The sequence below is a fragment of the Paenibacillus sp. genome (genome assembly GCF_048976745.1).
Classification (GTDB): domain Bacteria; phylum Bacillota; class Bacilli; order Paenibacillales; family Paenibacillaceae; genus Paenibacillus.
In genome coordinates, this window is record NZ_JBHGUU010000006.1 from 922,743 (window position 1) to 1,038,085 (window position 115,343).

The following is a 115,343-nucleotide window of genomic DNA, read 5'->3' on the forward strand; positions in this document are numbered from 1 at the left end:
TTCAACATGCGGACAAGATTTTGTTCATGAACAATGGGGTCTTGGTGGATTCAGGACATCACAACGAACTTCTTGCACGCTTGCCTCAGTATGTCGAGATGGTGGATGTACAACGGAAAGGAGGGTTAGCATGAATGAGCTGACGATTCTGTCAAAAGCGATGATTCAGGAGCGCAAGGATATCTTGCTTTCGATTTTGGGCGGATTCATCGCGGGCATAGCAGGGGTAGCTCTCTTTTCCGCGAGTGGATACATGATTTCGCAAACGGTATTTGCGCCACCGCTGTACACCTTAATTGTACTCACTTCAATGGTTAAACTGCTTGGTTTCCTTCGGGCGGCGAGTCGTTACGCAGAACGTTTGTATTCCCATAGGGCGACGTTCTCCATGCTGAGCCGTTTGCGGACGTCCTTTTTTGCCAAACTGATTCCGGTAACGCCGGGGATTTTGAACAAAAATCGAAGCGGAGATCTGCTTGCGCGAATCGTGGGTGATGTGGAAAGCTTGCAAAATTACTTTTTGCGTGTCGCATATCCACCCATCATTGTTGTTATGGTATTTTTGGCTACCATGCTGTTCACCTCGGCCTTTTCAATCTGGATTTCGTGCTTGTTAGTATTAGGTATGCTGGTCACGGCTTTTGTTGTACCAGGCATTGTTTTGTTAGGACAGCGAAAAATACACGGACGTGTCCGCCAGCAACGGGCCTTGCTGTCCACGGAAGTGACCGAAGTATTGTATGGTTTCCGGGATCTGAAAGTATACGGCCAATTGGAACATCGTGAGCAACAGCTTCAGCAGGCTTCGGCTACATTGGCGATTGAACAGAAACAAGCTGCTTCGCACTTGCTGCGAGGGCAATCCATGCACGTTTTTGTGACATATCTCGTGACATGGGGTGTAATTGCACTGAGCGCTTTTTTAATTATGAATGGAGTGTTTGCCGGTGTATTCCTCGCCATGCTGATCCTGGCTACGCAGACCGTGTTCGAAGAAGCTGCGGCAATGGCCATATTACCTCTATATAAGCAGGATAGCGAACACGCAGCTCAGCGACTGACGGAAACAGTGGAAACAGTGCCTACCTCTGATGTACATGCTGTGCAGCCAAGCGGTGAAGTGTCAGCCGATCATGCGGTTTCGATTGAGTTATCTCATGTTAACTTCCAATATGAAGGGGAGTGGAGACCGGCACTAAAGGAGTTATCCCTGCAACTTGCAGCAGGCTCCAAAACTGCGATTGTTGGGGCAAGCGGATCAGGCAAGTCAACGATTATCGATTTGCTACTTAAGTTGCGTACACCAACGTCTGGTGATATACGGTTAAACGATGTTCCGGTACGGGAATTGAATGAGGAGAGCATTTGGCAAAGGGCAAATGTTGTGTTGCAGCAAAGTCATTTCTTCCGGGGAACCATTCGGGATAATCTGCTGCTGAATGGAGAAGAACATTCGGACAAACAACTGGTGGCTGTGTTGGATAAAGTACAACTGCCGAATAAGTTATTGAGCGATATGGTGTATGAAAAAGGGGAGAACCTGTCGGATGGCGAGAAGCAGCGGCTGGCTCTGGCACGCGCCATGTTACGCAACGGACGGTTATGGCTGCTGGACGAACCGACGTCTTCTCTGGATTACGTCACAGAGCAACGTGTATTGCAGCAACTTTTGGCACAGGCATCCGAAGATACACTTCTTCTAATCTGTCACCGGCTGACCGGATTGGAAGAGATGGATCGCATTGTTGTCATGGACCAAGGCAAGATTGTGGAGTCGGGTTCTTTCTCCGAACTGATGGAGCAAAAAGGATACTTTTATGAAATGAAGCAAATTGAGAGACAAATGATTGGAGACGCCGGGGCGTGAAAATGTAAAATCAGTCCTGCTTGCGGTGTAAGTCGTACTTCAAAACAGGCTAAAGAACGGTTACTGATGTTATCTGTGATTAACAGTAATCCATTCTTTAGTCTTTTTGTCTATCCATTGAGAATAACCATTCACGTGAATGAACTCAAATGATGTATAATGACGCAGGAACTCTATAATCAAAATGAAATTAATACAAATTCAAAATAGCATGAGCTGAGGTGTACGATGAATCACTTATTACTTGTGGAAGATGATGAAAATCTGGCGTTTGGTATTCAATATACCTTGTCCAATGAAGGATATGAGGTCGTTGTGGCGGGTAGCTTGGAAGAAGCCAGACAGGAACTGCAGGCCAAATCAATCGATCTTATTTTGTTGGATGTCACTTTACCTGATGGATCGGGATATCAATTATGCCGCGAGATACGGGTAACGTCGCAAGTGCCCATTATCTTTTTGACGGCTCTGGATGAGGAAGCAAACGTGGTTGCAGGGCTTGATCTCGGAGCAGACGACTATGTCACCAAACCTGTTCGAACCAAAGAACTTATTTCACGAATTAAAGCCGTATTGCGACGTAACAACAAGGGAAAACAAGAATTAAGCTTATGGATATCCGATAACATCCAGGTACGCATTTTAGAAGGAACTGTGCTCAAATACAATAGTGAAATTACACTGACGGCACTTGAGTATCGACTACTATTGATGTTGATCTCTCATCCAAAGCAAATATGCAGCAGGAGTTCAATTCTGACTCATCTCTGGGATCTGTCGGGCGATTTCATCGATGATAATACGCTCTCTGTCCATATCCGCAGGTTAAGAGAGAAAGTCGAAGATATTCCTGCATCACCACAGTATATCGTAACTGTTCGGGGAATTGGATATAAATGGAACATGGAAGTTATAGGGAAATGAACATGATCGAAGTCCTGCGAAATCCAGAGTGGAAGTCCCTCGTCATTAAAGTACTTGCGCTGCAAGTTCTTTTGTCGTTTATGATGTTCTTTTACATGCAGCATCAAGTGGATAGCATCAATACAAGCATCGTGAATCAGAATAGCGCCCTAATCGGACATTTGTTAATGAAAGATCCCCAGTTGGAAAATGAGGTGATTCAGTATGTTACCCAGGGAGCCCAGACCGATGAAATCGCTGAGGGACAACGTATTCTTGCACAATATGGTTATCAGGCGGGCATGCCTTTAGAAGAGCAACCGGCTCTTACAGGACTAGCGTTACCCGTGAAAACAGCAACTCAGGTATTGATGTTCCTGATTCCACTCCTAATTGTACTTCTGTGGGAGTATCGTAAATTTTTCATAAAAATCAGAACGATTTCCCATGCGGCGGAGCAGGTTGTGGAACAGCAATTCGATAAAAAACTGCCTGAAACGGAGGACGGAGACTTCGGCTCGCTCGGCCGAAGCTTTAATGCAATGGCAGGAAGATTAACCAACAGCCTGGAGTTACTCCAGCAGGAAAAAACTTTCCTGCGTAATCTGTTATCTGACATTTCCCACCAGCTCAAAACACCCCTGGCTTCTCTGATTGTGTTCAATGAAAATCTGCTGGATGATCCTGGGATGAAAGAAGAAATGAGAATCACGTTTCTGGAACGAAGCCGACAGCAGCTTGATCGAATGGAATGGCTCATCATCAGCCTGCTTAAGCTGGCACGGGTCGAAGCGGGAGCAGTTGAATTTCGAAAAGAGAGAATCGAGTTAAGGGAGATGGTGGAGAGCGTTGTCTATTCACTCCGGATAGTAGCAGACCAGAAGCGGCAAAACATAACTATCCTCGGAAGTGAGAATATGTATGTGCAAGCAGATGAAGAGTGGCTTAAGGAAGCTGTCATGAATTTGATAAAAAATGCACTGGAACACACCCCACCAGAGGGGGAGCTTCAAATCCATTTGGAGGAAAACGCACTGTTTGATACAATCATTATTCAGGACAACGGCGAAGGTATCCATCCCGAAGATATGCCGCATATTTTCAAGCGATTCTATAAAGGCAAGAACCATAACAAGCCCAACAGTATAGGTATTGGTCTGGCTTTGACCAAATCAATTATTGAGGAACAACACGGGATCATAACGGTGGAGAGTGTGCCTCAAGAAGGGACGACATTCAAAATTTCGTTTTTCAAAAAAGAGTGGACTTAAGAAGAAGCTTACGATAATGTAAGCTTCTTCTTCACTTCAACGTAAGCTTCCACACCTATAATAACAATCAAGCAATGTTAATCATACAACTGGAGGTACAACAGGGTGGAAATTTTGAAGACCGATCATTTATGTAAAATATATGGAAGTGCTGAGGCTAGGGTGGAAGCATTGAGAGATGTTAATCTGTCCGTCAATCAAGGAGAATTCGTTGCGATCGTGGGCGCCAGCGGATCTGGCAAAAGCTCATTGCTGCATCTGCTCGGGGGAGTGGATCAACCGACAAGTGGTCATGTCATTATTGACGGTATGGACCTCTATTCTCAAAGTGAAAATGAATTGGCAGTGTTCAGAAGACGCAAAATCGGTTTTATTTTTCAATCGTACAATCTGATCCCGGTGTTAACTGCGGAAGAAAACATTAAACTGCCGATGCTGCTTGAGAATAAACGTGTGGACGAGGGTTATCTTGAGGAATTATTGAGCGTGCTGGGACTCAGCGATCGAAGGCAGCACCTTCCATCCCAATTATCAGGCGGGCAACAGCAGCGAACTGCAATTGGACGCGCATTGATCAATAAACCATCGATTATTCTGGCGGATGAACCAACCGGCAACCTGGACAGCAAAAACAGTAAAGAAATTGTGGATCTGCTTACCTACTCCGTCAGAAAGTACAATCAAACCTTGATTATGATCACACATGATCTGAATGTGGCCCAGCGAGCGGACCGTATTGTTAATATAAAAGATGGCACACTCTTGCAGCAAACAGGGGTGAAAGATCCTGAATAGGTATACTAGTCTTACCCAAAAATATTTGCTAGGGCAGAAAAAAAGATCCATACTCACGATAGTTGGCATTATTTTGTCTGTAACACTATTTACAGCCATAGGAACCATTGGCCTTAGCTTCAGAGACAAGGTGGTTCGGCAAACCGTTCATGAGTACGGGGATTACCATGTTTCCTTTAAAGGATTACCCGGAGAAGCCGTCTCAAGAGTTGTCAATAATGCATCCGTAGAGAGTGCTGGAATTATCAGCAGAGAAGGTTATTCGGTCATCAGCAAAACAAGTGAGAAAGAAAAACAGGAAAATCCGTTTGCTGCACCTTATCGGTATTTGAATCTCAAAGATTATGATGCCGATGCGATGAACAAGCTTCAGATTCAGTTGGACTCGGGCAGGCTGCCCCAAAATTCGCATGAAATTATTCTTTCAACCTGGAGCCTGGATCGTTTTGCGACCAAACCCAAGCTTGGAGATTCCATTACTCTGCGTCTGGGAGAACGAACGGTCGCATCAACCGGGGAGATTAAACCTATCAATGGTCTGGGTGATTATGGCTGGGATCTTGATGAAGAATTTCGTCCTCAAAAACAGAGAGAATTCACCGTTGTAGGATTTATGAAGACGGGTACTAAAGCTTCGTGGTCTGCCAGCTTCATTTTACCAGCCATCACATATGAAGATAATGTAAGAATCGATGCAGATAAAAATTATTTTATTTATGTCAAAATGAAATCGATGAACCAGATTCAGGCGAAGACGGAAGCGATCATATCTTCATTGAAGTTAGACCAAGTGGATCAAGGCTCTGCCTTAGCCTTGGATAAGGATATTCAATATAAAGATATTCGTGTCGAATATAATAATGAACTGCTTAAATTGTATGGAAAAAGCACCTATGAAGGTGTAAACCATAGTTTGTTATATGCATTCGCAGCGATCATCCTCATTATTATGGGTTGTACGAGTGCAGTGATTTATAATACGTTTCATATTTCTGTTCTGGAGCGGACCTCTCAATTCGGAATGCTGCGGTGTATTGGGGCTACCCCATCACAACTACGTAAATTAGTTGTTAAAGAGGCAACAATACTTAGTCTAATTGCCATTCCTATTGGATTATTGACGGGAACCGTTTTTATGAAACTTCTGTTTTATAACATCAGCTTTTTGGCGTTGGGATTTCTGAATGATATGCAAATGGTCATCTCCCTGCCGATTTTGATCATCGCCGGAGTATTGGGATTATTGACGGTTTATCTGTCGGCTATCGGACCTGCGAGACTGGCTGCAAAGGTATCCCCACTTGAGGCGATTCATAGCTCGGGAAGTACAACGGTGGAAGGCATAACATCTGTCCGAAAATCAATGCTTCTGGGAAAACTGTTAGGTATAGAAGGGCAGTTTGCTAGTCGAAACATCAGGCGGAACAAAAAGCGCTTCCGCATAACTGCCATTTCAATAGTGATCAGCATGATTCTATTTATTGTCTTTAGCGGACTAACTGGGTTACTGGGGCAGACATCGCAATCAGGTACCAATTATTCCTACTCGGTTATCTATGAAGGACCTTCCAAACGGATCGACGATTCCGTATATTCTGACATTGTTAAGCTTGATGCAGTAGAACATGCTTATCCGTATTACAATAATCAAGTAATGGCCATGTTTCCAAAAGAAAAAGTTAATCCCGAGTACTATGAACTCCGTCCGGGAATGTATTCTGTTGAAGATGGAGAGAAGTACCGCACAGACAATAATTACCTCGAATCCTATGGAGATAACGGACTCGATGCTCTCAAATCCAAACTAACAGCTGGTAAGATCGACAAAGAGAAGATGAACCGGGAAAATGGCGTTATCGTCATTCAGAAATTAAGAACAATAACAGAGGATGGCAGACAGATCGTTATGGATCAAACCCAATTCAAGGTTGGGGATCACATCCAAGTACGTAGCTTTGATCTGGACGAGAAGGGTCGTGGTTACACAACATTGACGGTAACTGGAATTGTTGATCAAGGCTTGTTGTCGAACAGTTATAATGAGAGTGCAATGCTTGAATTCATAACGACGCCAGAAGTCGTAGAGAAGGTTACAGGGAACGATGCTTACGCCAGAATCTTTATTCTCGCCAAAACCGATGTTTCCAACAAACCAATTACGGACTATCTCAAATCCTTGTCCCAAAAAGATGCAGGTTACAGCTACACAGATAAGGTGGAGCAAATGGCTCAAGCAAAAAACGATGCGATAACCGCCAAGATCTTTTTATACGGGTTTATTGGTGTCATTGTCCTGATTGCCTTCCTGAATATACTGAACACCGTCAGCACCAACCTCATTCTACGCACCAAAGAATTTGCGGTTCTCAAAGCTATCGGCATGACACAGCGTAATGTGGGGAAAATGATCCTATTAGAAGGTGTTTTATACGGCCTGTACGCTGCAGTATACGGTAGTATACTCGGAACAGCACTGAGCTATGGGATATATCATCTCTTCAAAGGTGCTGTCGATGTAGGTTGGGTCATTCCATGGTCTAGTATTGTACTTGCTTGCACAGGTGCCATAGCAACAACACTTGTTGCTACAGCTTGGCCGATGTATCGATTAAACCAGACGAGCATCGTTGAGGCATTGAGAAAGGAAACATAGACAACTATACAACAGATGATTGCTTGAAAAGTCGCATAAATAGAGTGCGGCTTTTTTGGTTTTAAGAACGTCTTCTAAACAAGTTTACATAACAGCAGATGATTCGGCCGCCTTACTTTTTTTTGCAAGCGGCTTTTTTCTGAGTGTCCGATCATATACATACGGCTTTCCGTGATATTCCCATGCATGCTTTTGTTTCTGCTTTTTATGTATATCCACTTTAATCTCCAGATTGGCAACGTTACTTTGGAATTCAGTAGCAATTCGTTTGCACCATTTCAGTCCACTTTCCTCTGATGCACTAAAATGAACGCGTAACAGATATCCATTCACCGTTAATTCAAACTTGTATAAATTCATGAGTTGTATCCTTTCCAGGTGGGAGTATTATACTGCACCAAATACGATAATCTGATTATAATAGGAACATACGTTCTGTTAAAGTGGTATTTATGATTCTCGATAAGCAAAAGGTTCGCTAGACACCTTTGCAAGAGTTCGTTTAATGGTAAAATATTTAAAAATGGTTCATGTTGGGGGATACGCATGTATAAACTGATGATCGTCGATGATGAATTGCTCATGCGGGTTGGAATTCGTTCCATGCTGAATTGGGAAGAGTACAATTTCCATGTTGTTGGTGAAGCTGGAAATGGTAAAGAGGCATTGAGCCTTGCACTTGAAGTGATGCCGGATCTAATTATTACAGATATCAAGATGCCGGTTATGGATGGACTGCAGCTTATACAAGAGGCCTCCTGTGTACTGAAAACCTGTAAGTATGTCATCCTGAGTAATTTTGACGAATTCCATTATGTGAAAAAGGCACTGAAACTTGGCACTTCAGATTACTTGATTAAAAGCGAGATCACCGAATCCTCCCTTATTGAGCTCCTGAGCACGGTTGGACAGAAACTGCAAAGTGAACATGTTCATCCAACCAACACACCCTCTATCGCACAGGATTATTCCAAGAGTCTAAGATATCTAAAGGATAGCTTCTTTCAAGATGTTGTAAGCGGATTCATAAGTGGAGAGGATATCGTCTCCAAAGCAGAAGAACTGCAGTTTCGTATCCATTTGGGCGAGCTGGTTGTTATCAAGTTCATCGTGAACTATTACGAGGACGCAAAGAGGAAATATGTCGAGAAGGGGGAAAAGCTACTCCGATTTTCAATTCTTAATATTATGGAAGAGATCATTCCCTCGAAGTGGGAGAAAGAGATTTTTGTTGAAAGTTCTTCTGAATATTGGGTGATCGTCAATGTACATCCTGAGAGCCAATCTGTACACACCGACCTTAATAAACTATGTAACAAATTGCTATCTTCCATCAAGGATTTTATGAATCTGTCGCTCACGGCAGGAGTAAGTACGATGGTTTCGGGGTTTCCTCACATTAAGAAGGCCTGTCAAGAGGCGGAAATGGCTCTGCAACAAGGATTCTTCACAGGTAGCAACAAGGTGTTGTATTACGAGCAGATGGCCCAATCCCCAGATCGACATGAAGTTAAGGGGGCTTTAAGCCCGCAACAGGAACGAGATTTGTTGAAGTTGTGGGTAAGCAAAGACAACAATAAAGCAAAGGAATTCCTTGAAGGAATCCGATCCAATCTGGAACAGCAACGAGCGGATGAGAACAGCATTCGCAAGCAATATATCATGGTAATGGAGACCATTCACTCTCATCTATCCCGAGCTACGGAGAGAGGAACACCTTCCTTAACAGAGAAATCTCCATATGAAATTGTTCTTAAGGGGGAGTATTGGGAGGATATCCACCAGGATATGCTTGCCCATATTGCGTATTACTTCCAAACCGATTCCCAAAACAAACAGGAAAGCACCTACACGGATCTTGCGACTGAATTGATTGACAAGTATTATGCGGAGGATATTTCCTTGCAAAGTATCGCAAGCCAAATCAGTGTTAATCCGTCGTATTTAAGCCGAGTGTTCAAGCAGGAACGAGGGGAGAACTTTATCACGTACTTGACCCGAGTTCGTATTGAACATGCTAAAGCGTATCTATTGAGCAGAGGAATGAAAGTGTATGAAATCGCAGAAAAGGTAGGTTACCATAATTACACGTACTTCAGTAAGATTTTCAAAAAATCGGAAGGTGTCACTCCTGAGGAATATCGAGAGTTACAGCGGGGATGAATGTAATCGGTGAATAGAGGTGCAGCATATGAAGCGTGTTCGGCCCTTTCAAATCAAGTACAAAATTATGGTGATCTGTATGACGGTCATTATCCTGCCGGTATTGGTGATGACGATTAATTCGTATTACTCCTCGGAACGGTTATTGGCACAGAACTATACAACGTTGCTAAACGATCTGGCCAAGCAGACGAATATTCGCATTGACGAGTTCCTTAAGGAGATTGAGAAAATTTCGCTCCTAGCCAGCAATGGCCTTAGTGACAATCTGTCTGCGACTCATGAAGGCAGTTTCCCAATCCAGGATTTCCTGCGAAAGGGTGACGAACAACATGAGATTGCCGCATACAATATTCTGATGAATTATATCATGATGAAAGATCGCGTATTTTCCATCTACCTCTACAATATGAACGGAGGGCAAGACCTTTTTGTCAGTCCACATCAACCCATTGATCCAAACTTCAAAGTAACGAATGAACTGTGGTTCAAAAAGTTCATGCATGAAAATGATCGAACCATTACGCTCACAACACGAATCGATGAGCAATTGGAGAATAAAATACTGGCCGTGTCCCACGCTCGCAAAATTCATGATGTATCTAGTGGAGAACTGCTTGGCGTGATCGTTGTCAGTATTGATATCAAATTCATCGAGATTGTCAATCGTAACTTGCAGGAAGGGTTACGCTCCAGATTCATGATCGTTGATGAGGATGACAAGATCGTATATAACGTGAACGAACGATTAATCGGGACATTGTTCAGGGACAATGTTCGTCCACCTGAATCATTAAATGTCGTGGTGACCAGTCCCCTTAGTCAGCAAAAATGGACAACTTACTTATATATGCCTTTGGATGAGCTGACTGCGGATGGCAAAATATTGGGCCGGAACCTGGTGACGCTCGCCATAGTCATTGTTCTTTTTGCTGCCGTCATATCCATATTTCTATCTCATGTGATCACTACTCCCATTAAAAAACTGCTACGAAATATCGCGCTAGTCGAGAAAGGTCAGTTTGAACAAGTCGAACCTATTGGCTCAAGAGACGAGATTGGACATTTATCCATTCGATTTAACAGAATGTCCCACGAGTTGAAGCGGTTGGTCGAGCGGGTGCAGCAGGAAGAGATCGAAAAAGCCAAGGCGGAGATGCGTGCGCTGCATGACCAGATCAAACCTCATTTTCTGTACAACACACTGGGATCGGTGAAATGGATCGCCTCGATGCAACAAGCTGACAAAATCGTGGACATGACCGATGCCCTAATCTCGATGCTCCGCTATGCAACCAAATCCGAGGGAACACTGGTCACGATTCGTGAGGAACTTGATAATATAACGAATTATGTAACGATCCAGAATGTCAGGTACTACGATTGTATTCAGATGAGATATGAGGTTGAGGATAAAGTGTTGCATTATCGGATGCCCAAAATGATCCTGCAGCCCATTGTAGAAAATGCAATTTTTCATGGTCTGGCCGAGCTGGAGGAAGACGGAATCATTACCATACGGATTCAACTGCTGGGGGATGAAGTTGTAATCGAAATTAGTGATAACGGTGTGGGTATGGATCATGATACCATGCAGAATCTAATGGAAGAAAAGTCTGGTGCAGGTTCAGGAACCCATGGGATTGGATTGCATAATGTGCAGCGGCGAATTCAACTTCATTTTGGAAGACCTTATGGAATACAGGTGGAGAGTAAAGTAGGTGAAGGTACCAAGTTCTCCATTCTGCTGCCTGCCATTTCAGAGTTCAGATAGAACAAAAGTGCTTGCAGTATGAACTGCAAGCACTTTTGGTTTACCCCTTGACGCTTCCTAACACCAAACCCTTGGTAAAGTATTTCTGTAGGAACGGATACACGAGTAAAATCGGAATGGCACCCAAGAACATCTGAGCGGCGCGTCCCGTTCTGGCGTTCATCATGGACAACAGCTGCGTGTAATCTGATCCTGATTTCAGCATAATTTGTTCAAAGCTCTGCAACAGGGTCTGAAGGTAGCTTTGTAATGGATAATTGGCTGGATTGTTCATATAGATAATGCCATCGAACCATGAATTCCAGTGGGCGACAATACTGAACAAACCAACGGTTGCAAGAGCTGGCTTGAGGAGCGGGAGGAGTATACGAAGCAATACCTGTACAGGCCCAGCACCATCGATAATGGCTGATTCCTCAATCTCCTCGGGCAACCCCCTAATGAAATTCATGAGGATAATCATGCTGAATACGGGGAGAGCCCCAGGCAGGATCAGAGACCATATGGAATCGATCAGCCCCATTTTGACAACAACGAGATAGGTTGGAATTAGTCCTCCACTGAATAACATGGTTACGATAAAAAATCCCATATAGATATTGCGCCCCATCAATTTTTGTTTAGACTTGGAAAGGGGGTAAGCCGTGAGTACAATCAAAACCAGGTTCACCAACGTTCCGAGAACGGTTCGTTGAATGGCAACCCAGAGAGATGAAAAAAATGACCCGCCAGTTAATGCGAATTCATATGCAGTTGTCGTGAATTCGACAGGCCAGAACGTAACATTCCCCGCAGATACAGCTGAACTGCTACTGAATGAAACCGCCAACAGGTTGATAAACGGGAGAATACAGAGTAGAGAGATTAGTAGCAATATGAAGTAGTTAAAGATAAGAAACACACGTCTGCTTATACTTTTATCATGGATCATAGTATCCGTTCCTCCTTCTTAGAAGATGCGATAACCAGCCACCCTGTAGGCAAGGATGTACGATACGGCAACCAGAACACTGGAAATGATGGATTTGAACAATCCTACGGCGGTACCAATCGAATACTGTGCCTGCTGAATTCCCAGACGGTATACATAGGTGTCAATAATATCACCGGTCTGATAGACGACAGGAGAGTAGAGATTATAGATTTGGTCAAAGCCAGCATTGAGTACATTTCCAAGTGACAACACGGTCATTAAAACAATCGTTGGCATGAGGAGCGGCAACGTGATATAGATGGTCTGCTTCCAGCGTTTGGCTCCGTCAATCACCGCGGCCTCGTAAAGTCCCGGATCAATACTGGTCAGTGCCGCCAAATAAACAACCGTGCCAAACCCGAAACCTTTCCATATGTCACTCACGATCATCGTCCAAGGAAAAATGGAGGGTGTGCCAAGAAAGGAGATCGGTGCAATCCCGAATACGCCAAGAAACGTATTGATAATGCCATCGGAGCTCAGGATATCCAGCATGATGCCGGCCATAATGACCCAAGAGAGGAAGTTCGGAATGTAGACCAGTGTTTGGAATGTACGTTTGATTCCACTGTGAAGTACTTCGTTGAGCAATAATGCAAAAATGACGGGCACGATTATACCGCCTATAATCTTGAAGACAGACATGTACAATGTATTCCAGATCGTTCTGACAAAGTTCGGCTGATTAAAGATATGCGCAAAATTATCCCATCCTACCCATGGCGAATTAAAACCGAGGCCCGGATTATACTTCTGAAATGCGATAATAAGTCCGTAGAATGGGATATAACTAAAGATAAAGACCAGGACCAGGCTTGGGATCAACATGAGGTGGTAAGCTCGCTGTTGCTTCCATTTTCTCAGCAATTGTATTCCTCCGTTCTTGGCGCGATAAATTTGTAACCGCTACCAAGAAGGGGCGAGAACATTCCCGTCCCTTCCTGGCAACAGACTTATTATTTTCCGTATGCCTCATTGACGGCCCGGGTTGCATCATCGCCGCCGGCTGCTCGCCAGTTCTGGACAATCACATCGAAATAATCGATACTTTCGCTACCCATAATGATCTTGGTGAAGCCCTCCGTCAGGATATCATCCAAGGTTGTTCCATAGCTGGACAGGATCTCTGGTGTAACACCCCATAAGGCTGTCTTCGTATAGTTTTCGCTGTCGAGTACTTTTTTGGCAAGACCATACGCATTTTTGGGAGCCCCTTGTTGCAAATAATCACCGACTGCTCCTGGGGTTGCGTTCTCCATGAATTCAACACTGTTATTATATTTTTGCCACATACCCGAAGTCGTAAGTCCACTGGTATCTTTGGATTCAAGGGCAGCTGACACCGCCTCAAATTGCTCGTAATCCGAATTCGGATTCAGTACACGGAACGCACCGACAACATGGGCAATATCGTTATCCAGCAAAGCGGATAGTGTTTCTGTAGATTCCTTGCCATTGCCTTCATCCACGATATAGGCATAGTCGTTCAAAATCTCGATCACTTTCTCGGGGTTCTTGAATCCCTTCTTCATGACAATATAATTGTTGTTAGCGAAAAAGATGGATTGTTTGGCTTCCTTCCCATCAACGGTAGGAATGATATAAGGATAGAAGATCGCGTCCTTGCCCAAGTTGGATACCGTATCGACCCCCGGATTATAACCCCACCATTGGTAATAAGGCTGCATTCCCACTTTGCCGGCAACAATGTCCGCGTTCATCGCGTTGAAGTCTTTGATTGCAAATTCGGGATCAATGATGCCTCGCTTGTACCATTCCGACCACTCAGCCAGTGCATTCTTCATCTCAGGCTGTACGGAGCCATACACGAGTTGTCCACTGTTATCCTCCATCCACATATCCGGATGCGCATTCCATGCGATAGCGAGCAGGTTGAGGTAATCCAACGATTGGTCTACTGCTATGCCATAACCCCCGTGCTTTTCCATGAATTTCAGTGCGATATTTTTAATGTCTTCCACCGATTTCGGGTCCTGGAGCTTTAATTCTTCTTTCCAGTCGTTCCGAATCCAGATGAAGTCTGGTTGTTCAATTAATCCCCAGTGCATCTGCGGTATGCCGTACAGCTTGCCGTCTTTCTTTCCGGACTCGTAACTGTCTGCATCCGCTTCCATATAACCTTTGAGACGATCCGAAGCGTGTTGATCAAAGACCTCGGAGAGGTCCATGACCATATCGGCTTCGACCAACTGCCTTAGTTGCGAGGGGTTAACCCTGAAGACGTCAGGAAGATCGTTCGATGCGATTGCCAAATTTAATTTGGTATCATACTCATCGCTGACCCAGTCTGTTTTCACATTGATATTAAATTTCTCTTTGTAGCGTTTAATCCACACATTGTTGGTGATGTCGTCGCCCTTTGGATATTTTGCAGAAGAGTATTCAGATGTTACGGTGTGAATGGTTGTTGTTCCAGCCTCGGTGGTATCCGGGTCCGTTGTTGAACCTTTATCAGCACCACTTCCATTACTACAGGCTGCGAGTAATAAGGTTGACATGCATACAGACAAGACTAAAGCTTTTGTTTTCCTGTTCATTTCTTTTCCCCCTTATCAGTCATATTTCAATAACGCCTTCATGAAAATATTCTAAACGAGAAAGGGGGAACGTGATATAAAGGTTATTGACGAGAACCCGTATGTTTTTTACTTTTGAGTCGTAGCGAAGAAAAGATTAATGAGCTTTGTGCACTTTTTTTACTTTATACTCCTTCTTTTTTTACTCATGTCTCCAAAAATTGTTTTAGATGACGATCGATAACGAGTGAATCTACTTCGTTAGCTCCGATCCCAAAGCAGTGCCCCCACTTGGACTCTATAGGTTGATACACAGCGTTTGGCATATGTTGAACATCATACGCACTGTCTTCTGGCGTGAAGAACAAGTCACTTGATCCTGGCATAACGAGTGCAGGAGAGGTGATCTTGCTTAACGCCTGTTCGAAGTTGCCGTCATCTACGGGATTATCGCTAATGTCTCCATATATTCCTGTCCGCAGCATGGTAATCAAGTCGTTAGCATCGAAGGAAAGAAACACTTGATCCCAGTAATCTTCTACATAAGATTTCAAGGAGTCGTAACCCTCAGATTGATACAATTTCTCCAAATAATATGCCTGCGAAAACCCCCATGGAGCATAAACTCTTCCCATCGCTGCGAGACCGGCAACCGGAGGGCGCTCATATCTACCATTTCTAAAATTGGAATCTGCCTGTAACGCCGCGATCATGGATTCGAACACCAGCTGTGTATGGGGTCTGCTCTTTGCTATTCCACCAAAGGGGGCAATTCGTTCGACCATCTCCGGATAACTCGTTCCCCATTGATATACCTGCATGGCTCCCAGAGACCAGCCCACAACAAGTTTGATCTTGGTGATACCGAATTTCTCAGTGAGTAGTTGATGTTGGGCACGCACATTGTCATACATGGAGATGAGAGGAAAGTTCTCCTTATCCAATGGGGCAGGGGTATTGCTCGGAGAGGACGATAATCCGTTACCCAACATATTAGGTACAATGATAAAATACCGGCTGGGGTCCAGCGCCTTGTCCGTTCCAATTAACCATTCATTATCTGTGTGAAGTCCAGCAAACCATGTTGGAACAACAATAACATTGTCTTTTGCCGGATTTAAGTTTCCATAGGTCTTGTAAGCTATAAAAGCTTCAGGGAGGTGTTGCCCCGATTGAAGTAATGTATCACCAAGGTTATATGTTTCATAATCGTTCATGGATTGATTCTCCTTTAAAATAGAGTCATAACTTGATTTCACTCTACAATACGTCTATCATCAATTCAACGAAAGGTTATTGAATATATCATTCATTTATTTTGAACATAGGAGGTGATTGATTCATGGAAATACGTCAGTTAAAAACCTTTTGGACACTTGCATCAACCTGCAGCTTTAGTCAAACTGCTGAATTATTGAGCTATGTACCGTCTACCATAACCATGCAGATCAAATCGCTGGAAGAAGAGCTCGGTGTGAAATTGCTGGATCGATTAGGCAAAAAGGTTGTGTTAACGGATGCTGGGCAACAGTTTTTACCATATGCCACTAAGATTTTAAATGATGTAGAGGAAGCGAAATGCATATCTAGTCAACATGGGGAATTGGCAGGAACGGTTGTTATTGGAGCAGACGAAGTGCTCTGTGCTTATCTTCTTCCAGCCTTGTTCAAACGTTTCCGAGCAGACCATCCTGGTGTGCGGTTATTGTTCCGCCCGTTGTCTGGGCAAGAGCTTAAATCGAGTCTGAGAGAAGGGCATGCCGATGTCGTTTTTGTATTGGATGAGCCGGTTGGTTCCAAAGACCTGCATTCTGAATTTTTGAAAAGTGAGACCTTTCAAATGGTGGTTTCTCCCGATCATATGTTAGCATCACGTTCCGCGTTGGTTATTGATGACTTCCACAAACAGCATTTTTTATTGACCGAAAAAAACTGTTCGTATCGCACTTATTTTGACCAATCTCTATTGAAAAAAGGTGCGGATGCGCTGACAGAGCTTGAGTTCCATAGTGTAGAAGCCATTAAACAATGCGTTCTGGCTGGTCTAGGGATTGCGCTGTTGCCCGAAATGGCTTTAAAGAAAGAGTTGAGCGAAGGGGAAGTGGTTGCTCTGCCGTGGGATTTATCAGATGTATCCTTTTCTGCACAAATGTTATGGCATCGGGAGAAGTGGATATCCCCATCCATGGCTGCTTTCATTCAGACCGCAAAGAGTGAGTTGGGTTGATTGTTCAGAATTTGTTTAGATGTATGTGTTAAAATATTGTTCACAGATAAATATGGGGGATTAGCAATGGAGAGAAAGATTAGAAATTCTGCAAAAGCATTGATTATCAAGGATGGGAGAATGCTGGCGATTAGGCAGGAAGATAATGATGAAGTGATCTACATCCTGCCTGGTGGGAGCCAGAATGCAGGTGAAACGCTGACCGATGCTGTGAAGCGTGAAGTTGGGGAAGAAATCGGAGTTGATGTAGAACCGTTATCACTGGAATTTGTCATTGAAGGTGTATACGGGGAAGCTCTTCATCGTGTAGATTTTGTTTTTTGGTGTGAGTACATAGGTTTAATGGAGCAGGACAATTCTATTCTGTTAATGGACGATAACCAGATAGAATATGAATGGCTCGAAATTAATAAGTTGAACCAACTGCCATTATTTCCTTCGAAATTGCGAAAGCAGATTGTCAGGTTAGTTGAGGGAGAAAAAACGGTTATGTACTTAGGAAACGAGGAAGATGACGACCTGAGTAGTTAGATGTGCACACGATGAGTTATTCGTCAACAAATGGAAGTCTTGTATGTATAAAGCAAAGGCTATTTCAAAGGACGTAATGGTCCACTGAAATAGCCTTTTTCCCGTTGAACAGAGTGTACAGAGCGATTAGAAAATGAACATCCAGACGAAGCGGTTACATAAGCCAGGAGTTATATATCTTGTAACTTCATACCTGCTGTCATATTTTTCTGACCCCACATGACCACGGATTCAATTAAAGGAACCAATTCCTTGCCCGATTCGGTGAGCGAATACTCCACTCTCGGTGGAACCTCGTTATATTGCTCCCGATGCACGATGCCGGAATGAATCAAATCCTTCAAACAGTTTGTTAGCATCGTTCCGGTAATGCCAGGCAGTCTTCTTTTTAATTCATTGTAACGTATGCAGTCATTCTCACTAAGGATTGCCAGGATCGGAAGATTCCACTTGCCTCCAATGACTTGAAATGCATAAGTCGCTGGACATAACTGATCGAAATTAAACTCATATTTCACTTGATACCCTCCAATAGTATACTTTTTGATACTAAGTCAGAAAAAGAATCGTACTTGTTCAGAAGATTGTAGACATTATAATCAAACTAATACAAGAAAATCAATGCATATGACAAGATAAAGGCGGGATATACGTGAATAACGAATCTATGATGTGTGATCTGGAAACCGGCGTATGTGGTGTGAGCGAGGAAGAGACGATGCAAAAAATCAATCTGAATCACGTTGAGAAAAAGATAACTCTTTATTACGCAACAGATCCAATTTGCTCTCACTGCTGGGCACTTGAGCCTGTGCTTCAACGGTTTGTTGATGAATACGGTCATTATTTTACAATGCAAATCAAAATGGGTGGGTTACTGGCTAACTGGAATGGTTTCTCGGATGGTGCTAACGGGATTCAGAAGCCTTCGGACGTTGCAGGGCATTGGAAGGAAGTGGGTGAGCATTCACGCATGCCCATCGACGGTTCCTTATGGCACGGTAATCCAATACTTTCTTCCTATCCGCCTTCTCGCGTATTTAAGGTCATTCAGAGTACACATCCTGGTAAAGAACATGAATTTTTAAGACGTGCGCGTGAAGCCGTGTTTGCATTTAATCGAAATATTGGGGAAGATGATGTGCTGACGGATATCGTCAATCAACTGGGCTTGAATGGAAAAGAAGTGGTTGAGGCGGCTGCACAGCAATCTGCACAAGAGTTACTGGAGGAAGACTTTGAGCGTGTCGCCAGTTTGGCAGTTAGAGGTTTCCCATCCATTATCATTGTGAATGAAGAGAACGAAGGTATGAAAATTGTCGGAGCGCGTTCTCTTGAAACCTATGTGCAAGCACTTCAGCAAGTACTGGGAGTTGATCTGCAACCCAAACAGATTACCCCGTTGGAGCAGAAAATCAATGAGGGACACCTTCTTTTTTCTAAAGAAATAGAAGTCATGTACGATATCGAAAAGAGTGATGTTGCATCCTATGTGACATCTGAATTGGCTGAAAACACATATCGTATGGGTCATATTTTGAATGAGATGTATATTGAGCATATCTGAGCAGAAAAATACAAGAATAGAATTAACACATTTTTACCGAAGGATTATTGTCAATATTAATATGAGCCTCAATCTTGAGTACACGCACTCATTAATCTAACGGGCAGGTCACATATGTGGCTTGCCCGTTTTGTGTATCATTGAGTAATAAATAAGTTTAAACTAAACTTACTTTTGACCTATACCTGAGTTAATACTAATAAGCACATCATAAGCTATAGGAGGACTTGATCACGAGACTTCAAACCATTCAAGTAAGGAGTGTTGGGCATCAGATGAGGAAAATGATTCAGTTTCCGATGGTGTGGATGTTTGCAGGAGTATTTATTTTGGTAGTGTTTGGCTCAATGTTTAGCAGGATATTTATTGGTTCAAATGGCTTCATATCTATTGTGCTGGCCCTGGCTGGAGGTGTTCTTTCCATCACTATATACTGGCTTATCATGAGATTTCTGGCAGGTCAGCACAACGTTGAAGAGATACATATAAAAAGGGCAGGAACCGAGACCATTTTTGGTACGTTTATTGGAATGATTTTTATTGGGGTTTCTGTCGGTGTCATTGTTTTGCTTGGGGGATATACGTTCACATGGTCTAGTCAACATTCCATCACGCCCATATTCGCTTTGGCGATTAGTGCCGCTATTGTAGAAGAGTTGGTGTTCCGTGGTTTGTTCCTGCAAGCGATGGAAAGACTGATCGGAAGCTGGCTCGCGTTGGCCGTAACATCGCTCTTTTTTGGTTTAGCCCATCTCGCTAACCCTGGAGCCACTATCTGGAGCTCTATCGCGATTTTCATAGAAGCAGGTGTGTTACTGGGGGCAGGCTTCCTGTGGCGGCGAAACCTGTGGTTTGTCATGGGACTCCATTTTGCCTGGAATGCGTTTGAGGGCATGTTAGGTATACCCGTTTCGGGCATGGCCTTGGACGGTTTATTTGAAGTTCAAATGACAGGTTCAAGACTTCTGACTGGAGGAAGCTTCGGGCTTGAAGCCTCCATTGTACCGATGATCGTCAGTTTACTGATTGCAATCCCTATGCTGATTAACGCTTACAGGAACGGCAATATGATAAGCAAGGAGAGAAAATCAACTAATCACTTCATCCCCCCAATTAGATGATTAACATTCATTGTAATATTTGTGGAGAAACGAACTGGACTCAAAACAAAGCGAAGTCTGCACCGGCTAAATTACATGGGACTGAATTAAATGAAATGATGAGAGAACGAGGAATATGCGGAGGTTGAGGTAGGAGATGGCAAAGGTTACAGCGGGTCATTTTTCAATTTCGACACACGGATGTACTATTCGCACAGGCAAGTCGTCCACCCATTGCGTAGACTGAAGTAGATCAAGTCAAGTGAGGTGAATTCCATGGCGAAGACCAATGAAATACACGTCAAGGCAAACCGGCTTAAGGATCGTCCAGTCTGCGTGACTCTTCGTAACGGTGAAACGTACGTCGGGTACATCTCTGGCGTTAACGGCGAAGGCGTAGTGCTTACCGGGGGCGGAAAGCTTATTCAGGCCGCAATCACAGCACCTTCTTCTGAAGGCAGTGCTCGCAAATCAAAACCTAAAGCAGGGGCTACGAGAAAAACAGTCTCCTCTCGAAACCGTAAACCCGCCAACAGTACTCGAAACTCGCAGGTACGATCCCGGTCGAAGTCTCGTTCAGCTTCCCGGCAAGCTCAGGTATCATCTTTCATGCCTATGCTAGGCTCATTGTTAGGTGGCTTTGGCGGACTTGGCGGTGCAGGCTCAATTGGAGGTATGTTAGGCGGGGGGATGCGGTTGTTTGGCATGATCCAGCGGTTTACACCTGTGGTCAAAATGGGGTATGGCATGATTAAGCAGATTCAGCCATTTATGGGCGCCGTTCAAGGGTTGATGACTCCACCAAGCCAAGCAGCTACGGGTGAAGCAGCCGAATCGGAAGAGAACGAGAACTAATCAAATGCTCATACCAGAAAGCAAAATGAAAGCTGCTTCCCGTGCTTAATGGAAGCAGCTTATTTGCACCCCGTTGTAAGCCAAAATGCTGTTCTTGAAAAGAATTTTCCCTTGGCAGCAAGTGCTAACGAACCTACCACATCTTATTAGGCTGATATTCAAGAAATAAAAAGTTTAACGAACCTCAGTAAAGCTATTGCTCTATAAAATGGCTTCTTATCCTGAAATAGTAGTACGTTTGCCGAAATAACCTCTTTGTAATTCGTTACACGTCAAAGCTGCGCAAAAGGAAGCGAATAACATGTGTGAGATTTCTTAGATCATTTACAGCGATTCGCGCAAAGCAAGTTTCCTTGTAACAGTGAACGCGAACAAGAGGCCTTCCCAGTCATCGGTATGACTCATGGGAAGGCCCCTCACTACACTGATCTTGCGCATTGAAACACGCATGGTATTTGGGCTATTTTAACGAAAAAGGTAGTTCAGCTAACTAACTCCAATTAAGCTTGTTTGGTTTTCAGACGAATCACGTTCCAAGACGCTTTGTTCAGCACAGCTTGAACTTTACCTTGATCCACGGTTGTGTGTCCGCCATTGTGTGGAAGGACGTTGCGTGGATTTTCTTTGGTATTCGTAGCCTTCAGGTCGTTGTTTTCCAGTACGATGTGCTCTACAAATGTGGTTTCTCCGAAAGAACGCAGATCCACATTCAATTCCAATTGCTCATCCAGATGTCTGTTCACCGCAAAGATTGTGATCGTACCGTTCTCTTCATCGTGCACACTGATCGCTTCGAGATAAGGCACATCCGTAAAGTCTTTGGAATCGTATTTAGGTGAAGTTGTGATGGAACGCAGAACCGTTCCGCGCCCAAAGTTGGATGCGTGCAGGAACGGGAAGTATGTTGTCTGGAACCAGATTGCTCCGTTATTTTCCGTCATGATTGGTGCGATAGTATTAATCAACTGGGCGAGGCAAGCCATTTTAACACGGTCAGCATGTTTGAGAATGGTGATCAGATAACATCCCACTGCCAGTGCATCTTCATGTGTATACACATCTTCAAACTCTGGTGGGGCAATCTGCCAACGTTCTTCCATACGGCTTGTGCCAATGGATTTCCACACATTCCACTCATCCAGGGACAACATCAATTTCTTTTTGCTGCGTTTCTTGGCTTGTACAAAATCACAGATCGAAGCCACACTATCAATAAATTGATCCAGATCCAGCGAAGTTGCCAGGAAGTCATACGTGTTGTCTTTGTTGTTATTGTAGTACTGATGGAGGGACAAGTAGTCCACATTTTCATAGGTAAGATCAAGCACGGTTGCTTCCCAATCTGCAAATGTCTTCATGTCACGGCTGGAGCTGCCACATGCAACAAGTTCAATCTCTGGGTCAACCCACTTCATCGCTTTGGCTGTCTCATTGGCAATACGGCCATATTCATATGCAGTCATTGCACCAATCTGCCAAGGGCCGTCCATTTCGTTGCCGAGGCACCATGTTTTGAATTTATGCGGGTCCTTGTAACCGTGAGAGATACGCAGATCACTCCAGTATGTGCCAGATGGATGGTTGCAGTATTCGACCAGGTTTCTGGCCGCATCAATGCCGCGAGTACCCAGATTTACAGCCATCATTACTTCCGTACCTACCAACTTGGCCCAATCTGCAAATTCATTCGTGCCCACAGCATTGGTTTCGATCGTCCACCATGCCAGTTCAAGTCTGCGTTTACGCTCCGCTACCGGACCGACGCCGTCTTCCCAATTGTAACCGGATACGAAATTGCCACCCGGGTAACGAACGATGGGTACGTTCAGCGCTTTGATCGCTTCAATGGCGTCCTGACGGAAACCTTGAGCATCCGCAGTAGGATGACCTGGATCATAAATACCGCCATATACAGCCCGGCCCAAATGTTCTACAAATGAACCGTATACACGTGGGTCTACTTCAGCAATCTGAAAATCTTTATCAATAAGCATCTTGGATGTAAGCATGGGAAAACCTCCATAGAATTAATTTTAGGTGCATAAGAAACTTTATTTCACGATGAGTTCGCATAAAAGCAAAATCAACTCATTGATTTGTTATCTAATGTGTATCATAATGCTATTAGATTGAGCAAGTTCATTTTACAGGATTCGCTAAATAACGAATCCTAAATTGCTGATCTATTAGATTTTTATAGAGATAAGGAAGTGAAGTTCATGATGCTTGGCACGGATGCCTCATCCTTGATTATATATGAAGCGCTCGCCAGCGAGGCCCGTTTAAATATCGTTCGTTTATTATTGCAAAACAGGGAAATGCATATCAATGCGCTTGCGAAAGAGCTGTATCTGAGCAAAGCCATCGTTAGTACACATGTGAGCAAATTGCAGAAAGCAGGCATCGTAGGCAGCCGCATGAAGCGTGAGAACGGTGGAACGTATAAATATTGCTTTATTGTGCAAGAATTCATGACAATCAATCTCTCTCCTGAACCCGTTGATGCTCCGTACCATGAAGTCTCTATTCCGGTTGGTCAGTATACGGATTACGAAGCTTGGCCTACCTGTGGCATTGCAACTCCAACGCAAATGATCGGACAATATGACACACCAGCCTGCTTCATGGACCCGGATCGGGTCAACGCGGGTATTCTTTGGTTCGCACAAGGCTTTCTGGAATATAAGATCCCGAATTATCTGAATACTGAACAGCATCTCCAGGAAATTGAAATTTCACTCGAAATAAGTTCGGAAGCACCCCAAGTCAATGAAAACTGGCCTTCCGACATTCGTTTTTCCCTGAATGGCACACATCTGGGAACATGGACAAGCCCAGGGGACTTTGGCGATCGGAAAGGCAAACATACACCGCTATGGTGGAAATTGGACGTCAATCAGTATGGTGTACTCAAGGTGCTGCGTATTAACGGAGAAGGCACGTTTATAGATGGCCAGCGCATCTCGGATTTGCGTATCCATGATCTGAGACTGGATTCTTCCACGTACTGGACATTTGGATTAAGACCGGAAGAAGGGGTACCTGGTCGAGGCGGACTTACGCTGTTTGGGAAAGGGTTCGGTAACTACGATCAGGACATTTTGATTCGGTACTATTACGAGGCAGGGGAATCTACATCTCCTGATGTATAAGATGCTGTCTTTTATGTCATTTTAATAAGACAATAATCACTTAAACGAAGTGTATGAAAAATCCTTTGTACTGATATTGACAACGATTACATCGGTGGTGTAAGATACAGCTAAATAAGGAGTGTCACTGATTCGATCAGGCACCACCACAGTCTGGATTCACAAGTTTTTTGACTTGTGTTCGGGACCATGGTGGTGCTTTTTGCATATTGGGGGTGAGAACATCATGAGGTTCAAAAAATCGTTAAACAATAACATCGCCCTGGCGGAAGACACAGAAGGCTGCGAAGTCATTGTCATCGGAACGGGTGTTGGATTCAAAAAAGTGAAAGGGCAGCCGATTGAGCAGAGCCAGATCCAGAAAATGTTCAGGATCGGCTCGAATGACAAATATCAGCGAGTCGAGCAATTTCTCAGCGATATCCCTCTGCAAGTCATCGACATTACGGATCAGATTATTGAAGAAGGCAAAACGCTGATCGGAAAAAAGCTGAATGACTCGATCCTGTTAACTCTTGCAGATCATATTCATTTTGCACTGGATCGTTTCAAAAAAGGCGTGGATGTGCAAAATCCGCTTCACTGGGACATTCGCCATCTATATCCTGCCGAATACAGCGCCGGAGAATGGGCAGTTCAAAAAATCAATGAAACTTTTCTGGTCTCACTGCCATCTGGTGAATCAAGCTCTATTGCCCTTCATTTCGTGAACTCACAATTCGACTCGGGCAGTATGAACCAAACAATTAAAATTACACAGATGATTAACGACATTATAGGGATCATGACGGAACATTTTGGGATGGTACTGAATCAGGATTCTGCGGATTTCTCCAGATTTATCACCCATCTGAGATACTTCATTGTTCGTCAGTTGAACCGCGAAGTACTCTCGTTTAAAGATCAGCAATTTCTATATGATGTATTGTCTGAGCGATACCCGTCCAGCTTCCAATGCGCACTTAAAATAAAGGAGGCGATGGAGAGGCAACGCGGATTCGTGATTACTCCCGATGAGATGGTATATCTCATGATACACATCGAGAGAGTGACATCCCGTACCGATAAGGATTAATCTCAATACAAACTGTTTGAAGTTATACCATCATTAATATGAATTGAATATGGAGTGTTACTGATTCGATCAGGCACCACCAAATGTTTCCGACTCCGCATCTGCGGCGGGCCGGTATTACATTTGGTTTTTTTTTTTCGCCAAAAAAGGAGGAAGCATCATGAATCACCGAGAGTTGTCCAAAGAAATTATCCGATTAACAGGCGGACAGGAAAATATTACGCAAGCTTGGCATTGTATCACACGACTTCGCTTCAATGTTCGAGAACAAAACAAAGTTCAATTGGAACAGATCAAAGCACTCGATGGCGTGCTTGGTGCACAGTTCCAGAATGATCAGTTCCAAGTGGTAATTGGCAACCAGGTCGCAGCCGTATATGAGCAGATCGAGGATCAGATGAAGCAAAGTGGTGTATCGAAACCTGAAACAGACGCGCCACGCTCTAAAGGGATTAATGCTGTTTTGGATACAATTTCCGGTATTTTCACTCCGATTCTGCCTGCCATCGTAGGTACCGGGATGTTAAAGGGGATTCTGGCACTGCTCGTTACACTTGGAGTGATACAGGAGACAAGCGGTGAGTATCAAGTTCTTTCTTCAATCGCAAATGCTGCCTTTTATTTTTTACCTTTTCTGCTTGCTGTCTCGTCTGCTCGCAAGTTCAAAGTCAATGAATATATTGCCTTGACCCTCGCAGGTACGTTATTGTATCCAACCATCCTGAATGCATATCTGGCAAATCAGCTGGAGCCGATACGGTTTCTATCACTGCCCGTGTCCATTGTGAATTATACCCAGTCTGTCATTCCAATCATTCTGGGTGTGTGGCTTCTGAGTTACGTTCATCGCTGGGTCGATCGTTTTATTCCTGGTCCTGTCAAAGTCATCTTTACCTCGATGATTGTGCTCGTCATCACGGTGCCGATTCTATTAATTGCGATTGGTCCCCTAGGGAATTACATGGGCATCTATCTGGAAATGGGTACTTCCTGGCTCTTTGCCCATTCAGGTCCGTTAACCGGCATTATTCTCGGCGGCCTCATGCCTCTGATTGTTATGACAGGTATGCATTATGCGTTCTTCCCAGGCACATTGCAGAATCTGAGCAAACTCGGATATGACGTGCTTTTGCTACCGATTAACCTGATAACCAATATGAGTCAGGCTGGTGCAGTCACGGCTGTTTTCCTCAAGACCAAAGATAAAAAAATGAAATCCATTGCCTTATCCAGTGGCATATCCGCCTTGCTTGGCATTACTGAACCCGCACTGTATGGTGTCACCTTGAAGCTGAAAAAACCGTTTTACGCTTCACTCATTGGTGGAGCAGCAGGGGGTGGCTTTATTACCGCAGTGGGTCTGAAATGCTTCGGTTTTGCTGTACCAGGATTGCTTTCACTTCCGTTATATATTGGCCCGAATGGTGGCATGTCTAATTTCTGGTATGCATTAATCGGAATTGGCATCAGCTTTAGTGTTTCCTTCGTATTGACTTTGCTGCTCAAGTGGGAAGAGCCAACTACACGCAATTCCGCCATGTCCGACTCAGCACAAACATTAACCGAAGAGGAACTGAATACAACTACTGCCTTTTCTCAAGAAACGGTGACACCTGTCACAGTACATTCCATGGAGGATAAGAAAGGGGAGGTTTTCAGCCCGCTCACTGGTGAATTGGTGCCGCTTGCAGAGCTTCCAGATCAAACGTTTGCTGAGGAAATGACCGGGAAAGGTATTGCCATTCGTCCGCAGGATGGACGTGTAACAGCTCCTTTTGATGGAACCGTCACGTTGGTTGCCAAAAGTAAACATGCGATTATGCTGACCTCATCCAGTGGAATTGACATTCTCATTCATGTTGGACTAAACAGTGTATCGCTCAAAGGGAAATTTTTTGACGTGAAGGTTGTTGCCGGACAAGAAGTGAAGAAGGGTGATTTACTTCTGGAATTTGATATGGATGGCATTCAGGGTGCGGGTATTGACCTTGTGACACCAGTCATCGTAACCAATACGCCGGATTACCTCGATGTAGTACCTGTTCAGGTGAAGGGGGTGATTCCAATGAATGAATTGCTTCTTCTCACCGTTCGTTAACAGCTTCATGAATACCATATACAAAAAAAGGAGAGAAACAACATGACAAAAACAATTAAACACTCATTTCCTAAAGGATTTTTATGGGGCGGAGCTACCGCGGCCAATCAGCTGGAAGGTGCATTTGACGCAGACGGCAAAGGACTCTCTACCTCAGACATGGCTCCATTCGTTCCTCATGAGGAGCGCAATGGCAAGGATTTCACCTTCGACGTCGATTCTGTTCAATTGGAAGAATATCTGAGTGGTAACACCAACGTATATTTCCCGAAACGTAACGGTGTGGACTTCTACCATCGCTACAAAGAAGACATTGCCTTGTTTGCGGAGATGGGCTTCAAAGTGTTTCGTCTTTCGATCGCCTGGACACGGATCTTCCCGACAGGAGAAGAAGCCGTTCCCAATGAAGCGGGTCTTACCTTCTATGATAATGTGCTTGACGAACTCTTGAAATACGGCATTGAGCCGCTCGTAACGATCTCTCACTACGAGATGCCCGTAGAGTTAACCCGCAAATACAATGGCTGGGAAAGCCGCGAGATGATCGATCTGTATTTGAAATTTGCCAATACGCTGTTTGACCGTTACAAAGACAAAGTGAAATACTGGATTACCTTCAATGAAATGAATATGATGCTGACAAGTCTGTATACTGGCGGCGGCATTCTGGAAGATAAAATTAAGGGTACACCTGAGCAGGTAGCCTATCAGGCAACTCACCATCAATTTGTAGCAAGCTCCCTCGCTGTCAAAAGTGGTAAAGAGAAGATGCCAAATGCTCAGATTGGCTGTATGATCTGCCGTCTGGAAACGTATGCTGCTTCCAGTAAACCGGAAGATGTGTTGCAGACGATGAAGGAAGACCAGATGAACCTGTTCTACCCAGAGGTACAGGCACGGGGCGAATACCCATCCTATATGCAAAGATATTTTGAGGAAAACGGCATTGAACTGGTTAAAGCTCCTGAGGACGATGCCATTATCCGGGATAATACCGTGGACTTTATTGCTTTCAGTTATTACATGACGTATATCGGAAAATATGACCCGAATGACAACAGCAACTCTGGTATGCTGGTAAGTCAGATTAAAAACCCTCATCTGAAAGCTACCGAATGGGGATGGCCTATCGATCCGATTGGTCTACGCGTCGCGCTGAACCGATTGTATGACCGTTACCGGATGCCGCTCTTCATCGTAGAGAACGGGCTGGGTGCTATCGACACACCGGAAGAGGACGGGGCAGTGCATGACCCTTATCGCATCAATTACTTGCGCAGCCACATTGAGCAGATGAAAGAAGCTGTCGCTGACGGCGTTGAATTGATGGGTTTCACTAGCTGGGGGCCTATCGATATCATTAGCTGCTCGACTTCTGAAATGGGCAAACGTTATGGTTTCATTTATGTCGATCAAGACAATGCCGGCAATGGTTCGCTTGAAAGAACTCGCAAGGATTCGTTCCACTGGTACAAACAAGTTATTGAAACAAACGGAGAAACGCTGTAATTATAAAAAATTTTACACGCCGCCCATGTGGGCGGTTTTTATTTTGCTCTAGTAAAATAAGGGATAATTATGTAAAATTGTTTTATTCAAACAAGAGGAGTGAATTCAATGTCTAACAAGGTGATTATGCTTTAGGTTCACAAAAGGATATTTGCGTTACAGGGATTCCTTTTGTGGACATTGCAGTGCGGGAAACCGTCCCAACAATGTTTACTGGAGGAGATCATAATTAACTTTAACGGGGCTGTTAACATTAGCAATACACATGTACTGTCGCTGGTATCCGAGCTGTTTCATCTGGAGGGTTACAACATTCAGCTTATTCCGCCTCATGAGGGTGGACGGAATGTCGTATACACTTGTGAGCAAGAGGGATGCGAATCGCTAATTCTCCGAGTGTCTTTTTTGCCTGACAGAAAGCGGGAAGACTATCTTGCCGAACTGGAGTATGTACGGTATTTATTTGAGAACGGTGCAAGTGTCTCGAATGTAGTCAACTCGAAAAAAGGTCTTCTGATGGAAGAGATCACTTATGATGAGCATACGTTTTTTATCTGTTTGTTTGTGAAGGCCAAGGGAAAATTGCTGGTAGAGAACCATTATCATTACCGGGAAGGCGTTCCGCTTACCGAATACTATTATAATTGCGGTAAAGTTCTGGGCAGAATGCATCAGCTATCCAAAAGTTATGTACCCGTTCATCGCAGGCATCATCTTTTGGACAAATATAATGCAGAGTATATCGAGAGGTTGGTTCCTGAATCTATTTCTCTGCTCAGAAGAAAAATGGTTGAACTTCTTCAAGCCGTACAAGAATTAGGTTTGAGCCAGGAGACATGGGGCATGATCCATTTCGATTATAATGACGGGAATTATTCTATCGATTTTGATACGGGACAAATCACGGTATATGATTTCGACAATTCCTGTTATGGCTGGTACATGTTTGACCTCGCAAGTCTGTGGATGAACGGAGTGGGCTGGGTTCAATTTGAACCTGAAGCGGACAAACGTAAACAGTTCATGGATGAGTACTTCCAAACCGCGCTCGCAGGATACACATCAGAAACCCGGGTTTCTGATGCCATGCTGGAGAAGCTGCCGTTATTTATTCAAGTCAGCCTTCTGGAGAATATTGTGGATCATTTTGAGTTGACGCAGCGCGAAGGGGAGGAGCCGGAAGAGGATGACGAGGTTCTGTTGTATCTCATTAAATGTTTGGAAGAGGATATACCGTACAAGGGATTATTCCATGAGATGTATTCCACTGAAGCTCCCTTTGAATATGAGGAACGCTGAAGGGTGCACATCCCGACCATGAATAATGAATGATTAACCAAAACGAAGAGGCAGCCGGTTTTACGGTTGTCTCCTTGTTTGTCCACAGGATGTTTGTCTACGGTATGTTATTCAAATTTGGAAGGAGGCACGTTGTAAAATTTTTTGAATGCTTTGGAGAACGTAAAGGGATCGGGATAACCCAGAAATCCGGCAATTTGCTGAATCGTATATTTTTTCTCGTACAGATAGTCTCTGGCCCGATTCATTTTGATCTGATTGATGTACTGCCCTGGTGTAATACCTAGAATTTTCTTGAACAACGAAATAAAGTATTTCTCAGAGACGCCTGCAATGTCTGCAAGCTCGTTAACTCGGATGGCACGATGCAGATTCGCATCCACATAGGGGAACACGTTCTGCAGAACTTCCAGGCTTCCTTCAATTTTCCTCGGTTTTTGGTCTTTCAGAAACTCACCGTGATACATACCTTGCCCGTGTAATTCCAAAATTTTGGCGATGACGAGAAGAAGAGAGGCTTTCAAGTAGAGTGGACTTCCGGGAGGGCCGCTAATCTGCTTGAATCTTTGATAGGACGAAGTGAACAGCGTTGATTCCTCTTGGATCAGGTTTCCAGATATAATGCCTGGTAGTTGAAACTCGCCTAGAATTCGCTTTTGCTCAGCGATGCTGAAATCAAAGTGTATGTATACGAATCGGCACAGCTCTCCGGTCGTGGAAGCAGTGTAGGGCATATCCGGATAAAAAAACACGACGTCGCCCGGGTGCGCTATATGTTCGATTCCATCGATGGTAATCTTGACAGAGCCTGCCGTAATGAACCACAGATCATAATCGGAGTGAGACTTGTGTTCCATCCAATCGCTGTCGTGCGTTTGTTCCAGATAAGAGCTCATGCGAAGTGTGACATACTCCGAAAGTTCGTTGATTATGCTCATATTTATAGTTCCTGCATTCATCTAGTCCAACCTAATCCTCTCTACTTTATGACATCCTATATTCTATTACTATTATAATAAAGGATTTATCTCTTGTTAACTATCGTACGATATGACATGTTTTGAAAACTATCACACATTCCGATTCCAGCCCACTCCCCTATAATGAACTTATATCGTTACGAGGAGGGGTTATGGTTGAAGGTTACAAGCACACAGCATCCAAAGGTAGTTGTTATTGGAGCAGGAAGCCTGTTTTTTGGTCGTCAGTCCATCTGGCAGATGGTTCACTCCCCATATTTGAATCAGGGAACGCTGGCTTTGGTGGATACGGACGAGGAACGTCTCTCGAAAATGGTAACACTGGCGGAGAAGGTCGCTCGGGAGAACAACGTGTCCTTAAAAATTGAGGGCTCGGTAGATCAAAGACAGGTGCTTCCGGGAGCCGACTTTGTTGTGCTCAGCTTTGCGGAAGAATCGGTGAAATATCGGGGCATCGACTGCCAGGTTTCTCTAAAGTACGGAATTCGCATGTGTTCTGGCGATACGATTGGCCCGGGCGGAATCTTTCGCGCGATGCGGGAACTGCCCGTTATTATGGAATGTGCCAAAGACATTGAGGAACTGTGTCCTGATGCGTGGGTGATCAATTATATTAACCCGTCTACCGTTCACGGCATTGCATTACATCGTTATGCACCGAAGCTTAAATCTTTTGCGCTGTGCGACAGTCATCATATGCCGCATAAAAAAGCCTATTATGCCGTACGAGCCGGGATCATTGGAGACAATAGCGAGTTCACCGAAGAGATCAATCAAAAATTCGATTTCCGTATTGCTGGCGTTAATCATTTCACTTGGCTGCTCAAAGCCGAGTATGAAGGTGAAAATGTGATGCCCACGATCGCAGAAGCCATGCGCAAACTGGCAGGTGATGAGAACAACGGCGGTGATCGTGGCGCAAAAGCTCTTTTTAACGATGCGATTACTTATGAACTGTATGATATTTTCGGAATCATTCCCACTTGTACGGCGCATACAAAGGAATACGTTCGGTATTGGCAGGGTCTCGGCAAAACTGCGGACACCATCCCGCCATTATCGATCTGGGAGACAGAGGACAGGTATGAGCGTCACGATGAAATGTGGCATCAGGTGGATGACTTTCTTGCCGGGAATATCCCGATTGCTGACTACATGAGCACCTTCGGACCGGATCACGCGACCGATATCATTGAAAATATGGTGGGGAACTTGGGCAAAAAATTCTTCATCAATACACTCAATCAAGGTGCAGTAACCAATATGAATCCCGATTCGTTCCTGGAACTACTGTGCGATGTAGATATGGACGGAGTGAAACCACTGCATGTAGGCGAGATGCCGCGTGGGATAAGAGGGATGCAGGAGCTTGTACTGGATACCCATGAGCTTACGGTCGAAGCTGTGCTGGAACAGAGCTACGAGAAACTGAGAAGGGCAATGCTCACCGACCCACTCGTGAATTCCATTAGTGATGCAGACAAAATCATCCACGAATTGTTGGAACTGGAGCGTGAGATGATTCCGGACGTTTGGTACGAGGATAGACTGCAATACAGCTAAGAGCAGATATAAAACAAAGACCACGTCGGTTCCTTCCAAGGGAATAACGCAGTCTTTGTTTTTTTGTCGTTTTTCATCTTTCATTTGTTAGGAGACTCTATTCCACTTTATACAAGACCGCATTGTCTGCATAGTACGAAGTAATAAAATCACGAAATGCAATAGCTGACGGAGATAACCATTTTTGTTTGACCCAGGATAGGCTAATTGGATATATCGCTGAATCATCAGCAATTTTTACATAACTTAACCCGAGTGTTCGACATACGGATATAGGAAGTAATGCAACACCCTGATCCAACCTGATAATTTCGAGCAGGGTATGGGAATCCACTTCAAATGCAAGATTAGGCAGGAAACCTGCCTTTTCACAGAGCATGGTGGTAAACCGGCTGTACTCCTTATTATCTGCAAGAGAAATAAAGGGCTCATCTGCAACAACACCTAATGAGATATTTGTTTCTCCGCCGTATGGATGATTCGTTGGCACAACCAGAACAATATCCTCTTCGACAAGGACAACACTCTCAATCTCCTCATCCTGAATTGGATGCCCCGTAATGCCCAGATGTATATCCCCTTTCTTCAAACCTGTAATAATTTCACTGCGTGTCCCAATGCCTTGATGAAGCTTGGTTTCGGGGGAACCGTTGATGTAGTCACTTATGAGGCCCGTGAGAAATCGGGTATTCGTAATGGAGATCCGGATTGTATTGGATAGTTGCTGTTCCTCCGCTTTAATCTCCATCTCTGCATTTTCAATTTCGATAAAAATCCGGTTTACGTGCTTCAATAGAATCTCACCTGAGGAGTTCAATTGAATGTTACGTCCTCTTCTATGAAATAAGGGGGTACCCAGTTCATCCTCAAGTCGTTTGATCGTCAAGCTTAGGGAGGGCTGAGCAATATTCAATTGTGCAGCTGCCTTGGAGATATGTTCGGTGTAAGCGACGGTCTGAAAATATTTGAGCTGAAGCAACTCCATTCAGATACACTCCTTATTTATTCTGATAAATATATATAGTACTTATTATGTATTATATTAAATTTAAATATTGATGTAGAATTTTTTTATGAGATACAGTTCAAATTTTAAATACCAAAACTTAATTTAATGGATAAGGTAGGTGTCTTTGATGAAAATCGATGTGAATGACATAGCTAAAAATCTGAATACACCCCTAACGGCTCCGGCATACCCAATGCCACCGTACAAATTCGTGAATCGTGAATACTTGAATATTATTTACCGAACCGATGAAAAAGCGTTGCGGGCAGCCGTACCAGAACCTCTCGAAATTACTGAACCATTGGTTAAATTCGAAGTAATGTGGATGCCGGATGTTTCTGGATTGGGTGCCTATACTGAAGCTGGACAAGTTATCCCTGTGCAATTCAATGGGGAGGAAGGCGATTATGTGCATTCGATGTATGTAGACAATTTCCCCGCGATTGCAAGTGGTCGAGAACTCACCGCCTACCCGAAAAAGCTCGGTGCACCCAAGTTGTATACCGATTCAGATACACTTGTCGGCACACTTGATTATGGAACGTTACGTGTAGCCACGGCAACGATGGGCTATAAACATGTGGAGATGGACAAGGAGCTCGCCAAACGCGAAATATGCCGTCCTAATTTTATGATTAAGATTGCTACCGACTATACCGGGAATTTAAGAATATGTGATCTGATCCGAACTCAGATTACGGACATCGAAGTGAAGGAAGCGTGGACAGGACCTGCGCGGCTTCAACTGTTCGAACACGCATTGGCCCCTCTTGCAGATCTGCCTGTGTTGGAGGTTGTGTCCGCTTCTCATATCCTGACCAACCTAACTTTAAACGCTGCACAACCTGTATACAACTACCTGGAAGAGAAATAAGGAGGAACAATAAAATGAGAATTGCCATTGTAGGAGCAGGATCTTTGGGAACCATCGTAGGTGCATACCTAGCGGATGGTGGAGTGGACGTTGAGTTAATTGATGCATATCAGGAGCATGTCGAAGCTTTGAATCAAACGGGTGCCAAAGTAACGGGTACCACAGAGTTTCAGGCCAAAGTAAAAGCCATTACGCCTGAGCAGAAATCAGGACAATATGACCTGGTTTTACTTTTAACCAAACAACTATATAATGATTCCGTTCTTCAGGAATTACTTCCATTCTTGAACGAAGACAGTATCGTGTGTTCTCTGCAGAACGGGATTCCGGAAGAAAAAGTGGCGTCCATCGTGGGTGAAAATCGCGTCGTTGCAGGCTCCGTTGAGTTTGGCGCTACATTTATCGAACCAGGTGTATCCAGTCTCACTACCGAGTACAATCAATTTAAGCAGTATGCTTTTCAAATTGGTGAATTAAATGGTGAAATGACCGAACGAATTCAACGCGTGAAATCGGTGTTGGACCTTGTGGGTGGAACACATATTTCTGATAATCTGGTTGGAACCAAATGGTCCAAATTGCTGATCAACAATGCATTCAGTGGATTATCCGCTGCCTTGAATGGGGAATACGGGGACATTATTGATCATGAAGCTGGCATTGTGAGTGCAGCTCATATTGCGGACGAAACGATTAAAGTTGCTCGCGCCAATGGAGTCACATTGGTTAAAATGAATGGATTCGACATCGCCTCACTTGAACTGAACAACGAAGATGATATCCCTGAACGGGTGAAAACATTACGTTATGTGATGGAGCCCTCCAGACTGCTCAAAGCGAGCATGCTTCAAGATCTGGAGAAGAATCGCAAAACGGAAATTGATTATATTAACGGAGTTGTTTCAAGCAAAGCAGAAGGTACCGGAATTGCGACACCTTACAATGATTTAGTTGTAAAACTGGTCAAAACTGCTGAAGAAACAAAAACGCTTCCTCAGTTTGATATGAATATAAAAGCTTTTGAAGAACTATTAAGTACACATAAATAAATTCATATATTGACACTGAAGGGGCATTTTCCATGGGAATTGCCCCTTTCCTTTAAGCGCTAACGAATCTACCGCATCTTAAATGGCTCATTATCAACGTATACAAGTTTTAACGAACCTGAGTAACACTATTGCGTCATAAAAGGGTATCTACACCTAAAAAACTTGGCCAAATCAACAGAATAACGTCTCTGTGATTCGTTAGATCTCGAAACTAGCCCAATGGGAGTGAATAGCGTGTGTCAGGTTTCTTAGAACACAATCACATAAATTAGGGATGTCCTTCGTCATATTTATGACATGTGGGTCATCCCTGCTTCTTGTATTGGTAAACCTAGTCGGACTTTCAGTACGGGATAGAGAGGTTCTTCACGGTTTATTATCAATTGCTGGTACAAAAGCTAGTCTATCCTTAGCAAAAATAGAGGGAAGGACTGTCAATAACCTCTCCCTGGTAAGGGGATCATCGTAATTCCACACAGCTTCTACGATATGTAAATTATGTACACTACTGGGTGACAACATTCCAATCAAACTTTGAAGTGGAGAAGAGATGTTTACATTCATCTCCTCCTGAGGTACCATCACGAAGTTTCGGTCCCCAGCGTATTGACTGATTTTATCCACATTGATATGTATCCAAGGTCTGCCATTAATGATCAGTTGATATACGGATTCGGTTGGGCGAAAGCCGAGTGATTCATATACAGTAGCAGCAAATCCCGTCTGTCCCATAACATATATGTTCTTACCCAGCACCAGATAGACTGTCGCTCGTTCTCCTGCAATATAATCATCTGCCAATTGACGCCGTATCCCCCTGACACTCTCCTCATAGCGGTCGATCCATTTCTCGGCCGCTCTGCTTCGACCGAACAGATCTGCAATATAACGAAGACGCTCAAAAGTGCTGGTTGCTTCGCGATAGACGATCGTAGGCGCAATGGCGTCCAATTGAGGTAACTGCTGCTCACTATAGTTGCCAAGCAGTATAAGATCGGGCTTGAGTAAGGAGACTTGCTCCGGTGAGCCTTGCAGTCCAATGTCCGGCATGTGCTGCAGTTTGTTTCGATATATGACTTGTGATTTCATTGTAGTTATACCCGCGCCGACTGGGCGGATACCGATCGTAAGCAACTCGCCAAGGGTATTGGTACCTGTGGCCACGATACGCATAGCCGCATCAGGGAGGGAAATCTGCCTGCCGAGGGAATCGGTGATCGTTCTTTGCCTGGTACGTCTTAGCATATTGGCATATTCCCGTGGGGGGTGTCCTGTAAGCTGATGAAAGCGCCGATTAAAATAATACTCATCCTTAAAACCGACTTGTCGGGATATTTCACGCAAGGTCTCGGTAGAACTGGACAGTAGCCTTTTAGCTTGCCGGACCCTAAGTTCTGCGAGATAGTCCGTCGGCTTTTTGCCAGTCATCACCTTAAACAATTTGCTATATTACCATCGAACCATCCCAGCCATTTCGGCCAGAAACTCTACGGTCAGATCTTCGTTGTAGTGCTGCTCCATATAGCTGACTGTACGCTGTACCGCTTGATCATTTTGCATCGGGGTAGGAACGTTTTCAAGCTGATTCATCAGGCCAAGTATCAGTTGCAGCCGAGCCTGAGTAACTGCTAATTTTGAATGATGCGCAGGCGTGTGTTTCTCGTGCAACCGATTTTGCTTGTTTGATTGCAAAGGAGACGGAGAAAACCAGTCCTCGCCAGCCAACGCAAGTTTTATAGTTGAAAGAGCCAGCCTGTATGGTAAGCCCAGCATAAGAGGAGGGCAGGATGGGAGCAGATTCGACTTATCTACTTGAAAGGCGAGAAATGTAAACCGTGCTACATCCGCTTGCTCTTTTGTCGTTTGAAGAATGTAAGATTGCTGAGTTGGGAGCAGGATACAACTGCCTTGGCTCAGATCTTGGGAAATGTGGTTTGTTAACAGCCGAATTCCATGATTCAGAGCAATAAGCAGTGTATATTCATTGGTATCCTTGCTCTTGTTTGATGAATTATGATGATTGGTCTCCTGCAGCGGTGGGAGCTGGAGACGAAACAGATCATGCTGCAGCAGTTGGATGTATAGGGAAGCCATTTGCATTCGGAAGCACTCCGATCTAATGATAATAATTCTCAATTACTAGTTTATCACATTTTACACGTTAGAGGATGTTTTGCTGCAAAGCTTATTACAAGCAGATCACGTTTACAAAATCAAAAAAATCCTCCCTAACCCAGAGGGTTTGGAGGATTTTTGACGTAATCAAGCGTTATTATCGATTCATCCATTTCGGTAACTCATCAAGCAATTGCTCCAGTGCCAGCAGGCTGTCCGTATTCCAATCGGCAGATGCTGTATAGACGCGTCCTTGCTGAACGGCAGGTAACGTTTTCCACAAAGTACTCTGTAACAAGCGATCCGATTCAGCGCGGCTTTCGTCGTTATCCAACGTAAGGACAAAGAGATGATCTCCTGCATATTTCGGCAGTAGTTCTTCCGAAAGTTCAACGAATGTTAGGTTCTTGTCGATAATGTTATGCTGAATAGCTGGCGGAATTGCAAATCCGTGTTCTTGATACAAGACTACACCCAGGGAACGATTCCCCATCACATAGAGCTGTTTACCCAATTGCAAGAAGATAGTCGCTGTTTCGCCTTCTGCCACGTTCAGCTTGTCCCACATCGCTTCCGCTTTTGTATCAAATCTGCTGATCCATTGCTCTGCTTCGTTTTGTTTGCCAAAAATGTTACCCAACTCATGTACGCGTTCTGTAAATGGTAACGCCGAGTTGAACGGAATGGTTGGCGCAATCTTCGAAAAAGCGGCGTTCCGATCAGCGTCTTGCGTATAACCATTCAAAATCAAGTCAGGCTGCAAAGCCGTTATTGTCTCCAAATCACCCGGGTTCCCGACATCCTCCATACTCTCTAAACGGTCTTCAATGTAGCTTTCGGAAGCATGAATCAGATTGGCTCCAACAACGGGGATATCCATTGCCAGCAGATCTCCAAGTGCTGAACCAAGGTAGATAACCCTTTGGGGGTGAGTCGGTATTTCAATCACTTCATTTGTTTGGGTTGTATAGCTTTTTGTCGTTTGCTCGCTGGGCTTTACAGGTTCGTCTGAAAAGGCGCTTTCCGAACGGCTGCATGCTGCAAGGACGGATAGAAGCAGGAAGCATGCTCCCCAAGTGAAAAGGTGTTTCCTCATAGTACTGTTCATCATTGTTTCCCCCTGAGTTCTCTTTTTCTCATTGATAACCATTATCAATTACATTGTATTATAGGTGCCATTTCCAGGGCTTACAATGAAAAAAACGCAGTGAATTTATTTGTACAAATGTCAATGCGTGCGTACATCTATTTGTTCGTTGCGTTATTTTAATCTACAGGTGCGCTGTCATTGGGGTAGCCATGACCAAAAAAACTTGCTGTATAAGGGATTAATAACCTTTGGATAATAATGACATTGACAACTGTAACTTTTTCCAAAATAATAGTATGTAATTGAATACTGGTACCTTTAATTCAGTCCAGAGAGGCTGGCAAGGGCAGCGGATTTCATAATCACGCGAGAATCAGGGCATATTCCGTCATGGGATGCTCTGTGTCTTCGCGCGGGTTATGATGCAAGAAGAGGCTACTTGTCAGTGTAAAACCTGATGAGTAGCCTCTTTTTTCTGCTTTTTTTGGTATCAGATACACTTTAACTTTGGGGGTATTCTGATGAGCAAACAAGATCAAGAGTTTTCATGGCAAGCCGTGCCGAAGGCGCAAAGAAACCATTTTTGGAAGACGTTATCCGTGATGCTTGGTTTCACATTTTTCTCAGCAAGCATGTTGGCAGGAGGGACATTAGGCGTCAGCTTGACGTTTATGGAGTTCATTGGCATCGTGCTTGCAGGCAATCTGGTGCTCGGTATCTATACAGGGGCACTGGCACATATCGCTGCCAAAACGGGCCTGTCCACACATTTGCTCGCTAAATATGCATTCGGTGCAAAAGGGTCGTATCTGCCTTCGTTCCTGCTAGGTTTTACACAGGTCGGATGGTTCGGAGTCGGCGTAGCCATGTTTGCGATTCCAGTCGCCAAAGCGATGGATTGGAACGTATACCTGTTGATCATCGTGTTTGGACTTGCCATGACGGCATCAGCTATCTTTGGTATGAAGTCACTCGTCATTCTTGGTTATATCGCAGTTCCTGCGATTGCCATTCTCGGTGGTTACTCCATGTTCGAAGGTGCAGGTTCACTGGGAGGTCTGCAAGGGTTGCTTGAATACACGCCAACACAGTCACTAACCGCGGCGGCGGCATTGACGATCTGTATCGGATCATTCATCAGTGGCGGAACACTGACACCCGATTTTGCCCGGTTTTCCCGGACATCCAAACAAGCGGTTACGGCAACAGTTATTGCATTCTTCCTGGGTAACTCACTCATGTTTCTGTTCGGTGCAGTTGGTGCCATGGCTTATAACCTGGCCGATATCTCGGAGGTCATGTTCCTGCAAGGATTGATCATTCCGGCGATCATCGTTCTTGGCCTGAATATCTGGACGACCAACGATAATGCGCTCTACGCTTCTGGTCTTGGTTTTGCCAACATCACCAAAATTTCGAAGAAATTCTTCGTCATCGTAAACGGCATCGTTGGTACCGTATTCGCCATGTGGATGTACAACAACTTTGTCAGTTTCCTGAACGTACTGGGTGCGGCGGTACCATCCATCGGGGCTATTATTATCGCAGATTACTTCATTGTAAAACGTAGAAACTATAAGCCATTTGCTGACATGTCTTTCAAAAATGTAAACTGGGTAGCCATGGCCGCTTGGGCCATCGGTGTGGCATTCGCCCAACTGGCTCCTGGCGTAACACCACTGAATGCACTGCTTGGTACAGCAGTGGCCTATATCATCTTGATGCTAATCGTTCCTGCCAAAGAATCCAAAGAAATGGGGAAAATAAATGATTATACAGAACGCAAAATTGCGGGGTAAAGAAGGACTATGGAATATCGTTGTGCAAGACGGGAAATTCGAACGAATCACGCCATCGCTGGAAGTGAACGAAAATGAGGAAACTCTCGATGTCAACGGATCGCTTGTGCTGCCACCGTTCATTGAACCACATATTCATCTCGATACAACGCTCACAGCTGGTGAGCCGGAGTGGAATCTAAGCGGTACACTGTTCGAAGGCATCCAACGCTGGTCAGAGCGCAAGGTATCCCTGACGCTTGAGGATGTGAAAACACGCTCCAAAACCGCACTCAAGTGGCAATTGGCACAGGGCATCCAGCATGTACGAACACATGTGGACGTTACTGATCCAAGCTTGATCGCGGTTAAAGCGATGCTTGAAGTCAAAGAAGAAATGGCCCCATATATGGACATTCAGCTTGTTGCTTTCCCACAGGAGGGCATTCATTCTTATCCAAACGGAGCAGAATTGCTGGAAGAGTCACTGAAAATGGGCGTTGACGTGGTCGGTGGCATTCCACACTTCGAATTTACCCGGGAATACGGTGTTGATTCTATGAAAGTTGCCTTTGATCTGGCTGAAAAATACGATCGTCTCATCGATATCCATTGCGATGAGATCGATGACGAGCAATCCCGTTTCGTAGAAGTGGTTGCCAAGGAAGCCTACGAACGCGGATTGGGTTCACGCACAACAGCAAGTCACACAACGGCGATGGGCTCCTATAATGACGCTTATACGTACAAGTTGTTCCGTTTGCTGAAGATGGCTGATTTGAACTTTGTCTCGAATCCGCTGGTCAACATTCACCTGCAAGGGCGCTTCGACACCTATCCGAAGAGAAGAGGACTGACGCGTGTCAAAGAGTTGCAGGAAGCAGGTCTGAATGTATGCTTCGGTCATGATGACATCTTCGATCCGTGGTATCCGCTCGGCACAGGCAACATGTTGCAAGTGCTGCATATGGGTATTCATGCATCGCAGTTGCTTGGTTATGACCAAATCGTGAATTCGATCGACCTTATTACCAAAAACAGCGCAAGAACGTTACACATCGAGGATGTATACGGTATTGAAGAAGGCAAACCTGCCAACTTCATCGTACTTGAAGCAGAGAACGAATATGAGGCTGTTCGCAAACAAGCTGGCGTACTTTATTCCTTCAGAGGCGGCCGTAAAATCGCGGAATCGAAGCCGCGGGACACTTCCATCATTTTGGAGGGTGGATCAGAGAAGGTCACTTTTAATAAATAATAGATATCAGTCTGTTGCTGTCTGGATGTAAAGGATGTAATGTATATTTCCATTAAAAGTCGCTATTTTAGCGGCTTTTTTTGTTTTTTAACTGACTACGCAATGCATTATGTTACTGGAGTCAGAATAAAAAGGTGCTCCTGAGCACCAATCCAACATTCAACCTACCTTAAGGGCTCCACTAGTAGCTTGCTTCCCGCCTTTTTTACGAACAAAGCTAAGAATCAACAGCAACAGTGGTAACAAGCCAAATAAAAAATGGACAAATTACCGAGAAAATCACCCAAAGCTAACGTTTCCTCCAGGTTTTTAGGCAAGTAAGCAACCAAATACAGCACGGGTAACATCGCAAATTGTATTCCGGTTATATTTTTGAGACGAAACAAATCTCGAATACCAATGGATGCAAAATAGTGCTTAAAGGCATAGGTTGCGAAAATTTGCATTAGCCAAAACACGATAAACAGTGATTCATAACGTTCAAAAAGAAATCCCTCAATCTCAAAACTTCGAACCATATCAAACGTAGGCCACATCCGTGTTTGAATGCCGGGTAAAGACAAATTCCCTACAACTGTGACAATCGTGACCAAATATATCATCGTACAACTAAGGATGCTGTATATAGCAGCTTTGTTGCTGGATTGTACGTCCACCATGTAAGCTGTGATGATGAGTAAAACTTCATATCCAGAATAGGAAAGACACGAAGGTTTAAGACCCTTCAACACAGGCATGAATCCATCGCCTAGGAGTGGTCTGAGGTTGTTAAGTTCAAACATCTTGCTGCTTAAAAGGAAAACCAGAGCTAGCAACACAAGCGTAACGGGCAACACGATTGAAAAGACCCGGATGATGACCTTAAGACCACCCGTTAACATATAAATACCAATCCACAAACTGACCATGATGGTTACCCAAGTAGGTGTGCGCTCAAGAATGTACATGCTTGTAATTTCAGCCATAACTCTGACTTCAAATGAACAAAGAACAACAAAATATACAATAATGACAAGTCCCAACAGATATGAAATCCATTGACCTGTGATTTCAGGTAGAAACTCGAATACCGTTTTACCGGGGAATCTACGACACAAGGTTACAAGGAGAATGCTGATTGTGGTTACAATTAATCCTGATAAAATGACAGAAATCCACACATCTGGTGTTCCTACTGCTTTACTAATTGTGCGAGGGAGTGTTAGAATTCCAGCTCCGAGTATTGAATTGATAACTACAATAATAACTTCGGAGGTATTAATATTAGATGTGGATTGCTTCATTGGTCTTCGCTCCAAACCGGAGAATATATTTCTAGGTAGTATCGCCTAAGACAGTTGTTTTATGTAAAATATTCTGTACTGATATAATGTAGTGATAGCCAATAACGATTTGAAGATGAGGATGTAGGTTATGCCAAAGAACGATAATATGTTAGCTATTCTATGGATGCTGAATTCAGGCGCCAGAATAACTGCAAAACAAATGTCCGAAAAGTTAGAAATCAATATAAGAACCGTATATCGATATATTGATGCGTTATGTGCCAGTGGAGTACCGATCATTTCCGATACAGGTCATAATGGCGGATATAGCTTGCTGAATCAGCATATTAAAGCACCTCTGTTATTTGATATGGATGAAAAAAAGGCACTTCTCCAAGCTGCTGTATTTGCAAAAGAAGCTGGATACCCTTTAAGTCAGGCATTGGACAATGCAACATCCAAGTTGAAAATGTATTCAAATCAGGAGCAGGAAAACACACTTCATCGTCATTTAGCCGGGTTTAATGTTATTAATCGCATGGTAGACCCTTCCGTTCAGCCGATCTTGACGGAATTGGAACAAGCAGTGGCTAACGAATGCTCTGTCGAAATTGATTATCGTACCAGCGGGGAAAAACAACCCAAGAATAGAATAGTAGACCCCCATGGAATGGTTTACTGGAATAATAAATGGTATACTATGGCGTTTTGCCACCTGAGAAACGAATTCCGCAGCTTTCGGGTAGATCGTATTCTACGAATCAAGCCTACTTTGCTCCGCTTTAAGCGTTCGGAAGCTTTTTCAGCCCGTGAATTATTTATGCAAAATTTGTTACCTGATGTAGTGGGTAAAGAGGGGTTAATTTCCTTAGTTATCGAAGGCAGTTCAGAGGCATTGGATGACTTGGGACTGCATTGGTTTATGGGCCATTATTTGAAAGAAAGGACTTCCAATCAAGCCATCTTTTTATTTGATGAAGAATCAATGCATACATATGTCCCTTATTTTCTCCTATCTTACGGGAAATCCATTCAAGTCATCGAACCACAGCGTGTGAAGGACAGACTTTTTGCTGTTGTGTCTGAGTTAATGGAATACTATCAACTTTAATTACGATCATGCATGTTATTCTAAAAACAAAACTGTTTGAACTCATCGGAATTTGAACTGTGAGCTTGAAAAAAAGTTGCGAAGCTTTGCTGGTTTGGATATGATTATCTAATGTTCAATCAAATATAATACTTATGTAACCAATTGATGATAAAAGATAGTGAGGTAGAAAAAATGATCGCAAGAACAGAGGAAGATTTTAATGGCTTAAAGGAAATTGGGAAAATTGTAGCTTCTATTAGAGATGAATTGGTTCAAAAAACCATCCCAGGCATAACCACTAAAGAACTTGATGATTTGGCAGGAGAGCTTTTTGAGAAAGCTGGCGCAGTTTCTGCTCCAAAAAGTGAATATAATTTCCCGGGATTTACTTGTATTAGTGTTAATGAAGAAGTGGCACACGGTATTCCGGGAGAGCGGGTTATTCAAGAAGGGGACATTGTCAATATTGATGTGTCCGGCTCCAAGAACAGTTATTTTGCAGATACTGGAATCTCCTTTGTCGTAGGCGAAGGTGCAGAAGTGTTAACGAAAATATGCGACGTTGTTAAACTGGCATTTGAAGCAGGTCTTAAAAAAGCAAAACCAGGCTCCAAAAAAAGCGGAATCGGAAAAGCTGTATTCCAAACTGCCAGACAGCATGAATTAACGGTTATTAAAAACCTTACAGGACATGGTGTTGGACGTGGAATACACGAAGCACCTGACCACATCTATAATTATAATGATCCATCGGATGATGAATTGTTAAAAGAGGGCATGGTTATCGCATTCGAGCCATTTATCTCCACTTCAGAAGAAGAAGTAGTCCAAACGGGAGATGGCTGGACCTTTGTTACTAACAACAGCTATGTAGCTCAAATCGAACATACAATTATTCTTACTAAAAATGGTCCAATCATTGTTACACTATAATGAGTTCAACTTGAAAGTCGCTAAATTAGCGGCTTTTTGTATTATTTTGACGTATAGCAGATCGGAACGTCTGCTTATTAATTTATGTTGAAATTATGGAAGGATTTAACGTATATTTAGATCTGATGAAGAATAAGAAATGTCCCTAAAGTTTCCTGTTATAATTTTGTAGTTTTATAGATTCAACATAGCAACTCTAATACATAGCTTACTATTATCGTGCGGGCAGTGGCGAGGTGATGCGAAATGAAAAATGAATGAAACATGTACATTCAACTTTTTCCACTCAGACTTGAAAGGATCGTTATTGTGCTAAAAATAATTAATTTTCTTCTTTGTTTGCTGATCATTTGGGTACTTATTTTTTATCCTTTTCGTTTTGTTTGGTTTGAAGGCTTGAAACAGATTCCCGCAGATCTTCATGGTGTTTATTTACTTTTTTTGTTCTTTGGATATCTGATCTGTTCATCTGCTATGGGACTTATGGTTGGCAAGATGTTTTTTAAAGGAAAAGAGCAATAATTGTGGGTAAGAATAATATGCTTAGATCCATGTATTCTCCAAAACAGGAGGCCATATATGAATACCATCCTAAAAGTTATAGAAAAACTAAAGTTAAATGTCTTACATATCGAAGATGTTCCTGAGTCATTTAGTTCTGATGTATACAGACTTACTCTTGTCAGTGGAGAAAACGTGTTTGTGAAAATCCCATTTAATAAGGATAAACTATTCCGTGAATTTCAGATGCTTGAACTATTAAAGGGTGTAATACCTGTTCCTAAAGTATTGGACATTTGGTACGGGGATGAAAGTGCTGTTGGCGCGTTGCTCCTTTCAGCAATTCAAGGTATGCCTTGTACAGGAGAGATCGATGAGAAACTTTCTTTTCAGATTGGCGTGTATCATGCGATGCTCCATGAGGTTAAAGCCCACGGGTATGGTTACCATGTAACCGATGGTTTTAAGCAACTTGAGCAAAATAATTGGAGATTACATATCAAAAGTAATTTTGAAAAGTGGAAAGAACCCTGTAAAGAAATCCTCGACTCTGAATTGGTTGAGAGATGTATTCATCACTTTGACGGCGTTTTCTCTGCTTTACCGCATCCTGATGGACCGTGCATTGTTCACATGGATTTTAGACCAGGTAATATATTGGTGAATGGTAACGAGGTTGCTGGCATTATTGATTTCGAGAGCGCTCGTAGTGGTTCTTCGGAAATAGATTTCACAAAAGTTAATCGATATATCTGGAAAGTCAATCCGAGAACAAAAATCCCGTACATTAAAGGATATGAATCGATTCGACCTATGTTGGATCTGGAAAGAGTGCTGCCATTTTACGATTTGTACGATGCCTTCAGCGCAGTTGTTTGGTGTAAAAATAGAGGCATTGAAAAAAATCATGCGTTCCTTCAAGAGAATATTCTTATTCTAAGGAATTCGGTGGGTTTCAGAATGGAATAATAGAAGGCGGAATTTTACACTATTTCAATGACATTGAAAAATTCATTTCGCTACTGTTCTCATTACTTAAAGAAGATGTTTCGTTTCCTCTAATTCTCAAATCGAATACCCAATCCAACCAAACTACTTTGACGAAGAATTACATAATGGCGATGTAGCATATAAACATTATTTTAATCAAGATGAACAACAGGACTTTTCAGATGTTTCAGTTAGGCTGTATACCCTTAGCGAAATAATAAATTCGGTTATTACAGCTGGCTTTAATATAAAGAAATTTGAAGAGCATCGTGGTTGGGGAAATGAGAACATTCCATGGGAATTTACAATTGTGGCTAATAAATGAATTGAAAGTTTTACCTCTAAAAAGAACCACTCCTTTGTCGGAGTGGCTTCTTTTTTGTCATAGGAATAAGTGAATCAGCACAAAGTTAGAACGGACATCTTTTTAGTTGAAATTCACGGCACTGATCGGTTTGAAAATATTGTAAATCTATATTGAGCTATGATAAGATGAGAAGAGATCGTTTTGAATCAGGTTACCTAAATCAAATGAAGGAGCGGTAGTATATTGAACAATAAGATAAAAGTAGGTGTCGCTAATAAAGAAGGCCAGTTAGGTTTTGTCTTTTCGAGAGGTGGTCTACGAGAAGGTTCCGGGAGAAAGAGTATAGGTGTGACCAAAAAAATATCTTTGACTCTAACAGAGGACATGTGGGAAAAAATCGAAAACCATTGCACGGAGCATAAACTTTCTCGTTCGGAGGCTATACGTAACATGATTGAGTCCTTCTATTCAAAATAATTTTTTTTAATTGAGGTAGGTGAGGTCTTTGCTGGTAGAGATAACAAAAGATTCTCTTATGAATGCCATACAATGTGTGATAAAGGCAGTAGCAAATAGTTCGATACCTATTCTTCAAGGAATACATATTCAAGCAGGTGCAGATGGCGTTACCTTTAGGGCAAGTAATACAAGTATGACGATACAGTATTTGGTTGCCCAAGATGGTGTTTCTGTGACTGTAAATAGAACAGGGGCTATCGTTATACCTTCGCGACATTTTCACGATATTATTCGTAAATTTGATGATGACAAGATTATACTTGAAATTAAAGACCCATTGATTCTTGCGATTGTATCAGGTCACTCTCGATTACGTTTATGCGGAATGGACCCTTCAGAGTTCCCTTCCATGGATCATGGAGAGGCATTCCCTCTTATTAAAATACGCATGAATACTTCCCTATTTCGTTCGACTATTAAACAGCTAGCGCTCGTAGCATCAACTTCCGAGACCAGCCCCATATTAACAGGAGTTTCGTTGGAATGCCGTAATGATTGTCTAAACCTTATTGCTACAGACGGAGTGCGGCTTGCATACCGCGCCTTGCATTTGGAAGATGCTACCAAAAACAGTGTGAACGCTATTATTCCAGCGAAAAATCTCTATGAATTATCGAAAATGTTAAACAAAGCAGATGAAACGACTGAAATTGAAGTGAGTAACAATCGAGTTAAATTCATGACAAATGGATTGAAAGTGGAGTCGGCTCTTATTGAAGGAACGTTCCCATCTATAAAGAATGTAATCCCTCAATCTTATTTGAGTGAAATCGCTGTTGATAAAGCATTTTTGTTGAAAGCGGTTGAATGTGCAACTGTAATGGCCAGTGCACATGTGATCAGACTAGTAGCTAATGCAGACACATTAAAACTATTGTCCAAAACAGCCGATGTTGGAGATATTCAGAATGAAATTCCAATAGTAGAGATGTGTGGGGAAGAATTTATGATATCCCTTAATGGGAAGTTCTTTTTCGATATAATTCGAAACATGGATAGCGCGAGTGTACGAATAAGATACGCAGGGAAAACCAGCCCCGTCGTTGTACTTCCAGATGATTCGCTCATGTCTAGTTTGTTCTTGATTACTCCAGTGATGACCCGGTGAACCCTGTCATAAATAGAGCAAGCTTTCAACTGACTTTTTGGTACAGAAATTGCAAGGTATTCATTAATTATTTCCCATAAAATGACCTTGAAGGGAGGGAATACGATGGATTGGTTGGACAGAATGAATGGCGCCATGGAATATATCGAAACAAATCTAGCGAATACGATTTCATTTGATGAAATAGCACAGCGAGCCTTATGCTCTACCTATCATTTTCAAAGAATGTTTCCATTTATTACTGGCGTATCATTATCGGAGTACATTCGACGTCGACGGTTGACATTGGCGGCATTTGAATTGCAGACAACAAGCATAAAGGTTATTGATGTAGCTATGAAATATGGATATGATTCGCCAGAGGCGTTTGCACGAGCCTTTAAAAATCTCCATGGTATTATGCCTACATCTGCTCGTGATACAGGCGTTTCGCTAAAAGCCTATCCTCGAATGTCCTTTCATATTTCAATAAAAGGGGATGTCGAAATGAATTACCGCATTGAGCAAAGAGATTCTTTTGAGATGTTTGGAGTATATGGAATTATCAATGCAGACCAGAAAACAGCGTTCGCTGAAGTACCTGAATTCCGTATAAAATGTGATGAGGATGGCAGCGTTGATCATATGAATGACCTACTGGGACGTTTTGGTGATACCATGTTACATGCCGCCCTTTATGATCACACGAAAGAATCTTTCAAATACATGATCTGTTATCATGTACCTAAGGGGCTTGAAATTCCGGAGAGATTCACCAAACTTGCTGTCCCAACATTAACGTGGGCAGTTTTCCCGGAGCCGCAGAGTGATATGCAGAAATTATGGCAACGAATCTATTCTGAGTGGTTTCCGACATCTGAATACGAACAGGTTGAGGGGCCTACATTCGAAATGTATTATGGAATGGCACGACATGGGAATGGTTCAGGAGAAATCTGGATACCCGTGAAGAAAAAATAACTCTTTTATAGGATTCGAATGCAGGAGTTAACGAAGATGACAACTGAAAAAATAAGATTATAATATAAGGTCATCCCCACAAAGGATGGCCCTATAACTTGCCGTTACAGACAGCGCGGTGAACCTTATCACCAATAGTGTATAGGGGAGATTGTCCGATTATTTATCTTGAGGGGGTTTAGTATGAATATTAAAATAAGAGAAATTATATCCGATGATTATGCTGAAGTTGTTTTTTTATGGAATGATGTACTTGAAATTCGTAATGTTAATGATGCAAACTTCCGAGTGACTATGGAAGAGATGAATAAAGCCGGGAATTACAAAACATTTGTCGCACTAATAGATAATGAAGTCGTCGGTTTTGTAACTATTGTACAGTCATTATCTGTAGGAGTTCCAATAGGTTATCTACATATTCAAGCGCTTGCTGTTAAAAGGGAGCTGCAGAATAGAGGGATAGGTACAAAACTACTAAGACAGACTGAAAATTATGCTAAAGAACGGGGAATATCAAGTATTATTTTATGTAGCGGAATGAAGCGAACCAACGCCCATGCTTTTTATAAGCATAACGGCTATGACAGAGATTCATATTGCTTTGATAAGGTGATCGATCTAACCCATTAATAGCACTAAAAAGACCCAACTCACTCTGTAAACACAAGAGTAGGAAGTTGGGCTTTTTCGGTAGTGCATTGAACATACCATTTTATGTAACATATGCAACCAAAGTCATTGATGGATCATATTTCTGCGGTACTGGTAGGGTGTAACTCCGTATTCCACTTTGAACAACTGGATAAAATATTGATTTTTCCGGTAACCAACCATCTGTGCTATATCGGCTACACGGAGTTCCGAATCTTGAAGCAGTTGAGAAGCTTTCTCCAACCTCTTCCTGGAAATGTAGTTTGACACATTTTCGCCTGTCTCCTGTTTAAACAGTTTGGAAAAATAGACGGGATGAAGATGTGCAACTTTCCCCAGTTCATCCAGGCTGAGGCCATGTGACAGATGCTCTTCGATATAGGTTTGCACTTTGTCAACGATGGTTTGAATGGACATCTGTTTGTTATTTCTGATCCGACTGACCCGATCCATGAGAGTTGACGATAGTTCATCAGGATGCCGTAACTGGTTGAATATCCAATCCACGGTTTCAGAGGTATCGCGATCCTGCTCCGTTAGATATACATATCGAATGGTCTCCATGAGAAAAATTACTTTTTGCTTGCGGAGACAGATTTGATCATATTTTTTAAGGATATTTCCGGCTGACTCCCAATCACCACATGATGAAGAATGGTTAAATGTGCGTATGAAGTCTTCAGAGTATACGTCCTCTTTAAGGAAGAAGCTGTAGAACACCTGTCGGGTCACGTTTCGATCAGTCATCAAAAATGGAAGAGACAAGACCACTTCCCCCAGTTCGATAGTCAGTTCCCCGGCAGTTTCTTCCGGAACAAGAGCGAACAGTCGGGTACCCGCAACCCATACGAGACGATCCAAGTTGTCCCCGACAGCATGTTTTATAACGCTCTCATGTTCTTGTGAGAAACTCTCCAGCTTGAGACAGCAAAAACGACGCCCTCTTAAAAATGCAGCATAACCCTCATATTCCTTACTTAATGTCTCGTTATGACCAAGCAGCGATAGCAGAAACGCCAATCCATCGAAGTTCTCCCATGCGATCGATTGAGCGGGCCGTGTCTTTGTAATATTACTGATGGCTTTCGACATGGCTTTCTCCACATCATCTTTGTCGACAGGTTTGAGCAGGTAGTCGAGCGCACCTAGACGGATTCCTTGTTGCGCATATTCGAACTCGGAGTAGCCTGAAAGGATGATGACTTTGGTTGATAAGTTATGTTGGTGGATATGTTGAAGCAGATCAATACCAGAGACCTCGGGCATACGGATGTCAGTGATCAGAATATCGATGTGGTTTTGAGTCAACATGTCTCTTGCTTCAATCGAGTTGGTCATCGTCTCGATCTGATCAATACCGAAGGTATTCCAATCAAGCAAGTGTTTCATATACTCCACCACATAATGTCCGTCATCCACAATTAATAATCGCATTCGTTATCTCCTTTCACTTCGGGAATGCTGATAAACAGCAGGACGGACAAGCCGCCCCAATCATTGCTTGTAAAATGTAACCCGCTACGTTCGCCGTACGTATTTTTCAGACGTCGATTGACATTCCAGAGCCCTACGCCTTTAATTCCTTCAGGCGGGGCATCACTCTCAAGTCGAGCCTCCAGGCTGCGGATATCCTCCAGCGAAAGACCTTTTCCGTCATCGGAGACCTTGATCGTTAGCTCATCCTCTGTTTGTTTGACATCAATTGTCACCCGATGGGCCCCTTGTTGTCCTTCAATTCCATGTTGAATCGCATTTTCCACCACGGGCTGGATAATCAGTGGCATCAGGGGAAGGGAGCACAGTTCTGGCGGCAGATCAATGCTGTACTCCATTTTTTTGCTGAGAGCCATAATAATCAGGAAATGTTCCGCAAACTGAAGCTCGCTTTCCAGCGTGACTTCATGCTGGTCCAACTTGGTTAAATAACGATAATATTCAGCCAGATGTTTGCTCATGCGCATGACAGAATCAGGTGAAAACTGAGCCACCGACATGATGAAAAACAAACTGTTGTACAAAAAATGAGGATTAATCTGAGCTTGGAGTTGTTGAAGTTCCGCACTTCGTCTTAGTTCCGTTTCGGTTTTCAAGGATACGAAGAGATCCTGGATCTCGGTAACCATATGATTAAAACTCCTGAACAAGCTGTAAAACTCTCTATCCGTATTTTCGGTAATACGGGTGTTGTGATTGCCTTGTTCGACCTGTGAAAATTTCCTCTCCAACAAACGAATATTACGGTAATAGTTCCGGTAAAACGTAAAGATCACAACCAAACCAAGCGTGAAAACAGCTAAAATGCTGGCAAAAAACACTTTACGGTTACGGTCAAGCGGTTGCAGGAAATCATTCGTCTGTGTATATGTAATCAGGTAGGCGTCAATTGATTCGATATATCGGGAAAGAACATAGTAATCGTCCGAATTGGTGTGATAATCATATTTTAAAGTGACCTCCGGCTGTGGAGAAAGCATATCGGTAACCGCTTTCAAAAGATCATTATCAACTTCTTTTTCACTCCATAGCTGCTGGGGATTAAACCAAAAAAAAGCGTCTGAACTGTCATTGTTCACAGCCTTTTTCAGCAGATTTTTCAAATAATCGGTTTTCAACTTTACACCAACGATGTACTGAGTCGGTTCAGGTTGTCCCAATTTTTGAATGTAAGGGTAGAGGGCGAAGTAATACAAGCTATTGCCTACAATTTTCCATCCCCGCTCATGAACCTCCTTGAACGGAAGTCTCGCCTCAGGCGTACTGTTGGTGGACAGAAACGTTTCTTCGGATTTCCAGTAAATGCCGATTGATTCAATCGATCGACTGGATAGGAGCGTTTGCCGCAAGCGATCAACGATATCGTTTTTCTTCATTTGGGAATCGTAATTGCTCTCCTCAATAACATGCCTCTGATAGAACCGGACATCACTGTCAGCTGCATACTGAACCCCGTACATATTGGCCTCGTATACAATCCCGTCCAGAATACCTGTCACATAATCAAGCTGGTTCTTGGAAGCGCCTATCAAGTTTTCTTCAAGTGTCTTGGAGCTCAAGCGGTTCATTACGAAAAACAAACTTAATGTCAGCAACAGAAAAAAAACAAAGAAATAGATGAATCGTTTCATATACATTTTTCGGATCATAGTGTTTCCTTTCATATCGCCAAACGTAGAAGTTCAAACTCCAGATCGGATTAACTTTAATATAAGCCAAACCTTCCAAAAGCGGAAGAGCAGCAGCGATGATAAATGTAAGCGTTTTTAAAATGCTTCAGGACGGGGTCATGATCTTGAAATTTTGGCATTTTGGAGTGAAAGTGCTTTTGTTAAGCTTATCTTCAAGGATCGCTTTCGAAAATCCATCATAGAGGAGGTATGCAACATTAACGAGATTGTGCCCGCCAGATCCGCAAAAAAAACAAAACCAAAGCTTTCCCAGCGGACTTCATTCAGAAAGGAAATCAAGAAAAGCTGGCCTTTGTACGTCCTGTGTATTCCCGCTTTTGTGTTTGTCTGCGTCTTTTCTTATGGCCCTATGGTAGGTTTGCTCATGGCATTTCAGGATTACAAACCATGGCTGGGCATCACAGGTTCACGGTGGATCGGGTTAGACAACTTCGAACGAATTTTCCAGTACAAAGAAGCTACACAAGCGATCGTTAATACGCTGATTATCGCCGTTTCCAAAATAATCGTTGGCATCATCGTTCCGATTGTCATGGCTATTCTGCTGAGCGAGATCCGACATATGGGCATTAAGAAAAGTGTTCAGACACTGGTGTATCTGCCACATTTCTTGTCCTGGGTTACTGTGGCAGGGTTGATGATTGACATTCTCGGATTAGACGGAGGCATCAATCACATCTTGACCCGAATTTTCGGGAACGATCCCATTTACTTCTTGGGTGATCCTGATCTGTTTCGATTCACGGTTGTCATTAGCGATGTGTGGAAGAGCTTTGGCTTCGGTATGATTGTTTATCTGGCGACCATTGCGGGAATTAATCCTTCCTATTACGAAGCGGCCGAGATCGATGGGGCCACACGCCGGCAGCAAATTCGATACGTCACCTTGCCCAGCATGTTGCCCATGATTATCGTCATTTCTACGCTGAGTCTGGGCAATATTCTTGATGCGGGCTTTGATCAGGTCTTCAATCTGTACAATCCGCTTGTCTACAGTACAGGAGATATCATTGATACCTATGTCTACCGTTCATCCTTGTTAAACGGACAATATGGCTTCGGGACCGCTGTAGGACTGTTCAAATCGGGGATTAGCTTGATCTTGATCGTTGTCTCCTACAGGCTGGCCTATAAATATGCCAATTATAAAATATTTTAACAAGGAGGGAGAGGGATCATGTACCATAAAACGACAGGTTATAGAGTATTCTCCTATTTTAATTACGCATTCATGATACTGGCTGGTCTGGCTTGTTTTCTACCCCTGCTTCATCTGCTCGCGCAATCGCTCAGCAGCAAAGCGGCCATTAGCGGTAATATGGTTTCATTTTGGCCGGTGGGGTTCAATGTGGACGCCTATGTAAAAACGTTCAACAATTCCAATTTTAACGGTGCCATGCTGACATCCATCACTCGGACCGTATTGGGTACAACCATCAGCATGTTTATCCTTACCTGTGCGGGATACGCCCTGTCCAAAGAATTTCGGGGACGCAACGTGCTCATGTGGTTTTTTATCTTTACCATGCTCTTCTCAGGGGGATTGATACCTTCTTACATATTGATCACAGCCCTTGGATTAAAGGACACCATATGGGCGCTTGTGCTTCCAGGCGCCTTTGGTGCTTATAATTTGATTCTTCTTGTCAATTTTTTCAAAACGATTCCAAAAGCCTTGGAAGAAGCAGCTTTTATTGATGGAGCGTCCTTTTTCGTAATACTCAGCAAAATATATTTGCCATTATCTCTGCCTGGCATCGCGACCGTATCCTTGTTTATTATGGTGGGGCACTGGAATTCCTGGTTTGACGGGATTTTGTACATGTCGGATGCAAGTAAGTATCCGCTGGCTTCGTTCTTACAGACCGTTGTTGTGCAGAGCAATATGCAGAATATGGCGATGAGCCAATCTGAAGTTGCAGCCATGTCTGAGCAAAGTATCAAGGCAGCGCAAATTTTTGTCAGCACGCTACCGATCATTTTGGTTTATCCATTTTTGCAACGATATTTCGTGAAGGGGATTGTACTAGGCGCCGTCAAAGAATAATTAGGGTAAAGGGGAGATGGTTCCATGAAGAAAAAGAACGATTTATGGAAAATGGTAAGTATGGTTATGCTGTCAGCTATTCTTGTGACTGGCTGTAGCAAAGGGGAGAGTGCTTCCGAGACCGCACCGGCATCGGTGCTCAAAGATGGAAAATATGATCCGCCATTTACGATCACCATCGCCAAACAACAGGATGAAAACGCCGGAAAGTACATCAACGGTGAGACGTTGAATGACAATGTGTTGACCCGTTGGGGGGAACAAAACCTGGGCATCAAAATCCAAACCACCCTGCTGGGCGGGGATGCTTCCCAGTATAACACCAAGCTGCGGCTGGCCTTGACGGGTTCCGAAAAACTGCCAGATGTTCTGCCCGTCTATGATACCATGTTGGTCAATGATCTGATCGAGTCGGGGCAGGTCAAGGAGATTACGGAAGACATCTCAACGTACATGCCTGACCGGTTAAAAGAAATATACAAACAATACCCGACCACCTTCAATCCAGTGGTTAGGGATGGCAAGGTGTACGGGATGGCCATCGCGCCGAATCTGACAGAAGGCGAAGTCATGCTGATCCGCCAGGACTGGTTGGATAAATTAAATTTGAAAGCGCCAACAACGATTGGAGAGTTTGAGGAAGTCATCGCGGCGTTCACCAATGAGGACCCGGATGGGAACGGCAAGAAAGACACATATGGCTTTACATTTTCGGGTAAAGATTCCTACAATACGGGCTGGGTCAGCGATCCGGTCATGATTTTCAGCGCATACACGGGTAAACATCTTCCAAGGCAATGGCATAACGATAACGGCAAACTCACCTATGGATCTGTGGCTGCTGGCAACAAAGAGGCACTTGCCAAGTTACGCGATTGGTATGCCAAAGGGTATTTGAACAAAGAATTGGCCACCCAAGGGGCTTGGGACGCACTGTCCGATTTTACAGAGGGGAAAGCTGGCATTATCATTGGTCGTCCTTGGTTGTACGACAGTGTGAAAGACGTGGAGAAAAATGTAGAGGGTGCGAAAATTAGTGCTTATCCGACCATTCAAGGCGTGAACGGTGATAAGACCTATCAGTCCGCCCAGTTGAACGATGGCGTGTTCATGTTTAACAAGGATTTTCAGAACATGGAAGCCTTCTTCCTATACTACGATAAAATGTACGATGCGGCGTTCAGCACGGGAGATTTCAAATACGGCTACGCTCAAGGATACGATTACGATATCGTCAATGATGAAGTCACTTTTGATCCAACAAAATTTAATAAGCCATTAGAGGCTATACAAGGCGTTGGGAAAATGGCATTTACCAAAAATACACCGAGTGTTGATGGTCCCGGCCAATCGTACTACGATCTGGCAAACGGAGTTGAAGCCGACACGGGTGTCCTCATTCAAAGCGCTTCAAAGGACCAAACGACCCAAGACGGTTACCGGATTTCGTATGAGAACAGGGATGTTTTATTACCAAATGAGTTTAATGGCCCACCAACAGCAACGATGCAAAATGTGTGGGAACAGTTGACCACCATGGAACAAGAAACTTTCACCAAAATCATATATGGCAATGAGCCGCTTGAGGCATTTGATACCTTTGTTAAACAGTGGCATGAAAAAGGTGGAGACACCGTTATCCAAGAAGTTAACGATTGGTACAACCAAGCCAGCGAGACGGATGTAATGACACTGATGAATTTGAAATAAAGTCAAGTTTCACCTGGACCAGCCTTCCGGCAACAGGGAGGTTGGTTTCCTAAAAAAGGAGATGATGAGACATGATCAAAGGTAAATCGTGGATGGCTATTGTCATTGCATTGATGCTGTTAACAGTTCATTTAACGTCCTCAGCTCAAACTGTTCACGCTGCTGGTGAAGAGACCAAGATTGCTGCAACACTGTTTTTATTGAAAAATGAATCTGAAGTATCCAATGCCAAAATCCATTGGGCACCTGTACAGGGAGCGACAGCATACGAATTGTACAGATCCGAGAACAATGCACCTTATACATTATTACAGACCTTAACCGGTATAACGACGGATGCTTATGAGCTCAACATGGGTAACACGTACAAGTATCAAGTGAAGGCATATGGCGGAACTTCCTTGTTAACCTCAGCTGTCTCGCCAGAATATACCCCTTACAGTCTTCCAGCTAACCTCACAACTTTTGATAATACAACGCAATCAACGCTTATGCTCCCGAATGAACTTAAAGTGGGGGATACCTACTACAGGTTTAACTTTGTGCAAAAGCCATCAGGCGGGTTTGGCGAAATGATACAACAGACATCCACAGATGATATCACCTACGGTAACGACAAAGTGGTCCTTTCCTACACGGATCATCCGGATCTTGCGAATTCCAAATTTGAGGGGATTAATATCCTATACCATATTCCTACAAACAAATTCGTTTTTTGGGCTCACTATGAAAACAGTACAGACTACACACTTGCCAGGGTATCTGTGGCTTCGGCCACACCTGGAGAAGAGTTTACATTTCACAAAAGCTTTCGACCCGAAGGAAACGAATCCAGAGATATCTCGATTTTCAAAGATGACGATGATTCGGCATACCTGATCTCTACGGCCAATAATAATTCGGACACGATTCTGTATAAGTTAACCGCCGATTGGCTGGATGTGGATCATCAGGTTTCAGTTATTTATCAAAATCAACACCGGGAACTGCCCAAGATGATCAAAAAGGATGGCATTTATTATCTGTTCTCTTCCCAAGCGGCAGGTTGGTATCCGAGCATACCTTTGTATTCATCTGCAACAAGCATAGACGGAGATTGGTCTGAATTACGGACGATTGGCAACACATCAACCTTCTCGGCGCAGTCGGGTTCCGTTATGCGGGTGAAGCCAGAGACGGGCAACAACGTGGTTATGGTTGCGTATCGCTGGATGTTCGGCTGGGCAGGTACGCAAAATGGAACAACAGAGGAAAGACTGCTTCCCATTTGGTTCTCCGGTGGTTACGCATTTTATGATTATTTTGATCAAGTCTTATACAATACAAACGATGATATTCTAGTTCCTGTTCAAAATGGGAAACTGTTGTCTCAAGGTAAACCTGCAACAGCGCAAACGGCTACCGGAACGAATCCCGCAAGTTATGCGAATGATGGTAACTATCAAACTGAATGGGTCGGCACAGGCAGTTCTTGGCCGCATTGGTGGAAGGTAGATCTCGGCTCCGTTCAGGCATTGAATAATGTGCAAATCTCCTGGTGGATGCAAAAAGGCTCCGAAGGTTTTTACAAATACAAAATCGAGACCAGTACGGATAATGTAAATTGGACCGTAGCATTGGATCGAACCAATAATACATCTTACGGATTCACATCGGATACTCTATCGAGCACTGCTGCCAGGTATGTACGAATTAATATGCAAAATGCGGCACTTCATAACAACCCCAACAACTGGTACACCCCAAGGCTATGGGAAGTGAAGGTATTTGGATCGGACATCAATTAACGATGTCTTTACTTTTTGAACGATAATTTGACGATAAAACGATTGATAAGAAAAGACTTTGATCCTCCAGAGAATGAAGGTTCAAAGTCTTTTTGAATGAATTTTATAATTTCAAAGCGATTGAATAGCGATCGCGTAGTACGGATAAATGGTGGAGCTCATGTCCAGCCATAACATATGCAATCGATCGAGCTGAAGCAGGATTATCATTGACAATTCCTCTACAGAGCCAAGCTTCCGGCGTGAGGCGACGGATCATAAGAATGGTTGAGCGGCGTGTGACGGCATATTCTTCGCTCAAATCAGCCAGCGTATAGGTATTGAAAGGGTGGCTCTGCATAAGCACATCCTGATCGTAACCGGGATGATTCGTTTTGTCGCCTCTCGCGATGCGAAGCAATCGACTGCTCATGATGCGTTCGTTATCCAAAAGGTGGCCAATGACCTCTTTCACACTCCATTTGCCTTCGGCGTACCGATAATTTGCTTGCTCTTCTGTCAATGAAGAGAGCAAAGTTGGTACGATGTTGGCTTGCAGCTCTAAGCGTTCGATGATGTCCCCTTCGGGAACAAGGCGGATATAACCTTCATAAAAAGCTGCATATTCATCTGTAGTAGGTCTTTCAACCATGGTAATGCCTCCTTTGGGATTCAAATGTAATGAATTATATTCTAGCATATATTTTGCTTCCAGCATTAAATTTGGCCCTCCACTTCATGAGCGGAAGGGCCATTCCATGTAATTTAGGCAGTTTTAAATGGGACGTTATTCCACTTTTAATCCATACGTCGTATCCCTTTATTTTGGACAAAATTCTCCAAAACCGCAAAATCCTCCGTTACTTTTTGGAACGGCAACGTGTCCAGCACCTGTTCCCGGTAACTCTTTTTTGCCTCTACGCTGAGACGAGAGTCAAGTATGCTGAGTATGCCAAGGTCCGTTTCACTACGGATCAAACGTCCCGTTCCTTGCCTTAACCGAAGAAGCATGTCAGGTACAAACACCTCCATAAATGGATTCTTCGTTACAGATGCCTTGAATTCATATACAGGATCGGAAGGAACAGGGAAGGGCAGACGGAAAATAATAACCTGTGACAGGTCAGAACCCTGGATATTCACACCTTCCCAGAATACACCGGTACCCAGGAGTACTCCTTTGCTTTTCCTGAACTCGGCGATGACACTGTCCTGGGAAGATCCCTCTTTTTGAACATGGACTGCCCATGAATATTCATTAACCTCTGACATCAACTTTTGGTGAATGTACTTCATGTCCTCCTTTGCTGAAAAAAGGACGATGGTTCTTCCCTGAGTTAGATTACAGAGTCGAACCATCTCTTGGTAAGCTGCTTCAAGATAGTTTTCTCGCTGCTCATGGTGATAATAGGGAACTTTGTTAGAGATGTACATCATGGCATGGTTGGTGTAGTCAAAAGGGGAGGATTGGCGCTCTAGGAAATCTCCCTTATAACCGAGGGAGTCAGTCAAATAAGAATATTGTTCCTCCAGCGTATCCCCGCCTTGGCACAACGTAGCCGACGTTAGGATTACAGGTACCTTGCCATTAAATAAAGCGTATTTCAGAAATTGGCTTATATCTTTGGGACAGATGCTGATCGTGGCTACTCCAAGGGGGCTGCTTGCCCATAATAGATAGTTGCCCTCTGTTTCAGCCAAGACATGGATGAGGGTAATAAACCCGTTGATGGCTTCAAAAGCGTCATCGATCTCCCGCTCGTGGCGAGAAGTCAAAATGGAAAGACGCAGACTGAAATCTTTCAAATTATTAGATACTTGGTTCAACGGTATTCCTTTGATCTCCGACACTTTAATTCGGTCGTTATCCTGCTTGGCATGGTTGAGCAAATCCGCGTTTACCTGTTTGAAGATGCGCTCAGCGCAGTTTTTTATGAATTTGGATTGTGAGAAGAGACTTTTATCCCCGGACTGCTTCGTGAGCAGCTGAACCGTGGTATCCAAGATGCGGCAGATGCCCCGATAAGTGAACTCAAGTGTTCTGGCATCCCGAACTTTTGCTTCCAGATTATGCGCTTCATCAATGACGATCAGAGCAGGCTGTTCCGAAATGATGCTCTTGGTGCCTTCTTTTTTCTTCATCAAATCTCGTATGAGCAGATCCTGGTTCACGATAATAAAATCAATCTCTTGAGCTTTTGCATTCAATTTCGCTCTCATATCATAGAACAAACATGCATTTTTATGATGACAACGTTCAAATTTGCAATCATTCACGGAAACGTGGGACCATTCGGCATCACTAATTCCAGCTTTAATATCTGCTCTCTCATCAATTTCATAATCTAATATGCGCTGAGCAAGGGTAGACACGGAGGAGGTCGCATCATCAGAATCAGGACTGACCCATTCCGCTGCTCTACTTCTGCAGGCATACTGACCCATACCTTTCCCCACAACGGAGCGAACCGTTGAGAATCCCAAACGACTACCAATGATCCTTAAATCTTTATGTATCTGTTCCGAGAGCTGAATGGAGGAGGTAGCTATAATAACTGGTTTCTGAGACATTTGATTCGTGAGCAGACTTGGGATCAGGTATGCAAAAGACTTACCGATTCCGACACCAGCTTCAATCATGGCGTTATGCCCATGGATATAAGCATCGGCGATATCAAGAGACATTTCTTGCTGTCCGATCCGCTCTCTAAGGCCGATTCGGGGGAACCGGTCATATATTCGGAAGATCGCGTTAACCAAAGAACGTTCGATTTCTTTGTCCGGTTCCCGCTTATTTATTTTATAAAGTTCATTTAACCAATTCATAACGATCGCCCCTCTTCCGAATAATGAGCTTCTTGTACTACAATTTGGAGACGAATTACCTCACGATGGGGTTGTGACGGCATTTTTTAATCTGGAAACGCCTTCCTGTAATTGTTCTTCTGACAAATGTGCAAAAGATAAATAGATACCATACTTCGTACCAACAGATGTTGAACTGCTGACTTCTGAGTATATAACACCTTGTGACCTTGCCGATTCCCGGAAGACCTCATAAGTGGTCACATTACCTCGCCACCAGCCAAACACATGAAGGCCCGCTTCATTCTCCACCCAATCAAACCATGTAGAGAGTTGCTTGTTCAACAGTTTGAGTAACAGATGGAATTTACGACTGTATAATCGATTCATCCTGCGCAGATGACGCTCATATTGACCGCTTGTCATAAATGCAGCCAATGCCCGTTGTTCGATCAGGTTGACGGGTCTTGGCTCGTATAATGCCTGCGCCTTTCTAAAGGTGTCTGCCAAGGTAGGGGGAAGAACCACATACCCAAGTCGTACTTCTAAAGGTAATGTTTTTGTAAAGCTGCCCAGGTAGATTACGCGACCTGCTTTATCGAGTGTTTTCAGCGGTTCAACATGCATTCCACGATATCGGAATTCACTATCATAATCATCCTCGACAATCATGGCATCATGCCGATTTGCCCAGTCCAACAAGGTTTGTCTGCGTTCAAGGCTGAGCATTTCGCCAGTGGGAAACTGTCGTGAGGGTGTGACAAACAACATTCGTGCTTCCCAGTCTTGGGGCACAACGCCCTGACCATCCAGATTGGCTTCAATCAACTTTGCACCCGCGGCCAAGATGGCTTTAGAAATCCCGACATAACAAGGACTTTCCGTTACGACATGATCCCCAGGATCTGCAAGTAATTGAGTGAGTAGAGCTATGGCTTGCATGGAGCCAGCAGTCACGGCAATATGATCCGGATCAACTTGAATGCCCCGCATCCTCCGAAGATAGGCAGCAATGGCTTCTCTCAATCTGGGATCCCCGGTTGAACTAACAATAGCAGAGATTGTTTCCAGTTGATGCTCACGCTGCCTTATCTCTGCATACAATCGATTATTCCATTCATCGTAAGGGAACTTGGAGAAATCGGGTTGGTATTTGCTAAAATCGATAACTTCATTGTTCTCTAGATTGGTATTATGTGTATCTGCATTCGCTGGTGCATTTCTTTGAATTGCCTGTTGTTCAAACTGCTGGATACGATTCCCCCAGGCTGATAAGTGATGGGTAAAAGATTTTACGGTGGACGCATCATTGCTTAAATCCAACTGATAAGCAACAAAGGTTCCTCTTCCATGCTCTGATTGAATGTAACCTTGAGCAGTCAACGTATCATAGACCTGATTCACGGTTCCCCTGGAAATGTGATACGTCGCAGCTAACTCTCTAGTCGAGGGTAACTTCTCGCCGTGTATAAGATTGCCTTCATGAATAGCATCACGAATCGCATGATAAAGAGCCTTCATCTTGGTATATTGTCGGTTTAAATATGAACTGTAAGCTACATGAAATTGCATATGCCCTCCAGTGTTATCATTGAAGTGGTACAATAAAAACCAAAAATATTGGATCTTTTTATATGACCATTCTCATTTTATACTAAATCATAGATTAGAGCGATGCTTTTATTGAAAACCACCCAAAAAGTTAATTAGGAGGACTACAATCATGCAAACAGGTACAGATCGTGTAAAAAGAGGAATGGCTGAGATGCAAAAAGGTGGCGTCATCATGGACGTTATGAATGCTGAGCAAGCTAAAATTGCCGAGGCGGCAGGGGCAACAGCAGTTATGGCTCTGGAGCGGGTGCCTTCTGATATTCGTGCAGCCGGCGGTGTAGCTCGCATGGCGGATCCAACCATTGTTGAAGAAGTTATGAAAGTTGTGTCTATCCCAGTTATGGCCAAAGCACGTATCGGTCATTACATAGAAGCCAAAGTGCTTGAATCGCTGGGTGTGGACTATCTCGATGAGAGCGAAGTTCTTACACCTGCTGACGAAGTGTTCCATATTGATAAGCATGAGTTCACTGTACCATTTGTATGTGGAGCCAAAGATTTGGGAGAGGCTCTTCGCCGTATTGGTGAGGGAGCATCGATGATTCGTACAAAAGGTGAGCCTGGAACGGGCAACATTGTAGAGGCAGTTCGTCATATGCGCCTAATTAACAGCCAGATTCGCAAAGTTCAAAACATGTCCAAGGACGAGCTGTATGCTGAAGCCAAAAATCTGGGTGTCGCTTATGAGTTACTCCGCGAAATTCACGAAAATGGCAAACTTCCTGTCGTTAACTTTGCAGCGGGCGGTGTAGCTACTCCGGCAGATGCAGCACTTATGATGCACCTGGGAGCAGACGGTGTGTTTGTAGGATCAGGTATTTTCAAATCCGATAGCCCTGAGAAATTCGCTCGTGCCATCGTTGAAGCAACAACACATTACACGGATTACAAACTGATCGCCGAAGTATCCAAAAACTTGGGTGCGCCTATGAAAGGCATCGAAATTTCTAAATTGGCTCCAGAAGAGCGCATGTCCAACCGCGGTTGGTAAGAGCAGATCGAACAATTGTAGTATGAACATAATGTCATCCAAGCCGATCAATGGATATCCATTGATCGGCTTTTTGCTATTGTTGACGAATTCTTTCTAACATTGAGAATGATTATAATTCTCATTTACGGGATTAGACATTTGCGGTATACTGACAATAACTATTTTACATAATGCACAAATAGAACATTATGAAATCAAAAGGGAGAGAATCAAATGTCTACACGCTTTAAAAAAGGAATGTTATTTTGTTTTATTGCTGCACTTGTTTTTGTACTTGCAGCCTGCTCCAGTAGTACTGGTGGAAGCGATGAGGCAAAAAATAGCTCACAGGAAGCAACCAAGAAGGTTGCAACAGATGAGAAGACATCAGACGCAGACGCTTCAGGTGCAGCTCAAACCACGTATCCAGTAACCGTTTCAAACTATACAACCGAGAACGGCACATGGGTGAAGAAGGATCAAACGTTTGACAAGGCACCTGAACGAGTAGTTGCCAATACCCAAGGTGCAGCCGAGCTGATGATTCGCCTCGGTTTGACAGACAAGCTTGTAGGTGTAGCAGCGCTGTTCGGCAGTGTGCCTGATGATATTGCTGATGAGTTCAAAAAAATTCCTGTGCTGGCGGAAGGCTATGTAGGCAAGGAATTGACCATTGGCGCTTCGCCTGACCTGGTTGTGGGACGTGGTGGATTGTTTGAGGATGCGGATTGGGGCGTCGGTACAGTAAGCAGCTTGAATGATATGGGAATTAAAACGTATGTACAAAGCACCAGTGTTCCAGATGCATCGTTAGATAGTCTGTATCAGGACATTACTGAATTAGGTGAGATTTTCAATGTACAAGCCAATGCAGCGGCATATATTGAGACACTTAAAGCTCGCGCGAATGCCTTGTCGGCCCGTGCTAGCGCTGAGACGATCAATTATGCATCTTTTTCGGATAATGGTGATGGAACCATCGGAATTTACAACGGAAACGGAGATACATTTATTGAAAGTGCAATGTCATTAATCAATATGCATAATATGCTCATTAATGAAACCGGCACACTCAGTCTGGAGAAGTTAATTGAGATGAATCCGGATGCCCTGATTATTTCGAGGTATGCTGGTGGCATTGATCCTGAACAGACGATTGAAAAGCTGCTTGCCAACAAGCAGGTACAGAACATTAATGCAGTTAAAAACAAGAAAATCTACATTATTGATTTCAACAACTTCTGGGGCTACGGAGATTCCATCTTCACAGGTGTTGAAGGGCTCGCTGATGATCTAGGTTTGTAAAGGAGTATCATTAAAAAGTCGCTATTTGGAAGTGACCTAACCGAGAGTTGCTAATTTAATGCATGTCCAATAGCTAGCTTTACAGACAAAGAGCCGATAACCCTATTACGTGGTTATCGGCTCTCTTATAGTTCAGGCTGCTTGTCATAACTGATGCTTTTTCGGCCCCAGTCCCGCCGATATTATTATTAAGCTTCGTTTCGTGGCTCCATTAACATGATATGACATTCCTTTTCGGCGGAGGGCTTGATCTCGACTCCCTTGGGGACAATATACATCTCGCCCTTGGAAATCTTCACTTGCCCATCACGAAAATCAATTATCATTTCCCCTTCAAGCACAAAAAACAACTTATCGGTTTCCTCATGAACATGCCACTCAAAATCGCCAGCAATCTTTACGATCTTAAATTGATGGTTATTCATTTCTCCAATGAGTTTCGGAGACCAAAGCTCGTTTATTTTCGAGAATTCCTCATTAAATTTAATAGCTTGATAGTGCATCGTAATACCTCCTGTGTATTATTCGTTTAAGTTCAGTATACTGATTCAGATTTTGGTATAACATGGATGCTTGTTGAAATCAGGATGGATTATTGATGAACTTCTGACGATACTCCGTAGGAGAGACACCATATTGTTTCTTGAACACTCTACTAAAATAAAAGGGATCGGCAATGCCCACGGTTTCAGCAATCTGTTGCACAGACGCACCATTTGCCAATAACATTTGTGCTGCCATATGTATACGATATTTTAATATATATTCTGCTGGCCCCATGCCTGCATGTCTTCTAAATACGTAGGAAAGTCGATTTCGATTAACGTTATTTTGTTCTGCAAGCGATGCTACGGTAAAGCTTTGATCATAGTATTCCTGAATATAGGAAGAGACCCGTTCAAATAAAACATCTGATTCACAATTTTGTTGCCTATGGTCAACACATAACAGAGTTTCATTCAGTACATCGCGAAACAGCATCTCGGTCTGAAACCTTGAAATACCCCCATGCTGGTTATACACATGCCAAAGACGCGTAATTAATTCGATCAGACGAGGGGATTGGCCCGTTGATAATTCAAAATGTTGATGAGAATAGCTTGACTCTTCCAGGTCTGAACTACATATTCGGTATAAAACTAAGATGTACTCCCAGTCATTTTTATTAAACACGGTTTGGTCAAGTTTCATATTCGCGCCACCATGTACAACTTTTCCTGGTGAAAAGATATAGGGTGTCCCATCAAATTGAAATTGTATTTTTCCTGTAAGAGGAAACACAAATCCAGGGAAAGAATCCGTATAGTCAGCGTGGGGCACGCCTGGATTTCTAGCATATCGATATACCCCTTCTACTTGAAAGGGAATGTGTGCAAAATGCGCTGCTAATTGATTAATGTCTACTTTCACATTTCGTACCTCGTTTCAATAATGGTTGCCAGTCATAATGAGATAAATCGCTACAGATCTTACTACAACACTATTGATAATCATTATCACTGTCAACATATAAAATGACCCATGCTGCTTTTGGCTAAGTTCAAACCAGCATTAAACGGTTCCAAGCCGGATAACTGAACCAACATGCAAATGCGGAAGCCCTTTTTTACATATGGGCAATTGAATCCATCTTGTGTTAACATGTGCACTAACTAATCCAATTGCATGTTTAAGAAGGGGAACCCATGTCCATTCGAATCAAAATGCTACTGTCCTTCACGGGCATGCTCGTTATAAGTTTACTGTTCATCCTGCTTACGGCTAGCCTATACACGATTGCAGCCACAGGGGATCTACAGAGCTTTCGCGATATTTACAAGGTGCATTATCAGATCAATCCACTGACTGAACAGGGAGAATCGATCTTTCAAGAGATGAAGTTTCTGGCCAAAAATGACCCGGATGATCTGCAGGACAAGGTTTTACTGCGTGAATATGACATGAAGCTGCGAGCTGAGAAGTCAGGGCTCTACGTCAGACGGGAGAATAGTCAGATCTTCGAATCGTTAACCTTCAACCAGCCAGAACTGAAGCAAGCATTGCCTGCCTATGATCTGAACAATTATCAGATTCGAAGCACATTTAATATTGGTGAACGATTTTATGCGTATGCTAAGTTTGATTTTCAATATTCAGATGGGGAACGGGGAAGTATCTTCGTCATTCGTGAGAGAAGCCCCTTCGCAGAGCTTACTCGCAAACTGCTACCTGTGATGTCAGTACTGCTTATCGGCGTCCTGATCATCGCGAATCTGCTCTTGTTCCGCTGGATCACGCGTAGTTTCATCAAGCCGCTCAGTCAACTACGAAGCTCTGCCGAGCATATTAAGAATGGCAATCTATCCTTTAAGATTCAATTAAACTCCAATGATGAAGTTGGACAACTCAGCGAAGCATTTGAGAGTATGCGGAATCAATTGCAGCGCTCCTATGCGCTACGACAGCAGGACGAAGCGAACCGCAAAGAGCTCATTTCCAACATTTCGCATGATCTCCGTACCCCAATTACCAATATCAAAGGATACATTGAGGGCATTCGTGACGGGGTGGCTAATACTCCGGAGAAAATGGAGAGTTACGTTAATATCATTCACTCCAAAGCAGTTAGCATGGATAAGCTGGTGGATGAACTGTTTTTGTATTCGAAGCTAGACTTGAACCAAGAGCCTTTCCTGTTCGAGACAGTTGATATCGCTGATTTTCTTGAAGATAGCATTGAAGAGCTGAGATACGACATGGAGGATAAAGGCGTTGCCTTGCATTGGAATAACCAGGTCTCTGGTCCCGCTATGGCTGCTTTGGATGCGGAGAAGTTGAAACGTACCGTTGTTAATGTGGTGGATAATGCACTCAAATACATGGAGAATGAACACAAACGATTCGAGATTACACTTCAAGCCGATGAGAAATGGATTACGATGGTGTTTAAAGATAATGGCAGAGGTATACCTGAAGAGGCACTACCTTATATATTTGAACGCTTCTATCGTGCAGAACAATCCCGCAATTCCTCAACGGGTGGAAGTGGCCTCGGGCTGGCCATTGCCCGCCAAATCATTGATGGACACGGAGGACTTATCTGGGCAGAAAGCCGGCCCAATGATGGCACGAGCATATATATTAAACTGAAACGGCTGAATGAAGAGAGGAACTACTGAGTATGGCAAACATTTTGATTATTGAAGACGAAACAACGATTGCTGAACTGGAACGGGATTACTTTGAACTCAACGGATTTTCCGTGGATCTCTGCCATACCGGTGATGAAGGTCTGAAGCAAGCACTGGAGGGAGACTACAATCTGATCATTGTTGATCTGATGCTCCCCGGACTGGACGGATTCGAATGTTGCAGACGCATTCGTGAGGTGAAGGAGGTGCCTATCCTTGTCGTTTCCGCGAAAAAGGAAGAAATCGATAAGATCCGGACATTTAATCTGGGAGTCGATGATTTTATTACAAAACCGTTTAGCCCAAGTGAATTGGTTGCACGAGCCAAAGCTCATTTAACCCGATACGAGAGACTACTTAACAAAAACAAGCCGGCCCAGCAGGATGAAATTCATATCCGCGGGCTTCACATCGACAAAGGCTCACGCCGCGTTTTCGTTAATGGCGAAGAGGTAGCGATTACAACCAAGGAATTCGAGTTACTTGTCTTTCTCGCGAGTCATCCCAACCGTGTATTCAGCAAATCCGATCTGTTTGAGCGCATCTGGGGTATGGATTCCACCGGAGACATTGCAACCGTTACTGTCCATATTCGCAAACTTCGTGGCAAGCTGGAGACAGACCCCAAAAATCCGGAATACATCGAAACCGTCTGGGGAGCGGGTTACCGATTCACAGTATAAGTTTTGTGAAAATTTAGACCCCGTTTATATTTTTTTAATAACTTTAGCCTTGGGAGTTTCTTTTTGTCCTCTATGCTATAGATACAGGCAACTACAACCTATAGAGGAGGAATTCAACGATGAATTCGACAACCCGCAAAATCGCAACATTTCTAACCATAACTGCATTGGGTACGGCCGCATTCCCGCTAACTGCGAATCAAGTACATGCAGCTACATACGTTACGAACATTGCCGCAACATCGGCACAGCTTAGTCAACAGCAGATTGATGCTGCTGTCAAGACACTGAATAGCTTGGGAATCATGACCGGTTATGCAGATCAATCCATGGGTGAACATAGAGCGATTACGCGTGCTGAGCTAGCATCCTTGGTTTATAAAACGTTTAATTTGGAGGGCAAGACGGGCGAAACTGTAGAAGTAACGGACCTAAATCCAAACGCGTGGTATACACCTTATGCGTCAAAACTTGTTGAACTCGGCATCATGCAGACAAAAAATGGACAATTCTCTCCGCAAGCTCAAGTGACAGATGCTGAACTCGAACAGGTCGTATCCAAAGCGATGCAGCGTGATGTAAAATCCGTTCACCATTGGATGAGCCAGTTCTACTCCGAGAACGGTTCAGTAAAGCGTGGCGAAACAGCGGTACTGCTACAAACTGCACACCAAGCCATTCCTTCGGAGCAAGCTCAAATCGAGAGCGTTCGCTCACTGAATGCCATTACGTTAATTGTCACATTCGACAAACCGCTGACAGCAACGGATGAAGCATTTGCGAAGGCACAAACGGACTTTGCGTTTACCGGTGGTTTGACGTTGACCAATATGCCCCGTTTGAAAACAGGGTCAATTGCGACTTACATCGTTCCAACGTCCGTACAAGAGGCTGGTGAGATGTACAGCCTGACTTACAAAGACCAAGAGGTTGGTGCCTTTGAAGGCAGTGGCACGAAAATAAATATGACAACAGCTAGTCAAGTAACGAATGATACATTCGAGATTGAAGCACTGCAAAAGAACGGTGTAGTGGATTACGGTTATATTATTTCGGCTTACAGCGGTGGTCGAGGAGCCAATGCGTTCGTGCTGAATGATCAAGAGCAAGCAGGGGGCAAAACGTATCAAATCATATCTTCCATGCAGGCAAGACAAGTTGTAATTACGCCAGAAGGTGGCGAGCCCATCGTTGCCAGATACGTTCCGTTTACACAATCCACAGATGGAAAACAAAAACCGAAATTCCGTTTGCCTGAAGGACAAACGCTGAAATCTGGTGTCACTTATACCGTTTCTTCGGATTGGGCCAACATTGAAGATGATTCATTTACGGCAAAATCGTTGGATGCGCTGGAGGTTGCAAGTGCTCAAGCAGTCAACGAAAACTCCATTGAAGTTATGCTTACCCAGGATCCTGGAGATGAACTGTTCTCTGGTCGAAGTGTAACGTTAACTTCACCTAGCGGGGATGTTCTGACGGCCACTTATAAATATTCAAGTCGAAAAGGTGCGACAGGTGTATTCGATATCGCTAATGATGGGAAGCTGACTCCAGGTACGACGTATACAATAAACCCAGTTGGGGATTGGAGTATCGCATCTTCGGTTACCTTGACACTGGAATAAAGGAGGCAGTATGAATAAGTCATTGATCATCTTGATCCTCATAAGCAGCATGTTCATCGTGCAAGGCTGTGTACCTGAAGTGAGAAATAACTCCAATGTGGAGGAGAGAAATATGACTTCATTGGAAGAACAGTTATTCAAAGCTGTTGAGGATAGAGATCACGAAAATATTCAAAAATGGATACAAGCGGGCGCCAATATCAATGCTCAAGATCTGAATGGACGAACGGCTGCCATGATTGCAACTTACAATAATGATCTAACATCGGCCAAAGCGTTAATTCAAGCGGGTGCGGATGTGAATATACAGGACGATATGAAGAATAACCCGTTTCTGTACGCGGGCGCTGAAGGATACCTGGATATTTTGAAGCTGACAATTGAGGCGGGAGCGGACCCAGCGATAACGAATCGATATAGTGGGACGGCACTTATTCCGGCTTCGGAGCATGGATATGTAGAAGTCGTACATGAACTTCTGACTCAAACATCGGTGAATGTGGACCATGTTAATCAATTGGGATGGACAGCACTGCTCGAAGCGATCATTCTCAACGATGGCAATGTCCGGCAGCAGGAGACGATACAATTACTCATTGACCATGGAGCAGACGTGAATATACCGGATCGTGATGGGGTATTACCGCTCAGTCATGCGAGGAATAAAGGATTTAAGGAGATTGAAGACATTTTGGTACGGGCTGGTGCGAAATAGAAATAATTTGGAATACTGAGATACGATAATCTTAAAAAATGAATATCTCTGCTTTAAAGTTTGCTATAGAGTACTACTATGCTTCCAGATAAAATGGAAATACCAACCATGTAAGCGCTATCTATTATTGTGGTGCAGGTGTCTTATCTTGTTTAACCTGCACCCAGTAATATTAAAACTTGCATAGGTTGGAATCATTCATGGAGGTGTATGATGAAGAGAAAGTCATGGTATACGTTGGTGGTAACAGGTATCGTCTCTTTGTTTTTTTCGGTAAGCGCTTTCGCGGGTTATGTTTTTTGGGAACCTCTAACCTATTTTAACTCAAGCACGTGGCAAAAAGCGGATGGGTATTCCAATGGGAACATGTTCAACTGTACGTGGAGGGCTAACAATGTTAATTTCACAAGTGATGGCAAGCTTAAGCTTGGTTTGACCAGCTCTGCACAGAACAAGTTTGATTGCGGAGAGTACCGTTCCACGAATACGTATGGGTACGGCTTGTATGAAGTCAGTATGAAACCTGCGAAAAACACAGGTGTCGTTTCCTCATTTTTCACATACACAGGGCCTTCACATGGCACCCAATGGGATGAGATTGATATCGAATTTTTAGGCAAAGACACCACCAAAGTACAGTTTAATTATTATACCAATGGCGTTGGCAATCATGAGAAGGTTATTAATCTTGGTTTTGATGCATCTCAAGGTTTCCATACGTATGCTTTCGACTGGCAGCCAGGATATATCAAATGGTATGTGGACGGTGTCTTGAAACATACGGCAACCAGCAATATTCCGTCAACACCTGGAAAAATCATGATGAACCTGTGGAATGGAACGGGTGTAGATAGCTGGCTCGGTCCTTATAACGGTGCCAATCCACTCTATGCAGAATACGATTGGGTTAAATATACAAGTAATTAAGCAGACTGAAGCAGCCTTTAACGGCTGCTTTTTTGCTGTCTTCAGGCGTTGCATTTATTAAATATATGTATTCAATATCCAATATCCTAAATTAATGCAATAAATGTTGCAATATTAGTATGGGCATAAATATCATTCATTCATTATGATTAACCTGTAAGCAACATTACATAGACTGGGGGAACGAAGTTGGACACAAGTAAAAAGAGACGCGTAGGCAGCTTGGTCATGATCGGTGTATTGGCCCTATCAGCAGCCTTGAGCGGATGCAGCAGCGGAAACGACAAACCAACAGAAACAAGCGCACCGGCGACAACGTTGGAGCTCAAAGATGGGAAGTATGATCCACCCGTATCCATTACGTATTTACGGCCATGGGGCCCAGATGTGAAGTTTAAGCCGGGTGAGGATCAGGATAACAACGTGCATACCAAATGGGCCAAGGAGAAACTCGGTATTGAGCTGAAAAACCAGTGGATATCTCCTTCCACCAATAATGCATTCGAGACAAAACTGCGTCTGTCCCTTGCTTCCAATGCGGAGATGCCGGACATTATTTCGTATCGCGGCGAATTCAATCTGGTGCGTGAATTGATTGAGTCCGGAAAATTTGTCGATGCGGGCGAGTTGTTTGACAAATATGCAAGCGATACATGGAAAGCAGCCGTAAACGAAGATCCTTCCGTATGGTATCCATACATGCAAGATGGCAAAAAAATCGGTATTCCGATTCTGGATTATGCCTATAATGGTGATCCTGTCATGTGGATCCGTGAAGACTGGATGAAGAAATTCAATCTGGAAGCACCTAAAACGATAGATGATCTTGAAGTCATTATGGAAACGTTTACGAACCAAGATCCGGATGGGAATGGGAAACAGGATACCTACGGACTGACCATTGGCTTCAAGAACTGGCTGAACACATGGATGTCAGAAGCTGGATGGGTATTCGGCGCTTATGGTACAATGCCGAACCAATGGAATCTGACGGCAGACGGCAAACTTGAATACGGTTCCGTTACACCGGGTGCGAAGCAGGCTTTAGCCAAGTTACAAAGCTGGATGAGCAAAGGGTATATCCCGGAAGAAGCCGGTGTGTATGACGAGACAAAAGCAGCCGAAGAATTTACTGCCGGAAAAGCAGGTATTGTGGTAGGTCCTCACTGGATGCCATCCTGGCCACTGGAGGATGTGAAGAAGAATAATCCAGAGGCTGAATACAAGGCGTATCCGATTCCTTCCGGTCCGGATGGTCAAGCAGGGAGACATGGTACTTCGAACGGAAACGGCGTTATTCTGATCAATAAAGACATGAAGAATCCGGAAGCCTTTTTCACCTATCAGAACTATCTCTTTGATCACTATGCGAATCCTAAAGAGGGCGATGAGTTCGAACATGGATTTGCGGAAGGATACGATTGGGTTATGGTCGATGGGAAGCCATCAACCGATGCAAGTCTTACGGGTGGTTATGCTCCCGAGAAGTACACTTTAACGTTTGATGGAGCGCGCATTCCGAGTCTGAGCATGACAACTCTGGCGAAGCTGGCAAGCGGTGAAGAACCGACTACGCCTTTCGAGAAAAAGATCAAATCAGGTGTACCTGCACCTATGCTAGATGCAGCCAAAATTGTATTGGATCAAAAGGACATCGTGTTCAATCAAATGTTTACCGGTGCACCTTCCATGACAATGCAGATGAACAATGATATTCTGACGAAGATGGAGAAAGATACCTTCTCCCAAATTGTATATGGCAAAACCTCCGTGGATGCATTTGACACATTTGTTGAGAAGTGGAAATCTTCAGGCGGAGATCAGATCACAAAAGAAGTAAACGAGTGGTATGAATCCGTGAAAAGCGGAAAATAGGACGAGGAAAAGCGCCGCAAACATGGTTCGATGCGGTACGGTAACATAAGCAGCATAAAGGCATTGCAGGAGAGCAACTCCCGCAATGCCTTTTGTTATGCAATATGAATAATGGGGGACGGTGAGTTTAGTTGAACGTCAAGTCTGGTCTGAGTACTCCCTTAAACCGGCAGATTTTCCCGATATTCCTGTGGAGTGAGATCATAAAATTTCTTAAAGACTCGAATGAAATATGCGGTATTGTTGTACCCGACAAGTTCTGCGATTTCAAACACTTTGGCGGTAGATGTTCGCAAATGATAGGCTGCTTTTTCCATTCTTAATCGGTATACGTATGCTGTAAGTGCTTCACCAGTCTCCGCCTTGTATACCTTGGACAGGTATACCGGATGCAGATGCACATGGTCAGCAATAGCAGGCAGTGATACATCTCCAGCCAGATGAAGGTCTACGAAACTTTTGACGCTGCGTACAATGGTGCTGTGATTGTCTCTAAGCTCTTGTTCAGCATCATCTCTTATGTAATGAAGTGTTCGTATGGACCAGTCCTGTAATTGCTGTGCAGTAGAGTAACTGGGAGCTTGAAAATAACGATAGGACTCTGCTGGAATCAAAGAAGAGATTTGTTTGCCATTTTTATGAATGATGTACGCAAACGCACCTGCAATCGCAAAATACACCTCAAAGGTTGACTCCGCAATATCATGATGTTCATTGGAATTCAGCAGTTCTTCAAAAATGTGCTCGATTTTCTGTTCCACATCCTCAAACCGCCCAGCCTCCAATAGGCTGATCAACGTTGGCGGCTGATAAAGTGACCTGATCGTATGTAGAGGATTGGCGTCCGTTTCATCGGAAGCTGTGACAAACAAGCCTTGTACTTGACCCATCCGTTTACGCATGGACATGACCGTTCGCTCATAGAGTTCTCCAATCTCGTAAGGAAACTTGCCCCAGCTGGATACAGAAATGGAGATTGCACCTTTTAAGTATAACTGAACATTGGTTTGAATCTGGGCAGCATAATGCTCAAGCAGGGTCTGAGGCGTCTCATTCCTGCTATAGTTTATCGTTGTGGAATGCTTCATGCTAACCAGAACAACGATGTAATCATGAACATCTCGTGTGTGCCAGATATGAAAATGATTATGCATCACTTCGCTAATGATATTACATATCGCATATTCCATTAGGTCCAGATCGCCGTGTGCCATTTCGGATAGATGTTTTTCCATACGAATAATCAGCATGCCGAGGTCTTCACCTATGGAGTAAGGAAGTTCAAGCAGATCAAGCTTGTCTGCCAATGTCTTCGGATCATAGACTTTTCCAGTCAGCAACTCATGCAGCATCGTGGATTGAAGCAATGGAAGATGATCCTGAAAGGCATGTAAGGCTCGTTGATGAGACGCTGCCGTTTCCCACTTTTCTTTAATTCGATGAACAAGACGTTGCACGGATCCGATCAGATCTTCATCGCTAACCGGTTTCAGCAAGTAATCGAAACTTTCCTGCGCAATGGCCTGTTTGGCATACTCAAAGTCCGCGTGACCTGATAAGAGAATCGTCTGCACATGAGGCCACTTTTCATGAATCGCTGTAATCAGCGCAATGCCTGACATTTCAGGCATACGAATATCGGTAATTACAATATCAATGTCGTGATTGTCCATGATTTCGAGTGCTACGGCACCGGATAAAGCTTCATGGACTGTACCGATCCCGCAGCTTTCCCATGGAATGGTCTCTGCGAGCGTTTCCACGACCGAACGTTCATCATCCACTAGTAATATTTGCAGCATGGGTCTTTCACCTACTTGTCTGTATTGTCGTGCCATGTGATGTTAACTTTAATCCCACCCAATGAAGATTGTTCATAGAAGAGTCCTGATCCTTCACCGTACTGAAATGACAAACGTTGATGCACATTCCATGTACCACATCCCATATTCTCATCCAGCGGTTTAAGAAGATTATCTCTCAGAAGATCCAACTGTTTCTCAGACATACCAAGCCCGCTGTCCTCTACGATAATCGTGTACACATCATCCTCGCAGTCTGCATAGATTCTAATCTCACCATCCACCGATTTGGGCTCCAGTCCATGAATAATAGCGTTCTCAATAATAGGCTGAAGGGTAAGTCTCGGAACTGTTTTATCTAAAATATCATGAGGCACGTCGATTGTAAAATGCATTCGTTCCAGACGAAGTGACTGGATTTCCAAATAATTTTTGACCATCGTTAACTCTTCTCGAAGCGTGGCTTGGTCCTTTTCGGACCTGGTTATGTATCGGTAATACTCTCCCAGATTCAGTGCCATGGCTACCACAGCCTTTTCATTTTTCATTCGGGCCATGTTCTTGATATAGAAGAGACAGTTATAGAGAAAATGCGGATTGATCTGCGATTGAAGCTGTTTGAGCGTAGCTTCGCGGCTCCTTAATTTCTCCTCATATACATTCTCGATTAACTCTTGAATTCGCTGGGCCATGATGTTGAATCGTGCAAATAACAGACTGAATTCATTGCGTGCCGGGTGATGCAGCCGAACGGAAAAATCCCCGGTGGATAAGCGATTTGTGCCTTTTACCAGCTGTAGAAGCGGAAGCTGTACACTGCGATAAAGTGTATATAAAACAACGACACTCATTACGATCAGAACGGCAATTGAAGCGTAAAACAGATTTCGGCTGCTCGTAATCGGTTTCAAAATCTGTTGCATCGGCACATAGTCAACATAATACCAGCCCAGGCTCTTGGAATGAATATAGGAGACGTAATATTCCGTTTTGTTTAACGTTGTGGTGAATCCACCGCTGGCTTGCAGTTTTGCTTCTTTTAGAGAGGGCAGTATGGCATTCAGAGTATCCTTTCCAGAGCTATTGCTGATCAAACCATAGTCGGGATGGAACATGAATGGATCGCCCTTATTGTTTAACTTGTTTTGGTTGAGAAGGGTAGTTAAGTGATGAACTGGAAAACTGATTTTGGTAATTAATCGGGCTTTGTCGGGCTGCACCATCGCTGTTGTTGGGTCTGTCGTGTACCAGATAAACTGATTGTCGGCATAGGTCCAGGACTGCGATAGGGACTCCTTAAATTCATTATCACTGTACGGAATGTAAGCATAATAATCCGTCGATATCACTTTTTTCATCCGAGGAAAGTATAGAGTGATGGTCGAATGCCATTTGCTTGCTGCGTTGTACAGATTCATCTTTTCCAGTATGGCACTTCCAACTTTCACACGTTCATAGGCAACATCCTTGTAGTCAGGGCGTTGATATTCCTGAATGCTGGAATCTTGTCCAATGGACATCCCATATAATGACAATTGGTAAATGTTGGATTCTACTGAATCAGCAAATGTCGACAGATGATTCATCGTATTGTTCTGAATCTCGTGTTCAATGACACGTACACTTTCCCGGTTTGAGTATGTGTAGAGAAACAATACCAGAATAAGCAGCATCACAAACAACAATGTAATTTTGGTAAAGACATTCATACGTGTAAACAAAGTCCAACCTCCTAAATCTCATTTAAATATTGATATCGTTGTTGCAATATTAGGATATAGATCGCAAATTTCCATTGCTATAATTTTAATATACAAGTTCACGATGACTTGTAAAATATAAATTTTAGAACATGGGGGATGCAGGAGTGAAGGAACATACGTTAGAAACGCCGCATAAACGGCGCTCCACCAGGGTCAAACAGCGCTGGAATATGCAACGGAACTGGACCTTGCATATGATGCTTGTTCCAGCCGTATTGCTGGCACTGGTGTTTCAGTACATACCGATGGGCGGCATTGTAATTGCTTTTCAGGACTTTAAGCCATACTTGGGATTTTCTGAATCCAAATGGGTTGGTTGGGACAATTTCCGATATTTATTCTTATATCCGGATGTAGGTCAGGTGATCTGGAATACACTGGTCATTGCATTTTTCAAAATCATCGCAGGACTGTTCGCTCCATTCCTGTTTGCCATTTTGCTCAATGAAGTGCGCTTGACGGCATTCAAAAGAGTGAGTCAAACGCTTGTGTATCTGCCGCATTTCCTATCATGGGTTATTCTCGGTGGGATTCTGCTCGATATCCTGTCTCCTCAGGGCGGTATGGTGAACCAGCTTGTCGTAGCCTTTGGAGGAGAACCGATCTTCTTCCTGGGAGATGGCACATGGTTCCGTATTACGTTAATTGTCAGCGATGTCTGGAAAGAATTTGGTTTTGGTACGATCGTATTTTTGGCTTCTCTATCCGGAATCAATCCTGCACTCTACGAGGCAGCCGAGGTGGATGGGGCCAACCGATTCAAGCAGACGCTGCACATTACGATTCCGGCACTGATGCCGATTACTATCGTCCTGATGACACTCTCGATCGGCAATATCCTGAACGCCGGTTTTGATCAGGTGTTCAACTTGTACAATCCGCTTGTGTATGACAAAGGCGACATCATTGACACCTTTGTATATCGACTCGGGATCTTGAACGGGAAGATGAGTTTTGCTACAGCAGTGGGGTTATTCAAATCAGTGGTAGCTACCATTTTGATTGTTATATCGTACAGAATGGCTTACAAACTGGCTAATTATCGAGTTTTCTAGAGAGGAGAAAAGGGCTTGTATTATAAAACAAAAGGATACCGCATATTTAGCATCGCTAACTATACTTTTCTTGGGATATTATCGTTACTCTGCATTTTACCAATTATTCATATATTGGCTGTCTCATTCAGCAGTATGGCGCCAGCGTCATCGAATCTGGTCAGCTTCTGGCCCATTGGTTTCACAACGGACGCTTATGTGAAAACCTTCGGAAACTCCAATTTCATCAACTCGCTTCTGGTGTCTCTTAAACGGACTGTGCTTGCAACGATCATCGGTATGGTCATTATGCTTATCACTGCATTTCCGTTGTCCAAGGAAGATATCAGCTTTAAAGGCCGCTCCTTGTATACGTGGTTTTTTGTATTCACCATTTTGTTCAGCGGCGGTTTGATTCCCAGTTACATTCTGATTCAGAAGCTTGGTCTGATGAATACGATCTGGGCGCTTATTCTGCCCGGCGCGCTGTCCGTGTGGAACGTTATTCTGATGATGAACTTCTTCCGGGGTCTGCCGAAAGAACTTGAAGAAGCAGCCTATCTGGATGGAGCAGGTCATATCAAAACATTGATTCTGGTCTACGTTCCACTGTCGCTTCCGGCGATCGCAACCTTGTCCTTGTTTACAATGGTGTATCAGTGGAACTCCTGGTTCGACGGCATGATCTATATGTCTGATATTAAAAATTATCCGCTTGCTTCTCTGTTACAGACCATTATCGTTCAGCAGGATCTCAGCAAAATCAATGTGGACCCTTCCATGTTGGAGAACATCTCACAGCGAACCGTGCGTGCAGCACAGATCTTTATTGGTGCGCTTCCCATTCTGATGGTATACCCGTTTTTACAACGTTTCTTCGTAAAGGGAATTGTTATTGGAGCAGTCAAGGAATAGGCGATGCAATGCAAGGATAACCGAGCTGAGGGAGGAAGTAAGATGAGAAGAGGATTGGCATGTGTGGTGGCATGGAGTTTAATGGCTACCCTCGTTTATCCAGCAACTGCTGGGGCAGAAAGTGTACAAGATCAAGCAGAGGTGGGGAATGTGCAGGCGAAAAGCCTGCACTCCTCTGTTGCCTATCATGACCTTACCGGGCATTGGTCACAATCCGCAGTTACACGATTGCAGGACTTGAATCTATTGAAAGGTTACACGGACGGCTCATTCAAGCCCAATCAGGTCATTAGCCGAGCTGAATTCGTTATGATTCTGGATCGGGCGTTTGGTTTCACTGGTCATACGGAGACGGGTTCCTATGCTGATCTGACTTCAGACGATTGGTACCAGGATGTGATGGTTCGGGCCAATGGTTCAGGCATTATTGAAGGCACAGACCGTGAACATCTGTCACCGAAACAACCGATCAGCCGGCAAGATGCAGCGGTTATGGTGGATCGAGCTTTTCAACTTTCAACGGCTATGAACGAAGATAGTGATCTATCAAAATTTCAGGATGCAGATGATATTTCCAGTTATTCCGAGAAAGCGCTTACCTATCTGGTGAACGAAAATATGATCAAAGGCTTCCAGGGGAAATTAAATCCCAAAGCACCAATTACACGAGCGGAGACAGCCCAGTTACTGTCGGCGATGATTGCCGATGTGAAAAGTGCTCCTGGTGTATACGAGTCCCAGGTCGATGGTAACTTGATTGTTAAATCGACAGATGTCACGCTGAAAAATACGGTCATCAACGGAAATCTGCTACTGGCAGAAGGCATTGGCGAGGGGACTGTTGTTCTTCAGGGCGTAACGGTTACAGGAAGTGTCATTATTAAAGGCGGGGGCAGTCATTCCATCGACATTAGCAACTCCAAGCTGAATCGAGTAATTGTTGACAAACGTGGGGAACCCGTCAGAGTTGCCATCACGGATGACAGTACGATTCAGGAGCTCGTTGTCATGCAACAGTCCATTCTGGATATCTCCTCCGATAGTCTGATTGATACCCTTAATATTCTCGCAGGAGCGAATCAGACCCGAGTGGATACCAAAGGTACGATTCAACAATTAAATGTTGATGCGAATGATGTTGTTATTAATGGAGAGAACGTAAAACAAGGTCTGCGTACATCCATGGCAGGAGAAGCTCAGCAACCTGCATCGTCACAGCCTGGGGGGTCAACGGGCGTGGCAAATACGCCAACGCCATCTACTCCAGGAGGGCAGACACCATCTAACCCATCAACACCAGGCAATCCTGCGGGTGAAAAACCGGTGCCTGCTACAACGATTCCGCATGATCAATGGGAACTCGTCTGGAATGATGAGTTCAACGGACCTGCGATTGATGCCTCCAAATGGACCGTTCAAGATACGGGTCTGGTATATAATAATGAGTTGCAATATTACAGCCCGGACAATACTCGCATTACGAAAGATCAGAATCGAAGTGTACTGCAGATTGAAGCGAAAAAAGGAGAGAAAAACGGTAAAGATTACAGCTCAGGCAAACTGATCTCCATGGGAAAAGGGGACTGGACCTACGGTAAAGTGGTTGTACGTGCAAAGCTTCCTATTGAAAAGGGCATGTGGCCTGCCATCTGGATGATGCCAACCGATGAAGCGCATTATGGAGGATGGCCGGCATCTGGAGAGATCGATATTATGGAGCTCATTGGTGGCAGTGAGAGCAATGACAAGGTATATAGCACATTGCATTATGATAGTGTGAAGCCTGATGGTTCCCATGGACATGATCAGGGAAGCCTTACTCTTCCGGAGGGAGAAACCTTTGCTGACGATTATCATGATTTCCAGGTGGAATGGTTGCCGGGCATGATTCGATTCTATGTAGATGGTAAACTGCATCATGAAGTGACCAACTGGCAAACGAAGGCTGTGGGTCAACCCGAGTATTACACGTTTCCTGCACCATTTGATCGTCCATTCTATCTGATTCTGAATCTGGCAGTTGGCGGGGATTGGCCGGGCTCACCTGAGAGCGATTTCACTTCTGAAACGATGAATGTTGATTTTGTGCGTGTGTACTCTTACAAAAATCTCAACACATGGCCTGATGTAACAACCAACCCCATCGAGCCCACGCAACAGCGTGAACCACAAACCGATGGCAATCAAATCTACAATGATCGTTTTACGGAAGGGTCTGAAGAAAATGGAGTACCTCAGCAGTGGAAATTCATTACGAATGCTGATGGAGCCGGCAGTGTCAACGTGGTAAATGATGAGCAGAAAGGGAAAGCAGCACAAGTAACCATTGATGCATCGGGGACTGAAAACTATTCAGTTCAACTCACTCAGATGCCGATGTACATCCAGAAGAATAAAAAGTACAAAATACAATTTGATGCGAAGGCATCTGCTAACCGTACAATCATGTCCAAAGTGAACCAATATGAAAAAAGCTGGACGAATTATTCGGGTGATAACACCTTTGCACTCACGACGGATTGGCAATCCTATGACTATACCTTCAATATGCGGGATGGATCGGATAACAATGCCAGATTTGAATTCAATCTGGGGCTGGATGATACAAGCGTTTGGTTTGCCAATGTCAGGCTGACCGAGGTGGGTGAGGCTGATCCGCTAACGGTTGAACGCAACGCGTTACCTGATGGCAACTTCATTTACAATGGAACGTTTGATCAAGGTAAAGAACGTCTGGGATTCTGGTCAAGCAGCATTCAAGAAGGTGCAAAGGCTCAGATCAGTGTAAATAACTTTCTGAAATTCCCGATTATGGAGCGTCAACTCGTTGTTGATGTTACTCAAACAAATGGTGAGCCGCAGCAAGTGTCTGTGAACCAACCGGAGTTGAAGCTGGAAGCGAATACAACATATGGCTTCTCCTTAGAAGCCAAGGCAGATACTCCGCGAAGTATGGATATTGATCTGGTCAGCAGCAATGGACATTCCGTGCAGATTCATCAGGGGAAAAACCTTTCCTTGGGCCAAGAAATGAAGACATATACTGGAGAGATTGTTATTGGAGATGGGACCTCCATAGCCCAGTCCGAGCTACAACTGTTATTCGGCAGTTCAGAAGGCAAAGTATATGTAGACAATGTTCGACTGACAAAACGCGGGAAACCTCTTTCGGTGAATGGCTACGCACATATACCTGCAACCGAAGCCTGGGAGATGCAGGGCTTACAACTGGAGGACTCCGCAGAAGGTGGAAAACATGTCAGTTACATGGATCAGGGAGATCTGCTGCAATATAAAATCGATGTAGCCCAAGATGGAGAATATGTTCTGTCTGCCCGAATGGCTAGTGGGAAAAGTGATTCTGAGGTACGGTTCAGCATTCAGGATGAACTAGGGACAATCGTTGCTCAATCCGAACTGAATCTCGGAGACACGGGGGGATGGCAAACATACCAAACCGTGTATTTCCCAGGGGGCAACTTGTCAGCAGGCAAATCCTATTATGTGAATTTTGAAGGAGCAGATTATAATACACGCTGGGTGGATATTTCACTAAACAAAGTTCAGAACAGCCAGCTTGCAACGGATCTGAATCATTGGGAGTTAATTCCCGATCATCTGACAACTTCACATGAAGAGGGCAAAGGATTAACGATCAACTTGCCAGGTACAAGTGAACAATGGTGGGATGCATTGCTGCAACAAGGTCAGATCGAACTGGATGCAAATAAATCATACCGACTTAACTTCGAGGCATCTGCTTCAAGTCCTAAATCCATGCAAGCGGTTCTTTCTCAGAATGCAGGGGATTTTGTGAAGTATTTGGAAGAAGAAGTGCAATTAAGCACGGATCCCCAGTCGTATAGTTATACCATCACCATGGGGGATACCTCGGATTCGGCAGCCGTACTTGCATTCGGGCTAGGTTACCCGCTATCTGCAGGGGAACACGCGATTAACATCCATAACATTCAGTTATATGAAGTTAATCCGAATGCAGATCAAGGAGGGCAACCAGCTCATATTAATCTTATTTCCAATGGAGACTTCTCCAAAGGTAAAGACAGCTGGTTTACCTACGCGGATGGTAGTGCGGCTGATCTTGAGATGCAAGTTAGCAATCAACAGCTTCATGCCAAGATTGGTCATGCAGGACAGAATGCATGGGATCGTCAAGTCATCAATGAAGGATTTGGCATACAGCAAGGTTTTAAATACAAATTGACGTTTAAAGCCAAAGCGGAGAAGTCCAGAAAAGTGGGTGTGGGAATTGGATGGGTCGACGCAGCTGCCAACTATGAATGGCATGGTTTCTTTGGGGCACGAGTTGATTTGACTCCAGAAGAACAGGAGTTCACGTTTACATTTGATGCAACAGAAGCCAGCTATGCGAATACTCGCATCTCTTTTGATCTGGGTAACATCGATGGCGCAGAAGACGGTAACACAACTGTATCTTTGTCCGAAGTTAGCTTGATTAATTTGGGTCCTGCCAACGTAGAATAAAGTTGCCTTACAGTGACATCATAAAGAGGTAGTACACATCTCAGTTTCCAGAGGAGGATCTCTTTTATGGCTGACCAGAAGAAACGAAAAGAAGCTGCCTGGAAGTCACGAAAGCAAGAACAGCATCCCCATGGTAAAATCAAATCGCTAAAAGAATTATCCAGCGAGTATGATGCGAAACCTACTACAAATTAAGCAAAAGACTGTCAGCGAACATTGCTGGCAGTCTTTCTTCTTTTTTGATATGTTGCAGAGATTGAGTACTAAGTACAACCTCTGTCTCAAAAGACGAATGAACATAAGATATAGTGTATATATAGTTCGTAAATAACTGTGAACAAATCATCAAATTGTTGACATGGCATGTTATTTTAATTAGAATACGAAATGGACTTCAGGTTAAAACAGAGATGAGTATCTTTATGTTTCGTTTTTATGTTTCGTATAGAGCATAGCTGTTAAAATCTTTAATCCTAACAACGAATATAGGAGCGTTAATATTACAATCCTATATGAGGCTTAGGATTTTTTGTTTTTAGCTTAGAAGTATAATTTGAAGGTTGGAGGCTGGCTTGATCATGGACAAATGGTTCAAACTCAAAGAAAGAGGCACGAGCATTCCCACAGAAATTATCGCAGGGATTACAACATTCTTCACAATGGTATACATAGTTATCGTAAACCCAGGAATACTCAGCAGCACAGGCATGGACTTTAACGGAGTATTCATAGCAACGGTACTGGCAAGTATTGTGGGAACTCTGATTATGGGGATATGGTCCAACTATCCAATCGTCATTGCACCGGGTATGGGACTGAATGCATTCTTTGCCTATAGCGTAGTTGCCGGATATGGCGTATCTTGGCAGGTTGCACTGGGAGCCGTATTTATCGCAGGCATTTTGTTTATTATTTTATCGCTTACTTCGTTCCGTTACATGTTGCTGGATGCCATTCCTGCAAGCTTAAAACATGCGATAACCGCAGGGATCGGATTATTTATTACAACGGTAGGTCTACAAAATGCCGGTATTATTGCCGATTCAGAATCGAATTTGATTACGATCGGTAACTTGGCTGAACCAATGACTTATCTGACCATTATCGGATTGATTATTACCGTTGTCCTGATGGCTTATAATGTGAAAGGTTACCTGTTCATCGGAATGGTGGTTACAGCGATTCTGGCTTGGATCATGGGACTATTTCAAATGCCGGAATCCATTGTATCCATGCCGCAAGGCCTCTCGTCAACGGCTTTGCAACTGGATCTGGCCGGCGTATTCTCGAATGGCTTGTATACGATCATATTTACGTTCCTGCTGATCACACTGTTTGACACGACGGGCACGATGCTCGGCGTTGCTGAACAGGCAGGATTGCTGAAGGAAGGTAAATTCCCACGCTCGCGTGGCGCATTATTGGCAGATGCGGTAGGAACCACAAGTGGCGCTTTGCTCGGAACAAGTCCAACCTCAGCTTACATCGAGTCCAGCACAGGGGTAGCTGCAGGAGGGAGAACGGGACTGACCGCAGTAACGGTAAGTGTGCTGCTTGCGCTGACCTTGTTCTTCACACCGATCGTAAGTGTAATATCAAGTATTCCGGCGATTACTTCTCCGGCACTGATCATTGTTGGATACTTTATGATTAACGTCATCAGCAAAATCAAATGGGATGATCTCGAAGAAGCATTTCCTGCCTTCCTGATTATCATCCTTACTCCGCTCACACATAGTATTGCGACAGGGATCGGCGTAGGCTTTATCTTCTACCCAGTACTCAAGTTGCTTCGTGGAAAAGGTAAAGATGTTCATCCAATCTTCTACATTTTTGCAGTACTGTTCTTCATTCAGCTTGTGTTTCTTGATCACTAAACAAGGTCTAATCATAAAGAGAACTGCTCTAATAAGCAGCTCTCTTTTTTTGTTTGTTCATATTCAGTTCATATTCCCGTCACGAAGGGTACATCTTACATGGTTACACTATACCTATGTCGCAAGAGCGGCTCTACAGATATAAAGGACAGGAGAAGATGGATATGGCAGAAGCAGTGGATGTAACAACAACGGGGACTAAGGGCCGTAAAAAACGGAACTTATGGTTGAAAATAATAGGTGGTATTATCGGCGCGCTGGTACTATTTATGGGTATCACCTTTGTCGTTCATACAATCAGTAATGGGATCGAGAAAAAGAAAATCGAATCATATGGCCAATACGTTAATGTAGATGGGAAAAATATGAATGTCTCCATTCAGGGCAACGGCGAACAAACCATTGTGCTTTTACCTGGACAAGGAACCCCCTCGCCAGTACTTGACTTCAAATTGTTAATTGATGAATTAACTCCTGATTACAAGGTTGTGGCAATCGAGCCTTTAGGTTATGGATTAAGCGACGAAACCGAGACGGAGAGAACCACGGAAAATATCGTCAGCGAAATTCATGAAGCTGTACAGCAGCTCGGAATTGATCGTTATATTTTGATGGGGCATTCCATCACAGGACTATACGCAGCGACTTATGTGAACACGTATCCGGATGAAGTTTCCGCTTTTGTCGGGATCGATAGCAGTGTTCCAAATCAACCTGGCATGGATGTTAAATTACCTTTGAACTTAATGAAATTTCTTAAACAATCAGGCCTGATGAGAGTACTTACAAAAGTGAGCGGAGATTCATATGCATCACTTGCTTACGATGAACATACCAAAGAACAGATGAAGTTGATTTCGAATCAAGTCTCTACCAATTCGACAATGATCGATGAGCTTAAACACCTGGGTTCCAATTTCAAAAATGGAGAAAAACTCACTTACCCTCGTGATCTGCCGATGCTACTCTTCGTTCAATCGAATAACGAGCAAAATCCCCAGTGGATTCCGATGCATGAAGAACAAGTGAAACAATCTGCACAGGGCAAATTGATCCCTATGGATGGTTCACATTACCTGCATCATACAAAATACAAAGAAATTGCTGAAGAGTTCAAATCTTACATGAAACAACTACAATAATGATTAATCATCGAACTGCGGTACCCAAATGGGTACCGTGGTTTTTTCTGATATTCAGCAAAAATTACTGTGCCAAATGTTCCAGATTGGGCTGTAATTTGGTTCGCAAAGCATATAACATGATGGCCCCTACAAGGAAAGCGACGGCATCCGCAATAACGAGCGACCAGATTACGCCATGAAAACCATTCAGTTGATTCGCGATATACAATACAGGAATCAGCGTAATTCCTTGAATGATGGACATCACAAACGCGGCGGTTCCTTGGGCTGTAGCTTGGAAAATTCCAATAAACAACGAAGTCAATCCTGTAATAAACAAGGATAAGAAGGTCACATGGAGAATGTAGCTACCCATTTCAATTAATTGTGGATCCGACGTAAATAAACCAATCAAGTGGTCAGAGATCAGATAAACGACAACACCGAACAGGACGGCTAAGCCCAAAATAGCTTTGATCGTAAATCCAATCGTTTGTTTCATGCGTAATTTGTTCGCTGTAAATGAGAAGGCAATCAACGGTACAACTCCCTCGCACAAGCCCATCAGAATAAACTCAGGAAATTGCAATAAACGTGATGAGATTCCATACCCCGCAACGGCCTGATCCCCATATTCGACAAGAAAAAGGTTAAGAATAAGCGACATTGCTCCCAAGAAAACACTCATAACAAAGACGGGAACACCGATTTTGAACACATTGCTAAGGATGTCCTTGGTCACCTTGAACCATTTCAGGGAGACGGTTAAGAATGGACTCTTATAACTCATATGGTAAGCGTAAAATGCACTCGCAACCAAGTTGGAGATGACAGTAGCAGATGCAACGCCAATCACGCCCCAATGGAAGACAAAAATGAATAGTGCATCAAGGATAATATTTATAACAACGCTGAGAATCATACCGGTCATAGAAGTCATTGCTGAACCTTCTGAGCGCACGATATTCTCCAGGGTGAAGAATAAGATGACGAAGGGTGAACCCATAAGCATAATCGTGACATACTCTTTCGTGAATCCGAAGGACACTGGCGTTGCACCCAGCCCATGAACGATTGGTTCAATCAGCGGGAGCCCAACGGCCATCACAATAATTCCGAGAATTAAACTACTGTAAAAGGCAAATGAAGATACATGCTTCAGATCATCTACTTTTTTCTCTCCCAGCAAACGGGAGATGAATGTACCGCTGCCTATACCAATTAAATTACCAAGGGCCATGATAACCGCGAATAAAGGTAAAGTTAATGCGAGTGCGGTTAACATTGCCGTATTACCCAGTGTGCCAAGGAAATAGGCATTCAAGATGGAGTAAATAACACTCATTGACGTGCCTAGCATCATCGGGACAGCAAAGTGAGCTACAGCTTTGGCGATCGGTGCTTTTTCAAAGTAATGGAGATTTTCTGCATCCATGTGGATCACTACTTTCATCATTAATTTCGCTCTAATCTAACACTGTTAGATTGAACCTTACAGTGTTAGATGTTATCATGAACTTAAACACCTGTAAAGCATAAACTTACACTGTTAGATAAAAGGGCGGATACCGATGAAAAAACAACAGCCTCAGATTTCGGAAGATAAGATTTTGGAAACCTCGTGGGAGCTTTTGGGGGAAGAGGGCATTGAGAAATTCAGCATGAGACGCTTGGCAGACAAGCTGGGAATTCAGGCTCCATCTCTATATTGGTACTTCAAGAGCAAGCAGACACTCTACCAGCGGTTAGCCAACCAAATATCGAAAATGATTCTGGACGAGTTTCACGCTGAAGGGGACTGGAAGGATCAGATGGAAGGGCTTGCGCTAACCGTACGGAGTGTGCTCAGCCGTTACCCGTGCTCTACACAGCTCATGATGATGACGCTACCCCACGAGCCGGACATGATTCGGTTCACTAACCGCTTGTTGCTCTGTATGGAATCGACGCCACTAGAGCAAGAACAAAAACTACAGGCCGTACTCACACTTGTGAACTATGTCTTTTACTTCGTTCTGGACAATTATCAGCATCAGCGTAATATCTCTGCTGTTATTAAGGACAACGAGGCACTTCAGGGTGAAGAGATGATCCACCTTCTGGACTCCATGAGTGAGAAGGAAGCTGGACTATTCAGTAGGATGTATAAGAATGGCATGTTTGAGGTGATGGGAACCGACGGAGCTTTTGAGTTCGGCTTGAAACTGATTTTGCTCGGGATCGAACAAGTGGTCAAGGAACATGAGAAGTAGACGTGTGCAGAAATGAAGACAGTAACGAGGCTTATTAGGTGGTGCATGGATAGTTAAAACAACAAAAAATGATAACAACAATCTGTCTAAAGTAGTCGCATTGTAGTGAAGGGATGATTCATATTGATAGATCACGATAATCTTGAAGAGTACCTAGACCCGATTAATTATGATCTTGAATTTGGCGGTGAGACTGATAAATACAATTTTTATCTTGAATTGGCGAGATTGAATCCAGGCGAGGTTTTGGAACTTGCGTGTGGGACAGGCTTAACTACCCTTCATTTATCAAAATCGGGGATAAACATAACAGGTGTTGATATTTCTTCATCAATGCTTGAGTATGCCCGGGTTAAAGCTCAAGATTTACCTGTTGAATTCATTGAAGCTGATGCCCGCACATTCAATTCCGAGAAGCATTTTTCCATGATTTATTTGACAGGAAATGCATTTCAGGCTTTTTTGAGCGATGAAGATCAAAGGGCTTTACTTGAGACCGTCAACAAACACCTGGAGCCTAATGGATTGTTTGTTTTTGAAACCCGAAACCCCTTGGGGACCGATTTATCCAATGAAGAGGAAAGCCCTTGGGGAGAATTTATCGATAAGGACGGAATTACAGTCAAGCTATCTGGTACACAGACGTATGATACAAGTAACCAGATTATGCACTGGGTCACGTTCCGTGATTGGGGAGGATCGAAGAAAACCATTTCTCGAATTGCATGTCGCTTTATGGATAATAATATGCTTCAACGTTTATTAACGAACTGCGGCTTTTGTATCGAAAATCAATATTCGGACTGGGACAAAACACCGTTTAATCCTTTCTCTCAATCGATCATAAGTGTTTGTCGAAAAAATAAAGACTCTAAAACGACCAATCCCGGATATTCATCCGAATTGTTCTAGTCAATTCAAAATCCAAACCAAAAGAGCAATCTCCAATGAGGTTGCTCTTTTGGTCATGGTTTATTTTGCCTAACAGTGTACACACAGTTTCTTCCTCCGGCTAGAATGTACTCTCCCCGTTCAATATGAACATTATGGCCTAGAACTGTTTTGAATAAATGTAACTCATTCTTGCATAACCCGGTACATACCGCGGCCGCTTCACAGATGGGGCAATGCTTCTCAATGAGTAGGAGACTGCCATCATCCTGCTCCTTAACCTCGGCCATATAACCTTCATTCGTACGAATTTCGGCCAATTTCTCCAATCTCTCTCTAACCCCTGATGCATCGCCAAGATGCTGAAGATATTGTTCTTGCATATTTTTATTTCGAACATCCAGCAGCTTGTCCAGCCCATCAGTACCAAAAGCTTCTTTCATCGAATTGATGAGGCTGACGGATAAATCCGAATATCCACTTGGGAAAAAACGATTAGCCGCGGGAGTTAATATCCATAACTTGGTGGGACGACCCATGGGACGGGCCTCTTCCACAGTGGTTACCAATCCTTCTCCTTTTAGCGCATTCAGATGTTGACGAATAGCCATTCCGGATAACGAAAACTGAGAGGAGAGAGTGACAACATCCATTCCCCCGCGCTCTTTTAACAGATTAATAATTGCTCTCCGGGTACTGGTCGAGACATCCTTTTTGGTTTGATTTCCGCTCATGGTGCACCTCCTTGTGACGCAACTGAGTCTACATGACTAACTACATTTTAAACAAAAATGTTGACAAAGTCAAAGTCGAACTGTAGCTTAGACATTATAAACAAAAATGTTTACTAAGTATCCGGATACGATGTATACATACCCATTTTATTGGAGGTCACATTTCATGTCGTCTAATCATCAAAGTATTTTCAGCCCGCGTTATTTTGCATTGTCCATAGGAATTATTTTGTCAGTGATGGCCGTTGGATTCGAAGGTTTATCCGTCACCACCATTGCTCCTTCCATTGCTGGAGACTTAAACGGTCTTAGCCTGTTCGGGTGGATATTCAGTACGTATCTGCTTGCGCAGATTATCGGGACGCTGGTCGTCGGTCGGATCATTGATAAAAGAGGACCTGCAGCACCGTTCACTTTTGCACTTCTGTTGTTTATCTTAGGGCTGATCGCTGCCGCAACCGCAGGTGACATGTATACCATGATAGGATCACGGGCTCTACAGGGTTTGGGTGCCGGAGCTATGATGACTTGTGTGTATACGGCTATATCCTTAAGTTACCCGGATGAGTTACGTGCCAAAATTCTTGGAGCATTTGGTACAGCCTATGTTCTTCCGTCTATGCTTGGTCCATATGTAGCCGGTCTTATCGCAGATCAGTGGTCCTGGCGCTTTGTTTTCTGGGGGATTTTACCTGTGCTAGTGGTTTCAGCATTGCTTAGTTTACCTGCCTTTAGGAAATTAAAAGTGCAGAAGACGGGAGTGGATAGCGGATCTTCATCCACTTGGATGGCGTTACTCTTAACGTTAGGTACAGGGATTCTCCTTGTTGGTTTAAGTATGCTCCCGAGCATTATGGGATTTGTTTTAGTCGTGATTGGCCTGGTATTGATGTTATTTCCGCTCCGTAAATTGCTACCGAAGGGAACTCTTACATTGCGAAGAGGTATGCCAGCAATTCTGGCAACACGTGGGTTGTTCTTTGCTGCCTATACCAGCACACAAAATTTCCTGGTATTAGCTCTAATCGACGTGAAAGGAATTACACCTTCACAGGCCGGATTAATTGTCGCGAGTGCTGCATTAAGTTGGTGTATCATTGCGTATCTGCAAGGACGGTGGGATGCGGCAGATCAGGGCAGTGGACGTCATATGAGAATCATTCTGGGGGTATTGCTGCTTGCGATAGGGATTGCCATCGTATTTTGGGTACCTGTTGTGACCGTAACCATTGCAGTTATTGGTCAGATCATTGCAGGAGTTGGTATTGGATTGGCGCATCCGATTAGCGGTGTTGTCGCATTTTCCCAAACGGGGGAGGAAGGCGTGGGCCAAACCTCAGCAAACCTGCAGTTTGCAGATTCTTTTACACCTGGTGTAGTGATCGGCATTGGTGGTTCCATACTTGTAGTGTGTCAGGCTGGCGGTATGTCACTTCAATCCGGCTTAATTGTAGCCATGGGATTCCATCTCTTGTTGATCGTCACGAGTATCATTGCCAGCACTCGGATCTCACCACGCGGATGAATAAGAAAGTGGGTGTACAGACCATTGCTCACTGAAGATCCGAATAAACTGTTTACAGCTTATCGTATCATCGGAACGAAATGGACGATCCATATTTTATGTGCTTTGTCTCAAGGCCCGAAGAGATTCGGTGAAATATTCGATAACATTCCTTCCATTTCCGAAATGATCCTCTCCAGACGTTTAAAGGGTCTTCAACATGATCATTTGGTCAAAAGAACAATACGGACACGCCCTACACAAATTATTTATGAACTTACGCCAAAAGGAGCTGCTCTTGCTGCATTCATACCTTTTCTAATGGACTGGGATAGCAAATTTCAAAATGATACCACCGGGAGGAATAAAGATGATCATTAAGGTCAGTGATACAGCATCGGACAGAATCGTCGAGATCTTATCAGGTGCGGATATCCAAAATGCCTTTCTTAGAATAGGCGTTGATGAAGGGGGATGCAGTGGTTTATCTTATACCCTTATCGTGGATGAACAGCAGGCAGAAGAAGACATTGTGTTAAATAAAAAGCAATTTAAAATATTGGTTCACGCAAACAGTATTCCATATATTGATGGTCTTGAGATTGACTATGAAGAGAGCGGAATGTTAGGTGGATTCACCATGAATAATCCAAATGCCAAAGTTTCGTGTGGATGCGGGGCCAGTTTTAGAATGGCCAATTATCGTGGTGAAGTGAAAAAATGTTGATCCTATTCTATTATGGAGGTGTAGAAGACAAACAACAATCAGATTGGGATTTTTGATGCTCAGTACAGGGCAACTACAATTGGTATTATGCTGGTTCTGTCAACCGTCGCTTTCGAAGGACTGGCTATCACAACGATTGCCGCGAAAATGGCACAAAGTTTAGAGGGCATTCATTTATATGGTTGGATCTTCAGCGCATTTCTGTTATCTCAGCTCGTTGGAACCTTGGTTATAGGTCAGCAGATTGACAAGCGCGGCGTTTTTACATCCATGCTGGTATCTTTTAGTGTTTTTGTGTTAGGAACTGTGGTCTCCGCTATCTCTTTCGACATGCACATGCTTATTGCCGGAAGAGCCCTTCAAGGTTTTGGAGCGGGGGCCTTGATCACATGCGTTTATACCTGTGTGACGTTACATTATCCAGATACACTTCGTACTCAAATCCTGGCCGCATTCTCCATGGCATTTGTCCTGCCTACCTTAATCGGACCTTATGCAGCAGGCCTTATTGCTTCCTACATCTCGTGGCGATATGTTTTCTGGATCGTTTTACCCTTGATTGGAATAGCGCTCAGTCTCACATTCCGTTCTTTCCGTAACTTGCAGCTTCAGCAAGATCTGACAGGTCAAGCGAGAGCAACCGACTCAAAGATTATGTATGCGATTCTGCTTGCCGTTGGAACGGGGCTATTACTCACAGGAGTTGGTATGATAACCGATTGGAAAGGTATATTACTCACTTTGGGTGGGTTAGTTCTCATGATCACACCAATGCGTAATTTGCTGCCTGTGGGCACTTTTTCGGTAAAAAAAGGATTACCTGCTACTTTGGTTTCGAGAGGGTTATATGTTGCTTGTTATTTTACAACGGAAAGTTTTGTGATCTTGGCACTAACCGAAGTGAAGGGGTTATCCGCTGATCTTGCTGGCCTCATTGTAGCAGCAGGTTCTCTCAGCTGGTCCGCCGCAGCGTGGTTACAAGCCAAGCTTGATGCACGAGATCAAGGTCGTGCCCGGAAGGGCAGAGTCATGACGGGCATTGGGATTATGATCGCTGGAACTGTACTTATGATCCTGGCTCTTATTTTGTCGGACAGCGGGATTGTACTCATCCTTCTCTCACAAATGATTACAGGGTTCGGGGTTGGATTGGCCAACCCTACAACGGCAGCCATTGCTTTACAACATGCCTTGCCCAGGAAAGAGGGAGAAATGTCCGCCAATCTGCAATTTGTGGATTCCTTCTATATGGGCGTAAGTATTGGAATCGGTGGCGCTCTGATTGCCTTGTCCGAAACGTTACAATGGGGCATATCGACAGGTGTTTTGATCGTGTTAACACTGCAATTATTATGGGTCTTGTTAAGTTTCTTGGCATCACTACGAATTACCAAACTCGTTCATCAAGAACATCATCCAATCAACCAAGTGAAGGATAACATCTCCATGTAACGGATGACGACCCGTCGCTAAATACATCATGAAGAACGGGGGGACTAATTGCATTGGGAGGTGGATAAGATGGCACGTATATTAGTGGTCATTACTCCAGCTGAAGGACATGTGAATCCATCGTTAGGATTAGTTACTCAGTTGACGAACAATGGTGAGGAAGTCATCTATGTGTGCACGGAGGAGTATCGTTCCCGAATTGAACAAACCGGCGCCCAGATCATCACTTATCCGTTTCCACAAGAAGCTTTCTCTCATGATCCAGTGCTGAAACCCCAAGAATACAAGCATTCTTATCAGTTCATTTATATGATGGTAAGCGGTATTATTCGGAGGATCATCCCCAATGTGCTGCAAGTAATAGAGGATCAAAAGTTCGATTATATGATCTTTGATTCCCTGATGGGATGGGGAGGGACAATTCTTGCAGAAAAGCTGGGAATTCCTGCGGTGTGCTCGATTGCGTCCTTTGCTTTTGTGGAGCCTCTGGGGTCTAACTCGGGCCTGAATGAGAGGGAGAAAAAGGAGCTATATGAGGCTACAATGAAGATCACAACGGAGTTAGCCGAATCGTTTCAAGTGAGTATTCCAGCCATCGAAGAGATTCCGGCACATGCAGGTCAGTTAAAACTTGTGTACACCAGCCGATATTTTCAGCCACAGGCCGAAAAGCTGGATGATTGTTATATTTTCACGGGTCCTTCGATCATAACACGTCAAGATGCTCCGACCTTCTCTTTTGAGTTGCTTCGTGAACGGTACCCGCAAACCGTGTACATTGCTATGGGTACGATTTTAAATAAAAACTTGGATTTCTATCAGCTTTGCTTTGAAGCATTAGGGGATCTACCCGTGAATGTTGTTTTATCTTCAGGAAAATACACGGATATGAAGCCATTGGCTGAGCAAATACCTCCTAATTTTATCGTCAAGCCATACATTGCCCAATTGGAGATGCTGCAGCATACCGATGTTTTTATTACACATGCTGGAATGAACAGCACGAGTGAGGCATTATATTACAACGTTCCGATGGTGATGATTCCATTAACTTCGGATCAGCCTCTTGTTGCCAATCGGGTACAGGAGTTGGGTGCGGGTATTACTTTAAATAAACATAACCTCAGTGCAGCTAATTTGAGAGAGGCATTAACAGAAGTACTACACAATTCGCTTTACAGACGGCAGGCTTACCTCATTGGTGAATCTTTAAGGCAGGCTGGCGGTTACAAGCGAGCTGCCGAAATGATTATGAGTCATATGGGTTCAGGCCGAGGAAGTTACACCATTTAATAGTGTTCCATTCAAAGTCGCTTAATAAGCGGCTTTTTTGGTTTTAATTGCCTCAAGACTTGACCTATAGTTAACTCTATGTCTTATACTCCGAATAGGCTTGCAAATTATATGAGGAATTGGAGATTTTATTGATCATGGCGAAGAGCACGAATTGGAATGTTTTTGGACTCGCAATACTACTAGGTTTATTTTCTACTTTAGGTCCATTTACGATTGATATGTATTTACCGGCTTTTCCGGAGATTGCACAAAATATGAATACAACGGCATCCCTTGTACAATTTAGTCTTACTGCTTGTTTATTAGGACTCGGTGTAGGACAACTTGTTATGGGTCCTTTGAGTGATGCGTACGGTAGACGTAGACCTTTGTTGATCTGCATGGCAGCCTATATTATTTGTTCCTTGGCATGTGCTTTTGCTCCGAATATCGGACTATTGATTTTGTTTCGTTTCACGCAAGGATTTGCGGCATCAGCTGGAATTGTCATTTCCCGTGCGATAGCTAGAGATCTATATAGTGGACATGAACTCACTAAATTTTTCTCTTTGCTGCTGCTTGTAGGGAATTTGGGACCTTTGGCAGCACCGATCGCGGGAAGTGGCATTCTTTCCTTCACAACATGGATTGGCGTGTTTATCTCGCTTTCATTCCTGGGGATTTTCTTATTGATCATGACAAAGTGGAGTTTAAAAGAAACACACCCGGCCGAAAGACGTATGGTTCCCGACTTCAAACAGCAATTGGGTAATTACAGAATGCTTCTGCGTGACCGTAAGTTTGTAGGCTACATGCTGGCACAGGGAATCATGACGGCAGGGGTCTTTGCTTATGTGGCAGGAACACCATTTATTTACCAAAATATATATGGAGTCACACCGACGGTATTTGCTATATTGTTTGCTTCGAACGGAATCAGCTTGATCATCGGTTCTCAAATCGTGGGTCGATTGGCCAAACGTATCCCTGAGCAGACGCTTCTATTATCTGGACTATGGCTTGCTTTAATAGCAAGTGTTGCTGCTTTGGTGGTAACTTTAGTTCATGGTCCACTTTTTGCTTTGGTTATTCCATTATTCTTCTTTGTTTGCTCCATCGGCATTACGTCTACAGCAGCATTCCCGCTGGCCATGGAGAGTCAAGCCAAGATGGCCGGAAGTGCAGCAGCACTGCTCGGCGTTGTTCCTTTTCTTCTGGGTGCATTGGTTGCTCCTCTGGTCGGCATCGCAGGTGAAGACACTGCCGTCCCGTTAGGACTCACTTTATTAATGACCAGTATCATTGCCATTGTTACTTATTTTCTACTCGTTAAAAAAATCTCGCAACATACCCCTAATCATGCTCAGTCTAATGCTGAATTTTAGTATAAAAGGAACAGCTCGCCAAGCATTGAGGTGAGACATAATAGGTATGATTCCATTACAAAGTCGCTCAAATAGCGGCTTTTTTTGGTTTATCGCGTACTGAGCGCTCACTGCTTCATTTGATATAAACTTATTCTCTCTTGTACGGCATTCAGGACTTCTTCCGGAATTTCCTTAACCTTGATATCTTCACCTAGAAAAAGCATCCAATTAGTGACTTCGGTTAATTCGTCTGAGTTATGAACATTCACAAATGCCTTTAGGAGGGCTGTCGTTTGGTACGGATTCGTATAGGCAATTGAAAGTTTTAAAGGATGGTATTTTTTATATTGGGCAATCGCCTTTGGACCAAGTTCAAGGACAAGGTTGATGACCTCTTCCTGTGTATTTCGTTTGAGTTGCTCTACAATCTTTTTTGTACTTAGTCTTTTTTTCGTCGGATATGCTTCGACATGAATGAGGTTGTCGACAGATACGATTCGTCTCGTTTCTTCCTCCAAGTCGTAACCTTCAATGATCCAATGGCCTTTTTGATGATGAAGGTGTAAGAGAACGATGGGATAGGACTTTGTATTCTTCTCTTGTTGGACAGTAAGTAACAAATAACGTTCTATAAGAAGAATCTGGATGAGTTTTTCCAAGGTAGGGTGGGGCAGGTCTGACAGATCTAACAAGTCTGGATTATGGGGATTGGTCCCTTCAAAAAGCAATATTTGATTCAAATGCACAAGGTCATCTTGCTGATTTTCTGAGATAAGGCCCAATAATTTTTCAGCCAAAGATTGACGACTCTTCAGATAAGGAAGTTGTTGATTTCTTGTGGCCATAAAGGCAATGAATAACGCTTTGATTTCATTATCGGTAAACCGGACAGTAGGCAGGAGGGAGTTGTTCATGACAAAATAACCCCCGTCGCGCCCAACTTCAGCGACAAGTGGCATTCCCATAGCTTCTATTTCTCTGATATCTCGAATGGCTGTTGAACGGGAAATGTTAAATTCTCGCATGATTTCGGAAATGGTAAAGTGGGCACGGTTATTGATATACCGCGTGATGACATTAATGCGTTCAACTTTTTTCATTGGGTCTCCTAAACAGTATCATATTCTGACATGATTTAAGGTTATTATAAACCCATCAAGTGAAAACACAAATCAATTAAAAATTAAAAGAGGACGGTGTAAACCATGAGTAATTATCATTTTGAAGAAAAAGACAGCTTTATCGTTTTAGGGATTGGAACAGAGCTTAAGAGTGACTACACAGACTATGCTGGCATCGGCAAGGAGAAGGCGGATTTTTGGTCCACAGTAAAAGAGAATGGAAGCCTAGACACATTAAAGTCTCTGGCTACGAATGACTATATTTTTGCTGTAAACGAAGCCGTGAATAACAAAATGATGCATTATGCTGGTGTTATGACAGAAAAATCTCTGCCAGAAGCAACAAGAGTGATCCAATTTCCGAAGGGAAAATACCTGATTGTGAAGGGCGAAGCAGAGACGGCTGATGCGCTAAGTAATATGCTTACTGGCATTGCCTTTGGTCAAGCCCTCCCCGCAGAAAAGGAATATGCTTATGTTGGCGGTCCAAATGCAACGGTTGAAATGGGAGAGAAAAACGGTTTGGTATATGGTGAAATGTGGATTCCTGTTGTAAGGAACTAGGTAAAGAATGTAGTCAAATGGAGCGCTACTTCAAGTGCACCAATTAGAATGGACACTGGATAACCTCTGGTTTGTCCGATGAAATTCCAGGAGGTGCACTTCACAAGTAGGCAATTAATTTAAAACACCGCTACCGATTACTTTTACCTTTATTTCTGGGTGAAAACGAACTTGGGCATACTGTTGATTCCAGTCTAAGCTTTTCCACAAGTCCGGGTGATGGGCTATTAAATGTCTGCCAATACCGAAGGAATCACACCCGCTCTGCTGAAGTGTCTTGATAATTCGTTCTGCGTCCTGAGTCATGTCATCGGATAACTCACGGTTCAGACGTTCAATCGTTCCCTTTTCCTGAAGATGATTCATTGCATACTCAACAATCGTTACTGGAAGTTCGATATGGAGATTCACATCAATTTGGCTATCATGTGCAACCTTTACCGCGAGTTTACGTTTGATTTTTTTGGTATTCGCTTCGTAAGTGATATAGTTCCGTGGATTATTGGAAGGACCAGGATGAATCTTTTTGACAAATCGCGCTGTTTTATTCCATTTGCCACTCATAATAACGTATAGGGGGGCCTGTTCGATATTAAGACTCCCACTGAACCTTTGCCCGTGAAACAGGGCGATTCCTCGCGCATCAATTTCCTCTCCATTCTTAAATAGATAAGGCAACGTAAAGTCCTGTCCCGGATCCAGCATGGGTGGGAGAAGGGTTTCCAGCGTCATTTCAGGAAAAATGCATAATTCCTCCAAACTCTTAATTTTTTTCGTAATAAACTCACCAATCAATATGCTACCCACTCTTTTTTGGTGTAACAAATCGCCGGCCTCTCCATCCACAATCGCAATTTTCACATGTGAGGTCGGGTAATCAGGTTCCCGATATAAGACATCCAAGTAGGGGTAGATATCATTTTGTGCGAGTTGGTTGCCGTATAAGATCATCCCATATTTGAAGAACCGGATATCACCCGTCACTTTAGCGCGAATTCTATCCGTGCTTTGTCGGACGGATCTCCCGGTACCTGAGTGGACTTCATTACCGTTGCTCCCTTGTTGACTCTCAGAATCATCGACAATTTCAAGCGTCTGTTTAATTTCACCCTCTGATGTGATGTCGAACGCCGAAGCATTAGCCAGTCTTGCATCTTTTAAACTATCCTGATCCCAGCATCCCGTCATCACCATAAGCAGGATCAGCAGGACAAGGATTTTTCCTCGTTTACTCATATCATCTTCTCTTTTCGTTTCATTATATAAGATAGAACCAACAGTAGCAGAGGCAGGATCATGAGGAAAAAGTAAGCCGATCTGTTGGCTATGGTACTAATCAACTCCAGTTCTTCCCGCTGTTGTGGCAGATAGGCAATTACACAAGAAGCAAGAACGACATAGGGCACAGCTTTTTTATGGTGTTTTTGTTTGAAGAGATAACTTATACCATAAGATGCCGTATAGTAGTAACCGCAGATCGCCCCAAAAATAGAAATTAACCAGATAGGGAGGAACAGGAAATCGGCTCGATCCATTGTCCCGAGTGGGATTGAACGGAGCAAATAAATGACAGGTTCAGGCATTAAGTCAAGTTGCTGCGGACTAAAAGCCGTTGAACAAATAAACACGGTAAATGCATACAACATCACTACTACAGCACTTGCCAGAGCAACAGACTTGAGTTTGCCACCGCTGTTACCTTCAACCATGGGAAAAACAACGAGAAAAAACTCAAATCCAAACATGGCCATTAATGTTTCGGTTGATCCACTAATGATTTTGGGCCATCCTGCTTCGGTTAAAGGCAAAAGATATAACAGATTGATTTCCTTGAGTCCATAACTGATCAATACCATCATGGGCAAGATCAAAAAGGTGATGAGTACAAGGACCCGGGCAATGATCCGTAATTTTTGCCTAACCAAATAGATACTGCTGAACAAAAAGAGGGCTAATATAGCCCATCGGGGCGTATCCTGCAGCATCCAACGGTTGATTACACCATAGGCGTTGACCAACACAGAAGTGCCCATTAACAGGAAATATGCAACGTAGGCAATGATCAGCACCTTTCCCATCCATTTACCCGTAATCAGCGTGACAATGTCATAAATGGACGAGTTCGGGAATCTTCGCATCAAAAGCCAGCACAACAGTATGACAAGTTGAATCAGAAACCCTCCAAGGAAAACAGATATCCACCCACCGCCTTTTGACGAAAGATGTATCCGATAAGGGAGAGACAATATATCTACACCGATTTCAAATTTCATGATGAGCAAGAACAATTGTCCCCGAGTGATCGTTGTTTCCTTATTCACGTTTTTTCCAACTCCTAGAGTACTTCTGCTGATTCAGCCGCTGCGGGCGGGCATCATGAGGACGCTCACGAAGCGTCCAGATCGGAAATCGGATCCATACATCCTTCATGTCAGCTAATCGGAAGGGGGCGACTGGAGCAAAATAAGGCGATCCGAAGTTTTCCATCTTACATAAGTGGATGGTTAGAATCACCAAACCAAATGCGATACCGATATATCCAAAAAGCGCCGCTCCAATCATCATCGGGAAGCGGAGAATACGTACTGCTGAACTCATCTCATGCGAAGGTACCAAAAATGAAGAGATGGCGGTTAGGGATACTACAATAATCATCGTATAGGATACAAGCCCTGCACGAACAATCGCATCTCCGATAACCAAACCGCCAACGATACCGATAGTCTGGCCCACTCGGCTGGGAAGTCGGACTCCGGCTTCTCTTAACACTTCAAAGATCAGTTCAAGCAGCATCGCCTCTACAAGTGCAGGAAAGGGGATGTTCTGCAATGATTTTTTGATGGTGTGTGCCAGTTCGATCGGTAAAATAGCGGAGTGAAAGGAGATCGTAGCAATATAAACAGCAGGTAAAGTAAACGCAATGACAAAACTCATCATGCGAATTAACCGTAAAAAAGAACTCACAATCCAGCGACCATGATAATCATCCGGACTTTGGTAAAAAGCAAAAAAGGAAACTGGAGCGATAAGTGCTGAAGGACTGCCTTCGGCAAGTATGGCGACTCGTCCTTCCATCAAGTTGGCAATAACCCGATCAGGTCGTTCTGTACTGAGCTGCTGAGGGAAAAGAGAGAAGGGGTTATCCTCGATAAACTCTTCAATAAATCCTGGAGCCAGTACCATATCTGACGAAATCGATGTGATTCGCTCTTTGACTTCGTTCACTAACTCCGGATTGGCCAAATCCTGAAGGTATACAACTGCAATTTTGGTATGTGTCTTCTCGCCAACGTTAAAATATCGAACGATTAAAGATGGACTAATAATTTGTCTGCGGAGCAGATTCAAATTAACGGAAAGCTGCTCGATGAATCCATTGTGCGGCCCTCGAATAACACCTTCGTTTTCCGGTTCAGTTGTACTGCGTGCATACATCTTCTCCGTAGAAAGAATGTAAAACTCCGGGTATCCATCAAGTATGTAAAGACATTTACCTTGAATGATTGAGTCTATTCCAATTTGCAGATTGGTTTCTTTTCGACTTTCTAATGTGGTGAATGATGGATAGATTTCTGAATGGGCTTGGTCATTTAGTGCGGTTAAGACATGTGTTTGAATGATCTCTTGATCTACAAGTGAATCGATATAGAGAAGCACACTCTGTACACCATTGAGCAGAAGCAGTTGTTGTTTCAAATCGTCCGTATTATAAAGGGACTGCTCTACATAAGAAATATTTCTTTTTAATTCAGAGAATGCCTGATTGGTTGGGGTCATTTATCCACCTCTTTATCAAATGCGACATGGATTATATTGTGCAAAATCAAGATGATTATTCAGAAGAGGCTTTTTAATCAAGAACTTATCACCAAACATATAAAAAATAGTTGCACTAAAATCCATAATTTACAATTCAATTAGAAACTTTTTCCTAAATCTAGCGTCTAATACTATGACTTTTAGAGGGGATCTAAATAAATGACTAGAGAGTAGAAGGAGCCAAAGACAACGCATGAATATGAAGAAGAAATTATCCATTTTTACCGCTTTAGCTGTTTTTCAAGCATTTGCAGTGGGTTCTGTGAGTGCGCAATCAGCACCACAAGGTGACACCGCGTCAGTAAACACGGCCAATGTAGAATCAGTTGAGGTGGTAAAGCAAGAACAGCCGATTGCAGAGCGTGAAGTGAAGACGGAGAGCAATAACAAATCTATCAATACTCCGTCCTCTGAAGCCAAGGAAACCAAAACCACGACCGGCAATGAGACAACACCTACAAAAGATGGCGAGACACCTGCATTGGATGGGGGAGAGACCACTACTAATGAAACGGGTGCAAAACCTGTAGTTCAAGAGGAAACCCCTGAGAAGGTTGAAACGCCAGCTACGCCAGCTCAAATAGAGCAACCATCCATTGATGGGACGTCTCCTGCAGCAGCAGGTGGGAATCTGACGTTGTACATGAATAGCAATAAAATGGAGCAGGATGGAAAAACATATCTTGCGGGCCAGCCAATGGCTGTAAAAAACGGTGTATCCTATGTTGCAATCCGTGCACTGGTTGACCGTGTGGGGTATGGGGTCAAATACGATAACAAAACCAAAGAAACAATCATCATTAGTGGTGAGGATGAACTCCGATTCAAGACAAACAGCAAGGACTATACGGTAAACGGAGAGACCAGAACGATGAAAGGCCCTGCTTATCAGCAAAAAAGTACATTCATGGTGCCGTTAACTTCCATTACTCAAGCCCTGAACATCACCTATAAAGTGAATCAGTCAGCCAAGACGGTTGTGCTGAATCTGAATACAAAACCTGTGGCAAGCTTTACCATTTCCCAAAAGGAAATCTTTGCAGGCGATCAAGTGGACTACGTGACTTCTTCCAGTTCCCCCAATGGAATGGATATCGTTGACGAACGCTGGACAGGTCGCCAGGATTCATTCGATCAAGCAGGTACATATACGATTTCATATCAAGTACAGGATTCCAACGGCCAATGGAGTGATCCCTATTCGGTTACCATTGAGGTACTAAGTCCTAATCTTCCTCCTGTAGCCATGTTCGCCACGGATAAAGAACAGTATAAAATGGGCGAAAAAATAACATACACAGACCAAAGTACAGATGATGAAAATAATATTGTTAAAGCGGCGTGGGAGAACAATTCACTTGCGTTCTTTGAGCCTGGTCCAAAAACGGTGACTCTTACGGTTACGGACAATCACGGTGCTACGAATACGTACTCCAAAGTCATTACCATAACGAATGAGACCTTATATTCATTTACTGACTTCAATTTACTCTTCACGCCGGTAGGACAGAAATTTACCTTTAACGGCGGCGAAGTGACTACGATGGAGAAAGTGCCTTATACGTACATGGATGAGCCAAGTTTGCTGATCCGCAGTAACAGTCCGGAAACGGTGAATACGGAAGGCATCGTATACAAAGAATCATCTTCGGGGCAGACCCGTTTCATGATTCACCACGTGAACAATACCGGCAAAAGAGTAAAAATGTATGTGATTGCAACCAATAACAACCCCAATCCGGCTGTATTTGAACAACAAAATATGGGCTTTGCCGGACCTACACCATATGCTACCGTTGCTGGGAAATTGTCTATTGATAAATGGTTCAAGTCGATTCAGACTGGAGCGGATCAAAAGAAAGAGTATCTACAACCTGGGGAAAGCAAATTGATTTTGACCGAACTTAATAAAACCCCGATGAAAGAAGGACAAGTCATCTCTCTCTATTCGGATGCATATAGTGATTATTCCTTAGACTATAACGTTATCCTGGTGGAAGAAAATAAAGATCCGTTCGAAGCCTTGCCGTTGCTTCCAGTGCTTGATCGTGACGGAGTACACAACCGGGGTACGTACCCGAATGCGACTCGCATTATCAAGTACGATGAGCATGTGGGAATCAAACCTGCCCGTCTGCCACTTGGTGACAATTCAAGCGATCCCAATCTGGTAGGAACAGATCCGATGGCTTACACAGACGCATCCAATGCGGGTAATTTCGGCGTATTGTACAAAATCACGCTGACCAATGTTGCACCGCGTACGCTTATCTCCTTTAACCCTCGTGGAGGGAAGTACTCCGGAGTAGCTCTGGTGAACAATCAGTTGGTATCGATTGCTGAAGGTAACGTTGCGGTTGCCAATTCTAGTGAACAAAGCGTGCTTTACCGCACCGGTTCAACTGGAGAGAGCGTAACCATTCTATTCTCTGCCGCACCAGGAAGCAACCTGCCGGTGAATCTGCTCTTTACACCACTCCCATCGGAGAAGTAATCTAGTTGTCTCTTATAACGAATAGTTTGAGTGGCGCGTTAATCATCGACAGAAAAGACTCCGTATGGAGTCTTTTCTTTTCACCACTTATTTCTACTAAGGAGGAATCAGATTCCGATGAATGTAGTCGTCAAGTTGATACGTGAATTCAAAGAGCGGGATAACCGGCGTTTGTTAAAGGATTATCGAGACAAAGTGGAGCATATCAGGAAACGGAATTTGGAAACTTGGGAAGATCAGCACCTGCAACGACCGTATTCGCCTTTTGGGGCAGTAAGATGCTGAAGCTGTTACTGAGGCCAATATATAGGATGTCAAAATATTGATGGGAGCGTGACGATCGATGAACAATAGAGAACGGTTTACGAGCCGGGTCGATTCGTATTTAAAATACCGCCCGAGCTATCCCAAAGAGGCTGCATCCGAATTACGATCCGATGATGACAGAATTGCAAAATCTATTTAATAAAAATAATCAACAGGGTATTGTTGAATTTGATTATGAAACTGAGATTTTTTGGGGAGAAGTATAAATACGGCATCTGAAAGTCGCTAATTTAGCGGCTTTTTTTTGTATTCTCGTAGAACAAGTTCTTGTCCCGCTTGCCGGGATGAGGTGTGGGGACGAACCCGGGAACACTTCCTTAAAATCTTATAAGAAATTCTTGAAATTTCAGAAATTTATCCAATAGGCGGGTGCTATTATACACATACAAACAAAGACGAGGTGATGAAATGCAAGCAAAATTGGCAGCGGACGCCATTCCCATCTCCAAAAAGCGAAAAACATGGATAAGGACGATCCAAAAGTACAAGGTGATGTATGCTCTCTTATTACCGGCCTTAATTTACTTTGCTGTATTCAAATACATTCCTATGGCGGGAATCATGATTGCTTTTAAAAACTACAACCTGGCTTTGGGACTATGGGATAGCCCATGGGTGGGATTCAAAAATTTTACGGATTTTATGAACGGCGTTTATTTCTGGGACATCATGAAAAATACGATTGTTATATCGCTGTATAAGCTATTGTTCGGATTCTCCGCGCCCATCGTGCTTGCTTTACTCCTCAATGAAGTGTATAGCCAGTGGTTTAAGAAAATCGTACAGACAATCACTTATTTACCTCATTTTCTGTCATGGGTCATTGTTTATGGAATTATGGTCGCACTACTAGCCCCAGGCGATGGTCTCTTTAACATGATTATGAAGGATTTTGGTTTTGAACCCATCTCGTTTCTAACGGAACCTGCCTGGGGAAGATTGCTGATCATCTTATCTGAAGTATGGAAGGATATTGGATGGGGGGCAATATTGTACCTTGCCGCTTTGGCAGGAATCGATCCAAGTTTATATGAAGCGGCTCGGATGGATGGCGCTTCCAAATGGCGACAGCTCTGGCATATCACTTTACCCGGTATTCGAGGCGTCATTATTCTGATGCTGATTCTGAAATTAAGTCATATCCTGGATGCGGGTTTTGACCAAATATTCATGTTTGCCAACACCTTTAACCAGGAGAAGATCGATATTATCGACACATGGGTATACCGGGAAGGGTTGGAGCGTCTCAAGATTGGTTTGGCTACTGCTGTAGGATTGTTTAAAGCTGTCATCGGATTTGCTTTAGTGTTGGCAGCGAATAAGCTCGCCAAAAAATTCGATGGGCAAATTTGGTGAGGTGGTCCTTAGAATGATTCATATGACAATCGGGGAAAAAGTCTGGCAAACCGTCGTTTATGTGCTGCTTATTTTGTTATCCCTACTGTGCGTGCTGCCTTTTCTATATGTGGTTGCTGTCTCCGTAACGCCAGAATCGGAAGTACTAAGAAGAGGGATTGTGATTATACCCGAATCCTTTACCTTTTTGGCCTATAAAGAAGTATTCGTCTCTCAAGGGATCTGGCAGGCGTATAAAATTACGTTGTTTCGAACGATTGTAGGCACTGCGTTAAATGTGTTTTTTACAGTCATCGCGGCATACCCGTTATCCAAAAAATATTTGCCTGGAAGAAGTCCGTTTTTACTCTTCATTGTGTTTACCATGATGTTTAGTGGGGGGTTAATTCCGACTTATTTATTAGTTCGTTCTCTGGGATTGTTAAACAGCCCCTGGGTATTGATTATTCCAAATCTCATTAGTGCATTTAATCTGGTGATTATTAAAGGATTTTTTGAGCAACTACCAGGTGAAATCGAGGAATCAGCGAGGGTAGATGGTGCCAGTGAGCTTCAGACGTTATGGCGGATCATTTTACCCCTGTCGTTACCCGTGCTTTCCACCATTTCCTTGTTTTACGCAGTCGGGCATTGGAACAGTTATTTCGATGCCATTGTATATATCAATGATTCCAACTATATGCCACTTCAAGTTATTTTGCGCAACATCCTGCTTAACGTCGCAACGCAAAGCGCTGATTCACTTGCCAATTCCGGAGCTGTCAGTACGTTCGCTGTGCAAATGGCTACCGTTGTTGTGACTACGGTCCCGATTTTGATCGTTTATCCATTTTTGCAAAAGCATTTTACCAAAGGTGTGCTCCTGGGATCTGTTAAAGGTTAAAAGATGCTCCAACCTAACTTATTACGGGGAAACCGTGATAATATACAAGCAAAGGAGAGGTCAATATGCAGCGTAAAAAGATTTCATTTGTTATTCTGTCGGCAATCTTGGGACTTGGAACGTTATTGTCAGGTTGTGGGGGAGAAGAAGTTACATCAACAGCTTCGAGTAATTCGCAAGGCCAGTCTGGCCAGTTTGCAACCAAAATGAAAATCTCAATGTTTAACCAAGGTACTTTCAATGCTGCTGCTCCGGTACCTCCACGTGATGAAGATATTCAACGCCAAATGTTGGAAGAAGAAATGAATATCGACTTGGATATGATGATTCCTCAAGCAGGGCAAGCAACAACCAAACTGAATACGCTCATTGCAGGTGGAGATATTCCAGATTTAATCTTCTTGAAGAGTCGTTCTGATCTTGCGCAATATTACGACCAAGGTGTTCTTGCGGATCTGACACCCTATCTGGATCAGTTTCCTGAACTACAAAAAAGGTTTGGCAACGACTCATGGGAAGCGATGTCCTATCAAGGGAAAACGATCGGAGTTCCAGGCTATGATAATGTAAACGGTATCAGTCGAAGCTTTTTCATTCGCAACGATTGGCTGAAAAAGCTCAATATGGAAGTGCCAACAACACCGGATGAGTTGTTCGAAGTTATGAAAGCCTTTACAGAGAAAGATCCGGACGGGAATGGCAAAAACGATACGTACGGATTCATCGGCGGTATGAATAAAGAAGGCAATCTGCAAACCTACGGCTTCGATAGCTTGATGTGGATGTTTGGCGTTAATCCGCCTTCGGCCGTTGAGATCAAAGATAATGAACCGGTATTTCTATTTATCGATCCCAAAATGAAAGAGGCGCTTGCTTATATTAATAAAATGATGGCAGCCAAGGTGGTTGACCCGGACTGGGTGACGATGAATTCGCCTGATCTACTGGACCAAAAAATGTTTAAAGGTAAAGTTGGCTTCATGATTAGAGATGCTCGCAGACTGGAGCCGGATTATCAGCAGAAAATGAAAGAAATTAGTGGAGAGGTGCCGGAATGGATCGTTATTCCCCCGATGAAAGGTCCTTACGGGGATCAGATTGTAGAGAGAAAATCGTTCCAAGGCAATTCATGGGCCATATCCGCTAAAGCGGACGAGGACAAAATCATTCGCATCTTGTCCATGCTGAATTATCTCTTTACGGATGAAGAAGCTTATCCCAATTTTGCATACGGAATCAAAGGGATTCATTGGGATGTCGTAGACGGCAAGATCAAAAATAAAACCTCCGAGTTATCGAAAGAAATGAAAGAGAAGTACCTGTGGGTCGATCATTATAGAATGCCACGTCGTGGTGATGATGCGGAGTACTTCAGCTTCCAGAACCCTAAGACGGCAGAAGCTTTCAAAAATAATCAGCAATATGTGGGACCAACGTTACCCGGAAATTTATTGACCCCGGACCCCAATGATACTTTGGATGCTGACCGCCAACGTTTCATTAATGAAAGCTTGGTCAAGTTTATGACGGGCAAAGAGCCTCTTTCCAACTGGGACAATTTCCTCCAGACGCTGGATACCAAGTTTGACATGCAGAAATATAAGGACGCGGCCATCAAACAGTTTAAAGAAGCCGGTCTTATCAAGTAAAAATAAACACAGAGAGAGTGGCTATTCGTAGCCCCTCTCTTTATTGGCATATGCTATTCTTAGTTTAAAACGGAACTAAAAGGAAGATGATCGATGCGAAGAAGAATCAGCTTGCCTTTAAAATTATTTTTTATCGTATTTTCATTTGTACTGGGTTGCATCATCTTGATCAGCCAATTATCTTATCGTTATGTCCAAAAGGAAATCAGAACCAATGATATTTATTACACCAATCAAATATTAGACAAGGTAGACCAGTATTTCACCGTTAATTTTTCCTCCTTCCAAACGATCCTCTTCTCGGTTGAAACTTCGGTGAAAGCCAACATTAACAATTCCGAAGTGATTAAAAAGCAATTAAGAGAGCTGTATGAACTCAACAGTAATTACGTTAGTAATATTTATTTGATTAAAAGCGATTTATCCATTCTAGGTGGAAGTACACCTACTCGAATATTCGATGAACCTTTAGCTGAAAGAGCACCTTTATTTGATGCGGCTGACAAAAATAGAAGGACTACCTTTGTTAGTGAACCTTACAAATCAAAGTATTCCGGTTGGACCGTTACGATGGTTCGATATCTGAACCGTGCTCCGTTTCCTATGGCCATTGCGGTTGATTTGGATCTAAATGCCATTGAAGAAACCTTGTTCAAGATTAATAAACAGGAACAAATGAATCTGGCTCTGATCACCGAGTCAGGTAAAATCATTGCCGGCTTTTCTGAGAATAAAGGACCACTGGATATTCAAGATCATTCATTTTCGATCGGCGAGACGTCAGCGAAAGAAATTCTGGATACGGCAGAAACAAACCTTCAATTGCATACCAAGGATGGTATTCCGGTTTCCCTTTTGAAAAAACCGACGGAGAAATTCAACTGGACCATCATCTCGATCAACGATGAATCACGCTTGAAAGCAGCATTGTCCCGATTGGAAACCTATTATATTGAGCTTCTTGCTGCAGGTCTTCTCTTAAGTTTGTTCATTTCTTTTTTGGTTGCCAAATACATCAGGAAACCACTCTATACGCTCAAAACAAAAATGAAACAGGTAGAGCAAGGTATCCTCACAACAACAATAACCATCAACCGAAACGATGAGTTCGGAGATCTTTCACGAGCATTTGATCGGATGTTACAGCAAATTGTGGAACTGATTCGACGGGCCGAGCTTCATAATGAACTTGAGCGGAAGCTGGAAATCCAAGTGTTACAGTCTCAAATCAATCCACATTTTCTGTATAACACGCTGGGTTCAATCAGCAATGTGATACGTCTCGGACAAATAGAGAAAGTAGATGTGGTGATCGGGTCACTCATTTCATTATTGGAATACGGGATAGACGACGCTTCAGAGAAGGTTTCCCTACGTCAGGAACTACGCAATGTAGCGGACTATATCGAGATCCAGAATATTCGGTATAACCGAAACTTCAATTTGATTGAAGATATCGAAGCAGGGTTAATGGATTTTCCGGTTTTCCGAATGCTGCTGCAACCTCTTGTGGAGAATAGTATCTTCCATGGTTATAACGGTGGGGGAATCGAGGGTCCTATTACGATTCATGCCTACAGGGAGGGTGGCATCGTCATCATCGAAGTTGTTGACCAAGGTGAGGGAATTCCGGCCGATAAAATAAAGCATATTTTAATCTCAGAACCGAGTGAGGAGGAAGTGAAAAGGAAACGAATCGGGCTGAATAATATTCAGGGTCGAATAAGACTTCACTACGGAGATCAATTCGGACTGGATATTATTAGCATACCTAAGGAAATAACCCGTATACGCGCCTTATTCCCGGCAGAAGTGCAAAAAGGAGATGCATAATGGGGAAAGAATATACCTGCTTCATTGTTGACGATGAAGACCTGATCATTCAACGATTGGAACTGTTTTTTAGTGAGCTCTCCCATAGGGATAAACGATTTGTTCTGGTGGGAAAAGCGAATAATGGGCTGAGTGGGATCGAGGAAATCATAAAATTGAAGCCGGATATCGTCATATCCGATATTGTGATGCCGCGAATGGATGGCATCTCCATGATTGAGCAGCTCAAGGCGGAGCTCCCCCATACCCAATACATACTGTTGACCGCCTATTCTTCCTTTGAATACGCTCAGCGAGCGATTCATGCCAACGTACTGGAGTACATTGTAAAGGTTCCGCTAAGGGAAGCCGATTTGAATCGAGCGTTGGATAAGGCAGCTGGAATTTTAAATGAGTTTGAGAAAAAAGAAGCGGAATTTCACTCATTAAACATATCCGTACTTGAAAATAAATACAGAGTCCGCAAGCAATTTTTTAACGAATTGATCCGTGGTGAAATTCCTTCTCATCGGGCATCGGATTTTGCCAATCGTATGAAGTTTCATTTTTTTCAAGCCAACTATTGCTGCTTCATCGTTGAGATGAATACGTATGAAAGCTTCCGCAACGAATACGCAGCCGCAGATCAAAACATCTTGAAATATGCGATTACAAATATCATCGAAGAAACGGTAATGAGTGGGGGCAGCGGCGTAGCCGCGGATCTGTCCGATAATCGTTTTATTGGCTTTTTATCCTGGGAAAATAACCGCAGTGATATGGAAACGGAATATGCTTGCCTTTCCTTGGGAGGGCAGATCATCTCTCATTTGCATCAATATCTCAATCAAGGGGTGTCCGTCGCTTTTGGAGGTCCGCACCGAGGCTGGGAATCGATCAAACAAGCGTATACAGAAGCTAAACATGTGAGTGAGGATTTCTACTATCATACCGAAAAAGTAGTGAAAACTCCGATGCATCGGTTCCAGTACCATAATGAAAAAAAAGCAGACTTTGAGCAGAAACTCACTGATTTTCTTGCACGGATGAAACGAAAGATTTCCAAGGAAGAGCTGGACAGTGCACTTGCCGAACTGTCGCAATTTGTTTCGGACCATAAAATTCACAAGTCGATCATGGTGCCAATGATTAGAGACTTGTACAGAGACATTACCGTAAAGTTTAAATCGGGGAACAAGATGACCACGGAAGCACCAGAATTCCCTATGGAATTTATGGCATTTCAAGAGCAGCTCGCTTATATTGGCGACTTCACATTTGAATACGTGCATGCGGGCCAATTATTACATCGTGCAGAAATCATGAGTGCAATGCATTTTATAGAGAAAAACCTGAAACAACGTTTAACCCTGGAGGCCATTGCGGAGGAAGTGAATTTAGCGCCATCGTATTTTAGCAGCTTATTCAAAAAAACAATGAACGAAGGCGTGATTAGCTACATCAACCGTAAAAAAATCCAATTAGCACTCGAGCTGTTAAATGATAAGGATTATTCGTTATTGGAATTGTGCGAGGAAGTAGGCATCGTCAATGAAGGGTACTTTTGCAAACTTTTCAAAGAATATACGGGTGATACACCCAAGCAATATCGAATCAAAATGACACGGTACGAATCCAAATAAGGATGCAAAAAATGTATGATTTTTTCGCGAAATCCTGTAAAAAAAGACTGGTCAAAACCATTACCATGATAGGAGCATCTAATCATGGAGGTTATCAAAATGGAGCTTATATCAGCAGATGTAACCGTCGTAGGTGGGGGTATTGCCGGGATATGCGCTGCTATCGCTGCCGCACGCCAAGGGCTACAGGTGTCACTTATTAATGATCGACCGGTTCTTGGGGGAAATGCGAGCAGCGAGGTCAGGGTTCATATCAACGGGTCTGCATATCTGGGAAACAGTCCATCCTACTATGCTCGCGAGGGCGGGTTGGTAGAAGAACTGAAGCTGAAGATATTTCATTACAATCCGTTATACAACAAAAAACTTATGCTTTCGCTTTCGGATACGGTTTTGCTTGACATGGTTTATGATGAGCCCAACATTTCTCTATTCCTGAACACATGTGTGCATGAAACAGGCATGGATAATGGCAGAATCAAATGGGTGGACGGACTTCAATTGGCTTCCGAGAGAAAGTTTCGTTTTGAAAGCCCAACCTACATTGATTGCTCCGGGGATGGAATTGTTGGATATCAAGCAGGTGCCCACTTTCGATGGGGTAGAGAGGCGAAGCATGAATACAAGGAGGAGCTCGCTCCAGAAGTGGCGGATCATTACACCATGGGTGATACGATTCTTTTCCAAGCCCGTGACGTAAACTATGCCGTTCCTTACAAAAGGCCTGGCTTTGCGTATGATATTACGAAGTTGGAATTTTTCGATAGTATCCGAAAAGGGTTAAACCATCGGTCTTTTCCAAGGAAAATCAACGGACTGGGCGGATTGTGGTGGCTGGAATACGGCGGACATATGGATATTATCAAGCATAATGAAGACATTGCATTGGAACTGCGGAAATTGGTGTACGGAATCTGGGATTATATCAAAAATAGCGGCGAGTTTGATGATGTAGACAATCTCATCCTGGACTATGTATGCCCGATTCCGGGAAAGCGGGAGTCGAGACGATTTATAGGGGAGCACATGTTGTCTCAGAATGATCTTACAGCAAAGCCTCATTTCGAAGATGCGGTATCCGTCGGAGGCTGGTATATGGATCTGCATGCGAATAAAGGCATCTATGATGAGGGGCCGGCTACAGCGTGGAATTTTGTGCCGGGATTGTATAATATCCCGTTTCGCAGCTTATTTTCACGCAATATCCCAAATCTCATGTTCGCTGGCCGCAATATAAGCGCTACCCATGTGGCTTTTGGGTCTACAAGGGTCATGGCAACCTGTGGTTGCATGGGGCAGGCGGTAGGAACGGCTGCTGCGTTATGCGTAAAATATGAGACAGACCCCGCGGATATAGTCAAAGTTCATATGGGTGAGCTTCAGACGCAGCTGCTTCGAGACGGGCAAACCATTGTAGGGCTTCAAGAGCCGTTGGATCCTTATTTCGCTGACGGATTAACGATTCATGCCTCGTCTCAGCGAAGTTATGAACATCCTCATCCCACCGAAGAGGTCTCCTTGGAGAAAGCGTTATGTTTGGTCTTGCCGATTCAGAAATCTGCGGTTGAGAGTGTGCAGATCAAAATTAAAAATAGATCCGAGCATTCCGAAACGTTGCAAGTGAAGCTGTATGGCGGGGATCGGAAGGAAAACT

General features: G+C 43.6%; 92 protein-coding genes and 1 pseudogene (2 of these 93 cut by a window edge). 64 read left to right on the forward strand and 29 right to left on the reverse strand.

Annotated features, from left to right (window positions below; all coding sequences use genetic code 11):
• From cydD to ACE3K2_RS10820, 6 genes are all read left to right on the forward strand, one after another.
• Positions 1-134, forward strand: the final stretch of a protein-coding gene (gene cydD, locus ACE3K2_RS10795; protein ID WP_421889657.1) for a thiol reductant ABC exporter subunit CydD. 1,696 nt of this gene lie to the left of the window's left edge; the window shows 134 of its 1,830 coding nt (coding positions 1,697-1,830); its start codon lies beyond the left edge, outside the window; the stop codon is at positions 132-134.
• Positions 131-1,867, forward strand: coding sequence for a thiol reductant ABC exporter subunit CydC (gene cydC, locus ACE3K2_RS10800; protein ID WP_421889659.1), 1,737 nt, complete (start codon positions 131-133; stop codon positions 1,865-1,867). The genes cydD and cydC overlap by 4 nt, the downstream gene beginning before the upstream one ends.
• A 228-nt stretch (positions 1,868-2,095) precedes the next feature.
• Entirely contained in the window at positions 2,096-2,791 is a 696-nt protein-coding gene (locus tag ACE3K2_RS10805; RefSeq protein ID WP_421889660.1) for a response regulator transcription factor, read from the forward strand.
• A complete protein-coding gene (locus tag ACE3K2_RS10810; RefSeq protein ID WP_421889662.1) occupies positions 2,788-4,041 on the forward strand; it encodes an ATP-binding protein in 1,254 nt (417 codons plus the stop codon). The genes ACE3K2_RS10805 and ACE3K2_RS10810 overlap by 4 nt, the downstream gene beginning before the upstream one ends.
• 105 nt (positions 4,042-4,146) lie before the next feature.
• Positions 4,147-4,836, forward strand: a complete 690-nt coding sequence (locus ACE3K2_RS10815) for an ABC transporter ATP-binding protein (protein WP_421889664.1) — start codon at positions 4,147-4,149, stop codon at positions 4,834-4,836.
• A gap of 25 nt (positions 4,837-4,861) precedes the next feature.
• A complete protein-coding gene (locus tag ACE3K2_RS10820) occupies positions 4,862-7,489 on the forward strand; it encodes an FtsX-like permease family protein (RefSeq protein ID WP_421889666.1) in 2,628 nt (875 codons plus the stop codon).
• A gap of 84 nt (positions 7,490-7,573) precedes the next feature.
• Here the strand turns inward: ACE3K2_RS10820 and ACE3K2_RS10825 are convergent, their stop codons facing one another.
• Positions 7,574-7,849: a hypothetical protein gene (locus ACE3K2_RS10825; protein WP_421889668.1), complete on the reverse strand. Its 276-nt coding sequence runs from the start codon at positions 7,847-7,849 to the stop codon at positions 7,574-7,576.
• A gap of 186 nt (positions 7,850-8,035) precedes the next feature.
• Between ACE3K2_RS10825 and ACE3K2_RS10830 the strand changes: the two genes are divergently transcribed.
• Together ACE3K2_RS10830 and ACE3K2_RS10835 are read left to right on the forward strand one after the other, a co-directional pair.
• On the forward strand, positions 8,036-9,652 hold the full coding sequence (locus ACE3K2_RS10830) for a helix-turn-helix domain-containing protein (RefSeq protein ID WP_421889670.1): 1,617 nt from the start codon (positions 8,036-8,038) through the stop codon (positions 9,650-9,652).
• Between the two features lie 28 nt (positions 9,653-9,680).
• Positions 9,681-11,426, forward strand: coding sequence for a cache domain-containing sensor histidine kinase (locus ACE3K2_RS10835; RefSeq protein WP_421889672.1), 1,746 nt, complete (start codon positions 9,681-9,683; stop codon positions 11,424-11,426).
• A 40-nt stretch (positions 11,427-11,466) separates the two neighbouring features.
• On the opposite strand, the gene ACE3K2_RS10840 is transcribed toward ACE3K2_RS10835, so the two are convergent.
• The 4 genes from ACE3K2_RS10840 to ACE3K2_RS10855 form a co-directional block, all read right to left on the reverse strand.
• Complete coding sequence (locus tag ACE3K2_RS10840; protein WP_421889674.1) at positions 11,467-12,357, reverse strand: carbohydrate ABC transporter permease; 891 nt, start codon at positions 12,355-12,357, stop codon at positions 11,467-11,469.
• Positions 12,358-12,375: 18 nt separating this feature from the next.
• Positions 12,376-13,266 (reverse strand): ABC transporter permease, encoded by an 891-nt coding sequence (locus ACE3K2_RS10845; protein ID WP_278295126.1) that lies wholly within the window; start codon positions 13,264-13,266, stop codon positions 12,376-12,378.
• Positions 13,267-13,355: 89 nt separating this feature from the next.
• On the reverse strand, positions 13,356-14,957 hold the full coding sequence (locus ACE3K2_RS10850) for a hypothetical protein (protein ID WP_421889676.1): 1,602 nt from the start codon (positions 14,955-14,957) through the stop codon (positions 13,356-13,358).
• 185 nt (positions 14,958-15,142) lie between these two features.
• Entirely contained in the window at positions 15,143-16,153 is a 1,011-nt protein-coding gene (locus ACE3K2_RS10855) for an alpha/beta fold hydrolase (protein WP_421889677.1), read from the reverse strand.
• A gap of 125 nt (positions 16,154-16,278) precedes the next feature.
• Here ACE3K2_RS10855 and ACE3K2_RS10860 point away from each other — a divergent pair, with 125 nt between their 5' ends.
• Together ACE3K2_RS10860 and ACE3K2_RS10865 are read left to right on the forward strand one after the other, a co-directional pair.
• Positions 16,279-17,163: a LysR family transcriptional regulator gene (locus ACE3K2_RS10860; protein WP_421889679.1), complete on the forward strand. Its 885-nt coding sequence runs from the start codon at positions 16,279-16,281 to the stop codon at positions 17,161-17,163.
• Positions 17,164-17,229: 66 nt separating this feature from the next.
• Positions 17,230-17,694: an NUDIX domain-containing protein gene (locus ACE3K2_RS10865; RefSeq protein WP_421889681.1), complete on the forward strand. Its 465-nt coding sequence runs from the start codon at positions 17,230-17,232 to the stop codon at positions 17,692-17,694.
• A gap of 170 nt (positions 17,695-17,864) precedes the next feature.
• On the opposite strand, the gene ACE3K2_RS10870 is transcribed toward ACE3K2_RS10865, so the two are convergent.
• Positions 17,865-18,212, reverse strand: a complete 348-nt coding sequence (locus tag ACE3K2_RS10870; RefSeq protein ID WP_421889683.1) for a winged helix-turn-helix transcriptional regulator — start codon at positions 18,210-18,212, stop codon at positions 17,865-17,867.
• Between the two features lie 134 nt (positions 18,213-18,346).
• Here ACE3K2_RS10870 and ACE3K2_RS10875 point away from each other — a divergent pair, with 134 nt between their 5' ends.
• The 3 genes from ACE3K2_RS10875 (at position 18,347) to ACE3K2_RS10885 (ending at position 21,216) form a co-directional block, all read left to right on the forward strand.
• Positions 18,347-19,261, forward strand: coding sequence for a DsbA family oxidoreductase (locus ACE3K2_RS10875; RefSeq protein WP_421889685.1), 915 nt, complete (start codon positions 18,347-18,349; stop codon positions 19,259-19,261).
• 275 nt (positions 19,262-19,536) lie between these two features.
• Complete coding sequence (locus tag ACE3K2_RS10880) at positions 19,537-20,382, forward strand: CPBP family intramembrane glutamic endopeptidase (protein ID WP_421889687.1); 846 nt, start codon at positions 19,537-19,539, stop codon at positions 20,380-20,382.
• Positions 20,383-20,637: 255 nt separating this feature from the next.
• Complete coding sequence (locus tag ACE3K2_RS10885) at positions 20,638-21,216, forward strand: hypothetical protein (protein ID WP_421889689.1); 579 nt, start codon at positions 20,638-20,640, stop codon at positions 21,214-21,216.
• Between the two features lie 500 nt (positions 21,217-21,716).
• Here ACE3K2_RS10885 and ACE3K2_RS10890 read toward each other — a convergent pair whose 3' ends face one another.
• Complete coding sequence (locus tag ACE3K2_RS10890; protein ID WP_421889691.1) at positions 21,717-23,225, reverse strand: alpha-N-arabinofuranosidase; 1,509 nt, start codon at positions 23,223-23,225, stop codon at positions 21,717-21,719.
• Between the two features lie 210 nt (positions 23,226-23,435).
• Here ACE3K2_RS10890 and ACE3K2_RS10895 point away from each other — a divergent pair, with 210 nt between their 5' ends.
• From ACE3K2_RS10895 to ACE3K2_RS10915, 5 genes are all read left to right on the forward strand, one after another.
• Complete coding sequence (locus ACE3K2_RS10895; protein WP_421889693.1) at positions 23,436-24,368, forward strand: ArsR/SmtB family transcription factor; 933 nt, start codon at positions 23,436-23,438, stop codon at positions 24,366-24,368.
• Positions 24,369-24,594: 226 nt separating this feature from the next.
• Positions 24,595-25,443, forward strand: coding sequence for a BglG family transcription antiterminator LicT (gene licT / locus ACE3K2_RS10900; protein ID WP_421889695.1), 849 nt, complete (start codon positions 24,595-24,597; stop codon positions 25,441-25,443).
• A gap of 160 nt (positions 25,444-25,603) precedes the next feature.
• Positions 25,604-27,541 carry a beta-glucoside-specific PTS transporter subunit IIABC gene (locus ACE3K2_RS10905; RefSeq protein ID WP_421889697.1) on the forward strand — a complete coding sequence of 646 codons (1,938 nt, stop codon included), beginning with the start codon at positions 25,604-25,606 and terminating at the stop codon, positions 27,539-27,541.
• 42 nt (positions 27,542-27,583) lie between these two features.
• Entirely contained in the window at positions 27,584-29,050 is a 1,467-nt protein-coding gene (locus tag ACE3K2_RS10910; RefSeq protein WP_421889699.1) for a glycoside hydrolase family 1 protein, read from the forward strand.
• 171 nt (positions 29,051-29,221) lie between these two features.
• On the forward strand, positions 29,222-30,349 hold the full coding sequence (locus ACE3K2_RS10915; protein WP_421889701.1) for a phosphotransferase enzyme family protein: 1,128 nt from the start codon (positions 29,222-29,224) through the stop codon (positions 30,347-30,349).
• 107 nt (positions 30,350-30,456) lie between these two features.
• On the opposite strand, the gene ACE3K2_RS10920 is transcribed toward ACE3K2_RS10915, so the two are convergent.
• Positions 30,457-31,308: a helix-turn-helix domain-containing protein gene (locus ACE3K2_RS10920; RefSeq protein ID WP_421889703.1), complete on the reverse strand. Its 852-nt coding sequence runs from the start codon at positions 31,306-31,308 to the stop codon at positions 30,457-30,459.
• 177 nt (positions 31,309-31,485) lie between these two features.
• On the opposite strand from ACE3K2_RS10920, the gene ACE3K2_RS10925 reads away from it, so the two are divergent.
• Positions 31,486-32,892, forward strand: a complete 1,407-nt coding sequence (locus tag ACE3K2_RS10925; protein WP_421889705.1) for a glycoside hydrolase family 4 — start codon at positions 31,486-31,488, stop codon at positions 32,890-32,892.
• Between the two features lie 97 nt (positions 32,893-32,989).
• On the opposite strand, the gene ACE3K2_RS10930 is transcribed toward ACE3K2_RS10925, so the two are convergent.
• Positions 32,990-33,877: a LysR family transcriptional regulator gene (locus ACE3K2_RS10930; protein WP_421889707.1), complete on the reverse strand. Its 888-nt coding sequence runs from the start codon at positions 33,875-33,877 to the stop codon at positions 32,990-32,992.
• A gap of 151 nt (positions 33,878-34,028) precedes the next feature.
• Between ACE3K2_RS10930 and ACE3K2_RS10935 the strand changes: the two genes are divergently transcribed.
• Both ACE3K2_RS10935 and ACE3K2_RS10940 read left to right on the forward strand, forming a co-directional pair.
• Positions 34,029-34,775: an acetoacetate decarboxylase gene (locus ACE3K2_RS10935; RefSeq protein ID WP_421889709.1), complete on the forward strand. Its 747-nt coding sequence runs from the start codon at positions 34,029-34,031 to the stop codon at positions 34,773-34,775.
• A 14-nt stretch (positions 34,776-34,789) separates the two neighbouring features.
• Positions 34,790-35,824 carry a ketopantoate reductase family protein gene (locus ACE3K2_RS10940; protein ID WP_421889711.1) on the forward strand — a complete coding sequence of 345 codons (1,035 nt, stop codon included), beginning with the start codon at positions 34,790-34,792 and terminating at the stop codon, positions 35,822-35,824.
• Between the two features lie 369 nt (positions 35,825-36,193).
• Here the strand turns inward: ACE3K2_RS10940 and ACE3K2_RS10945 are convergent, their stop codons facing one another.
• From ACE3K2_RS10945 to ACE3K2_RS10960, 4 genes and pseudogenes are all read right to left on the reverse strand, one after another.
• The gene (locus ACE3K2_RS10945; RefSeq protein ID WP_421891152.1) at positions 36,194-37,072 is read right to left on the reverse strand and encodes an ABC transporter substrate-binding protein; all 879 of its coding nucleotides are present in this window, start codon (positions 37,070-37,072) and stop codon (positions 36,194-36,196) included.
• 12 nt (positions 37,073-37,084) lie between these two features.
• Positions 37,085-37,267, reverse strand: a pseudogene (locus ACE3K2_RS10950) (helix-turn-helix domain-containing protein); the annotation flags it as partial.
• Positions 37,268-37,276: 9 nt separating this feature from the next.
• Positions 37,277-37,927: a hypothetical protein gene (locus ACE3K2_RS10955; protein WP_421889713.1), complete on the reverse strand. Its 651-nt coding sequence runs from the start codon at positions 37,925-37,927 to the stop codon at positions 37,277-37,279.
• A 172-nt stretch (positions 37,928-38,099) separates the two neighbouring features.
• Positions 38,100-39,053 (reverse strand): ABC transporter substrate-binding protein, encoded by a 954-nt coding sequence (locus ACE3K2_RS10960; protein WP_421889715.1) that lies wholly within the window; start codon positions 39,051-39,053, stop codon positions 38,100-38,102.
• A gap of 500 nt (positions 39,054-39,553) precedes the next feature.
• Between ACE3K2_RS10960 and codB the strand changes: the two genes are divergently transcribed.
• Together codB and ACE3K2_RS10970 are read left to right on the forward strand one after the other, a co-directional pair.
• A complete protein-coding gene (gene codB / locus ACE3K2_RS10965) occupies positions 39,554-40,831 on the forward strand; it encodes a cytosine permease (protein WP_421889717.1) in 1,278 nt (425 codons plus the stop codon).
• Positions 40,800-42,068 (forward strand): cytosine deaminase, encoded by a 1,269-nt coding sequence (locus ACE3K2_RS10970; protein WP_421889719.1) that lies wholly within the window; start codon positions 40,800-40,802, stop codon positions 42,066-42,068. Before codB ends, ACE3K2_RS10970 begins: the two co-directional genes overlap by 32 nt.
• Before the next feature lie 224 nt (positions 42,069-42,292).
• Here ACE3K2_RS10970 and ACE3K2_RS10975 read toward each other — a convergent pair whose 3' ends face one another.
• Positions 42,293-43,351, reverse strand: coding sequence for a GerAB/ArcD/ProY family transporter (locus tag ACE3K2_RS10975; protein ID WP_421889721.1), 1,059 nt, complete (start codon positions 43,349-43,351; stop codon positions 42,293-42,295).
• A 130-nt stretch (positions 43,352-43,481) separates the two neighbouring features.
• Here ACE3K2_RS10975 and ACE3K2_RS10980 point away from each other — a divergent pair, with 130 nt between their 5' ends.
• From ACE3K2_RS10980 to ACE3K2_RS11010, 7 genes are all read left to right on the forward strand, one after another.
• Positions 43,482-44,444 carry a helix-turn-helix transcriptional regulator gene (locus ACE3K2_RS10980; protein WP_421889723.1) on the forward strand — a complete coding sequence of 321 codons (963 nt, stop codon included), beginning with the start codon at positions 43,482-43,484 and terminating at the stop codon, positions 44,442-44,444.
• Positions 44,445-44,618: 174 nt separating this feature from the next.
• Positions 44,619-45,359, forward strand: a complete 741-nt coding sequence (gene map, locus ACE3K2_RS10985; protein ID WP_421889725.1) for a type I methionyl aminopeptidase — start codon at positions 44,619-44,621, stop codon at positions 45,357-45,359.
• Positions 45,360-45,938: 579 nt separating this feature from the next.
• Entirely contained in the window at positions 45,939-46,829 is an 891-nt protein-coding gene (locus ACE3K2_RS10990; RefSeq protein WP_421889727.1) for a phosphotransferase family protein, read from the forward strand.
• 712 nt (positions 46,830-47,541) lie between these two features.
• Positions 47,542-47,634 (forward strand): hypothetical protein, encoded by a 93-nt coding sequence (locus ACE3K2_RS10995; protein ID WP_421891155.1) that lies wholly within the window; start codon positions 47,542-47,544, stop codon positions 47,632-47,634.
• A gap of 28 nt (positions 47,635-47,662) precedes the next feature.
• Positions 47,663-48,784 carry a DNA polymerase III subunit beta gene (dnaN, locus tag ACE3K2_RS11000; RefSeq protein ID WP_421889729.1) on the forward strand — a complete coding sequence of 374 codons (1,122 nt, stop codon included), beginning with the start codon at positions 47,663-47,665 and terminating at the stop codon, positions 48,782-48,784.
• A gap of 105 nt (positions 48,785-48,889) precedes the next feature.
• Positions 48,890-49,744: an AraC family transcriptional regulator gene (locus ACE3K2_RS11005; RefSeq protein WP_421889731.1), complete on the forward strand. Its 855-nt coding sequence runs from the start codon at positions 48,890-48,892 to the stop codon at positions 49,742-49,744.
• A 183-nt stretch (positions 49,745-49,927) separates the two neighbouring features.
• Complete coding sequence (locus ACE3K2_RS11010; RefSeq protein WP_421889733.1) at positions 49,928-50,374, forward strand: GNAT family N-acetyltransferase; 447 nt, start codon at positions 49,928-49,930, stop codon at positions 50,372-50,374.
• A 105-nt stretch (positions 50,375-50,479) separates the two neighbouring features.
• Here the strand turns inward: ACE3K2_RS11010 and ACE3K2_RS11015 are convergent, their stop codons facing one another.
• Positions 50,480-51,829, reverse strand: a complete 1,350-nt coding sequence (locus ACE3K2_RS11015) for a response regulator transcription factor (RefSeq protein ID WP_421889735.1) — start codon at positions 51,827-51,829, stop codon at positions 50,480-50,482.
• Positions 51,817-53,538, reverse strand: coding sequence for a sensor histidine kinase (locus ACE3K2_RS11020; RefSeq protein ID WP_421889737.1), 1,722 nt, complete (start codon positions 53,536-53,538; stop codon positions 51,817-51,819). The genes ACE3K2_RS11015 and ACE3K2_RS11020 overlap by 13 nt, the downstream gene beginning before the upstream one ends.
• Before the next feature lie 250 nt (positions 53,539-53,788).
• Here ACE3K2_RS11020 and ACE3K2_RS11025 point away from each other — a divergent pair, with 250 nt between their 5' ends.
• From ACE3K2_RS11025 to ACE3K2_RS11040, 4 genes are all read left to right on the forward strand, one after another.
• Complete coding sequence (locus ACE3K2_RS11025) at positions 53,789-54,739, forward strand: ABC transporter permease (protein WP_421891158.1); 951 nt, start codon at positions 53,789-53,791, stop codon at positions 54,737-54,739.
• 18 nt (positions 54,740-54,757) lie between these two features.
• Complete coding sequence (locus tag ACE3K2_RS11030; RefSeq protein WP_017688372.1) at positions 54,758-55,627, forward strand: carbohydrate ABC transporter permease; 870 nt, start codon at positions 54,758-54,760, stop codon at positions 55,625-55,627.
• A gap of 24 nt (positions 55,628-55,651) precedes the next feature.
• The gene (locus tag ACE3K2_RS11035; protein WP_421889740.1) at positions 55,652-57,337 is read left to right on the forward strand and encodes a hypothetical protein; all 1,686 of its coding nucleotides are present in this window, start codon (positions 55,652-55,654) and stop codon (positions 57,335-57,337) included.
• A 71-nt stretch (positions 57,338-57,408) separates the two neighbouring features.
• A complete protein-coding gene (locus ACE3K2_RS11040; RefSeq protein WP_421889742.1) occupies positions 57,409-59,124 on the forward strand; it encodes a discoidin domain-containing protein in 1,716 nt (571 codons plus the stop codon).
• A 103-nt stretch (positions 59,125-59,227) separates the two neighbouring features.
• On the opposite strand, the gene ACE3K2_RS11045 is transcribed toward ACE3K2_RS11040, so the two are convergent.
• The 3 genes from ACE3K2_RS11045 to ACE3K2_RS11055 all read right to left on the reverse strand — a co-directional run bounded on the left by ACE3K2_RS11045 (position 59,228) and on the right by ACE3K2_RS11055 (position 63,480).
• A complete protein-coding gene (locus ACE3K2_RS11045) occupies positions 59,228-59,755 on the reverse strand; it encodes a DinB family protein (protein ID WP_421889744.1) in 528 nt (175 codons plus the stop codon).
• A 146-nt stretch (positions 59,756-59,901) separates the two neighbouring features.
• The gene (locus ACE3K2_RS11050) at positions 59,902-61,929 is read right to left on the reverse strand and encodes an ATP-dependent DNA helicase (protein WP_421889746.1); all 2,028 of its coding nucleotides are present in this window, start codon (positions 61,927-61,929) and stop codon (positions 59,902-59,904) included.
• 60 nt (positions 61,930-61,989) lie between these two features.
• Positions 61,990-63,480 (reverse strand): PLP-dependent aminotransferase family protein, encoded by a 1,491-nt coding sequence (locus tag ACE3K2_RS11055; protein ID WP_421889748.1) that lies wholly within the window; start codon positions 63,478-63,480, stop codon positions 61,990-61,992.
• Positions 63,481-63,628: 148 nt separating this feature from the next.
• Between ACE3K2_RS11055 and pdxS the strand changes: the two genes are divergently transcribed.
• Together pdxS and ACE3K2_RS11065 are read left to right on the forward strand one after the other, a co-directional pair.
• Positions 63,629-64,513, forward strand: coding sequence for a pyridoxal 5'-phosphate synthase subunit PdxS (gene pdxS, locus ACE3K2_RS11060; protein WP_421891161.1), 885 nt, complete (start codon positions 63,629-63,631; stop codon positions 64,511-64,513).
• A gap of 216 nt (positions 64,514-64,729) precedes the next feature.
• Positions 64,730-65,800, forward strand: coding sequence for an ABC transporter substrate-binding protein (locus ACE3K2_RS11065; RefSeq protein ID WP_421889750.1), 1,071 nt, complete (start codon positions 64,730-64,732; stop codon positions 65,798-65,800).
• Positions 65,801-65,988: 188 nt separating this feature from the next.
• Here ACE3K2_RS11065 and ACE3K2_RS11070 read toward each other — a convergent pair whose 3' ends face one another.
• Together ACE3K2_RS11070 and ACE3K2_RS11075 are read right to left on the reverse strand one after the other, a co-directional pair.
• On the reverse strand, positions 65,989-66,303 hold the full coding sequence (locus ACE3K2_RS11070; RefSeq protein ID WP_421889752.1) for a cupin domain-containing protein: 315 nt from the start codon (positions 66,301-66,303) through the stop codon (positions 65,989-65,991).
• Positions 66,304-66,382: 79 nt separating this feature from the next.
• A complete protein-coding gene (locus ACE3K2_RS11075; RefSeq protein WP_421889754.1) occupies positions 66,383-67,210 on the reverse strand; it encodes a helix-turn-helix transcriptional regulator in 828 nt (275 codons plus the stop codon).
• 275 nt (positions 67,211-67,485) lie between these two features.
• On the opposite strand from ACE3K2_RS11075, the gene ACE3K2_RS11080 reads away from it, so the two are divergent.
• The 6 genes from ACE3K2_RS11080 (at position 67,486) to ACE3K2_RS11105 (ending at position 74,798) form a co-directional block, all read left to right on the forward strand.
• A complete protein-coding gene (locus ACE3K2_RS11080; protein ID WP_421889756.1) occupies positions 67,486-68,958 on the forward strand; it encodes an ATP-binding protein in 1,473 nt (490 codons plus the stop codon).
• A gap of 2 nt (positions 68,959-68,960) precedes the next feature.
• Positions 68,961-69,653 (forward strand): response regulator transcription factor, encoded by a 693-nt coding sequence (locus ACE3K2_RS11085; protein ID WP_421889758.1) that lies wholly within the window; start codon positions 68,961-68,963, stop codon positions 69,651-69,653.
• A gap of 119 nt (positions 69,654-69,772) precedes the next feature.
• The gene (locus ACE3K2_RS11090) at positions 69,773-71,281 is read left to right on the forward strand and encodes an S-layer homology domain-containing protein (protein WP_421889760.1); all 1,509 of its coding nucleotides are present in this window, start codon (positions 69,773-69,775) and stop codon (positions 71,279-71,281) included.
• A gap of 10 nt (positions 71,282-71,291) precedes the next feature.
• Positions 71,292-71,996, forward strand: coding sequence for an ankyrin repeat domain-containing protein (locus ACE3K2_RS11095; protein WP_421889762.1), 705 nt, complete (start codon positions 71,292-71,294; stop codon positions 71,994-71,996).
• A gap of 213 nt (positions 71,997-72,209) precedes the next feature.
• The gene (gene bglS, locus ACE3K2_RS11100; protein WP_421891164.1) at positions 72,210-72,923 is read left to right on the forward strand and encodes a beta-glucanase; all 714 of its coding nucleotides are present in this window, start codon (positions 72,210-72,212) and stop codon (positions 72,921-72,923) included.
• Between the two features lie 228 nt (positions 72,924-73,151).
• Complete coding sequence (locus ACE3K2_RS11105) at positions 73,152-74,798, forward strand: extracellular solute-binding protein (protein WP_421891167.1); 1,647 nt, start codon at positions 73,152-73,154, stop codon at positions 74,796-74,798.
• Between the two features lie 161 nt (positions 74,799-74,959).
• Here the strand turns inward: ACE3K2_RS11105 and ACE3K2_RS11110 are convergent, their stop codons facing one another.
• Positions 74,960-76,600 carry a response regulator transcription factor gene (locus tag ACE3K2_RS11110; protein ID WP_421889764.1) on the reverse strand — a complete coding sequence of 547 codons (1,641 nt, stop codon included), beginning with the start codon at positions 76,598-76,600 and terminating at the stop codon, positions 74,960-74,962.
• An 11-nt stretch (positions 76,601-76,611) separates the two neighbouring features.
• Entirely contained in the window at positions 76,612-78,321 is a 1,710-nt protein-coding gene (locus ACE3K2_RS11115; protein WP_421889766.1) for a sensor histidine kinase, read from the reverse strand.
• A gap of 146 nt (positions 78,322-78,467) precedes the next feature.
• Here ACE3K2_RS11115 and ACE3K2_RS11120 point away from each other — a divergent pair, with 146 nt between their 5' ends.
• The 6 genes from ACE3K2_RS11120 to ACE3K2_RS11145 all read left to right on the forward strand — a co-directional run bounded on the left by ACE3K2_RS11120 (position 78,468) and on the right by ACE3K2_RS11145 (position 87,837).
• Positions 78,468-79,418, forward strand: coding sequence for an ABC transporter permease (locus tag ACE3K2_RS11120; RefSeq protein ID WP_421889768.1), 951 nt, complete (start codon positions 78,468-78,470; stop codon positions 79,416-79,418).
• 15 nt (positions 79,419-79,433) lie between these two features.
• Positions 79,434-80,312 (forward strand): carbohydrate ABC transporter permease, encoded by an 879-nt coding sequence (locus tag ACE3K2_RS11125; protein WP_253435956.1) that lies wholly within the window; start codon positions 79,434-79,436, stop codon positions 80,310-80,312.
• Between the two features lie 42 nt (positions 80,313-80,354).
• Entirely contained in the window at positions 80,355-84,818 is a 4,464-nt protein-coding gene (locus ACE3K2_RS11130) for a carbohydrate binding domain-containing protein (RefSeq protein WP_421889770.1), read from the forward strand.
• Between the two features lie 66 nt (positions 84,819-84,884).
• On the forward strand, positions 84,885-85,013 hold the full coding sequence (locus ACE3K2_RS11135) for a DUF6254 family protein (protein WP_421889772.1): 129 nt from the start codon (positions 84,885-84,887) through the stop codon (positions 85,011-85,013).
• A 383-nt stretch (positions 85,014-85,396) separates the two neighbouring features.
• Positions 85,397-86,695, forward strand: coding sequence for an NCS2 family permease (locus ACE3K2_RS11140; protein WP_421889774.1), 1,299 nt, complete (start codon positions 85,397-85,399; stop codon positions 86,693-86,695).
• 164 nt (positions 86,696-86,859) lie between these two features.
• The gene (locus tag ACE3K2_RS11145) at positions 86,860-87,837 is read left to right on the forward strand and encodes an alpha/beta hydrolase (RefSeq protein WP_421891170.1); all 978 of its coding nucleotides are present in this window, start codon (positions 86,860-86,862) and stop codon (positions 87,835-87,837) included.
• Positions 87,838-87,901: 64 nt separating this feature from the next.
• Here ACE3K2_RS11145 and ACE3K2_RS11150 read toward each other — a convergent pair whose 3' ends face one another.
• Entirely contained in the window at positions 87,902-89,254 is a 1,353-nt protein-coding gene (locus ACE3K2_RS11150) for an MATE family efflux transporter (RefSeq protein WP_421891173.1), read from the reverse strand.
• Between the two features lie 136 nt (positions 89,255-89,390).
• On the opposite strand from ACE3K2_RS11150, the gene ACE3K2_RS11155 reads away from it, so the two are divergent.
• Together ACE3K2_RS11155 and ACE3K2_RS11160 are read left to right on the forward strand one after the other, a co-directional pair.
• The gene (locus ACE3K2_RS11155) at positions 89,391-90,071 is read left to right on the forward strand and encodes a TetR/AcrR family transcriptional regulator C-terminal domain-containing protein (protein WP_421889776.1); all 681 of its coding nucleotides are present in this window, start codon (positions 89,391-89,393) and stop codon (positions 90,069-90,071) included.
• 123 nt (positions 90,072-90,194) lie between these two features.
• Complete coding sequence (locus ACE3K2_RS11160) at positions 90,195-90,983, forward strand: class I SAM-dependent DNA methyltransferase (RefSeq protein ID WP_421889778.1); 789 nt, start codon at positions 90,195-90,197, stop codon at positions 90,981-90,983.
• Positions 90,984-91,036: 53 nt separating this feature from the next.
• On the opposite strand, the gene ACE3K2_RS11165 is transcribed toward ACE3K2_RS11160, so the two are convergent.
• Positions 91,037-91,696, reverse strand: a complete 660-nt coding sequence (locus tag ACE3K2_RS11165) for a helix-turn-helix transcriptional regulator (RefSeq protein WP_421889780.1) — start codon at positions 91,694-91,696, stop codon at positions 91,037-91,039.
• 166 nt (positions 91,697-91,862) lie between these two features.
• Here ACE3K2_RS11165 and ACE3K2_RS11170 point away from each other — a divergent pair, with 166 nt between their 5' ends.
• The 6 genes from ACE3K2_RS11170 to ACE3K2_RS11195 all read left to right on the forward strand — a co-directional run bounded on the left by ACE3K2_RS11170 (position 91,863) and on the right by ACE3K2_RS11195 (position 98,039).
• Positions 91,863-93,221: an MFS transporter gene (locus ACE3K2_RS11170; protein ID WP_421889782.1), complete on the forward strand. Its 1,359-nt coding sequence runs from the start codon at positions 91,863-91,865 to the stop codon at positions 93,219-93,221.
• Between the two features lie 24 nt (positions 93,222-93,245).
• Positions 93,246-93,581, forward strand: coding sequence for a winged helix-turn-helix transcriptional regulator (locus ACE3K2_RS11175; RefSeq protein ID WP_421889784.1), 336 nt, complete (start codon positions 93,246-93,248; stop codon positions 93,579-93,581).
• Complete coding sequence (locus tag ACE3K2_RS11180) at positions 93,571-93,927, forward strand: HesB/IscA family protein (protein WP_421889786.1); 357 nt, start codon at positions 93,571-93,573, stop codon at positions 93,925-93,927. The genes ACE3K2_RS11175 and ACE3K2_RS11180 overlap by 11 nt, the downstream gene beginning before the upstream one ends.
• Before the next feature lie 87 nt (positions 93,928-94,014).
• Positions 94,015-95,379, forward strand: a complete 1,365-nt coding sequence (locus ACE3K2_RS11185) for an MFS transporter (RefSeq protein ID WP_421889788.1) — start codon at positions 94,015-94,017, stop codon at positions 95,377-95,379.
• 69 nt (positions 95,380-95,448) lie between these two features.
• The gene (locus ACE3K2_RS11190; RefSeq protein WP_421889790.1) at positions 95,449-96,672 is read left to right on the forward strand and encodes a macrolide family glycosyltransferase; all 1,224 of its coding nucleotides are present in this window, start codon (positions 95,449-95,451) and stop codon (positions 96,670-96,672) included.
• 137 nt (positions 96,673-96,809) lie between these two features.
• Positions 96,810-98,039: a multidrug effflux MFS transporter gene (locus ACE3K2_RS11195; protein WP_421889792.1), complete on the forward strand. Its 1,230-nt coding sequence runs from the start codon at positions 96,810-96,812 to the stop codon at positions 98,037-98,039.
• A 107-nt stretch (positions 98,040-98,146) separates the two neighbouring features.
• On the opposite strand, the gene ACE3K2_RS11200 is transcribed toward ACE3K2_RS11195, so the two are convergent.
• The gene (locus ACE3K2_RS11200; protein WP_421889794.1) at positions 98,147-99,121 is read right to left on the reverse strand and encodes a helix-turn-helix transcriptional regulator; all 975 of its coding nucleotides are present in this window, start codon (positions 99,119-99,121) and stop codon (positions 98,147-98,149) included.
• Positions 99,122-99,226: 105 nt separating this feature from the next.
• On the opposite strand from ACE3K2_RS11200, the gene ACE3K2_RS11205 reads away from it, so the two are divergent.
• Positions 99,227-99,706 (forward strand): GyrI-like domain-containing protein, encoded by a 480-nt coding sequence (locus ACE3K2_RS11205; RefSeq protein ID WP_421889796.1) that lies wholly within the window; start codon positions 99,227-99,229, stop codon positions 99,704-99,706.
• Between the two features lie 114 nt (positions 99,707-99,820).
• Here the strand turns inward: ACE3K2_RS11205 and ACE3K2_RS11210 are convergent, their stop codons facing one another.
• From ACE3K2_RS11210 to ACE3K2_RS11220, 3 genes are read right to left on the reverse strand one after another with little or no spacing between them, the layout of a single operon-like run.
• Complete coding sequence (locus ACE3K2_RS11210) at positions 99,821-100,942, reverse strand: Ger(x)C family spore germination protein (RefSeq protein WP_421889798.1); 1,122 nt, start codon at positions 100,940-100,942, stop codon at positions 99,821-99,823.
• Positions 100,939-102,027 (reverse strand): GerAB/ArcD/ProY family transporter, encoded by a 1,089-nt coding sequence (locus ACE3K2_RS11215; protein ID WP_421889800.1) that lies wholly within the window; start codon positions 102,025-102,027, stop codon positions 100,939-100,941. Before ACE3K2_RS11215 ends, ACE3K2_RS11210 begins: the two co-directional genes overlap by 4 nt.
• Positions 102,020-103,483 (reverse strand): spore germination protein, encoded by a 1,464-nt coding sequence (locus tag ACE3K2_RS11220; protein WP_421889802.1) that lies wholly within the window; start codon positions 103,481-103,483, stop codon positions 102,020-102,022. Before ACE3K2_RS11220 ends, ACE3K2_RS11215 begins: the two co-directional genes overlap by 8 nt.
• A gap of 235 nt (positions 103,484-103,718) precedes the next feature.
• Here ACE3K2_RS11220 and ACE3K2_RS11225 point away from each other — a divergent pair, with 235 nt between their 5' ends.
• The 7 genes from ACE3K2_RS11225 to ACE3K2_RS11255 form a co-directional block, all read left to right on the forward strand.
• Complete coding sequence (locus ACE3K2_RS11225) at positions 103,719-106,019, forward strand: stalk domain-containing protein (protein ID WP_421889804.1); 2,301 nt, start codon at positions 103,719-103,721, stop codon at positions 106,017-106,019.
• A gap of 735 nt (positions 106,020-106,754) precedes the next feature.
• A complete protein-coding gene (locus tag ACE3K2_RS11230) occupies positions 106,755-107,702 on the forward strand; it encodes an ABC transporter permease (RefSeq protein WP_421889806.1) in 948 nt (315 codons plus the stop codon).
• Between the two features lie 13 nt (positions 107,703-107,715).
• Complete coding sequence (locus tag ACE3K2_RS11235; protein WP_421889808.1) at positions 107,716-108,585, forward strand: carbohydrate ABC transporter permease; 870 nt, start codon at positions 107,716-107,718, stop codon at positions 108,583-108,585.
• A 65-nt stretch (positions 108,586-108,650) separates the two neighbouring features.
• On the forward strand, positions 108,651-110,234 hold the full coding sequence (locus ACE3K2_RS11240) for an extracellular solute-binding protein (protein WP_421889810.1): 1,584 nt from the start codon (positions 108,651-108,653) through the stop codon (positions 110,232-110,234).
• 93 nt (positions 110,235-110,327) lie between these two features.
• Positions 110,328-112,067: a sensor histidine kinase gene (locus tag ACE3K2_RS11245; RefSeq protein WP_421889812.1), complete on the forward strand. Its 1,740-nt coding sequence runs from the start codon at positions 110,328-110,330 to the stop codon at positions 112,065-112,067.
• A complete protein-coding gene (locus ACE3K2_RS11250; protein WP_421889814.1) occupies positions 112,067-113,689 on the forward strand; it encodes a response regulator in 1,623 nt (540 codons plus the stop codon). Before ACE3K2_RS11245 ends, ACE3K2_RS11250 begins: the two co-directional genes overlap by 1 nt.
• A gap of 84 nt (positions 113,690-113,773) precedes the next feature.
• Positions 113,774-115,343, forward strand: partial view of an FAD-dependent oxidoreductase gene (locus ACE3K2_RS11255; protein WP_421889816.1) — the 5' portion only. Its footprint extends 662 nt past the window's final position; 1,570 of the gene's 2,232 nt are visible here — the first part of the coding sequence; the start codon lies at positions 113,774-113,776; its stop codon lies off the right edge, out of view.

Excerpts from the sequence above, each read along its gene's own strand:
- cydC (WP_421889659.1), top strand. The coding sequence starts at position 131 with ATGAATGAGCTGACGATTCTGTCAAAAGCGATGATTCAGGAGCGCAAG.
- ACE3K2_RS10805 (WP_421889660.1), top strand. The coding sequence starts at position 2,096 with ATGAATCACTTATTACTTGTGGAAGATGATGAAAATCTGGCGTTTGGT.
- ACE3K2_RS10810 (WP_421889662.1), top strand. The coding sequence starts at position 2,788 with ATGAACATGATCGAAGTCCTGCGAAATCCAGAGTGGAAGTCCCTCGTC.
- ACE3K2_RS10825 (WP_421889668.1), bottom strand. The coding sequence starts at position 7,849 with ATGAATTTATACAAGTTTGAATTAACGGTGAATGGATATCTGTTACGC.
- ACE3K2_RS10830 (WP_421889670.1), top strand. The coding sequence starts at position 8,036 with ATGTATAAACTGATGATCGTCGATGATGAATTGCTCATGCGGGTTGGA.
- ACE3K2_RS10835 (WP_421889672.1), top strand. The coding sequence starts at position 9,681 with ATGAAGCGTGTTCGGCCCTTTCAAATCAAGTACAAAATTATGGTGATC.
- ACE3K2_RS10840 (WP_421889674.1), bottom strand. The coding sequence starts at position 12,357 with ATGATCCATGATAAAAGTATAAGCAGACGTGTGTTTCTTATCTTTAAC.
- ACE3K2_RS10850 (WP_421889676.1), bottom strand. The coding sequence starts at position 14,957 with ATGAACAGGAAAACAAAAGCTTTAGTCTTGTCTGTATGCATGTCAACC.
- ACE3K2_RS10855 (WP_421889677.1), bottom strand. The coding sequence starts at position 16,153 with ATGAACGATTATGAAACATATAACCTTGGTGATACATTACTTCAATCG.
- ACE3K2_RS10860 (WP_421889679.1), top strand. The coding sequence starts at position 16,279 with ATGGAAATACGTCAGTTAAAAACCTTTTGGACACTTGCATCAACCTGC.
- ACE3K2_RS10865 (WP_421889681.1), top strand. The coding sequence starts at position 17,230 with ATGGAGAGAAAGATTAGAAATTCTGCAAAAGCATTGATTATCAAGGAT.
- ACE3K2_RS10880 (WP_421889687.1), top strand. The coding sequence starts at position 19,537 with ATGAGGAAAATGATTCAGTTTCCGATGGTGTGGATGTTTGCAGGAGTA.
- ACE3K2_RS10885 (WP_421889689.1), top strand. The coding sequence starts at position 20,638 with ATGGCGAAGACCAATGAAATACACGTCAAGGCAAACCGGCTTAAGGAT.
- ACE3K2_RS10890 (WP_421889691.1), bottom strand. The coding sequence starts at position 23,225 with ATGCTTACATCCAAGATGCTTATTGATAAAGATTTTCAGATTGCTGAA.
- ACE3K2_RS10895 (WP_421889693.1), top strand. The coding sequence starts at position 23,436 with ATGATGCTTGGCACGGATGCCTCATCCTTGATTATATATGAAGCGCTC.
- licT (WP_421889695.1), top strand. The coding sequence starts at position 24,595 with ATGAGGTTCAAAAAATCGTTAAACAATAACATCGCCCTGGCGGAAGAC.
- ACE3K2_RS10905 (WP_421889697.1), top strand. The coding sequence starts at position 25,604 with ATGAATCACCGAGAGTTGTCCAAAGAAATTATCCGATTAACAGGCGGA.
- ACE3K2_RS10910 (WP_421889699.1), top strand. The coding sequence starts at position 27,584 with ATGACAAAAACAATTAAACACTCATTTCCTAAAGGATTTTTATGGGGC.
- ACE3K2_RS10920 (WP_421889703.1), bottom strand. The coding sequence starts at position 31,308 with ATGAATGCAGGAACTATAAATATGAGCATAATCAACGAACTTTCGGAG.
- ACE3K2_RS10930 (WP_421889707.1), bottom strand. The coding sequence starts at position 33,877 with ATGGAGTTGCTTCAGCTCAAATATTTTCAGACCGTCGCTTACACCGAA.
- ACE3K2_RS10935 (WP_421889709.1), top strand. The coding sequence starts at position 34,029 with ATGAAAATCGATGTGAATGACATAGCTAAAAATCTGAATACACCCCTA.
- ACE3K2_RS10940 (WP_421889711.1), top strand. The coding sequence starts at position 34,790 with ATGAGAATTGCCATTGTAGGAGCAGGATCTTTGGGAACCATCGTAGGT.
- ACE3K2_RS10945 (WP_421891152.1), bottom strand. The coding sequence starts at position 37,072 with ATGCTAAGACGTACCAGGCAAAGAACGATCACCGATTCCCTCGGCAGG.
- ACE3K2_RS10955 (WP_421889713.1), bottom strand. The coding sequence starts at position 37,927 with ATGCAAATGGCTTCCCTATACATCCAACTGCTGCAGCATGATCTGTTT.
- ACE3K2_RS10960 (WP_421889715.1), bottom strand. The coding sequence starts at position 39,053 with ATGATGAACAGTACTATGAGGAAACACCTTTTCACTTGGGGAGCATGC.
- codB (WP_421889717.1), top strand. The coding sequence starts at position 39,554 with ATGAGCAAACAAGATCAAGAGTTTTCATGGCAAGCCGTGCCGAAGGCG.
- ACE3K2_RS10970 (WP_421889719.1), top strand. The coding sequence starts at position 40,800 with ATGATTATACAGAACGCAAAATTGCGGGGTAAAGAAGGACTATGGAAT.
- ACE3K2_RS10975 (WP_421889721.1), bottom strand. The coding sequence starts at position 43,351 with ATGAAGCAATCCACATCTAATATTAATACCTCCGAAGTTATTATTGTA.
- ACE3K2_RS10980 (WP_421889723.1), top strand. The coding sequence starts at position 43,482 with ATGCCAAAGAACGATAATATGTTAGCTATTCTATGGATGCTGAATTCA.
- map (WP_421889725.1), top strand. The coding sequence starts at position 44,619 with ATGATCGCAAGAACAGAGGAAGATTTTAATGGCTTAAAGGAAATTGGG.
- ACE3K2_RS10990 (WP_421889727.1), top strand. The coding sequence starts at position 45,939 with ATGAATACCATCCTAAAAGTTATAGAAAAACTAAAGTTAAATGTCTTA.
- ACE3K2_RS10995 (WP_421891155.1), top strand. The coding sequence starts at position 47,542 with ATGTGGGAAAAAATCGAAAACCATTGCACGGAGCATAAACTTTCTCGT.
- ACE3K2_RS11005 (WP_421889731.1), top strand. The coding sequence starts at position 48,890 with ATGGATTGGTTGGACAGAATGAATGGCGCCATGGAATATATCGAAACA.
- ACE3K2_RS11010 (WP_421889733.1), top strand. The coding sequence starts at position 49,928 with ATGAATATTAAAATAAGAGAAATTATATCCGATGATTATGCTGAAGTT.
- ACE3K2_RS11015 (WP_421889735.1), bottom strand. The coding sequence starts at position 51,829 with ATGCGATTATTAATTGTGGATGACGGACATTATGTGGTGGAGTATATG.
- ACE3K2_RS11020 (WP_421889737.1), bottom strand. The coding sequence starts at position 53,538 with ATGATCCGAAAAATGTATATGAAACGATTCATCTATTTCTTTGTTTTT.
- ACE3K2_RS11030 (WP_017688372.1), top strand. The coding sequence starts at position 54,758 with ATGTACCATAAAACGACAGGTTATAGAGTATTCTCCTATTTTAATTAC.
- ACE3K2_RS11035 (WP_421889740.1), top strand. The coding sequence starts at position 55,652 with ATGAAGAAAAAGAACGATTTATGGAAAATGGTAAGTATGGTTATGCTG.
- ACE3K2_RS11040 (WP_421889742.1), top strand. The coding sequence starts at position 57,409 with ATGATCAAAGGTAAATCGTGGATGGCTATTGTCATTGCATTGATGCTG.
- ACE3K2_RS11045 (WP_421889744.1), bottom strand. The coding sequence starts at position 59,755 with ATGGTTGAAAGACCTACTACAGATGAATATGCAGCTTTTTATGAAGGT.
- ACE3K2_RS11050 (WP_421889746.1), bottom strand. The coding sequence starts at position 61,929 with ATGAATTGGTTAAATGAACTTTATAAAATAAATAAGCGGGAACCGGAC.
- ACE3K2_RS11055 (WP_421889748.1), bottom strand. The coding sequence starts at position 63,480 with ATGCAATTTCATGTAGCTTACAGTTCATATTTAAACCGACAATATACC.
- ACE3K2_RS11065 (WP_421889750.1), top strand. The coding sequence starts at position 64,730 with ATGTCTACACGCTTTAAAAAAGGAATGTTATTTTGTTTTATTGCTGCA.
- ACE3K2_RS11070 (WP_421889752.1), bottom strand. The coding sequence starts at position 66,303 with ATGCACTATCAAGCTATTAAATTTAATGAGGAATTCTCGAAAATAAAC.
- ACE3K2_RS11080 (WP_421889756.1), top strand. The coding sequence starts at position 67,486 with ATGTCCATTCGAATCAAAATGCTACTGTCCTTCACGGGCATGCTCGTT.
- ACE3K2_RS11085 (WP_421889758.1), top strand. The coding sequence starts at position 68,961 with ATGGCAAACATTTTGATTATTGAAGACGAAACAACGATTGCTGAACTG.
- ACE3K2_RS11090 (WP_421889760.1), top strand. The coding sequence starts at position 69,773 with ATGAATTCGACAACCCGCAAAATCGCAACATTTCTAACCATAACTGCA.
- ACE3K2_RS11095 (WP_421889762.1), top strand. The coding sequence starts at position 71,292 with ATGAATAAGTCATTGATCATCTTGATCCTCATAAGCAGCATGTTCATC.
- bglS (WP_421891164.1), top strand. The coding sequence starts at position 72,210 with ATGAAGAGAAAGTCATGGTATACGTTGGTGGTAACAGGTATCGTCTCT.
- ACE3K2_RS11105 (WP_421891167.1), top strand. The coding sequence starts at position 73,152 with ATGATCGGTGTATTGGCCCTATCAGCAGCCTTGAGCGGATGCAGCAGC.
- ACE3K2_RS11110 (WP_421889764.1), bottom strand. The coding sequence starts at position 76,600 with ATGCTGCAAATATTACTAGTGGATGATGAACGTTCGGTCGTGGAAACG.
- ACE3K2_RS11130 (WP_421889770.1), top strand. The coding sequence starts at position 80,355 with ATGAGAAGAGGATTGGCATGTGTGGTGGCATGGAGTTTAATGGCTACC.
- ACE3K2_RS11135 (WP_421889772.1), top strand. The coding sequence starts at position 84,885 with ATGGCTGACCAGAAGAAACGAAAAGAAGCTGCCTGGAAGTCACGAAAG.
- ACE3K2_RS11140 (WP_421889774.1), top strand. The coding sequence starts at position 85,397 with ATGGACAAATGGTTCAAACTCAAAGAAAGAGGCACGAGCATTCCCACA.
- ACE3K2_RS11145 (WP_421891170.1), top strand. The coding sequence starts at position 86,860 with ATGGCAGAAGCAGTGGATGTAACAACAACGGGGACTAAGGGCCGTAAA.
- ACE3K2_RS11150 (WP_421891173.1), bottom strand. The coding sequence starts at position 89,254 with ATGGATGCAGAAAATCTCCATTACTTTGAAAAAGCACCGATCGCCAAA.
- ACE3K2_RS11155 (WP_421889776.1), top strand. The coding sequence starts at position 89,391 with ATGAAAAAACAACAGCCTCAGATTTCGGAAGATAAGATTTTGGAAACC.
- ACE3K2_RS11165 (WP_421889780.1), bottom strand. The coding sequence starts at position 91,696 with ATGAGCGGAAATCAAACCAAAAAGGATGTCTCGACCAGTACCCGGAGA.
- ACE3K2_RS11170 (WP_421889782.1), top strand. The coding sequence starts at position 91,863 with ATGTCGTCTAATCATCAAAGTATTTTCAGCCCGCGTTATTTTGCATTG.
- ACE3K2_RS11180 (WP_421889786.1), top strand. The coding sequence starts at position 93,571 with ATGATCATTAAGGTCAGTGATACAGCATCGGACAGAATCGTCGAGATC.
- ACE3K2_RS11185 (WP_421889788.1), top strand. The coding sequence starts at position 94,015 with ATGCTGGTTCTGTCAACCGTCGCTTTCGAAGGACTGGCTATCACAACG.
- ACE3K2_RS11190 (WP_421889790.1), top strand. The coding sequence starts at position 95,449 with ATGGCACGTATATTAGTGGTCATTACTCCAGCTGAAGGACATGTGAAT.
- ACE3K2_RS11195 (WP_421889792.1), top strand. The coding sequence starts at position 96,810 with ATGGCGAAGAGCACGAATTGGAATGTTTTTGGACTCGCAATACTACTA.
- ACE3K2_RS11200 (WP_421889794.1), bottom strand. The coding sequence starts at position 99,121 with ATGAAAAAAGTTGAACGCATTAATGTCATCACGCGGTATATCAATAAC.
- ACE3K2_RS11205 (WP_421889796.1), top strand. The coding sequence starts at position 99,227 with ATGAGTAATTATCATTTTGAAGAAAAAGACAGCTTTATCGTTTTAGGG.
- ACE3K2_RS11210 (WP_421889798.1), bottom strand. The coding sequence starts at position 100,942 with ATGAGTAAACGAGGAAAAATCCTTGTCCTGCTGATCCTGCTTATGGTG.
- ACE3K2_RS11220 (WP_421889802.1), bottom strand. The coding sequence starts at position 103,483 with ATGACCCCAACCAATCAGGCATTCTCTGAATTAAAAAGAAATATTTCT.
- ACE3K2_RS11225 (WP_421889804.1), top strand. The coding sequence starts at position 103,719 with ATGAATATGAAGAAGAAATTATCCATTTTTACCGCTTTAGCTGTTTTT.
- ACE3K2_RS11230 (WP_421889806.1), top strand. The coding sequence starts at position 106,755 with ATGCAAGCAAAATTGGCAGCGGACGCCATTCCCATCTCCAAAAAGCGA.
- ACE3K2_RS11235 (WP_421889808.1), top strand. The coding sequence starts at position 107,716 with ATGATTCATATGACAATCGGGGAAAAAGTCTGGCAAACCGTCGTTTAT.
- ACE3K2_RS11240 (WP_421889810.1), top strand. The coding sequence starts at position 108,651 with ATGCAGCGTAAAAAGATTTCATTTGTTATTCTGTCGGCAATCTTGGGA.
- ACE3K2_RS11245 (WP_421889812.1), top strand. The coding sequence starts at position 110,328 with ATGCGAAGAAGAATCAGCTTGCCTTTAAAATTATTTTTTATCGTATTT.
- ACE3K2_RS11250 (WP_421889814.1), top strand. The coding sequence starts at position 112,067 with ATGGGGAAAGAATATACCTGCTTCATTGTTGACGATGAAGACCTGATC.